The organism is Noviherbaspirillum sp., from assembly GCF_035254685.1.
In the GTDB taxonomy this organism is placed as follows: Bacteria; Pseudomonadota; Gammaproteobacteria; order Burkholderiales; family Burkholderiaceae_D; genus Noviherbaspirillum.
In genome coordinates this window covers 1-115,343 of the sequence record NZ_DATFAI010000052.1, presented here as the reverse complement: position 1 = coordinate 115,343, position 115,343 = coordinate 1, and the positions used below count along the sequence as shown (strand labels likewise).

The window sequence follows — 115,343 nt, the reverse complement described above, 5'->3', positions numbered from 1 at the left end:
GCTGGTTTTCAAGATCATCGCCACCGCCGCGACCGTCGGCTCCGGCGCCGTCGGCGGCATCTTCACGCCAACCCTGTTTGTCGGAGCGGCATTCGGCTTCCTGTTCGGCCAGGGCATGCACGAATTATGGCCGCACGCGGTCTCCGCTCCGTTCACGTACGCGATGGTCGGCATGGGTGCTTTTCTTGCGGCGGCGACCAGTGCGCCCCTGATGGCCATCCTCATGATTTTCGAGATGACCCTGAGCTACCAGGTCATGTTGCCCCTGATGCTGTCCTGCGTCGTCTCCTACTTCATCGCGCGCAGCATCGGAGGTACAACGATGTACGAAATCACCTCCAGGCGCGAAGAAGCCGAGCGGGCCCGTCTGCGCCTGCGCGCAACGCGCATGCAGGATTTCATCAAGCCTGCGCAGACCGTCCTTCCGCTCGATGCGCCACTTCAGGATCTGACGCGGCTGTTCCTTCAGTACCCGGTGAAGTATGTCTATATCGTCGATGACGCGAACCGCTATCAAGGGGTGGTCGCCCTGCAGGATCTCGCCACCATCCTGCCTGACGCGGATGCGGCCGGTTCAAGAAAGGCGAAGGATTTCCTGCGAAGCGAATTCCTGGCGGTCATCACGCCGGACATGTCGCTAAGCGACGCGCTGCAGCGATTCCTGACGCACCAGGGCGAACGGCTGCCGGTAGTGCGGGATCTGAAAGACCCCGTTCTGCTCGGCGTGGTGTACAAGACTTCCCTGCTCGATACCTACTTCCGGTTGAACCGTTGAAGCATAGTGCTTCGATTCCCCGCGGAGTGCCACAGGGTAGAATGTCTGGCTTGTTGCAAGGACGAGGATCCGCATCTTGCCGGCCTATGGCATGCGACGCAAACAACAATAATTACCTGATTGACTACCGATATTCACCCGATTCAGCTTGCGCTTCATGAACGACCTCGAAAAGCATACTCCCATGATGCAGCAATATCTACGCATCAAGGCAGACTATCCCGACACGCTCGTCTTCTACCGGATGGGCGATTTCTACGAGCTGTTTTTCGACGATGCGGAGAAAGCCGCGCGCATGCTCGGCATCACCCTTACGCAACGCGGCGCATCCAACGGCGCGCCGATCAAGATGGCGGGCGTGCCCTTCCACTCAGTCGAACAATACCTGGCGAAACTGATCAAGCTGGGCGAATCAGTCGCGATCTGTGAACAGATCGGAGACCCGGCCACCAGTAAGGGGCCTGTCGAACGAAAGGTCCTTCGCGTCGTCACGCCCGGCACCCTCACCGACTCCGACCTGCTGCCGGAAAAATCCGATCGCCCGTTGCTGGCGCTATGCATCGTCACGCAGCGCAAGACCATTACCGTCGGACTTGCATGGCTGTCAATGGCCAGCGGTGCGCTCAACCTGATGGAATTCGCCGGCGACACGAAATCCTTCGAAAGCCGCCTGAAACAGGAACTGGAGCGTATTGCGCCCGCAGAGATCCTGGTGGCGGATGATGCGGGAATCCCGGCGTTGCAAGGTGTGGCAGGCAAATTCACTTCCGTGCCACCCTGGCATTTCGATGCCGTATCGGGCAAGAAGGCGCTGCTCGAACAGCTCGCCGTCGCCACCCTCGCCGGATTCGGCGCCGACAGTCTGACCGCGTCAATCGGCGCGGTGGGCGCACTGCTGCGATACGCGCAGTCGACCCAAGGTAAGGGCCTGCAGCATGTGCGCACGCTGACTGTCGAATCGGAAAACGAATTCATCGGACTGGATGCTGCCACACGCCGCAATCTCGAGCTGACCGAAACGATACGCGGTCAGGACGGCTCGTCCGCATCCCCCACCCTGTTCTCGCAACTCGACCACTGCCGCACGGCCATGGGTTCGCGCCTGCTGCGCCACTGGCTACACCATGCCAGGCGCGACCAGAACGTCGCCAAGGCGCGCCATGCCGCGCTCAATGCGCTGATGCGTGCGGATGCCTCCTCAGGGCTCTCGGCGACCCTGGCCGCAGTACCTGACATCGAACGCATCACTACGCGGATTGCACTGCTCTCGGCACGCCCGCGCGACTTGGCCGGTCTGCGCACCGGCCTCCAGCAGTTGCCCTCGCTGCGCGCCTATGTGGCCATGTGCAACAAGGATGCTGATGCGCCCTTGCTGAGATCGATCCAGGATGCCCTCGCAACGCCATCCGAATGCCTGGACCTGATTGAGCGCGGCATCGCGCTCGAACCGGCGGCGATGGTGCGCGACGGCGGGGTCATCGCGCGCGGATTCGATGCCGAGCTGGACGAACTGCGGGCACTGTCGGAAAACGCCGGCCAGTTCCTGGTCGATCTCGAAACCCGCGAGCGTGCACGTACCGGCATTGCCAATCTCCGCGTGGAATACAACAAGGTGCATGGCTTCTACATTGAAGTCACCCACGGGCAGACCGACAAGGTGCCGGATGACTACCGCCGCCGCCAGACCCTGAAGAACGCGGAACGCTACATCACGCCAGAACTGAAAGCCTTCGAAGACAAGGCGCTGTCGGCCCAGGAACGCGCGCTCGCGCGGGAAAAATGCCTGTACGACAAATTGCTGGACGACATGGCCCCGCATATCGGTACACTGCAAGGCATCGCCCATGCGCTGGCCGAGCTGGACACGCTGGTAGCGCTGGCTGACCATGCCATGCGCAACAACTGGTGCGCACCTCAACTCGTTCCTGAACCGACCATCCTGATCGAGCAAGGCCGCCATCCGGTTGTTGAGAACCAGATCGAACGCTTCATCGCTAACGACTGTGAATTGCACAATGACCGCAAGCTGCTCCTGATCACTGGCCCGAACATGGGCGGCAAATCGACCTACATGCGGCAGGTGGCACTGATCACTTTGCTGGCCTATGTCGGCAGCTTTGTTCCGGCGACCAGCGCCGTCATCGGGCCGATCGACCGCATCTTCACGCGCATCGGCGCGGCCGATGACCTTGCCGGTGGCCGCTCGACCTTCATGGTGGAAATGACCGAGTCGGCCGCCATCCTCAATGGCGCCACCGAACACTCTCTCGTTCTCATGGATGAAGTCGGCCGCGGCACCTCGACCTTCGACGGTCTTGCCCTGGCATGGGCAATCGCGCGACATCTGCTGGAGACGACACACAGCTTCACCCTGTTCGCGACACACTATTTCGAACTCACGCAGCTTCCCGACACGCATTCCGCGGCTGCCAACGTGCATCTGTCCGCAGTCGAGCACAAGGACAGCATCGTTTTCCTGCATGCAGTACAAGCCGGCCCGGCATCACAGAGCTATGGCCTGCAAGTGGCGCAACTGGCCGGCGTGCCGCAGCCGGTCATCAAGGCGGCTCGCAAACATCTCGCCGCGCTGGAAGCGCATTCGGTTCAGGCAACGCCACAGTTTGACTTGTTTGCCGGCAGCATGGCGGACATTGACGATGCCGATGTGGAAGAACCGCAGCAGGCACCGGAGGTCACAGCAGTCATGGAAGCGCTTGCCGACACGGATCCCGATGCGCTTTCGCCGCGTGAAGCGCTGGACACACTCTATCGACTAAAGAACCTGGCCGCCGGAAAACAATGAGAAAAATGCTCTTGCTGCTGCTCTCGTGCGTCGCCCTGGCGCAACCCGCCGCGTTTGCCGTGGAACGCGAAGATTTCAGCTTTGCAGTCATCTCACCGCCATGGAAAGGCGCCACGGCGGAAACGGCGCAGCATGCAGCAATTGAAGACACGGACGCCGACAATCTTGCCTTCGTCGTCGCCAATGGCATCAAGGCGGCTGACGAGCCATGCACCGACAGGATCTATCTGCAAAGGAAGTCTCTGCTACAGAGCGCCAAGAACGGTTTGGTGGTTTCACTCGCCGCCAGCGACTGGGCCGACTGCAGGAGTGAAAACGGCAAGCCGTCCGCCATCGGGAAGCTGAACCGCCTGCGCGACCTGTTCTTCGGCGATGAGTTTTCGATCGGCGCCAGCCGGATTCCGGTGATCCGGCAATCCACCACTGCCCAGTTCCGCGGCTTTCCGGAAAACGCGCGCTGGGCAATCGGCGGGGTGATGTTCGCCACCGTGAATTTACCCCGGAACAACAATCATTATGTGTTCGATGCCGGCCGAAATGGCGAATTCGAGGACAGGCTGGTGGCCGATCGCGATTGGCTGCAACGGATTTTCATGCATGCGAAGCAGGACAGGCTGGACGGCATCGTGCTGTTCTGCGACGGCAATCCGCTTGCAAGACCTGATGGTCCGGGCCGCAAGCGCGACGGCTTTTTGGAAATACGCCGCCAGATCGGGAGCCTGGCCGCGAAATATCACGGAGAAGTGTTGATCGTGCATGGCGCAGCAACTGCGTCACTGGCTTCGCTACGCATCAACTGGCGAGACAATATCGGTGAAATCGGGGCTGCGCCCGGAGTGTTGAAGCTTGCGGTAAGCCATTCGCGTCCGCCGCTATTTTCGATAGTGACTACCGAACCGGCCCAGGCGAGGAACACTCATCATTGACGCCGGCGCGGACGCATCCGCACCGGTTTGTATTATTCACCCAAGCCTTGTAATACCTGCATCGCGACATGGGATGCGGACCGACTTACTGCAGCGGGAAACTGCGGAATTGATCACCCTCATCATCCTCCATGTCATCGTCGTGATGATGCCCATGGTCGCCATGCACATGCTGGTGCGCGATTTCCTCCTCAGAGGCATTGCGTACATCAGCAACATTAAGGTTGAAACGCAAGGCCATGCCCGCGAGCGGATGGTTTCCATCCAGGACAACCTTGTCTTCCGCGATGTCGGTCACGGTAAAGATCAGCGACTCGTCGCTTTCTTCGCCGCCGTCCGGCGTACCCTCGAACTGCATGCCGACTTCAATCGGCTCGGGAAGCCTGCTGCGCGGCTCAATTTTGATCAGGCTCGGATCGTATTCGCCGAACGCATCATCCGGCTCAACCTGGATGGTGGTTTCGAAGCCGACATCCTTGCCATCCAGCGCCTCTTCGATCTTCGGCAATGTATTCTCATAGCCACCGTGCAGATACACCATCGGCTCGCGGCTTTCCTCAATCAGATTGCCCTGCGCATCCGACAATTTGTAGTGCACCGTCACTACCGTATTTTTGGCAATCTTCATGGCCACACCTTTCAAAAAGAAGTTTCGCGATTATACCCGGCGGCACCGGCGGCTGGCTTACCAGCAATAGCCGTGCCTATATAATCGCGGAATGAACAAGCTTACTCTCCTCGGCAACATCACGCCGCAACGCTTCTTGCGCGAATACTGGCACAAGAAACCGCTCCTGATCCGCCAAGCCATCCCCGGCTTCAAGCCGCTCCTTACCCGCGAACAGCTGGCAGAACTTGCCACGCACGACGATGTGGAATCGCGTCTGATATCTCACTTCGGCGCGCACTGGGAAATGCGTTCCGGCCCCTTCACCGAACTCCCTCCCTGGGAGAAAAAAGGCTGGACCATGCTCGTGCAAGGCGTCAACCTTCACCACGACGCCGCTGACGCTCTGATGCAGCAATTCCGATTCATACCGGATGCGCGACTGGACGATCTCATGATCAGCTATGCCACGGACACCGGCGGCGTCGGCCCGCACTTCGATTCCTACGATGTTTTCCTGCTGCAGGCCCATGGTCAGCGGCGCTGGCGCATCAGCGCGCAAAAGGACTTGTCGCTGATTGAAGGCATGCCCCTGAAAATCTTGAAAAACTTCCATGTCGAGCAGGAATTCATCCTGGAGCCAGGAGATATGCTCTACCTGCCACCCCATTTCGCACATGACGGCATTGCCGTCGGCGAATGCATGACCTATTCCGTCGGCTTCCGCGCTCCCTCCTACCAGGAAATCGGCGAATCCTTCCTGCAATTCATGGCAGACTCGATCGAACTGCCTGGTCGCTACGCCGACCCCGACCTGTCACCCAGCCGGCATCCAGCCGAACTCGGCAATGCGATGCTGGAACACGTGGCTGGCGAAATTTCAAAGATCCGCTTTACGCGGGACGATATCACCATCTTTCTGGGAGAGTATCTTTCGGAACCCAAACCAAATGTATTCTTCGAATCTCCGACACGCAGTTTGTCCCTGAAACGCTTTGCACAAGCCGCTGCGCGGCAGGGTGTTTCGCTGTCACGGAAAACACGGATGTTGTATCGCGGCAAGTATGTGTTCATCAACGGCGAATCATTCACTGTCAAGCGCGAGGACAAGGCACCGCTCACCATATTGGCAAACGAGCGCAGGCTTGAAGGAAAGCTGGTCAGCACCGTCTCCAGCGATGTTCTGGAAACGTTGTGCACCTGGCACGAGGATGGATGGCTGAAACTAGGTCAAGAATAGCAATTGGACGTGTTGTCCGCTTACAAAACGCTTACTAAAAAGAAAAAGCGATGTGTCTTGTTGTAAAAAAACCCGTTATAATTGCGAGTTAGGAAGTTTTCCATGTGTGGCGATGCAGCATTTCTTGGCAAAGCCGGCGAAAACCCCTATCGAGCGATAATTACCGGTAATTATTATTCGCACTGATTTTTGATAATAATCTTTGAAGGAAAAAATCCATGAAAAAGACCCTGCTGATCGCTTCCCTGTTGGCTGTTGCTCTGGCTGCTTGCGGCAAGAAAGAAGAAGCTGCTGCTCCGGCACCGGCACCCGCTCCTGCTGCTGAAGCTCCTGCTGCTGCTCCGGCTGCTGCTGCTCCGGCTGCTTCCGAAGCTGCTCCGGCTGCTGCCGCTCCGGCTGCTTCCGAAGCTGCTCCGGCTGCTGCCGCTCCGGCTGCTTCCGAAGCTGCTCCGGCTGCTGCCAGCGCATCCGCTTCCAAGTAATCCTCGATTGCTTGAGCAAAAGCCGACCCTCGGGTCGGCTTTTTTTCGTCTTGTCATCCTCGGTAGTCTGGATACCGCCTCAGTTCGTGAGATCGATCCAACCGAAACCTTCCTCCTGACCGGCGATCATCACCTGCTCTGCAGGCATTACACTGCATAAGGCTGCCCGCGCAAGTTCCGGCGTATTGTTCTGCTGGCTCAAGTGCGCGCCCACCACTGTTTTCAAACGTTTCCTGTTGATTGCGGCAAGGATTTCTGCGCTTGTGTCGTTGGAGAGATGTCCGAAGGCGCCGCCGATCCGCTGCCGCAACGACGGCGGGTAGGCTGAATTGGCGAGCATCTGGCGGTCGTGGTTGCACTCCAGCACCAAGGCATCACACCCACCGAGCGCATCGACAAGGTGCGGCGTGGACTGGCCCGCATCGGTCAGGACGCCCAGCTTGAATTGACCATCCCTGGCAATATACTGGACGGGCTCGCGTGCATCATGCGGCACTGTATAAGGAATGAGTTCGAGATCGCCGATGGCAAGGCGTTCGCTATCCCTGCAAAAACGCAGATCGACGCCTTCACACGCTTTCCGTACTGCCTGAAAGGTCCCGAAGCTCAGCCACACGGGTAATTGATGGCGGCGGGCAAACTTGAAGACGCCGCCTACGTGATCCTGGTGCTCATGCGTCACCACGATGGCAGCGATGTCGCCGGGCGTCATCCCCAGCCGCTGCAGGCGACGCTCCGTCTCACGGATGGCAAACCCGCAATCCAGCATGACCGTGGTGCGGGTTGTGCCCGAAGTGGAGGAAACAAGCAGCGCGTTACCTTCGCTGCCACTTCCCAAACTGGCAAATTTCAACAGTCGACTTCAGTTACTTGAGTTGCTCGTTCAGCAAGGACAGGATCTTGTCTGACGTCTGCGACGTATCCGCGTGGCCTTCGCTATCAAGGACAGCAACCTGGCTTACAGCACCACTGCTCTTGACGGAAACACGATAACGCTGTGCCGACTTGTTCTTGTCATCGCTGGATCCGAATGAAAATAGCTTCGAGAAGAAACCCTTGTCGGAAGCTTTCGCCTTGTCCTGCTCGGGATCCACATAGCGAACATAATACAGTCCTTGGGTACGGTCACGATCTTCCACCGTAAATCCGACACGGTCCAGCGCCAGCCCAACCCGGCGCCATGCGCGATCGAAGCCCTCATCCACCTCGACATACTGGCCATTGGCGTTCTTGACCAGCTTAGCGCGCGGCGGCTGCACACTGGCATTGACCATGGTTTCCTTTGCCTTCACATTTTCCGCACCAAGCCGCGCCATCAGCTTTGACAGAAATTCGGCTTCAAGCCCCGGATCGGAAGGCCGCGGCGTCCACATTGTGCTGTCCTGCTGCTGACCGACCAGCACTTCCTGCATGCCGCGATGGCTGATGTAGATCTCCGTGCCGCCGTCAGCCCGGCGCTCCAGGCGCGTGCGGAACTTGTCACGCTCGCCCGTCGAGTACAGGGAATCAAGCGCCTTGCCCAAAGTGTTGCGAATAAAATCCTGCGGAATCTTCGCGCGATTCTCGGCCCAGTCAGTTTCCATCACGCCGGTTTGGGGTGACTCCGTCGCCAAGAGAAAGCCGTTGTCCTGCCAGAAATCCTTGATCTCCGGCCACAGCACTTCGGGACTCTGCTTGACGACCAGCCAGCGCTGGCTGCCCGCCCGCTCGATATGCGCATCAGCATTCGCATTGGGCGCAACCGTCGCCGTGGAGGTCGGTTTAACACCTTGCTGGAGGTTGTAGCCCGACGCGGTCGCTGTGCCGCGATTATTTTCCGGTATCGCATAACGATTCTCGCGCTGAAGCTGTGTCAGGTCCGGCGGAACCTCCAGCGAGGGCGCCTTTCCGGCACTCTTGTAATCCACGCGGTCCGGCTCCAACACCGATCCGACGGAGCTGCAGCCTGCAAGGCCGGCAAGCGCCAGCGCGAAAATAAGTCCACGTTGAGCCGTGTGTGCGTTCTTGCGAATAATCATGTCGATGCTGAAAGGGATGGAATCTGTTGTCTTGCCGAAATATAGACGGGGCTTATTGTAATACACCCGACTCGCGCAACGCGGCACGCACCGTCTCGTGGAAGCCGGCGCCAAGCGGCACTAGCGGCAGGCGGATCCCCGGCGGGATCAGGCCCATCTCGGTCATCGCCCACTTTACGGGCACCGGATTCGGCTCGACAAACAGCTTGTTATGCAGCGGCAGCAGCCTGTTGTTGATGGCAACCGCTTCCGCCACCTTGCCGCCCATCGCAGCAGCGCAGAGATCGTGCATGCCGCGCGGAGCGACGTTGGCCGTCACCGAGATGTTTCCTTTCGCGCCACAGAACATCAGGGCCATCGCGGTCGGGTCGTCGCCCGAATATACCGCGAAGGATTTCGGTGCGAGACGGATCAGGTCGCTGCCGCGTCCGATGTTGCCGGTAGCATCCTTGACGCCAATGATGCCGGGCACTTGGGCGAGGCGAACAATGGTGTCATTCGACATGTCGGCCACCGTGCGGCCCGGCACATTGTAGAGGATCACCGGCAGGTCGACCGCTTCCGCGATCTTCCTGAAATGCTGGTACATGCCTTCTTGGGTCGGACGGTTGTAGTACGGGACCACCTGCAGGGAAGCATCCGCACCGACGCGCTTCGCATATTCGGTGAGTTCGATCGCTTCAGTCGTCGAATTCCCACCGGTGCCGGCGATGACGGGAATGCGTTTGGCAGTATGTTCGACCGCGATCTTAATCAACTCGCAATGCTCTTCCACCGATACGGTCGGCGACTCGCCTGTCGTGCCGACGATAACGATGCCGTCGGTGCCTTCCGCGATATGCCAGTCGATCAGTTTGCGCAAACCCGGCAAGTCGAGACTGCCGTCTGCGTGCATGGGGGTGACGATTGCGACAATGCTGCCCTGAATCATGATGTTATTCGGTAAAGAGAGAAAACATTGATTGTAGCGGATAGCCTGCTCCCGTGGGGCAATCCCGCCGATCAATTCAGGCGCAAGCGCTGCGGATCGAGGTGCGAATCCGCGCGCGTGGCGCAGATGCGCTGAACCATCGCCGGCTTTGGCGATTCGACGTAGCCATCCTCGAAGGCGAGGATGCGCAATGCATGGCCAGGCACGCCTGCAACCAGCTCCAGCAGCTCTCCTGTCCTCAGGAGAAACAGGGGGTTGGAAGGCTTGCCAAAATGCTCATTTCCCTGCGCAAAAGTTTCGTAGATGAGTACGCCTCCAGGTGCGAGGCTGTGGAGGATGTGGGGTAAGAGCGGGCGATGCAGGTAGTTGGTCACTACGATGCCGGCGAATCTGCCGGGAGAGAATGGCCATCGCACGCCCTCCACTTCGAGATCAATCTGTTGCGTCTCGATCAATGGGCCGGCCGCGCTGCGGAGCGCTGCAGAGTCGCGATCAACTGCCACCACCGGATGGCCGAGCGAAGCCAGCAGGCGCGCATGCCTGCCGCCGCCGCACGCCAGGTCCAGCACTTCGCCATCCGGAATCAGCGCGGCAAAGCGCTGCACCCAGGGCGATGGCTGGTCGGTGAAGGCGTGCGTTTGGGAAGCGTTCTGCACTTGATGGAAGCTGCGTCTCAGCTGTAGTTGAGACCCATCGCCTCGCGCACGTCGCGCATTGTTTCCTGGGCCAGCTTGCGTGCCTTGTCGCAGCCGTCAGCGACGATCGCACGGACGAGCGAAGGATCGTCGAGATACTTCTGTGCGCGCTCGCGCATCGGCTCCTGTTCCTTCAGGATCGCGTCGATCACGGGCTGCTTGCACTCGAGGCAGCCAATACCGGCCGACTTGCAGCCTTTCACCACCCAGTCCTTGGTCTCGTTGTCGGAATAGACCTGGTGAAGCTGCCACACCGGGCACTTCTCCGGGTCGCCCGGATCGGTACGGCGCACGCGTGCCGGATCGGTGGGCATGGTGCGAATCTTCTTCGTGACCGTTTCCTTGTCCTCGCGCAGCGTGATGGCATTGCCGTAGCTCTTCGACATCTTCTGCCCGTCGAGGCCGGGCAGGCGCGATGCTTCGGTCAGGCGAGCCTGCGGCTCGACCAGGATCAGCTTGCGGCTGCCCTCGAGATAGCCAAACAGGCGCTCGCGGTCGATCATGGACAGGTTCTGCGCTTCATCGAGCATGGCCTTGGCCTGCTCCAGCGCGTCGGCATTGCCCTGCTCCTGGAATTCGGTACGCAATTCCGTGTAGATCCGCGCGCGCTTGCTCCCAAGTTTCTTGACCGCTTCCTGCGCCTTTTCTTCGAAGCCTTTTTCCTTGCCGTAGAGGTGGTTAAAGCGGCGCGCCAGTTCACGCATCATTTCGATGTGCGGAATCTGGTCTTCGCCGACCGGGACCAGGCTGGCTCGATAGATCAGCACGTCGGCGGCCTGCAGCAGCGGATAGCCGAGAAAGCCATAGGTGGCAAGGTCACGATCAGCGAGCTTTTCCTGCTGGTCCTTGTAGGTCGGAACGCGCTCCAGCCAGCCAAGCGGCGTTGCCATCGACAGCAGCAGGTGCAGTTCCGCGTGCTCGGGCACCTTGGACTGGATGAATATCGTTGCCTGCGCAGGATCGATGCCGGCGGCAAGCCAGTCGATCACCATGTCCCAGACGCTGGTTTCAATGATGCTGGGATCGTCGTAGTGCGTGGTCAATGCATGCCAGTCGGCGACGAAGAACAGGCAGGGCAATTCGGATTGCATCTTGATCCAGTTCTTGAGGGCGCCGTGATAATGGCCAAGGTGCATTGCACCAGTCGGACGCATGCCGGAAACAACACGATCGGGATACATAGTGGTTCAACTCAGAAAAATGGTCAGAGGGGAAAGAATCAATCTCAACGCAGCGTGCGCGACTGTCATCACGGGCACCATCCAGAAATACAGCACCTTGAGCATGACCAGCGCCATCACGATGAAAAAACCATAAGGCTCGATCTGCGCGAACTTGTAGGCATAGCGATGCGGCAAGATGGCAGTGAGCACGCGCCCGCCGTCAAGCGGCGGCACAGGAAACAGGTTGAATGCAAACATCACCAGGTTGCTCAGCACACCCGCCTCCGCCATGCGATTGAAGAACTCTTCTTCGACACCGGAGACCCCGAGAATGATCGCAAATATCATCCACATCAAGGCCATGACAAAGTTGGCTGCGGGGCCGGCGAGCGCGACCCACGCCATGTCGCGCTTGGGCTTGCGCAACTTGCCGAAATCGATGGGTACCGGCTTGGCATAACCGAACAGAAAGGCGCCGGCGGTCGCAACATACAACAGGATCGGAATGACAATCGTACCGAAGGGATCGACGTGCTTGAGCGGATTCAGGCTCATGCGTCCCTGCATGTAGGCAGTCGAATCGCCGAAATAGCGGGCAGCGTAGGCGTGTGCGGCTTCGTGCAGGGTAATCGCAAAGAGCACTGGCAGCGCATAGACTGCGATTGTTTGAATTAGGTCATCCATGGGGACAGATTCTATCAGAGGGTCGCTGCAGGCAATCCTGCAGGCGGGAAAAGGCTGGAACACGCGGCCTGCCGCCTGCAAGCCGCGAAAAATGCCGGAAAGAGCTGCTTACAGGCCAAACGGAGCAGGATCACCGCTGCCTTGGCGCAACAGCACGGGTTCGTCTCCGGTCAGGTCGATTACGGTCGTCGGCACCAGGCTGCAGGCGCCACCGTCGATCACGAGGTCGACCTGGCGTGCCAGTTGATCCCGCACCTCTTCCGGATCGGTCAGCGGTTCGCTTTCACCCGGGAGAATCAGCGTTGTTCCCAGCAAGGGTTGGCCAAGCTCGTCCAGCAGTGCATGAACGATCTGGTTCTCGGGCACCCGCAAGCCGATGGTCTTGCGTGATGGATGGCTCAGGCGCCGAGGCACTTCCTTGGTCGCCTCGAGGATGAAGGTGTACGCGCCGGGGGTCGCGTTCTTCAGCAGCCGGTACTGCCGGTTGTCGACGCGAGCGTACTGCGCAATCTCGCTCAGATCGCGGCACAGAAGCGTCAGATGGTGCTTGTCGTCGATGCCGCGGATGCGTCGGATGCGTTCAACGGCCGCCTTGTCATCGAGGTGGCAAACCAGCGCATAGCAGGAATCGGTCGGCAATGCGACGATGCCGCCTTGGTGGATGATCTGCGCAGCCTGCTTGATCAGGCGCAGTTGCGGATTGTCGGGATGGATTTGAAAAAACTGGCTCATAAAAGAACGGCGGGTGTCCGAAGACAACCGCCGCGTGGATTCTTGTCAGTAATCAGCGCGTGCCACGCAGCGCTGCGATACGTTCTTCGATCGGCGGGTGGGTTGCAAACAGTGCGGAGAAACCACCGCCGCCACCATTGATGCCGAAGGATTTGAAGTTTTCGGGCATGTGCTCCGGCGGTTCCAGCCCGCCGAGTCGCGCCAGCGCCTTGACCATCGGCTGCGGCGTGCCGAGCAGATGGGCTGATCCGGCATCTGCGCGGAATTCCCGATAGCGGGAGAACCAGGCGACGATGATGGATGCAAGAATGCCGAACAGGATCTCGCAGACAAATACCGTGATGGCGTAGCCGATACCGGGGCCGCGATCATCATTATTGCGGAATACTGCCTTGTCGATCATGAAGCCGACCACACGCGCCAGGAACACCACGAAGGTATTCACCACGCCCTGGATCAGCGTCAGCGTCACCATGTCGCCATTGGAGACGTGCGCGATTTCATGTCCGAGGACTGCCTCAACCTCATCGCGGTTCATACTCTCCAGCAGACCGGTCGATACGGCAACAAGTGCGGAATTCTTGAACGCGCCGGTGGCAAATGCATTCGGTTCGCCTTCGTAGACAGCGACTTCCGGCATGGCGATACCGGCCCGGTCAGCGAGCTTCCTGACGGTGTCGAGCAGCCACATTTCCGTGGACGAGGACGGGGAGTCGATGACATGCGCACCTGTCGACCACTTTGCCATCTGCTTGCTCATCAACAGTGAAATGATCGCGCCGGTGAAGCCAATCACCAGCGAATACACCATCAGCGTCCCAAGATTAAGGCCGTTCGCCGTCAGGTAGCGGTTCACCCCGAGCACGGACAGCACGACCGACATCACCAGCATGACGGCAAGATTGGTCGCCAGGAAAAGTACGATACGCTTCATTCAGCAGCCTCCAGATTCAAGCGATGCATAGATTGAGGTTGTTTGCCAGAAATTCAAGTGCCGGCAATGATGCCACAAGCGCAAACCCGAGACACCTGCTGCCGCGGCATTTCTGGCAATCACCAACGCCAATCGTGCCAGACAGGAACCACGCTGGCAGGCAACGGTGGCAAGGCGCCGAGATCGGTCTGGGATTCGCCAGGCGCGTGGAAATCGGAACCGCGGGAGGCGAGCAACCCATAACGCTTCGCGATCGTCGCAAACCGCCCGTACTCCTCTTCGGTATGGCTGCCCGTCACCACTTCCAGCCCGGCACCGCCGAGGCGCTTGAACTCCGACAGGAACACGTCCAGTTCCAGGTCATCGAAATCATAGCGGCCGGGATGCGCGACGATGGCAATACCGCCTGCACCGCGGATCCAGCCGATGGCATCCTTCAGCGCGGCCCAGCGATGCGGGACGAAGCCCGGCTTGCCATCAATCAGGAAATTGGAGAAAACCTCGCTGACGTCCTTGCATGCGCCAGTCTCGACGATATAGCGCGCAAAGTGCGTGCGCGAGATCAAATCCGGATTACCTACGTATTTGAGCGCGCCTTCAAAAGCATCCGGGATACCGACGGCAGCCAGTTGCGCCGCCATTTCGCGTGCGCGGCGCTCGCGTCCGGAACGGGTGTGCTTCAGGCCCTCGGCGAGTTCCTGATTGCGCTCATCGAATTTCAGGCCGACGATATGCACGGTCCGCGCAGCCCAGGTGACGGAAATCTCGACGCCCGTTACGTGGCGCATGCCTAGTGCGGTCGCGGCCTCGCGTGCTTCGGAAATGCCGTCGATCTCATCGTGATCGGTGAGCGCCCAGACGTCGACACCGCCCGCCCTTGCGCGAGCGGCAAGCGCAGCCGGAGCGAGCGCGCCGTCGGAAACATTGGAATGGCAGTGAAGATCGACGTTCAGCATGGAAGAGGAAATGGCAGAGACGACACTCTGGCAATTGTACGCCGACCAGCCCTTCCCTGCCGCACTGCCGGCCAGGATCAGTCGAGGAAACGATCTATCAGCGCCGCAAGGGCCTGCGGCTGGTCATGATGCAGCATGTGCCCGGCGTCATTGATGACAGCGGTCGTGACGTCTGGAATGCACCGGATGCGACGGTCGATCTCGGCGCGTGCCGTTTCCTTCGGCCCCATCCAGCGCCACGCCTGGGTATGATCGGCCTCGACCCAAAGTACGGGCGCGGTGATTGCCTGCCAGCAGGCCATGACTTCGTCGACGCGATAAAGGATCGGGTTGATCAGTTTGTGCGCGGGATCGCCAAGGATTTCCCATTCGCCGCGCGCGTTCGGTGCCGACCAGTGCGCCGCGAGAAAGGCGGCACGTTCGTCGGTCAGGCGCGGATTGGTTTTTTGCAGGCGCGCCGCCACTTCCTCCTTCGAGGCATACGCGCGCATGTGCGGGGGATTGCGCAATTCGTCGAGCCATTTCGCATAACGCCCGGGCGCTTGCTCCGATTGCGTCGCAGGCATGCCAAAACCTTCGAGGTTGATCAGCCTGCGGACCCTGTCGGGTCGCACGCCGGCATAAATGCACGCCACATTGCCGCCCATGCTGTGTCCAAGCAGGTTGACCGGCGCATCGGGCGAGTAATGATCGAGGATGGCATCGAGGTCGCCGAGATAGTCCGCAAACCAGTATGAATCCACGCCGGGATTCTTTGTCAATCCGAATCCGCGCCAGTCCGGTGCAATCACTTGCCAGTCGCGCTGCAGGCAGTCGACGACGAACTGGAAGGACGCGGATACGTCCATCCAGCCATGTACCATGAACAGTTTCGGCGCATGTTCGCTGCCCCAGTGGCGTACGTGGTACTGGAGGCCGCGCACCGGGATGAATTCGGAACGGGAAGATTTCATGTCTCGCAGGCAGGATCAAATAATGTTTTTAATATATCGGCATAATAATCAGGTTCACACCGGACCACTTAATAGCACGACCGTTCGATAATTATACTGGAGAGGCCATGACTTCTGCTGGACGCACTTCGCAACCGGATCAATACAACACGCTGTACAACGAGTTTCGCTGGCATGTTCCAAAGGAATTGAATATTGCCGACGTCTGCTGCGCGCGCTGGGCTGGCGACCCGTCGCGTATCGCCATTTACCACGAGGATGACGCAGGACATGCCGGCACACTCACCTATGCCGCGCTGCATGAACAGGCAAACCGTCTGGCCAATGTGTTACACAAGCTCGGCGTGAAGAAAGGCGACCGGGTCGCCATCATCCTGCCGCAGCGCCCGGAAACGGCGATTGCCCACATGGCATGCTATCGCCTTGGCGCAATCGCCATGCCGCTTTCCATCCTGTTCGGACCAGATGCACTGGAATACCGTTTGCAGAATAGTGAATCGGGGGTAGCCATCGTCGATCAGGCGGGCAGCCAGAACCTGCAGGAAATTCGCGCCAACTGCCCGGCGTTACAGCATGTCATCACCGTTGATTGCGATGCACCTGATGCGCTCGAATGGAATGCCGAACTGGCGAAATCCGGCAGCGATTTTGATCCGGTGCGCACACTCGCAAGCGATCCGGCGGTGTTGATCTACACCAGCGGCACGACAGGTGCCCCGAAGGGCGCCCTGATTCCGCACTCGGCCATCATCGGCAACCTGACCGGTTTCGTCGCCTCGCAAAACTGGTTCCCGCAGGACGGCGATGTGTTCTGGTCGCCGGCTGACTGGGCATGGACTGGCGGCTTGTGGGATGCGCTGATGCCGACACTGTATTTCGGCAAGCCGGTCGTCGGCTATCGTGGGCGCTTCTCGCCGGACACCGCGTTTTACCTGCTCGAAAAGTACGGCGTGACAAACACCTTCCTGTTCCCCACCGCGCTAAAGATGATGATGAAAGCCTATCCGTCACCGCGCGAGAAATTTTCGCTCAAGCTGCGCGCCATCATGAGCGCCGGTGAAGCAGTGGGCGATACGGTATTCAACTGGTGCGAATCGGCGCTCGGCGTCACGCCCAACGAGATGTTCGGCCAGACCGAAATGAACTACATCGTCGGCAACAGCGCACAGCGCTGGCCGGCGAAGCCCGGCAGCATGGGGCGGCCCTACCCCGGCCATCGCGTGGCGGTCATCGACGATGAAGGCAATCCGGTCAAACCGGGCGAAACTGGTGAGGTGGCGTTGAATCGCACCGACATCCATGGCCATCCCGATCCGATCTTCTTCATCGAATACTGGAAGAATCCGGATGCCACGCGCAGCAAATACAGCGGCGACTGGTGCCGCACGGGCGATCTTGCCTCGATCGATGAGGACGGTTATCTCTGGTACCAGGGCCGTGCGGACGACATGTTCAAGGCCGCCGGCTATCGCATCGGGCCTTCCGAAATCGAAAACTGCCTGGTGAAGCATCCCGCCGTAGCGAACGTGGCCGTGGTGCCGAAGCCCGATCCTGAACGCGGCAACATCGTGAAGGCGTATGTTGTACTGACGCCGGATGTCGAGCGCAGCAAGGAAGCCGACGAGAAGCTGATCGCTGAATTGCAACTGCATGTACGCGGCAAGCTTGCGCCTTACGAGTATCCGAAGGAAATCGAATTCATCAGTGAACTGCCGATGACGACCACCGGCAAGGTGCAGCGCCGCATCCTGCGGCTGAAGGAGCAGGAGCAAGCCGCAAGCCGGGGATGATCAGTCAAACAGGCGTGCGAGCCGGAACGAGGAACGCACGCCCAGTTGCTGAAAATTCCGCTTCAGCCACTCTTCGGCACGCCCCCGGCCTTCATCATGCAGACCATTTATGAAGGCCGGATGTGCGTTGAGCTTGCTGTGCCGTCCGAGCTGGCTCATCAGTTCCTGCGATTCGACCCTGTGCATATTGAGCTGTCGCAGCCTGCGCTCGAGTCTCCCAAAGGAAATCCAGCTTCGCCGCGCCTCGCGCTGCGCGATCATCAGGCACTGCAACTCGGTAAAGAAGGTTGAACTGAAACCCATCTCGGTCAGCCTGTGCCAGATGTCATCCGCGGTGACTGGAATCCTGTTGTGCGGCTGAGGATGCAGGAGCACCACCATGACGTCGCGGGCAGTGCACCGGTGCACCAGCGGAAGCAATGGCGGGTTGGCGGTCAGTCCGCCGTCCCAGTAGGCTTCGCCATCGATTTCCACGGCGCGGTGCAGCAGGGGCAGGCAGGCCGAGGCAAGCAGCACATCGAGCGTCAACTGCTTGTTGCGGAACAGTTTCAGGGTGCCGGTACTGACCTGGGTCGTGGCAATGAAAAGCCGTATCCTGCATTCCCTTCGCAGCCGCTCGAAATCCACCTGGCTCGCGAGAATGTCGCGCAGCGGATTGATATCGAAAGGATTGAGCTGATACGGCGAAAAAAAACGCAGCATCGGCATCAACGCCTTGAAAGCGGCGGGCAGGTCGGATTGCGCAGCGAGGTTGACCGGCGCTGCGACATCCGCCGGGATGGCGCTGAACGGGGCACTTCTGGCAATGCTGTCCCAGAAATCCTTGAGGGCCTGACGAGCGCCGTCACGACCGCCAGTAGTGAATCCATGCGCAAGAACCAATGCATTCATCGCCCCGGCACTGGCACCGCTGATGCCCTCGATGTCGATACGCGCGTCTTCCAGCAAGCGGTCGAGCACGCCCCACGTGAACGCGCCGTGCGATCCGCCTCCCTGTAATGCCAGCGTGATGAGTTTTCTTTCCATGGCATGTCCGGCAAGCACAACTACTTGCACCGCATCGGCGTTTGTACGCCCACGCATCGGCTCGAAGTTTGCTCAAGAATTTCCGCGGAAGGCAAGGCCATTCCGCGCAGGTGTTGATGCGCCGAGAACCCGCAAGACCGGCGAACGGGCTATGGCTTTTTCTCTGCGGGCGGCGTGTCCTGCTTGGAATTCTGTGCCTGCTCCGCTTTGTTCTCCAGCTTCTGTCCGAGTTGCTGCATGGTCTCGCCGGCTTTTTCGGCAGCCTTGTTAAGCTCGGTGCCGGCGCGCGCGGCAGCCTGGTCGATCTGCTGGCCGGCCTTTTCCGCCGGACCTTTCGCTTCAGAAGCAGCTTCTTTTTTCTGGCACGCCGCCAAGGCGGCAATCAATACGCCAACTGCGATCCAGGTCGCAGCGGACTTCGTTGGATTGAGCATGTGCGCAGTTCCTTCCCTCGATCAGTTCACGTCTTTTCCAAGGCGAAACCTTGGTCGTCATCAATGCAAAAAAGACAAACGGCACATGACAAAGACCCGCGATCCGGCAGCAAGGTTCCGATACGATTTCAGGCCGGAAATGTCAGCCTGTCGCAGGTGGACGATCAAGTCCTGAGCGCACGCAGCTCCGCTTCGCTAAAGCCCGCGGCTTTTCGTGCTTCCATGTTGAAGGGGCCGCGCAATGCGGGTGCGCGGTATTGCTGTGCGAGTGCGGCATAGGTAGCGAGCGGTTCGAGTTCTCGCGAAGTACACAGCCAGCCGAACCAGTGATTGCCGATGGCGACATGGCCGATCTCGTCGCGCAGGATGATGTCGAGGATGGCGGCGGCGGCAAGGTCGCCGGCCTGCGCCAGCTTGGCGCGCACCGGGGGCGATGCATCCAGCCCGCGCGCTTCCATCGTGCGCGGAACCAGGGCCATGCGCGCCAGCACATCCCCGGCCGTCTTTTCCGCCATGTCCCACAAGCTGTTATGCGCCGGGAAATGGCCGTAGGCGTAGCCGAGGAGCACCAGATGATCTGCCAGCAGGGAGAAATGTAATGCTTCTTCGGCAGCCACTTTCAGCCAGTCGGTGTAATACGCCTGCGGCATGCCGGGGAAGCGCCAGACGGCATCGAGTGCGAGGTTGATTGCATTGAACTCGATGTGCGCCAGCGCATGGATCATTGCCGCGCGTCCATCGATCGTGCGCATGGAACGATGGCTGACCGACAAGGGGGAAACAAGCTCGGGCCGTGCCGGCCGCCCCGGAATGGGGTGTTTCGGAGTGAGCTGAAGGCCGGGGTCGATATCGAGCGCTCCATCCCGCCATCTTTCGGCCAAGGTTTTGACGCCCGCAGCCTTGCGGACGGCATCCGTCTCACTCAACCAGTGCAAGGCAGCGCTGCGCAATTCTGTCATTTCGGCAACGTGAGCCGGGTCGGGCGATGGATTCATGCAAGCGGCTGTAAAATGGCAGGTCAGATTAAAAACCGATCATTCTACGGAATTCCATGGCCATCTTCCAATTGGGCGAACACATCCCTCAAATCGATTCCTCTGCTTACATTACCGACTCCGCGAACATTATCGGCAAGGTGCGCATCGAAGCTAATGCAAGCATCTGGTTCAACGTGACCATCCGTGGCGACAACGAGTTGATTACCGTCGGGGAAAACAGCAATGTGCAGGAAAGCTCGGTATTACATACCGACCCCGGCTGCCCGCTCACGATCGGCAAGAGCGTGACGGTCGGCCATCAGGCCATGCTGCACGGATGCACCGTTGGCGACGGCGCCCTGATCGGCATCCAGGCAGTCATTCTGAATGGCGCGAAGATCGGCAAGAATTGCCTGGTCGGCGCAGGCGCACTGGTGACTGAAGGCAAGGAATTTCCTGACAACTCGCTCATTATCGGTTCACCTGCAAAGGCGGTGCGGACCTTGGGTGAAGATGAGATCGCACGCCTGAAGGCCAATAATGCGACTTACGTCGAACGCGGCCAGTTGTTCAAGAAAGAACTGAAACGGATCGACCGTTGAATATTGCGGGAGTGGCCCCACCATTCCCTCTTAGATACCCCGCTCGCCATGCCGGAGGACGCGGGGAACAGGGCCAGCCCCGGGGCGGCCCTGTCATGCATAGCTCAGAATGATGGACACCTTACAACGCTTTATCTTTGAAAACACTGCGGTGCGCGGTGAACTGGTCGAGATTTCCGATACCTGGAAACAAGTGCAGGCACGCCGCGACTATCCGGCGCCGGTCAAGACGCTCCTGGGCGAGATGCTGGCAGCGGCCGCTCTCCTGTCAGCCAACCTGAAGTTCAAGGGCATGATGGTGATGCAGATGCATGGCGATGGTCCCGTCAAGCTGCTTGTGGTCGAGTGCGACTCGGATCTGCGCCTGAGGGCCACGGCGAAGCTGGGGCATGACGTCGAGATTCCGGAAGGCGCCGGACTCACGCAACTGGTCAATACCCATGGCCGCGGTCGTTTCGTCATCACGCTCGATCCCGCGGACAAGATGCCGGGACAACAGCCGTACCAGGGCATTGTGCCGCTGGATGGTGATTCTGTCGCGGTGGTGATTGAAAACTACATGCTGCGCTCCGAACAGCTGGATACCAAGCTGTGGCTGGCCGCAGACGCCAACGTGTCGCGTGGTCTGCTGCTGCAAAAGCTGCCGCAGGAAGGCGGCATCCTCGCGCATGCTGCAGAAGATGAAGCAGAGGCGTGGAACCGCACCGTGATGCTCGCATCCACGGTGCGCACGCAAGAATTGCTGTCGACCGACATCAACACGCTGATGCACCGCCTGTTCTGGGAGGAGACGATCCGCGTGTTCGAACCGCGTCATCCAAGCTTCCACTGCACGTGCACGCGCGAGAAAGTCGCCAACATGCTCAAGATGCTCGGCAAGCCCGAGGTTGATTCCGCAATTGAGGAACTTGGAAAGCTCTCAATCAACTGCGATTTCTGCGGCCAGCATTACGAGTTCGATGCAGTGGATTGCGCGCAGCTGTTTGCCATCGACAACACGAGTGACGCAATTCAGGCAGCAGGCAGCGTCAGGCATTAAGGGCCTGTCAAGCAAGAACCTGTGCATTTTGACGGCCGAAGCAGTATGCAATGCAAGGCGCTCGTTACGCCGCAATACGGCCACGGCAAGCAGCGAGTAACGCTACAGCACGCTCGCTTTGGCCAGCGAAAAGTGTAATTTATTCCTCGACCAGCCCTAAGTCAGTTCACCTTCTTCGAAGGCGGGTTGGATGAGGCGGCCGGATCGGGCGATGTGGATGGTTTGCTGTTGGCGTCGAGGATCTGAACAAAGATTTCGCCGTCCTTGATCATGCCCAGCTCATAGCGGGCGCGCTCCTCGACAGCGCCCGTTCCTTCGCGCAGGTCGTTGACCTCGGAAGCCAGTTTGGCATTGCGTGCCTTCAGGTCATCATTCTTCTTGCGCGCTGATGCGACCTGATTGTCCAGATCCCAGACGCGCAGCCAGCCGCCCTTGCCCAGCCATAGCGGGTACTGGATCAGCAGGAGCAGGACGGCAAGGCTGAGGGTGATCAGGCGCATTCCGGTATTTTCTACGAAATTGGGGGCTTGCGCCCCCAATTTTTTCGTTCAACTTACTTCAGGTTGTAAAACGCGCTACGGCCGGGGTAGCTGGCGATGTCGCCCAGGTCTTCCTCGATACGCAGCAGCTGGTTGTACTTGGCGATACGGTCGGAACGCGACATCGAACCGGTCTTGATCTGCAGTGCATTCATGCCCACGGCGATGTCGGCAATCGTCGCATCCTCGGTCTCGCCCGAGCGGTGCGAAATCACGGCAGTGTAACCGGCGCGCTTGGCCATTTCGATCGCGGCGAAGGTTTCGGTCAGGGTGCCGATCTGGTTGATCTTGATCAGGATCGAATTGGCGATGTTCTTCTGGATGCCTTCACGCAGAATCTTGGTATTCGTCACGAACAGGTCGTCGCCCACCAGCTGCACTTTCTTGCCGAGCGCATTGGTCAAGGTCGCCCAGCCTTCCCAGTCGTTTTCCGCCATGCCGTCCTCGATCGAGATGATCGGGTACTTGTCGCACCAGGTCGACAGCAGGTTGGTGAAGTCGCCCGACGACAGCACCAGGCCTTCGCCGTCCAGGTGGTACTTGCCGTCCTTGTAGAACTCGGAGGCGGCGCAATCCAGGCCCAGCGCAATCTGGGTGCCCGGCTCGTAGCCGGCCTGCTCGATGGCTTGCAGGATCAGCTTGATGGCCGCTTCATGGTTGTCGACGGAGGGCGCGAAACCGCCCTCGTCGCCCACCGCAGTGGTCAGCTTCTTGTCGTGCAGGATCTTCTTGAGCGTGTGGAACACTTCAGCGCCGTAGCGCACCGCTTCGCGGAAGCTGGGTGCGCCGACCGGGATGATCATGAACTCTTGCAGGTCGAGATTGTTGTCGGCATGTGCGCCGCCGTTGATGACGTTCATCATCGGCACCGGCATCTGCATGGCGCCGGAGCCGCCGAAGTAGCGATACAGCGGCAGGCCGGATTCTTCGGCGGCGGCCTTGGCAACGGCCATCGAGACGGCCAGCGTGGCGTTCGCGCCGAGACGTGCCTTGTTCTCGGTGCCGTCGAGGTCGATCAGGGTACGGTCGAGGAACGCTTGCTCATTGGCGTCGAGCCCCATGATCGCTTCGGAAATCTCGGTATTGATGTTCTCGCAGGCCTTGAGCACACCTTTGCCGAGATAGCGGCTCTTGTCGCCGTCGCGCAGCTCGATGGCTTCACGCGAACCGGTGGAAGCGCCCGACGGAACCGCCGCGCGGCCCATGACGCCGGACTCCAGCAGCACGTCGCACTCGACGGTCGGATTGCCGCGCGAGTCGATCACTTCGCGGCCGATGATGTCAACAATGGCACTCATTCAAATCTCCCAGATCAAAAGAAAATTCCTTGGCCGACGCACCAGAGCCTGCGATGAACAGACCCCAGGCACCGAAAAAGCTTCATTATCATGGAGGGCGTACCGCCCACACCCGAATACCGCAAAACCGATCAAGAAAAATCGGTTTCCAGGAAACCCGCCTTTTTCACCACGCGGTCCAGGTCGACCAGCGTCGCGAGCAATTCCTTCATGCGGCCGAGCGGGACCGCATTGGGGCCGTCGGATTTCGCTTCCGCAGGATTCGGGTGGGTTTCCATGAACAGGCCGGAGATGCCGACTGCGACAGCCGCACGCGCCAGCACCGGCACGAACTCGCGCTGGCCGCCTGATGACGTGCCCTGTCCGCCGGGCAATTGCACCGAATGCGTGGCATCGAACACGACCGGGCATCCGGTCTCGCGCATGATCGCGAGCGAGCGCATGTCCGACACGAGGTTGTTGTAGCCGAACGAGACGCCGCGTTCGCAGGCCATGAAGTTGTCCTGTTCAAGACCGGCTTCGCGCGCCGCCTCACGCGCCTTCTCGATGACATTCTTCATGTCGCCCGGTGCAAGGAACTGCCCCTTCTTGATGTTGACCGGTTTGCCCGACTGGGCGCAGGCGCGAATGAAATCAGTCTGACGGCACAGGAACGCCGGCGTCTGCAACACGTCGACGACCGCCGCTACCGGCTTGATTTCATCGATTTCGTGCAGGTCGGTCAGTACCGGCACGTCTATCTGCTTTTTCACGAGGGCCAGGATTTCCAGGCCCTTGTCCATCCCAAGGCCGCGGAAGGAAGTGCCCGACGAGCGGTTGGCCTTGTCGAAGGAAGATTTGTAGATGAAGGGAATGCCGAGTTCGGTGGTGATCTCCTTCAGGCGGCCGGCGGTATCGAGCGCCATTTGCTGCGATTCGATCACGCAGGGGCCGGCGATAAGGAAGAACGGCCGGTCGAGACCGGCTTCGAAACCGCACAGCTTCATGCCGCTTTCCTCTCGGACGACGCGCGCTTGTGCGCCAGCGCAGCCTTGATGAAGGAGATGAACAAGGGATGGCCGTCACGCGGCGTCGACTTGAATTCCGGATGGTATTGCACACCGACAAACCACGGATGCGCATTATCGCCGGAGCGCGGCAGCTCCATGATTTCGCACAGACCCTCATTCGGTGTGCGCGCCGACACAACCAGGCCCGCTTCTTCCACGCGGTCGAGGTAATGGTTATTGGCTTCGTAGCGATGACGATGACGCTCGGTCACCTTGTCGCCGTAAATCTCTGCTGCGAGTGTGCCCGACTTGACTGGGCAGGTCTGCGCGCCGAGGCGCATCGTGCCGCCGAGGTCGGAATTGGCGTCGCGCTTTTCGATCTTGCCGTCGTGGCTCTGCCACTCGGTGATGAGAGCGACCACCGGGTGTTCGGTCTCGGGGTTGAACTCGGTGGAGTTGGCATTCGCCAGCCCTGCCCTGTTGCGCGCGAATTCGATCAGCGCGACCTGCATGCCGAGGCAGATGCCGAGATACGGCACCTTATGTTCGCGCGCATACTTCGCGGCGGCGATCTTGCCTTCCACGCCACGCTTGCCGAAGCCGCCGGGAACCAGGATGGCATCGTATTTTTCGAGGCTGCCGACGCCCTTGGCTTCGATTTCCTCGGAGTCGATGTATTCGATGTTGACGCGGCTCTCGGTGTGGATGCCTGCATGGCGCAGCGCTTCCGTCAGCGACTTGTACGACTCGGTGAGGTCGACATATTTGCCGACCATGCCGATGGTGACCTCGGCCTTCGGATGTTCAAGTGCGTACACCAGCTTGTTCCACACCGAAAGGTCGGCCGGCTTCGGCGAGAGGCCGAGCTTGTCGCAAATGATCTTGTCCAGCCCCTGGTCGTACAGCATCTGCGGGATCTTGTAGATCGTGTCGGCATCCCAGACGGAAATGACGGCATCTTCCGGCACATTGGAGAACAGCGAAATCTTGGCGCGCTCGTCATCCGGAATGGGACGGTCGGCGCGACACAGCAGCGCGTCCGGCGAGATACCGATCTCGCGGAGCTTCTGCACACTGTGCTGGGTCGGCTTGGTCTTGAGTTCGCCGGCGGACGCGATGTACGGCACCAACGTCAGATGCACGAAGGCCGTCTCATTGCGGCCTGCGCGGAGGCTCAACTGACGCGCGGCTTCGAGGAACGGCAGCGATTCGATATCGCCGACGGTGCCGCCGATCTCCACCAGCGCCACGTCGAAGCCTTCGGCGCCGCGATGGATGTAATCCTGGATTTCATTGGTAATGTGCGGAATCACCTGCACCGTCTTGCCGAGATACTCGCCGCGCCGCTCCTTGCGGATCACGGATTCATAGATCTGGCCGGTAGTGAAGTTGTTGAGCTTCTTCATCTTCGCGGTGATGAAGCGCTCGTAGTGCCCCAGGTCGAGGTCGGTTTCGGCACCGTCATCGGTGACGAACACCTCGCCATGCTGGAACGGGCTCATCGTGCCGGGATCCACGTTGATATAGGGATCGAGCTTGATGAGGGTGACTTTGATGCCGCGCGATTCAAGGATCGCAGCGAGAGATGCGGCTGCAATCCCCTTGCCCAGGGATGAAACAACGCCGCCAGTGACGAATACAAACTTGGTCATTGCTGAGATGTGCCGGACGGCACGTGCGGGAAATTCAAATTATACCCCAAACCGGAATGCCCTCGCCTTGTTTCCGGATTTTTATGCCCCCTTTCACGTCCCGCATTCGGAAAAACCGAATGATCACGGTGCGTATGAAAACTGCAGCCGAAGATAATTCTGTGCGCCGATCGAATTCGCCAGTTCCCGGATTTCGTTGCTACGCCGGACGATCGACATCCGCGCGCCGAAGGCACCGCGATTCCAGGCAACACCGGCCTCCGCTTCGCCGACGAAGCGCTTCGGGTCCACGGTATGGGGATTGTTCTTTGAAAAATACCCGCCCTGCAATGTTGCGTTGTAAGCGACCGCACGCGCATCGGCACGCAAAAATCCGTAAAACGCGGGCTTCCCCGGCAAAATGTTCAATTGCCCGGCGCGAGCCACGAATCCGGTACCGACATCGGTAAAGATGTTGCCAAAGCGACCGTTCAGGCTTGGGCTGATATCCGTGTTTGCCATGGGCGACCAACGCACCGGCGCGACTTCCGCATAAAGGACCACGCCGGGTTCGTTACGCATCTGCTTGCTCCATCCCTGCGGCTGGGGTTGACGCAGGATGCGATGGAGTGTCGTCTGCGTCCAGTCGCCGCCCGCGCAGGGGCCGAGGCAGCCGAGGTCGATGCCAAATCGTGTGCGCGTGCCGTCCGCACGCGACACCTCCCTGAAAAATCCGCCGTACAGCCATCCCGCATAGGGATGATCGGGCGGGCCGACCAACTGGGGCGGCAGCTTGATATCCGAAGCCGTGTACAGTTCCTGCCCGAACCTCCAGCCGAAGGTGGTCGCAGCGCCGGCCCGTTCCATCGTCTTCGTGTACGTATAACGCATGCCGCTCGTGTAAAACCCATCGTCCCTGTTCAGCAGGAGGGAGTCATTGTCAATGTCGACGACATGCGTGCTCCGGCCTTCGGCGCTGACGGTCCGATAATCGGCGAGCAACCCGTCCAGCGTCGCGGCACCTGCCGCCTTGCAGGCGGCAAGCAGGATGCAGCAGGCAAGGTTTCTGATGTGGGTATTGTGCATGGTGATCTCAGGAACGGGTCAGTGACTTGATCATCGCATGCACGGCATTGGCGGCTACTGCAGGCGACTCCATCGGAAACAGGTGGCCGCCAGGCACCAGGGTGAAATGCCTGCCGACCAGCCGGCGCGTCGCACCCAGCCCCGCCTGGCGGCACTCCACCGAATCCGCTCCGCCAACGAAACCAACCGGAACGGGGAAGCCGCGCCGCACCATCGCGCCCATGTCATGCGGCAGCGTCCGGTATACCCTCGTCTCGATCTCGCGCGTAAAACGCAGGGTGACGCCTTCCGGATGCGGCGCCAGGCCATGTTCGACGTAGTCGCGCAAAACCTCCGGCGGCCAGATGGCGAACATCGGCTTGGACGCGTAATGCGCGTAGGCAGCCTCGGAATCCGGCCACACATTACGGCGCCGCTCCGAAAACTGCGCCGGCGAAAACTTGTTATCGACCCCAAGACGTTTTGCCACGCGCAGCAAGACAGCTCGCCAACCCGCCACGACCGGGGAATCCAGCAGCACGACACAGCGGACGAGGTCGGGCCTTGCCTTGGCCGCCATCAGGCTGAGCATGCCGCCCATCGAATGGCCCACGAGGTTGACCGGCTCGCGATGACGCGCTGCCAATGCATCGATCAGCTCCTGTGCAAGTTCAAGCCAGCCATTAGTCACGGGGTAAGCGGGATCGTGCGCGTGCATGGCCAGCGCATCGACCTCGAAATGCTTCTTCAGGTGGTCGAAAAAGACGCGATAGGTCCCCGTCGGGAAACTGTTCGCGTGTACGAAATGGATGATGGAAGAGCTCATGTCGCGGCGCAATTGCCAGCGGCCCCTGCCGCCGGATTCGAAAAATTGATCCGCATTGTAATGCGAATACGGCTGTGGATGCGTACCGCCTATTCCACGGCGTCCTGGCGATCGTACCAATACCGCGCATGCGCGTCGCGATACTCCTCCACCTTCAGGCTCCGGCCGAAGTGCAAGGTGACAGCGCCGGCATCGTCGCTGCGAATGCGCCTGATCCCCAGCTGCCGATAGCGTTCAAACACCTCGGCTTTCGGATGACGATAGCGGTTCCGATAGCCGACCTGGAATAGCGCAATCTCCGGTTTGACCACATTGAGAAAGCGCGGCGTGGACGACGTGCCGCTGCCATGGTGCGGCGCGAGCAAAACCGTGGCGGGCAGTTGTTCGCGCTCATTCTCGATCAGGTCCGCCTCCTGCCCCGCCTCGATGTCGCCCGGCAACAGGATGGATTGCGCGCCGATGGTGACCTTCAGGGTGCAACTGCGGGCGTTCGGCTTCAGGCCCGCGATCTCATAACTTTCTGCGGCGGGATGCAGCATGTCGAAGCGGACGCCGTCCCATGTCCACTGCTGCCCTGCCTCGCACCGTTCCGGATTGCGGGCATGCGCCAGTGCCGTATGGCCCGAAGGGAGGGAAGTCGATACGGAGTCGACATCGATTTCGTCGAGTATGGAAGCAGCACCACCGGAATGGTCGTTGTCACTGTGGGACACGATCATCAGATCCAGTTTCGATATGCCACGCGCCTTCAGGTAGGGAAGGATGACACGGCTTCCGCCATCCGAGTCCGTGGAATAGGCAGGGCCGGTGTCATACAGCAGACGGCGATGCGGCGTTTCCACCAGCAGCGCCATGCCCTGCCCGATGTCGAACGCCGTCACCCACATTTCCCCTTTGCGCGGATGCGCCGCGACGTTCAGGAAAATAGGGAACAGACCGACAAGCCCAAGCCAGCGCGCAGGCCATCCCGCGGGCGCGAGCAGCCACAAGGTGCCGAGCAGCGCGGCGAGGAAAGCCCACCAGGCAGGGATGGGCGCTGTCCAGACGGCGAAGGAAAACCCGCTCATCCATTGCAGCGCGAGCGCCAGCCACTCCACGAGCAAGTGTGCCAATTCCAGCACCCATGCGGTCAGTGGTGCGGGAAGCACGCTGCCCAGCAGTGCGAGCGGCGTCACCAGAAGACTCACCAGCGGAATCGCAATCGCATTTGCAACAGGACTGATCAGCGATATCTGGCCGAACAACAGCACGGTCAGCGGCACCAGTCCGAGGGTGACCACGTACTGCGTTTGCGTCGCGCCGGCCAGCATTGCCAGCCACCTCTCCCGCCCCTCCAGACCCGCAACATGCTGGTGGGCGCGCCCCACGGATGCGTACAGGATGGTGGCCACCGCACCGAAGGACAGCCAGAAACCCGGCCACAGCACCGCCCACGGATCGAGCAAGACAACGATGGCGAGCGCAGCACACAGCACATGCGAAACGCGGGTTATGCGCCCGAACCAGAGCGCCGCAGCCACGACAGCGAGCATGTAGAGCGTGCGTTGCGCCGGCACGCCGAAGCCGGCCAGCAGCACATACAGCAAGGCGGTTGCGGCACCCGTCACGGCCGCGACTTTCTGTGCCGGCAGGAGTAGCGGCAACTGCGCTTGCGTGAAGAACGACCGGCGCCACAACGCAGCCGTAAGGGCCGCAAACAGGCCGGCGACCATGGTGATATGCAAACCGGAGATCGACACCAGGTGCCCGATGCCGGTCCGGTTGAATACCTTCCAGTCCGACTGGCCGATGGCGCGCTGATCGCCGATCACGAGGGCGACAATCACGCCTGCATATTCCTTGTCCGGCAAGGCTGCCACGATACGATCGCGCAGCCACGCGCGACATCGTTCGACAACATTGCCGAAGCCGGGCACGAACGCGTCGAGGCGTTCATTCTTCAGCGAGGCGCGACGATCCGGGCGTACATAGCCGGTAGCGCGGAGGTTTTGCTCCAGCAGCCACACTTCGTAATCGAAACCGTAGGGAGGTGTGAGTTTTCAACAAATGGACATCCATTTGCGCCGTGAAATCGATTCCCTGACAGATTTCACGTGTCCATCGAAATTAAAAAAAAATGGACAAATTCATGCGAACTGTCCATCTGATCTCAGTCGAAATAGGAATCCGGATACATTGGAGGTGGCGTAAGTTGCGTAACATGAGTTCACCAGATTCACCAGTTGACTACGAGAAGGAGTGCCCCCCGGCACCGTACTAAGATCCTTCCTATGCCGCTTTCTCCACTTCTTTCGATGCTTTCGTTGTTCTCTTTTTTGGAATTGGCTTAGTCATTCCTTCACATGACTGCAGCAACCTTTCCGAATATGCCAGCGATGCTTTATCTACGCTTTCGAGATTTATGGAAAATATCCAAAGCAGTAATGCAGCGAGTGAAAACAAAATCGAGAACGTATGGGGAAATGTAAGGCCGCTTATCTTGTCTAACTGAAAATATGGGGCCTTGGCGGAAATCACGCCGGTCCAAATTAAGGCAATAATTAGGCAAGCCAGTGCTATACAGATGGCAACCGGTTTGATACCAAGGGCATTTCTGTGAAAGCCGTATGCAATGTTCTCTTTGAATAAATGGGCGTATTTTTTCGTATCCCGAGTCTGCTCCTTGAGCCAGTTCACGCCTGAACGGTATAAATTGTCGGCCTCAAGTGGGTCATTTTTCTCTTCCTCGGGAGATGGAAACTTTTTATTGATTCCAGCAGCCATAACCTGGTGATAGCGTTCCTTCGTAACCGGATCATTAATCACTTCCAAATTGGAATAGCGCAGGTAAATAAAAGTAGGCGAACCACCCCATCGCGCCCATTGTTTCTTTTGTATCGATATGCCGGCATTTCGCGCTACCCGGGCCAACCAGAACAAACAGCCGCAGCTAGCCGGTATCGTAATGAGTGCCGAGCCTAAGGTTGCCTTTTCCCCGTAGACGCATACGATCAGAACAAAGGCAGGCACCAGCGCCAGCAATGCAGGAAATAGCCTTGCCCTCAGATCGTAAGGATCGACTAATTTGTAGAATTTTTCGAAATTAATATTCATATCTGACTGTTAAACTCAAGCGGACCACATCCACAATGACGTCACTTGCGAATGACTGCACTATATCCATCAGGCCGATGTATCAATAGGACTGCGGCTTCCTTTAACTTTCCTTGCAACGAATCAGCTGTATCAATATCGATTAAAGATGGTCCAAAAGCGCCGATATGGCTATGCCAGGTGCCTAGGCACCATAGCACCCCTTTGCCAGACATTTCGTATTGCCTAATTCGTTCTGTTAATCCTTCAGTCCCCAGTATGAATTGCGCTGGAGTTCGTTTGCTGTCTCGCGGAGCTTCAATCACATCAGTGATAAATACCTCTCTTGTCAGTGCTGAAATTCTTCCGACGATGACGCCGCCGGTTTCAACCTTTTGATAACGATTGACTTCTTCCGCAATTTTCCGATGTGCCGCGTCCAGCACTCTGACTGACCATCCGCCCGTATCGGTAAGGTTCGCCAGTCTTGTTTTGCCGACTTCAAAATGGTGCCAAAGAATGGACATTCCGTCCTGAAGCACTCGCGCAACCGATAACTTTCCATCTGGCGGAACACCCTCCTGATGCATTGTCAACAAGGCCTGGCCAATACCGCTCGCAATCAGGGAAATACGAGCATCGGACATAGGCAAGGTTACAGAATTGCATCCAACGCCAATACGAAGCAGATTGGTATTGGTATTGTCTGGAACCGTCAATAATTCGGATTGCCTGAGTACTTCATATGCCATTGAGATAAGGTCAACAGTAGAAGGATTTCTTTCGCTTCCTTCTATTGACATTACCCCAATTTCTCCCAAATTCATGGCACAACCTTCGACCACCCTTGCGCTGATATCGCTGCTCGCAAGGTACTGGCGCACTACTGTAGATCCAGTTGTATTTACCACGATGCTATTGGGCGAATCTAGGGCTAGTTTCGCATTTTGATCCTGCATAGGCAGATCCTGCACTTTACCTTCATAGGTGAAGGGATGGGAGCCTGTATATTGAGCGACCAGTTGCGCAACTTGAATGGTTTTTGATTCAAGCGTCATGGCATTCAACGGATGCAGAACATGCCGTGCTGAATTATGCGCAGCGAAGTAGGTGTCATCAACGATAAGTCTTGTTTGATAACCCGCCCTTGCTGTATGCAGAATGATCTTGGATCCGAGACTTCCGCAACCGACATGAGTCACAATGAGTCCTTGATCCGTTTCCTTGAGCCCAGAGGTTCGTCTTAATAATGAAGCAGATACAGGTTCGATCATGGTGACCGTTGAGGCAGGCATCATTGAATTGGAATCGATTTCCTCAGGGATGCGTGGATCTAATCGATATGCCAGTAATTCATAGTCAGTCATCATCCCGAGTAATCGCATTGGTCGTTTGACAGCCAAGGCAATATATATGGGAAGATGTCCCCTCAAAGGTAGATCTTTTGCTGCTTGATTGAAATACTTTATGAACAGCGCCAACGCTTGTTCACATTTATATTCACGAGATCGATTCAGCAGGTCGGCATATGTACGCACCGAATCCGGACGATACTCATCGATTGCGGGGCAATTTCCATCGTAATCAGCCTCTGGCCAGCATATCGCCAGTAATGTCTTGCCTGCCGCAGTATCCCTTCGATATTCAAATTTTTCGCATATGCTACGTAGATCCATTCCGTAAAAGACGGATTTCACCCTGACGTTTTCTGCATTTCCATATGACTCCCTTTTTGAACGACTCCAGACAATGCTGGCATCATAAATTTGAAGTCCACCTCGCTTAGGCCTGTGTTTTGCTATGGCTTCCGTATCAAGCATCAGCAAATCAACATTCCTGTACCGACGCGTCGGCTCCCAGCCGTCCTTGTTTTTAACCAAGGTGTTTTCGGCTGCATCATCCAGCCAGTTGACAATCTGCTCGACCAAACGCAATACACCATCCGAATGCAGCAGCTCCAATATACTGTCACTGAAAACGCAAGGCGGAACCCTATCTCCCGCTCGATGTGCATTGATATGCGGCAGGCTGGAATTGAAATCAGGCCGCAATGTAGGAATGGGGGCCGTCTTGGGGAAATCAGCAGGGAATAAGATTTCGACTTCTTCTTCCGGTCGAACTCCAGTCGGGCTGGCGCCGTTTGCCCGCCAGGTAGAAGGAAGGTTAGTATCAAAAACTGCAGCGGCTATTGTGCTTTTGCCGTCTGCAGCCTCGCGCACTTCTACACTACGTATCCGAGGATGCGACTTGATAACTTCAATGGCATCTTGGATATAAATATTCATGGCTATCCTCAGGGTTAGCCATGGCTTAACGGCTGAGACCCAATGATACCGCCGCCTACGACTGCTCCAGCGTCGCTTGATCGCGTTTTCACTTTTTTCAGACCGCCCTCGGATACTTCAAATCGCAGCAGGTCTGGATTGGCCGATGACGGATAAGTAGCCGTGTTCCAGAATTCGCCCTTCACTTTCGTATCGTTGATGATCGATTCATATTCCTCCTTGGCGCGAATGCAAGGAGGATCATTATCGTCATCTTTTATCGCCTTAGAACTGGCCACGATCGTGGCACCTGCCAAGGCTTGGCCGATAGCATTGCGTGCGTCTTGGCTTACAACCGCTTTTCTCCGGAGTTCGCTCCAGCTATCCCAGGATAATGTATGCCACGAGCAATGGTGTGGAGTCATCAGCAAGTTATATTGCAGGACTTTGACATTCCCTTTATGGGCTTTCCACAATTTTTCCCAGATTGCGACCTCTGCATCTCCTCCTGACAAGAATTTAACGGCCTCGGGTTCCCGCCCATAGCCAATTGCATAATTCATAATTACGCTTGACTCGTTCTTGCTCAATACTTCTTCTTCGTCCTCGTCGTTCGATTTCAGCGGCGCCAAAAGAAGTGCTTTGAAATTGCTTTGCTGTTCACCACAGACCGTGCTTACGGATGATCCGGTTTTGAGGACGATGGCTGGAATGTCGTCCGTTTTGCCATCCACGTCTTCGCCCAGAATCAGGATTCGATTGCCATCTGCGCCAATTGTCTTTTTTTCTTTATGCAGGTTCACGCGTCGCCGAGCTTCTTTATTCCACGCCTGCGCGTCGTCGGATAATGTATGGTCCTTCTTGCTCGAGCGCCTAAATACCAAAGGGGAAGACCACATTTCCCGAATAATGATCTTTTTTGGATTATCTTTGTCGCAATAATCTTCAATCGGACCAACATGGAAATGCTCCTGGAATCCACGGCAATGGTCTTGATCAGGATGACTCAACACCATCACATCGACATATGGCCGATCATTAGCATCCGTCTTTAATTCTTTCCTTAATTTCGTTGCAACATCAACAATGTCATCGTTGGCTTGCCGGATATTGATGTCGAGGAGAATACGACGCTCGCTTTCCAATTTAATAAGAGTCATATCACCGTTATCAACTGGGAAGAAAATTATCTCGGGTTTCATGATATGCCTTTATCAAAAAGTTAAATTTTGGAAAGTTTCTACAGACTTAAGAAAATCGTTCTATTAAATAGTTCCTTACGGGAACTATATATAGGGGAATTTTTTCAAAAATCACTATTAGCGCCCCATTTTTTCATTCGGGAAATATTTAGCACTCCCGCCTACTGAGTGCCAATTTTAGTCAAGTATCCATTTCTTTCAAGCACAAAATTGAATAAAACCTATATATTTATACAGGTCTTTTAGTATCTAGTTTGCAACTACGGAGAGGAAACAGGGGACGCTTTAATTTGCTTGCAAAGTTAGGGGCGTATAGGCGCGAATTTCCGGGAGCACATTAACCACTCCGGATTTGGATGAGATTCTAGAACGAGGGACCGGCGCCCGGCATTATCCTCGGAGGCGGACAGCGGGTACTATTGTTGAAAGTCTTTCCACTCACAATCTAATTGTGGTGCGAAGCATAATTCAGTTTTGTTTCACATGAGCAGCACTACGTAGTGGCGGCGAATTTTACGAGGTGGAGCTGTGCTGAAGCAGAACTTAGCGTAAATGGGAGTGGTATGCCAAAGAAATCACGTAACAAGAAAGCCAAGAAGCATTCTGCGAATATTGTGACCAAAGGCAGCTTCTCATTGAGAAAGCGAAAGCGTTACACCATGAGCGAACTCTTGAAGGGGATGAATGATAAGTCCGCAGAGGAACTGAGACGTCATGGTGATGCAGTGCTATCAGGCGGGCCGGTTGGAGATGAGCTTGCTTGAAAATTTACCTCAAAAATCACAACGAACATGTCAATTTAAATTGCCGTCGTCAAAATAGCTCAATTTGCTCACATTTTCGGTCAATTTAGCGACGCGGTGAATTCCGTGTGATATTTGAAGTAAGAGGCGAAGCACAAAATGTAGTACCTAAGACTTTATCTTCCAGCCATTGTCAGATTTGATCGAATATCAAACCTAGCCGGCCCGGCTTAGACGCAGGAGCAGACGGTGGATGGGATGCGTCGAATGCCTGCGTTAGACTGATTGCTGTCGCTCGAAGGCCGAGCATCTCAGAGCGGACGCGACCCTTGCCTTCGGCGAGTCGGAGGCGAACGGGTAACATTAGAGATAACCTGTTAGCTTTCACTCGGGCCACCCTGCGGGAAGGCCGTAGATTGAACCGAGATCGATACCGGGTATTTGCACTAGCTCCTCTCCCTCGACTCGTCTTGTGGGAACTCTCTGGAGGCGCTCTGGCGGAGAAATGTTTGCCCAGGGATTCACGTACAGAGTACTTCGGCGATTCGCAAGAGTGTACGGAGTCAAGTCATTGAAGAACCACACCGCCGAGACGCGGCGATTCTGCGGGCCATGGGGGCCACGCCATGCACCGTTCGGTCGGCGGCGGAGGCCACTCCTTTCCGGTTGACCAATTACTTCGGCCCAATACTCCTCACCGTACAAGGCTTGAACTTCATCGATCTCGTCGAGATGAAAGATGTCCGCATTCACAGCGATGACGAACGGCTTTGTCAGTTCTCCGTAGCGATTCGCCTTCTTCTTCACCGCGTCGCGAAGTGGCTCCCATGCGTTCACCCACCTGGCTCCATCTCCTAAGGCCCCAATGAGCCGGGCAATCTTTCCCCGACGCTCTGCAGCAAGCGGGATTGCTCTCAGCGTCACTTCCCACGCCTCATGCGTCCACGTCATGGTCGGCATTGCATCCAAGCCGTGAGAAACCAAGCGCTCTCGAAGAGGATCCGGCTCGAGCGTACCTAGCCAAGCGTGAACGTCACGAGCAAGCATCTTTCCGGATGGTTGCGACGCGGGATCTCCTTCACTCTCCACATCAACCACGAAAGCATTATGCGGCGTCTCATTGAGGTACCCGAGTGCCGTTTCCTTCATCGCTTCGGCGGCAGGGCTTTTCCCATCTCGCTCCGACGCAAGCACCGCCTCCAGAACGAACTCGCTCCCATCGGCGTCCGTGACCAAAAAGTCGGGGCGCTTAGGTACGCCTGTACCTAGATCAGGATGAGAAGAAAGGCGGTAACCAAGCCGGATTAATGCTTCGTGAAGAAAGACCTCGAAGGTCGCTGAGCGGAAGTGGGTTTCGTTCTCCGACCGAAGACGCGCCACAAGTTCGTCACGCTCCGCTACTGGGTAGCGACTAAGCGCCTCCGAAAGAAAGGTACGAACTCGATCTATCGGCGGATGAGCCGATCGATCCAAGAAGCGAAAACTGGATTCTCCCGCGTGCTTCGGTGCGGTGTTCGTTCGTTCGATATCAGAGAATGGCATGATGGCTAACGTTCGCTAGGTCCAGCAGCCGCAAGGTGGCGAATCCGGCTTGCGGCTGCCCGCTCGCTAGAGGGATTCGGATTCATGCGCCGCCACCGATCAAGCTAGCGATCGCAGACGTGATTGACGCAATGTTTGAAACGTGCGGAAGTGCTCTCAGCAGTACAGTCACAACGGATTTCTTCGGATTTCCAGAGCGAAAAGCACTATCGACCTCATCGATGATTTCGTGGGCCTCTGCCTTCTCAGGACTTGAAAGGCTCGACTGATCGATCTCCTTTCTTAAGGCTTCAACGTATTGAATTGCCCGCGCATCAATCTGTATAGTGTTGGTCGAGTTGTCGATTGAGTTCTGGTTAATGCGTGCGTTGTTGCCAGTAATGTTATAGGTGATGCTTTGAACGGCGCTTCTTGCCTCCGGTAGGCCTAATTTATGGACCTCCATTTGGTAGTGTGCCTTGATCCCGTGAAAAGCTTCGTGAAATCCTGGATCAATCACTCTATAGGTCTCCTCCGCGCCGTTGGACATCCTGCGAATAATGAGGTCCTGCGGCTCAACTAGGATGTCATTCGCGTCCATGAAGACTTTACTTCGCTGAACGCTAGCCTTCAGTCCGGTCTTTTTGGTGCCATCGCACTTCAGCAAGTCGATTGTGTCATTCATCAAGTCGGCAAATGGCATTGCACTTCCTTTCATTGTTGTTGGTGATGATGTGCCACTGGTGGAACTTTACTGTTCAATTAACAGGACAACTGCCGCCATTACGCGAGGCGGCGAACCGCTGTGCACGGCAACGGAACGTACGCAAAGTAGTGCCAACTCGGGGATTGCCTACGATTTATAAAACCGGGAAATACGGCAGCAGAGTTGATGATAGAGCCGGAATATCGTGCCACGGAGAAATTATCAAAGCAATCCCGAATCCATGGTACTACGACAGTTTTGTTTTGACGGACTGCAGCATGTCGATTGAAATGCCTGGTCGTCCGTTCTCGCTGCACCGTTGGCGTTCACACATTCCGGCCGACCGGCAGCATAGGATAGCAAAGCAGAACTTCTTAATCTGACACTTCCTGTCAGATCAAGTCGGAACTACTACACATAAAAAGCACCCTAAATTGCGGCGCTTTTTGTATGCTACGGCCACCACCAACATCGACCTCAGGTACTTCCGTGCTGCAGCAGCCAACAGATCATTTCAGACAAATAGGGCGGTGTTTTGGAGCACGACTCCGCTTACGAGACTCATTTCCGATGAATAGGCCGCACCTTCGAACTTGAAACCTGCGAAAGTCGTTCTGTTAGGGCCTGAACATCCTCTTCCAATGAACGAACTTTCTTCTTTAGCTCATGTATTTCATATAGCCTCGCAACAAGCGATGCCATGGTCACCTCTAGATCTTTTCGGTACTGGTGCGCGGCACCTTTTATCTTATCGAGCTGCGTCTGCTTCTTGCGTTCAACCGAATTGCTAGACTGCTCAGTTGCCGCTACTGCAATAGCCTGAATTAGGGGCTGGAATACCTGTCTCGACTTCTTGATGCTGCCCTTACCTCTACCAGCTTCAAGAGCAACCGCATCGTTGGTGATCTTCGTCCCCTTCATCACCCTTAATGGCTGGCCGGCCTTGAGGCGAGCTAGGGCATCAAAGTAGTCTGCGAGCGCTTGCGTTGGTTGAGTCATTTAGATACCTCAATCCCCTGCCGGGCTTTCTCAAGAGCTCTAACCAGCACGCTCAGGTTCGCATTTTCTGTCCTATACAATAACGACGTCGGCAATAGCGTGCCCACTAGCCGCGCTTGTTCGTTCACCACTGACTCCAATCTGCTTAAATTGCCGACCATGTTGCCGCAATTGTTACTGATGCAATCCAAATTCATCCAGTCCACTGCAGGACTCTCACATTCATCGCTTCTTGTACATCCTCCAATAAGGGTTTCTCGATAATGTAATTGGCCCTTCTTAAACATACGCACAGTTTCGGCACGTGTCGATGAAGTAACGATACGGTCAGGCCCACGCAATCGCTGCGACACGAATGCCGCATGCCCTCCGAACAGCGAGTCGTTCGTAAGCAGGACATTAATGACATAGCTGATTGTTTCCGACTCGACCGTTGCCGACTGCCAATCCAAGCTAAAGTGGCCAGGGTCTGCAGTCCCGTCATCAAATATGTCTTTGGCGTATTGAGAACCACGCGAATAATAACGAGACATTTCATCTGTAATGTGCTGTAGTTGCTGGCGAAGTGAAGGCAGAGTCACTAGCCCCGAGCGCTGTGCGTATAACGCCAACGACCGGCGAAACTGATGCGTCGTCAAGGACCAAGGGCGACCCAGTTGAAATTTTTCTTCTGACCGCCAAGCTCGATGTTCATCGATTTGTTCGAGTTCGACTAGGTGCTCATCCTTGATGATCGGCTGCAGCCGTGAAAGTAGCCGGTCAAACTTGCATAGACTAAGATCTACTGGAAAAAAATGTTCGCCTGCTAAGGGCCGGCGCCTTGCCGCACCGAGAGACGTATAAGCCAATGACACGAATAAAGGACGGCTATTTATCATCGTCCTAGCCTTCCTTTTAGCTACCGCCGTTGTGCCATAGACTGCGTATATTGTCGTCGCAATTTGCTGTGCAAGATCAATAGCGCGGTGCCCCTCCTTATTTGTCACCCAACGAACGGCCTTGGGTCCCTTCGAGAGCTTAGTTGTGCATCCTTGAATGAGGCAATGGGTCCTTCCGCCAGTCGCAATGGTGTACGAGCAGTCATAAGGCAAAGAAAGAGCTTCATTGTCCCGCATCCCCGAGAACGCCTGAATAATCAGCTTGGTGACCGCCTGTACCTCTACCACCATACTTGCCAGACCTGAAATACTATCGGAAACGCCCTTGCGCTTTAAATAAGAGCGAACGCGCGGCGATGCTACGTCCGGCCACTGCGGAGAGGTCTTAGCCTGCACTAAGCCCGAACTATTGGCCCGTATCCTTTGTGCAGTGCCTCGTCTGCCGTAATAAGAGTCTTTGCCACAATCCTGTAATAGCTTCAAGCATTCGGGTGCCACGCGTTCCCATTCATCCAACTCTCCCATTAAGGATGAAAGAATTGATGAATAGATCTTAGTGGGGATCGGCGGGGTTTGTTTATCTTGTGCCTTCGCCTGGATGCTTTGCACATGGAGTACCTTCCGAAACTTGTCGCCAACGATAGTAAAACCTAACTGCGTCTCGCCTATTCGAACCAAGCGAGACAGCAAGGAGCATAGCTTTGTCACCCCTCTCCACGGACTCGAACCCTGAGAATCCACGAACGCACGTAATCGCTTTTCGTCAGAGAGTAGTTCTCCAAGGGAACATGCGATATTCTCCGCATTCAAAGCAAGCGCACGAATGAGTGATAGGAAACCCTGCAGTGATGTGATGCTAATGGGGCATTCCTCCCCGAGCCAGATCAGTGAAAATATCAACCACCGGGCATCCTTGGATATCTGATCGCGGGGCGGCGTAAGGGCGCCGGCACGCCAAAAATCAAAATTTAGTATTGAAAGCCTACCTTCGGAGTGCCATGCCGAAACATTCCATTTCATATCACCGTAGACAGATACAACGGCGCCATCTCGATTACGACTAATAATGAAATCGTCCGCCGGTCTCTGACCTAGTAGCAGATCGTAGACCTCCGGGGCGGGCACACCAAACGGAAGGTTGAGCTTCGCCTCGAATTTAGTCAATGTCATGAACAAGTCGCAGCTTAAGTAACAAATCGTATTTACTGGCCCAGTATGGGTCCAGCTCCCCCTCTTCTACTTCCTTGGTAATGCGAAGAACTAGCAAACTATCCCGGAGGCGCACTTCTTCCAGAATGAGCTCGATGCGATTAATTAATGGCTCTGAAATGGAATGAACCCCTGCTAGATGTGAAGTTCGAGCAAGGGTATACCGGCAACTCAGCAACTTGCGAACGTCAATTTCATCGGCATGTATCCTGAACTTGTCGCAGAAGAGGCACCCTGCCTCAGGACTCTCGCAATTCGGCGCAACCACGGCCTTGAGGGCGGAAACCTCTTTCGGATTGGCATGCGACGTACATGCGCCGACGGCACTTACGCTGCGATCTGCCAACACCTCACAACTGGAGATTACGATCCCATCCAGAAATGCGGACATTTCAACTTGATGTGACTCGACTGATCCAGCTGCATAGGATTTAAGGACAGTTCGTTCTGAATTTTGCAATAGTCGCGCTGTGGTTGAGAGGTCAGTTCGGGTTATCAACCAGTCGCTCTTTGCTGCCCGCCATGCTCGAGATCTAATCTGGACAAACGACGGATCAATTCGTCGCAGCATAGTGCTTATGCCTGGCATAGCGGACTTGATCCTGCCTGGCGCCCCAGCTGAATTCATCCCCAAATTGAAGAATAGCCCTTCAAACTCGGGGTGGCCTTGCAGAAGGTATTCGCGTAGCTGTAAGAAGCGCTTGAAAAGGGGCATAAATTTCAAGGGGAGTTGATAATAAACTTCCTTACCTCCTGCTCGAAATTTGATGCTCCTGAATTTTTGCCGAATGGAGCTCGATGTGTCGCCATAACTACCGAACCATTGCATGTCAACTGCCTGCGCCCAGTTCATCCCGGTCCGCGACAGGAATAAGTGAATGAAGGCATTGAGCGCAACTATCCCCATGAATCGGCGATGTCGATGGTAAGGATCGCTGTTCGCGCTATCCAATGCATTCTGCGCCAAGCTGAGAACTCCATTGGCCCTTTTTTTTCGATCAACTCTATCCGAAGCCAAGATTTCATCACGTGTAACCAGCCGACCGGAGCGGTAATCAAAGCCGCCCCTACGAAAATTCCGACCATTCGACTCCAGATTTGACGCCGGCATGCACCAAACATTACTCGGAAACACCCACATAGTGTCCTCCGGGTAGGCTAGGTGCAATGGCATCGATATTCCCAAAGGATATGGTTTCCGATCCAACACTAACCCGGATAGACCAGTGAATAGAGCTTCGCATAGCGCGAGAGTCCGCGCCTGATTCATCTCGCAAGGTGGCGCGGTGGCCGTGACTGTATTGAAATCCATGCGGAGTAAATTGATGCCCCTGCCAAGGTTCTCAATTCCGAGCAGCTCACCGAGATGAGTAATTATCCTTCTTTGCAGGGCCACACCAGCGTGCAGCGAAATCGAATGGGTTACAACACGTTCTCGAATATGTGCCGCATATGCGCGTACTGCCCGGCGCGTCGCCTCTGGATCGATAAAGTAGCTAGAGTGCCCGTTTTCATCGGCCCAGTTTACGAACATGGCGATTTTTCGAGTGGCCTCGAGCATTGTCAAAGGTCGCTTACCAAAACGCACCTCGTTCGAGATGTGAATAATGAGGGCGTGAACATGTTCAACACGTTGAGGACAAAGTGAGGACAATACGACCTTGCGACCTTCTGTAGACCTTCTGACTTTCCCGCTATTTTTTGGGGTTGATTCTCTCCGTAGAAAACATAATGCCCCGATGTCGAATGTCGCGGTATGCGCGAAACGTAAGACGACCTGTTCGGGCTTAAGAATGGCTATGTTTTCCGCAATTGGAACGTCAAAGATCGTAATCGATCTGGCAGTGCCTTGATTCAAAGTAGCCCGGCCTCCGCGGCCAAATTCCACAGATGATCATCGTGGTCATCCGTAACATGTTGAATATGATTGAGATTACCTCGAAACTGCAGGTAGAGATCGGTCGTGGCTGCGGATGAATGACCCATGCGAACTTTTACGAACTCACGCACCTGACTCAGGGTTCTCTTTTTCTGTTCTACAAGTTTGAGCTGCCTGTCAGTAAGGTTCATACCGAATGATGCACGGAGGTCGTGAAACTGGTATCGGAAGGTTGGGTTGTATTTGGTGCGAACATATGGGATGACTGCATCGCAGATGAATTTTCGAACAGACTGCCCCTTAATTGGGTGGCGTCTATCACTTGTTTCATCAAAGACGCGCATATCGTCTTTGCTGCTATACAACGGAGCGCCGTATTTGCTTAAGAATAGATACTGTTCATTCGTGTCCCCCCCAACTGCCAACGAGCGTCGGCGCTGTGCTCTGTCGCTGTTAACGTAAGTGAGCAGCATCCGAAAAAACCAAAGTGGAATGTGCAGCGACATTCTCTTGTTCATCTTTGTATCGATTCCAGTTCCAGGGCCGATTGGGCAGCGAATTTCAGACGATGGATCACCGTTCAACTGCTCAGCGGATAAGCCACGAACATGCCGAACACGAAACGTAAGGACGGTTTGAATACGAGCGCCCGTTAGCAATGCGAGTAAATGGATTAATGTCATCTCCGTATTACCCCGAACGAAAAGCGCTTCCACTAGCTGTCGCTGTTCGCTCAACGAAAGAGGACGAAGTTTGCCACCATCGTCGATCCTGCCATCATAGGGATCACTCTGTTTCGGCACTCTAATAGAAACATCCGTAGTGATTAACTGCTTCGTGAACTCGAAACCGAGGCCGCCCGTAAACTTTATGTACACATCCGACTCTTTCCACGGCGCATACGCGGGATCGAGGATGCCTTCACTCTTCATCCAGTTATAAAAGGCAACTACAGTACCCATTCGACGCTTGGCCGACGATAACGCTATCACACCGTTACAAACGGCTGTTCGCAAATGGCTGCTATAGCGATAGGTAGGCCTATTCAATTTCTGAGCAGGGAAATTTCGCCACTCAATAACCTCGTCGTCAAGGAATCTTCGATAGGCAGCAAGGTCATCTGCAATACCGCTAAAGGTTGACATTGACGGTTCGATGGCATTTTCCAGCTTGAAGAGAATGTAAATAGTGGCTTCCACCCATGGCAAGCCCGTAGCACAAAGCACAATGGGAAAGAGATTGAATCGCGAGGATTTCCACTTCGGCTTACCATCTACACGCAGACCACTGTCCGTCAGTTTCGGTCGTTCATAATAGGCCGTTTCATTCAAGCCTACCGGAAGAGAAATGCGCGCAGCGCCTTCATCAGTCGCCTCGCAAACTTCAGTGAGAGCGAAGCTAGGGAGGGTGAGCTTTCTCGCTTTTCCGGCGACGGGAAAATCGTCCTCACTCATGGGATACGAGAGTATTAGTTAAAAAAATAGTGCTCTTGAAAATTCAAGTGCACTACGGGAAACCCTGTCCATTATACGAGCAACTCTACCTTCAGGGCTCTCGAACGCTAACTCACCCTTACGTCCGGATTGGCATTGCCATGCGGCCTGCGCAGCCGCACCGTCAGTTGCCAGCGCTCGCCGGGCTGCACATCGCCGACACCCTGCAGGTCGTCGGAATGGAATGCGGAGTACCAGGACAAGGCAAGGCGCGGCGGCACTACCGGTGTTTGTCCTTCCGGACCGACGATGCGCTCGACGGCGAAATTGAAACGCACGCCCTGCTCGAAGCGATACGACAGGCTGTCGACGGTTCCGATCACGGTGACATCCCGCCCCTCCCATTCCTTCGGGAGCGAATGCGCGAGGTAATGCTGCGCGAACAGGCCGGACCATGCAAATCCGGCGAGCAGGCCGCAGGAAACGAACAAGGGGATATGCAAGGCCGTTTTCCGGATGTCGCCCATACGCAGCGCAACCAGGATCGCGAGCACCAGCATCAGGGCAAGCAGGACCGATGACGGCAAGGCAGCCTGATGCTGCAACAGGGCTGCGCCCGCGACGAAACCGATGGCGATGCTTCGCATTCCTAAGCGGCGAGTCTTGGCAGCACGTTTCGTGCGTTGGCAGAGGTGATTTGCGCGATCGACTGGGCGGCAATGCCGCGCAAGTCGGCCAGCGCCTGTCCGATACGAGGCAATTCCTCCGGGCTGTTGCGTTGATGCTGAATCCAGGTTGGAGGAATGTCCGGCGCGTCGGTTTCCAGAACGAGTGCTTCCTGCGGCAGTTCGGCGGCAAGCGCGCGAATCCGCGAGGCGCGCGAAAACGTCATGGCGCCGCCGAAGCCGAGCTTGAAGCCCAAGCCGATGAATACATCTGCCTGCTGGCGGCTGCCATTGAAAGCATGCGCGATGCCGCCAGGGACGGAGAAACGACGAAGATACTTGAGGATCGTGTCCTGCGCGCGCCGAATGTGCAGCAGCACCGGCAGCTCGAAGTCGCGCGCGATTTTCAGCTGCTCGCTGAAGAAGAATTCCTGCCTTTCACGCACCGGACCTTCGCCGAGGCCGGGGATGAAAAAATCGAGCCCGATCTCACCCACTGCCACAAAGCATGGATCATCCATTGCCTGCCGAATCATTTCGCGCAATGCAGCCAGGTCATCCTCGCTTGCCCCGGGCACATACATCGGATGAATGCCCAGCGCATAGGCGCAGTTGGCGTTCCGCCGCGCTAGTTCCTGCACGGCGGTGAAGTTGCTTCGATCCACCGTCGGGATCACGATGCGGGAAACCTGCCGGCCTGCGGCGCGCGCGGCGACCATATCCGACTCGCCCGCGAATTCGTTTGCGTCGAGATGGCAGTGCGTGTCAATCCACATAGGGATGCAGCCCATCCTCGGACAGGCGCAGCACGCGATCGCAATGCCGCGCCAGTTCGATGTCGTGGGTGACAATGATGAAAGCGGTGCCGAGCGTGCGCGACAGTTCCAGCATCAGGTCGAACGTCCGGTGCGCGGTACCGCGATCAAGGTTGCCTGTCGGCTCGTCCGCCAGCACGCAGGCCGGCTGCGTCACCAGCGCGCGCGCCAGCGCGACCCGCTGGCGCTCGCCGCCGGACAGCTCGCCCGGCACGTGCGAGACGCGATTGGCTAGGCCGACGCGCGCAAGCACCTGGCGCGCCGCTTCGCGCGCCTCGTCGCGGGCCTGCCGCCTGATCAGCAGCGGCATGGCCACGTTATCCAGTGCGGAAAATTCAGGCAAGAGGTGATGGAACTGATACACGAAGCCGAGAGACCTGTTGCGCAGGTCTCCGCGTGCCTTCTCGCTCAGGCTCGCGAAGTCCTGGCCGAGCAAGTTCACGCTGCCGGCGCTTGGCACATCCAGCCCGCCGAGCAGATGCAACAAGGTCGATTTGCCGGAGCCGGATGCGCCGACGATCGCGACCCGCTCTCCCCGTGATACGCCGAAGTCGATGCCCTTGAGGACATTGACGGAATATTTTCCCTGCGTGAAGGTCTTCGCGAGGCCGCGGCAGGACAATACGATCTGTTCCATCGTCATTCCAGCGGGGTCTGCGCGAAAGCAGGCAAGCTTTCACAATAGGCTGACAGCTTCTCCAGCTGCGGATAGCGGCCCGCCGGAAACTCGGCAGGAAGCACATATTGTGCAAAGCGCAGGACGACGGCCGTGGTCACGTTGGCCTGGGTGAGCGGCGCACCCGATACGGCCGGCGACGGCGGCAGCGCTTCCAGCATGCCGAAGGCAATGTGCATCTGCTCGGTGCAACGGACCACCCACGGCGCATAGGTAAATTCCTTCGGGCGCAGCGTCGTCTCGTAGTAAATCTGCACCGCCTTTTCAACGGCGAGCAAGGCGGTCGCACACTGCTGCTGCACCTTGCGGCGCGCTTCGCCGGACGCGGGTGTCAGCCGTTTTTCGGGCGCAACTTCGCCATCGAGGTAGTCGAGGATGAAGCTGCTTTCGACCAGCTTTTCTCCGCTATCGAGCACCAGCATCGGCACTTTCAGGAGCGGGTTGATCTGGCGCATTTCGTCCTGATTGCGAAAGACCGAGAGCGCGACATGCTCGAAGTCGAAGCCGTACAGGCGCAGGGAGACCGCCACGCGGCGGACGTAAGGGGAATCAAACAGGCCGACCAGTTTCATCGTTTTTCCTTATTCATAACGCAATGCCTCGGCCGGGCGAACGTTCGCCGCGCGCCAGCTCGGATACAGGGTGGCCAGGAAGGCGAGTACTACTGCAACGCTGCCGATGATCCAGACATCATGCCAGCGCAGGTCGGACGGCAGCTCGGTGATTAGATAGATGTCTTTCGACAGGAATTGCACGCCGAGAATGTGTTCGATGAAGGGCACGATGACATCGATGTTCAACGCCACCACTACGCCGAGCCCGACGCCGATGGCCGTGCCGAACAGGCCGACCAGACCGCCCTGGATCATGAAGATTTTCATGATCGAGCCCGGCGATGCGCCGAGGGTGCGCAGGATAGCAATATCTGCCTGCTTGTCGGTGACGGTCATGACCAGCGTCGAGACGAGGTTGAATGCCGCGACCGCAATGATCAGCGTGAGGATGATGAACATCATGTGCTTTTCGGTCTGCACGGCGGCGAACCAGGTGCGGTTCTGCTTCGACCAGTCGAGGATCAGCAGGTTGCCGCTGAGGATGTGCGACAGTTCCTGCGCCACTTCCGGCGCGCGCTGCATGTCCTTGATGCGAAGACGCAGGCCGGTCGGCGCCTCAAGCTTGAACATGCGCATTGCATCGTCAATGTGGATGAAAGCCAGCCCCGAGTCGTATTCATTGTGTCCGGCCTCGAAGATGGCGCCGACGGTAAACTGCTTCAGTCGTGGCAGCACGCCGGCCGGCGTGATCTGGCCCTGCGGCGCGACCATCGTGACCTTGTCGCCCACGTGAACATGCAGGCCGCGCGCCAGTTCCTTGCCGAGGATGATATTGAATTCGCCGGGTTGCAGGCTGGTGAAGCTGCCTTCCTTGATCTGCGAGGCAACGTCCGACACCTTCGGCTCTTCGTCCGGCAGGATGCCCCGGATCACGACGCCGCGCACGATGTCCTCGCGGATCAGCATCGCCTGCGCCGCGACATACGGTGCCGCGCCGATCACCTCTTTGTTCTGGAAGGCTTCCTTCGCCGTGGCCTTCCAGTCAGGCATGCTGCCCGACGCATCGAAGACCTCGATGTGCGAGAGGACCGACAGCATGCGGTCGCGCACTTCTTTCTGGAAGCCGTTCATGACGGACAGCACCACGATGAGCGCCGCGACGCCGAGCGCAATGCCGGCCATGGAAATCAGCGAAATGAAGGAAATGAAACTGTTTCTTCCGCCGCGGCGGCCGGCGCGCGTATAACGCATGCCCACCAGCCATTCGAACGGCATGTTTTTAGTCAGACTCAAAAGAATGCTCCTGGATGAAGTCGCCCAATTGTAGCCGCGCGCAGTCGGGTCCGGGCGGAGGGCCGTGTTTGTGGACTGATTGGCAACTTCGTTGCAGGGCGCAGTGTGCCACAGTCTTGCCGCAGGGAACAAGGCTTTCAACAATGGACCGGCCATCAGGCCGGCTCAGCGTGCGATGGCGGCGGAGCGGCGACGTCCGGCTGCACGCAACAGGACCATGAAATCGCGCACTGCCGGCCTGAGCGCACCTTCGCTCCGATGCAGCAGCCCGACCGGCTCCTCCGCGCCTTCCGTCCCGACAGTCAATGGAGCAAACCTGCGGGCCTCAAGTTCATCGTGGATCGCTCCTGCGGAGATGAACCACACCGCGTCGGACTGCAGGCAGATCGCGCGGGCAAGCGAAACGGACACGGTCTCGATGCAGTTCCGCGGCAAAGCCATGCCGTGCGACTGCAGGAAGCTTTCAGTGTTGTGCCGCGGAATCGTTCCTTTGAGCGGTACGATGAAGGGAAACGCCATGACTTCGCTGAGCGACAGCGCGCTTCGCCCGGCGAGCGGATGGCCCGCACGGACAAAGAGCCTGAGCGGTTCGACGTAGAGCAGTTCAAAGACCAGCCCCACCATCATCTGCGGGTCCGCCATGCGGCCCAGCACGCAATCCATCTCTCCCGCCTTGAGCATCTGCAGCAAGATGGCATTGGTCCCGGTCTGGACCGTGATGCGCACGTCCGGATGGTTTCGCTGGTACTCCACAAGTACGGCTGGCAAGAGATCCGGCGCCACGCTCGGCAGCACGCCGATCACGATGGACTCGGCCGCCGGTGCACCGGGCGTCTCGAGCGCATTGCCGACCGCATCCAGTGCTTCGAGTGCCGGAACTGTCCGGGCGAGGAAGATTTCGCCCTCGCGCGTAAGCTGCGCGCCGAGGCGGCTTCGCTCGAACAACCGAACGCCAACGATTTGCTCCAGTTCAACGAGTGTCTTCGATACAGCCGGCTGGCTCAGGCGCAGCCGCTCGGCGGCCTTGCGCAGGTTGCGCTCCTGCGCGACGGCAAGGAAGCAGTGCAGGTGGCGCAGGCGTATCCGGCTCTGAAAGAGGTCTTTATCCATAACCTGACGTTATCACCTGTCATTGATAAATTCAATTTACATGAATATTTTTCCCACATAAATTAGGCCAAATTAGGCCAATACAGAAAATCCCGAGGAGACGAGATGGAAAAATCGATGGAGCGGGCTGCCGAATTCCTGCAGCGCGACCGCAGCGTGCACCCTCCGGCCTATACGCCGGACTACAAGACCAGCGTGCTGCGTTCGCCGAAGAATGCGCTGATTTCGCTACAGAACTCGCTGTCCGAAATCACCGGGCCGGTATTCAGTCCGGAGGAGCTCGGCCTGCTCGACAACGACCTGATCCGCAACTACGCGAAGGATGGCCTGCCGATCGGCGAACGCATCATCGTCCACGGTTTCGTACGTGACGAACTCGGCCGTCCGGTGCGCAATGCGCTGGTGGAGGTGTGGCAGGCCAATGCCGGCGGCCGCTACCGGCACAAGAAGGATCAGTACATTGCACCGATCGATCCCAATTTCGGCGGCTGCGGGCGCATGCTGACCGACGACGACGGCTACTACTTCTACCGCACCATCAAGCCCGGTCCCTATCCCTGGCGCAATCGCGTCAACGATTGGCGCCCTTCGCACATTCATTACTCGCTGTCCGGCTCCGGCTGGGCCCAGCGCCTCATCACCCAGATGTACTTCGAGGGAGATCCGCTGATCGCCACGTGCCCCATCCTCAGGTCGATCAACAACGAGGAAGCGATACGCGGCCTGATCGCGCCGCTCGACCGCAGCGCTGCGGTGCAGTTCGACTCGCTCGCCTACCGCTTCGATATCGTCCTGCGCGGTTCACGCGCCACCTTGTTCGAAAACCCTCTGCAGGGAGCGAAATGATGCTCGATCCGCGCCATCAACTGAAGGAAACCGCATCGCAGACCGCCGGGCCGTATGTGCATATCGGGCTGGCGCCGAACCAGGCCGGCTTCGACATCTTCGACAAAAATTTCACGAATGTGCTCGCAGGTCCCGCGACCAGGGGCGAGCGAATCGCGATCGAAGGCACGGTCATCGATGGCTCGGGCACACCGCTTCGCGACGTGCTGCTGGAGATCTGGCAGGCCAACGCCGATGGACGCTACAACCATCCTGCGGATCTTCAGGGCAAGGAACTGGACAAGAGCTTTCGCGGCTGGGGCCGCGCCTGCTCGGATTTCGAGACGGGCGAATACCGCTTCGAGACCATCAAGCCGGGACCCGTGATGGGCCGCAACGGCCGCGAAATGGCGCCTCACATCAACTTCTGGATCGTGGCACGCGGCATCAACATCGGGCTGAACACGCGTATGTATTTTTCGGATGAAGCCGAACGGAATGCGAAGGACCCTGTGCTGAACCTCATCGAATGGGAAGTGCGGCGCAAGACGCTCGTCGCGCGTCGCGAGGACCGCAATGGCGATGTGGTGTATCGCTTCGACATCCGTATCCAGGGCGAAGATGAAACGGTGTTCTTCGATATCTGAGCAAAGCCGTTCGTTCCGGCCACGGCCATCGTGCCGTGCCATTGCGCTAGAAGGAGGCACATGATGCGCCAGCCGCCCATCCAGCCTGCGATCCGCGTGATCCAGCAAGAGCACGATCTGCTGAGCGCCATCATCCGTGGCATGGAGTACTTCGTGCAGATCATCGACGAGGGCGGCAAGGCGCCTGACGCGAAGGTCTTCCGCGCCATGCTGCTGTATATCAGCGACTATCCTGACCGCGTGCATCATCCGAAGGAAGACAACTACCTTTTTGCCCGCCTGCACCAGCGTACCGACAAGGTCGATGACGTACTTTCCCACCTCGAATCGGAGCACCAGCGAGGCGATCAGATGGTGTTCGAATTGCAGCACGCACTGGCGCGGCTCGAATTTCATGGCATGAAGACATTCCCGGATTTCAGGGCCCTTGTGCAGCGCTACGCGCAGTTCTACAACGGGCACATGCGCCTCGAAGAAGACGTGGTGCTGCCGGCGGCGCTGCAGTTCCTCACCGCGGCCGATTGGGACGACATCAATGCAGCCTTCCAGGCCAATGACAATCCGCTCGCAGGCACCGACGACAAGGAAGACCTGCAGAAGCTCTTTTCGCTCATCGCCAACATCGCGCCACCGCCGGTGGGCGTAGGACCGGAAGCCTGAGCGGAACGCACAAGAACAGCATCAAGGAGACAAGCATGAAAACACAGGTCGCCATCATCGGCGCCGGCCCATCCGGCCTGCTGCTCGGGCAATTGCTGCACCTGCAGGGCATCGACACAGTGATCCTGGAAGCGAAGAGTCCCGAATATGTGCTGAGCCGGATTCGGGCGGGTGTGCTGGAGCAAGGCGCGGTGGGGCTGATCCGCGAAGCAGGTGCCGGCCAGCGCATGGATCGCGAAGGCCATGTGCATGAGGGTTTCACGATTTCATTCGCCGGTCGCCGCGAGCGCATCGATCTCAAGAACCTCACCGGCGGCAAGACCGTGATGGTCTACGGACAGACCGAAGTGACGCACGACCTGATGGATGCCCGCAAGGCCAGCGGCGCCATCAGCATCTACGAAGCGCACGACGTACAGTTGCATGATTTCTACGGCCCTCGGCCGCGCGTGAGTTTCGTGAAGAACGGCGAAGCCGTGGAGCTTGAATGCGACTACATCGCCGGCTGCGACGGCTTTCACGGTGTGTCGCGCAAATCGGTGCCGCAGGACGCGATCAGGTGCTTCGAACGGGTCTATCCGTTCGGCTGGCTCGGTGTGCTGTCTTACACGCCGCCGGTCGCGCCGGAACTGATCTACGCCAACCATGAACGCGGCTTCGCGCTGTGCAGCATGCGTTCCGATAACCTGAGCCGCTACTACGTGCAGGTCACGCAGGAAGACAAGGTCGAGGGCTGGTCGGACGAACGTTTCTGGAACGAACTGCGGCGCCGCCTGCCGGAAGATGTGGCTGCCGGCCTGGCCACCGGTCCGTCCATCGAAAAGAGCATCGCGCCGCTGCGCAGTTTTGTCGCCGAGCCGATGAAGTTCGGCCGCCTGTTTCTCGTTGGTGACGCGGCGCACATCGTGCCACCGACCGGTGCCAAGGGGCTCAACCTCGCGGCGAGCGACGTGTACACCCTGTACCATTTGCTGCGCAAGGCCTTTCATGATGATCGCCTCGACATGCTCGACCGGTATTCCGAGATCTGCCTGCGCCGCATCTGGAAGGCCGAGCGTTTTTCCTGGTGGATGACGACCCTCCTGCACAAACTGTCCGACGATCCCTTCGCCCAGCGCATGCAGCTAGCGGACCTGGACTATTTCACCGGGTCGCATGCCGGTCGCACGACCATTGCGGAAAACTACGTCGGCCTGCCGTACGAGCGCATAGAATAATCGCAACTCCGCGCGCCGCGATGCCTGTCCTGTATCCGCCTGGAATTTCTTTATGTGAGCATGCAGCATGTAAACTGTTCGGTTACCGCACGAATATCTGCTGAGCGAACTTTTTCTCGGCTATGATCATTTCGAGACTGGCGAGCCCAGCCGACAAGAACGCGGGAACTCGACTTCCCCGGACACCATAGGAGACAAGACATGACACTGACAAGAATCGTGGCATCCATCGCTGCGGCCGGCGCGCTGGCGGCGATTGCGCCGGGCGCGTTCGCCGAGGACAGCATCAAGATCGGGCTGATCGCGCCCTTCTCCGGCCCGTTCGCCGATTACGGCAAGCAGATGGAAGGCGGTATCAAGGCCTACATGCAGCAGCATGGCGACAAGGTCGCTGGCAAGAAGATCGAAATCATCGTCAAGGACACCACTGGTCCAGTGCCGGAAGTGGCGAAGCGCCTCGCGCAGGAACTGGTCGTGCGCGACAAGGTGGACTTCCTCGCCGGCTTCGGCCTGACGCCGGAAGCGCTCGCGGTGGCACCGATCGCCGAGCAGGCGAAGAAGCCGATGGTCATCATGAATGCCGCCACCTCGGTCATCACCACCAAGTCGAATTACATCGCCCGCTTTTCGATGACGCTGCCGCAGGTCTCCGGACCGATGGCGACCTGGGCCATCAAGAATGGCGTGAGGAAGGTGGTCACTCTCGTGGCCGACTACGGCCCCGGCATCGATGCCGAGACTGCGTTCAAGACCAACTTCCTCGGCGGTGGCGGGCAGGTGATCGAATCGATCCGCGTGCCGTTGCGCAATCCCGAGTTCGCGCCCTTCATCCAGCGCATCAAGGACGCCAAACCTGAGGCCGTGTTCATCTTCGTCCCCGCCGGCGAACAGGGCATTGCCTTCATGAAGGGATATCGCGAACGCGGCCTGGCCGAAGCCGGCATCAAGGTGATCGCCACCGGCGACCTGACGGACGACCACGTACTGCCCGCGATGGGCGATGCGGTGCTCGGCGTCATCACCACTTTCCACTACTCTGCTGTGCACGACTCGCCTGAAAACAAGGCCTTCCTGAAGAGCTTCAAGGAAGCCAATCCTGGCGCCGGACGCCCCAACTTCATGGCCGTGGCCGCCTATGACGGCATCCACGCGATCTATGAAACCGCGAAGAAGCTGAACGGCAAGATTGACGGCGACAAGGCGATGGCCGTGCTCAAGACCATGAAGTTCACCAGCCCGCGCGGCCCGATCGCGATCGACCCCGCGACGCGCGACATCATCCAGACAGTCTATGTACGCAAGGTGGAGAAGGTGAACGGCGAGGTGTACAACGTGGAATTCGACAAGTTTGCGGATATGAAGGATACGGGGAAGTAAACCCGTTCATTGGGCTGACTGCACTCTCGTCGTACAAATCGGTAGGCTGGGATGCAATCCCAGCCATCACCAACCGATTGAACAATGCCGGCATTGCACCCCAGCCCACCAATCTTCTTATTTTTTCACGCCCCCCAGCAAATCCGCTCTCGGAAAATCCCAACCGGGAACATGCTTCGGGCACTCCTTCTGCCGGAATGCATCGAAATCGAGCGTGGTGAAATTGCCCCGCGGGCTGGATGAAAAACGCAGATCGCTGGCCGATTCTGCATCGAACATCGGCGCCCGCGCAAAGCGCAACCATGCACGGAAATGGCAATTGCACTCCTCCAGATTGCGCAGTTGCGCCAGGCTGTCATTCACCTCCTGCGCAAATGCAATACCTCGCGCACCGTTCGTAGGAATGGCTCCGTCAAGAAACCCTTCGGGGCAACCACCCACCGGCATCATCCCCGGCAGCAAACTGAACACGCCGCGACGCAATCGATACATGCCGGCCGCTTCGTTGCTCTCCACCGACACGAATGCCCAACACACTGGGTTGGTTGGAAACGAAGACAGCGACACATCGACAACACGGATTGCTGGATCCCTTGCGTGAAGTTGTGCGGTGATCTCATTGCGCGCTCGATGCGATGCGAACCCCTGCCCAGCGACGAAGCAGAGCCCCAACAGGAACGCTGCGACTAGCGCACGCCTGCCCTGCACTCCCGCTCGATGCTGCAGCACACCGAGGAACGCGGCGATCACGCACAATGCAGCGAATCCCGTCCAGGGCAGAAACGCGTGCACCGTGAAATACAGCGGCGCGCCGAGCAGCAGTACTACAAACAGAAACCGCAGCACAATGCGCTCAAGCGTCATCGCCATCGCAACGCCGAACGTGACCCAGAACACCGGCTCGAGAATGAACACCATGTCGCCGTACAGCCAGCGCGAATCGAAGGGGTGGAATGGATGGATGCCATAGGAATTCAGGTAATCCATCAGCAGGTGCAAGCCGAACCCGGCAAGCAGCGCAAGGGCGAATCCGGTGCGAGCGTTTCCGCTCTCACGCAGGAGCCTTCTTGCAGTCGGCCATAGCAGCCACATCAATCCCGCAAGCACCAAAGCCTGCGGAATTGCGTACAGCACGGTATGCGTGTGCCCGCGATGATGCAGCAGGTAGCCGAGCGGCGCGGGCAGCAGCGGCGAAAGCAGGATATCGAGGTCCGGGAAATTGCTGGCGAGCCAGCAGGCGAGCAGAAGCAGGCGGCGCCGCACACGATGAAGCGAAACATCGGCTTCACGCGGCAGGCTGCGATGAATCAGTTCGCCGGCGGCAAGGCCGACGACGGAGTGGCTGAGATTGTCCATGCCGCGATCTTACCGGCTTTCGGAAATGACATCGTGCCGCCGGACGAAGATCGCGTTCCGCCTTACAATCTCGCCCACGCATTCACAACAGGACCGGTCATGATTTTCGCAAAATATCTTCACATCCTCGGGTTCATCGTGTGGATTGGCGGCATGTTTTTCGCCTACATGGCCTTGCGACCGATAGCGGCAACGCGTCTCTCGCCCGAGCAGAGGCTACCGCTCTGGGAAGGCGTCTTCGGGAAATTCTTTCCGTGGGTCTGGGCAGCGGTGGCGCTGCTTTTGGGCAGCGGCCTGTTCATGATGGCGAAAATCGGCAAGCCGCCTCTGCATGTGATCACCATGTTCGCGAGCGGGTCGCTCATGATGGTGATTTTCGTCTACATCGTCTACGCACCCTACGACGAACTCAGGCAAATGGTGGCGGTGCGCGACTGGCCAGCGGCCGGCGCGGCGCTTGGGCAAATCCGCAAACTGATCGGCATCAACCTGATTCTTGGCCTGCTGACCGTCACGGTTGGCGCGCTGGGGCCGCTGGTCCTGTGAGCAATCTCACGCCACAGCAACCAGCCGGTTCAGCATTTCCGGATCGTTCATGAGGGACTCGCTGTCCGACTGATGCACGATCCGGCCGCGATCGAGCACAATCGCGCGTTCGGTGAGCGATAGCGCCAGCCGCGCATGCTGTTCCACCACGATGACCGACATGCCGCCATCCTGCACCAGCTTGCGGATCACGCGCATCAGTTCCTGCACGATGATCGGCGCCAGCCCTTCCATCGGTTCGTCGAGCAGCAAGAGCCTTGGATTGACCATCAGTGCGCGCGCGATGGCGAGCATCTGCTGCTCGCCGCCCGAGAGCTGGTTGCCCATGTTGGCGCGCCGCTCCTTCAGGCGCGGGAAGATGTCGTACACCTTCTGCAATGTCCATTCGCCCGGCCTCGCCACCACGGTCAGGTGCTCTTCCACCGTCAGCGACGGGAACATGAAGCGTTCCTGCGGCACCCATCCAAGGCCGGCGTGCGCGCGCTCGTGCGTCGGCATGCGTGCGATGTCGGCACCCCGCCAGCGGATCGCGCCCCCATGCATCTGCGCAAGACCCATCAAGGTCACCAGCAGGCTGGTCTTGCCCACGCCGTTGCGGCCGAGCAGCGCAAGGCTGTCGCCCTCCTGCATTGCGAACGAAATATCTTCCAGCACAACCGAGTCGCCATAACCGGCGCGCACCTTGTCCAGCACAAGCAGCTCAGCCATGCTCAGCCTCTCCCAGATAGACTTCCCGTACGCGCGCATCCGCCGCAATTTCTGCCGGCGTACCTTCGGTGAGCACCTTGCCGCCGACCAGGACTGTGATGCGCTCGGCGAAGCGGAACACCAACCCCATGTCATGTTCGATGAAAAGGATCGTGACATCGCGCGGCAAGCGCGCGATGACCTCGAACAGTTCCGCGCTCTCGGCGGAGGGAATGCCTGCCGCCGGTTCATCGAGCAGCAGCACCTTCGGCTTCGTGGCCAGCGCGAGTGCCATTTCGACCAGGCGCTGCTTGCCATAGGGCAGGTTGCGGGTGACCGTATCGGCATCGCGGTCGAGCTTGAGCGATGCGAGCAAGGCCATTGCTTCCGCGATCTCGTCATGCTGCTGCGCGACGGTCCTGGTCCACCTGAATTGCAGGCCCTTGCGCTCGCAGATGGCCAGCACTACGGATTCCAGCACGGTAAGGCCGGCGAACAGCGTGTTGATCTGGAAGGTGCGTGTCATGCCGCGCTTGACACGCTGATGCTGCGGCAATGCGGTGATGTCGTCGTCGCCGAAGAACACCTTGCCGCTGCTCGGCGCGAAAAAGCCCGTCAGCAGGTTGATGAAGGTGGTCTTGCCGGCACCGTTCGGTCCGATCAGCGCGTGCCGCGCGCCGGGCGCGAACGTAAGGCTGATGTCGCTGTTGGCGCGGAAGCCGCCCCAGTTCTTGCACAATGCCTCGGTGCGAAGCGTCATGGCGCTCATGGTTTTCCTCCCGCTGCGGGCCTGATCCTGTCGCGGATCTTTTCCAGTCCGCCCAGGATGCCGCCGCGCGCGAACAGCACGATCGCCATCAGCAACAGGCCGATCCAGAACTGCCAGTAGGCCGGGTTCAGGCCGGAAATGTAATCCTGCGCCAGCATGAAAATCGCGGCACCGACCAGCGCGCCGTACAGGCGGCCGGTACCGCCGAGCACCAGCATGATCAGCAGCTCCGCCGAGCGCGTGAAGCTCAGGCTGTCGAGGCCGACGAATTGCGTGGTCTGCGCCAGCAACGCGCCCGCGATGCCCGCCAGCGCCGCGCCGATCGTGAACGCGACCGTCAGGCGCTGATTGACGTTGGCGCCGATCGCCGGCATGCGCTGGCCGCCCTCGCGGATGCCGATCAGGCTCAAACCGAAAGGCGAATTGACCAGCCTGCGCAATAGCACAAACAGCAGGAACAGCACCGCGAAACTGTAGAAGAAGGCTGTCTTGCCGTACAGGTCGAATTCGAAGGAGCCAAAGAGCTTGCCGGCGACCATGCCCTGCAGGCCGTCCACGCCGCCGGTGATGAAGGCTGCCTTGTTGGCCGCTTCATAACACATGAAGACGATACCCAGCGTCACCATGAGGCGCGTGAGATCTTGACCACGAACGACAAGAAAGCTGACGCAGAATCCGAGAACGCCGGCGACCAGCCCTGCCGCCAGCAGGCCGCTCAATGGCTCGCTCCATCCATGCACCGACAGCAGGCCTGCGGTATAGGCGCCGAGGCCGAAGAAGGCGGCATGGCCGAGCGAGACAATGCCTGCGTAACCGAGGATGAGGTCGAGCGAGAGCGCGAACAGTCCAGTGATCATGATCTGGCTGATCAGCACGAGGTAATTCGGAAACACGAAATAGGCGGCCAGCGGCAACAGCCAGAAGACGATTTCCAAGGGCCGCCAACGGTCGTGCGGCAGCCGCGCGCTCGGTCTTGATACGGGCGGCGCGGCAAGCATGGCGGACAAGGTCGAAGGCTTCATGTGCGCCTCCCCAGCAAGCCGGAGGGAAACAGGATCAGCAGGACCACCATCAGCGCGTAAATCACGAAGGCACCGACTTCCGGCACGTAATACTTGCCGGCGACATCGAACACGCCAAGGATCAGCGCGGCAACGAGCGGCCCCTTGATGGTACCGGCGCCGCCGACCGCGACCACCAGCAGGAAGTACACCATGAACTTGATCGGGAAAGTAGGATCGAGGCCCAGCACGTCGATACCGAGCCCGCCGCCCAGCCCTGCCAGTCCAGAACCCAGCGCGAAGGTCAGGCTGAAGACGCGGCTCACGTTTATGCCGAGTCCGGCAGACGCCTGCTGGTTATCCACCGAAGCACGGATCTGCGCACCAAAACGTGTACGCTCGATCAGGGCGCCAAGCGCGAGCGTGATGATGACGACGACACCGATCAGGAAGATCCGGTATGCGCCAAGGTCAAGACCGAGCAGCGACACTTGCCCGCGCAGCCACGCGGGCAATACCACGGGTTGCTGCGTCGGGCCCCAGACCCAGGTGGCACCGGCTACGGCGACGAAGGTCAGGCCGATCGAAAACAGCACCTGGTCGAGATGGCTGGCCTTGTAGAGACGGCGATACAGGAGGCGCTCCAGCACGAAGCCGAGCGCGGCGCTGGCGAGAAAGGCCAGGGGCAATGAAAGCAGGAAGGGGACGCCCAGGCGGTTCATCAGCACGACGCTGGTATAACCGCCCAGCATCGCAAACGCGCCGTGCGCCAGGTTGACGAAATTCATCAGGCCCATGGTGACCGACAGGCCGACGCTGATCAGGAACAGCAGGCTTCCGTAGGCAATGCCGTCGAAGAGCACGCCGATGAAGTTACCTAGCATGGCAGCCCCCGGCGCCCATGCACGCGCGAACCATGCCAGTCTGCGCGGTGCGATTTGTGATGCATCTTGCTTCCTCCTTGGTCAGCCTGTCGCGATTCGTCGCGCCGCATGACAGGGCGACGTCACTTCAGGTCGTACCCTGGTCGATTTTCCCGAACACTTCCTGCGCAAGGCGGAAGGCCGCATTCGCCGCCGGCACACCGCAATAGATCGCCGCCTGCAGCAGTACCTCCTTGATTTCATCGCGGGTCACGCCGTTGTTCGCCGCTGCGCGCAGGTGGAGCGCAAGTTCTTCCTCGCGATTCAATGCCACCATCGCCATGATGGTCAGCAGGCTGCGCGTGTGGCGCGGCAAGCTCGGCCGCGTCCAGATTTCGCCCCATGCATAGCGCGTGATGAGATCCTGGAAATCGGTGGTCAGCTCACTGCGATTCGCCTCGGCGCGATCCACATGGGCATCACCGAGCACTGCGCGGCGCATTGCCATTCCATTGTCGTAGCGCTGTTTCTCGTCCATGTCAGTCCCGGCGCAGGAAATTGACCACGTTGCTTGAAAACTCCTCCGCAGCCTCCCAGTTCGAGAGATGCGCCGTGTTCAACTCGACGAAGCGCGCATCCGGAATGCTGTCGGCGACGAACTTGCCGTCCCCGGGCGGCGTCGAGGTATCGAACTTGCCGGCAATGACGAGCGTCGGCGCGGTGATGCGGCCCAGCCCTGCCCGTTCGTCCATGTCGCGCACCGCGGCGCAATTGGCAACGTAACCTTCGGGAGAAGTCCGCAGCAGCATGTCGCGCACGATGTTCACCTGTTCCGGTGCGGCGCGCTGGAAGTCGCTGGTGAACCACCTGTCGATGACTGTCGGGACGACGGCGCCGACGCCTTCCTGCTTCACTTTCTCGATGCGCGTGTTCCAGGTATCGGCGCTGCCGATCTGCGCCGCCGTGTTGCACAGAACGAGGCGGTCGATGCGCTGTGGCTGATGGATGCCGAGCCAGATGCCGGTCATGCCGCCCATCGACAGGCCGCAGAAATGCGCACGCGCGATGCCAAGGTGGTCCAGCAGCGCGACGACGTCGTTGCCGAGCTGCGAGATGGAATATGGGCCCGCCGGCGCACTCGACTCGCCATGCCCGCGCGTGTCATAACGCACTACGCGAAAATGCTCCAGCAAGGCGGGCATCTGCGGCGCCCACATCTCAAGCGTGGTGCCGAGCGAATTCGACAACACCAGCCAGGGCGCGCCTTCGCGGCCTTCGACCTGATAATGCAGGCGCACACCTGCAGCTTTCATGAATGGCATGAGGGTCTCCGTCAGTGTTTGCCTGCCTCGCGCTCGCGATGCGTGTGCAGGACGCGTTCAATGAAACTTTCTGCTTCGCCTGTATAGCCGGCCGGGTCGAGCAGCCTGTCGATATCCGCGTCCGACAACGCCGCGCGAACGGCCGTATCGTTTTTCAGCACGTCGCGCAAATGCATTCCAGTGCTGCTCGCCTGATTGCAGGCGCGCTCCATCAGCTGATGTGCCTGCATCCGGCCCAGACTGCCGCCCAGCGCCAGTGTCACCGCTTCCGCCATGAGCAGGCCGCGCGTCGCCTCGAGGTTGCGCTGCATGCGCGCCGCATCAACCGTGAGTCCCGCCGCGACGCCGTGCATCTGCTCCAGTGCGCCGGCGGCAAGCCGCATGATTTCCGGCAGCGTATCCCACTGCGCCTGCCAGCCGCCGAGCGCGCGTTCATGCTCCTGCACCATCGCGGACAGCATCGTGGAAACCAGTGCCGGGACCCGCGATGCCGCCGTCAATGCCACCGCGCAGCCGACCGGATTACGCTTGTGGGGCATCGTTGACGATCCCCCTCTGCCAGCAGCAATCGGCTCGGATACTTCGGCCACGTCGGTCTGCATGAGCAGAGAAATGTCGCGCGCCACCTTGCCCAGCGTGCCGGTCAACAGGCCCATGGCGCATGCGACTTCCGCGAAGCGGTCGCCATGCGCATGCCATGGCGTGTCGGGCAAGGCAAGTGCGAGGTCGCGGGCAAGCTCTGCCGCTACGGGCAAGCCCTTGTCGCCGAGGCTGGCGAGCGTGCCGGCAGCGCCGCCGAACTGCAGTGCAAGGGCGCGCCCGCGCAATCCGTCCAGCCGTTCGCGGTGGCGCAGCAGCGCATCGAGCCATCCAGCAACCTTCAGGCCGAAGGTAATCGGCAGCGCGTGCTGCATCCAGGTACGCCCTGCCATCTGTGTGTGGCGATGCTGCCCGGCCAGATCCGCCAGCGCGCCGGCCAGCCTGCCGAGGTCCGCATCGATCAGGCGCAGCGCCTCGCGCAACTGCAGGACCATGCCGGTGTCGATGATGTCCTGGCTGGTCGCGCCCCAATGCACGTACTTCGCCGCTTCCGCGTCGCGCGCAGCCACGAGGTCGGTCAGTTGCCTGACCAGCGGAATCGCGAGATTCCCCGCCGGCCGCGCCGCTTTCATCAACGAGGACATGTCGATCAGCGCCGCATCGCAGCAGCCGACGATCGCCGCCACGGCGGAAGCCGGTATTACACCCTGCTGCGCCTCTGCACGCGCCAACGCGGCCTCGACGTCGAGCATGCGCTGGACGGTGGCCTCATCCGAAAACACGTTCAACATGTCTTCGGAAGAAAACATCGAAGAAGTGATCCTGGAAGTCATGGCATCCGCATCCCGCTTGTTGACATGGCGCTATTTAACACCCTTTGCCCGATCCCTGCACCCATGCCGGATCAAGCCTTTTCCGCAACGGGCGGCTCGAAGGCCATGGGTACACCCGTGATCGCCTGCAACTCGTCGAAGCTCATGCCGTCGATGACCTCCCGCACCACCAGTCCATGCGGCGTCACGTCAATCACCGCGAGGTCCGTATAGATGCGATCGACGCAAGCAATGCCGGTCAGTGGATAGGTGCAATGCGGCACAATCTTGCTTTCGCCGACCCTGGTCTGGTGCTCCATCATCACATAGACATGCCGCGCGCCGATGGCCAGGTCCATGGCGCCTCCCACGGCAGGAATGGCATCGGGCGCACCGGTATGCCAATTCGCCAGGTCGCCGTCGGCCGATACCTGAAATGCGCCCAGTACGCAAATGTCGAGATGGCCGCCGCGCATCATGGCGAACGAATCGCCATGATGAAAAAAGCAGCCACCGGTCAGCAGGGTCACCGGTTGCTTGCCGGCGTTGATCAGGTCTTCGTCCTCTTCGCCGGCCGCAGGCGCCGGCCCCATGCCGAGCAGGCCGTTTTCGCTGTGCAGGAAAATGTCGCGATCGCGCGGCAAATGGTTGGCCACTAGCGTAGGCAGGCCGATGCCGAGGTTCACATAGGCGCCTTCCGGAATGTCGCGCGCTACGCGTGCGGCGATCTGCTCCCTGGTCAGGCGCTTCATGGCCGGCTCCCCGGGCGCACCACGCGATGCACGAAGATGCCCGGCGTGACGACAACTTCCGGGTCGAGCGCGCCGAGCGGCACGATCTCGCTCACCTGCGCGATCGTGCACCTGGCAGCCATCGCCATGATGGGGCCGAAGTTGCGCGCTGCCTTGCGGTAGACCAGGTTGCCCCAGCGGTCGCCGCGTAGCGCCTTGATCAGCGAGAAGTCGGCATGGATCGGCGATTCCAGCACGTAATGACGACCGTCGATCAGGCGCGTCTCCTTGCCCTCGGCCAGCAAGGTTCCGTAGCCGGTCGGCGTGAAGAAGCCGCCGATACCTGCACCCGCGGCGCGGATGCGTTCGGCAAGGTTGCCCTGCGGCGCGAGTTCCAGCTCGATCTCACCGGCGCGGTACAGCGCATCGAAGACGTGCGAATCGGATTGGCGCGGAAAGGAACAGATGATCTTGCGCACGCGTTTCGCCTTGAGCAACGCGGCCAACCCGGTATCGCCATTGCCGGCGTTGTTGTTGACGATAATCAGGTCGCGGGCGCCCTGTGCGATCAGCGCATCGATCAAGGCAGCCGGCATGCCCGCATTGCCGAAGCCGCCGATCATCACCGTCGCGCCGTCATGCACGTCCGCGACCGCCGCCTCCAGTGATTCGAATGTCTTGTCGATCACGTTGTTCCCTCTGTCTCCTCCGGCATGACATGTTGCCCGGCGCCGTCCCGGCGCGGCCTGCTGCTGTCATACACCGTCTTCTCATTGACCTTGTGCGATAAACGCACTAATGTCTGTTTATAGAACCTGAATGCAGTGTATCGACGTGAAAAACAACGCGTCAAGCGGGCAATTTCAAATGTGTTCGATGAACGAACACATTTGAAATCAGTTCCGGCACGCGCCTCGAACCCGACCGTTTCCCTGCAAGGAAGTCATGGCGACATCGAATACAAAGACATCCCGGCCGCCCAAGAACCCCGGCACCTCTGCGTCGCCGGTGAAGAAACCGCTGACCATCGCGGAAGAAATCGACGCATTGACCGATCCCAGTTTCATGACCTCGCTGGCGCGCGGCCTCGCCGTGATCCGCGCCTTCAGCGACCAGCGTCGCAGTCTTACCATTGCCCAGATCAGCCACAAGACCGGGATACCTCGCGCAGCCGTCAGGCGCTGCCTGCACACCCTCAAGCAGCTTGGCTACGCCGATTCCGATGCGAACAATTTTTCTCTCAAGCCCAAGATCCTGACGCTCGGCTACTCTTACCTGTCTTCCACGCCCCTCACGGTGTCGGCGCTGCCGTACCTCAACCAGATCAGCCGCACGCTGAACGAATCCTGCTCGCTGGCCGTGCTCGACGAAAACGAAGTGCTTTATGTTGCGCGTTCGGCAACCTCCCGCATCATGTCGGTCGCGCTGAATACGGGCAGCCGCCTGCCCGCCTATTGCACATCACTCGGACGCGTCATGCTGGCGCATATGCCGGCTGATGCGCTCGATGCCTATCTGGCAAAAATCGAGCTGAAGGCTTACACCCACCGCACCGTCGTTTCTCCGGAGCGCATCAAGGAGATACTCGAAGGTGTTCGCGAAAACGGCTACGCCATCGTCGAGGAAGAACTGGAGGTGGGCTTGCGCTCGATTGCCGTGCCGGTGCGCGGCGCATCGGGAAACGTGGTCGCAGCGCTGAACGTCGGCGCACAGGCAGCGCGCGTGACGAGCAAGCAGATGAAGGAGCAATTTCTCCCTGTGCTGCTGCGCGGCGCGCAGGAACTGGCCGTCCTTCTGCCCTGAATAGCCCTTTTGCCAATCCGGTGTCCGTGGAGCCGATCCCGCGTCTGGCTTAAAATCGCGGGCATGACTCAGATTGATATCCTCATCCCCTTCGGCTTGCCGCCGGCGGAATTGTCCGCCGACCTCTTGAAGGAACTGCAATCCCCTGCCCTCGCCATGCTGACCGCGCGTGCCAAAGCGGGCGCCTCTGCGCGCGAAGACTTTGACGACTTTACCCGGGCGTTGCCGCACGAAACCTGGCTCGCACGCCGCTTCGGCCTCGCCAGTGCAGTCGAAAGCATGGGGAGCCCGCCCGTGGCCCACGCGTGGATGCAATCGCTCGGATTGAATCCTGGCGACGGCACGTGGTTCGTCGTACAACCCATTCACCTGCATGTCGCGCAGGACCATTTGGTGCTGACCGATCCACGGCAACTGTCGTTGCCGGAGGAGGAATCCCGAACCCTGTTCGACATCGCCGCGCCCCTCGCCGAGGAAACGGGCAAGCAACTCATCTACGGCGATGCCGGCACCTGGTTCCTGCGTGCCGACGAATGGGATGCATTGCAAACGTCCAGCCCAGACGCAGCATCGAACCACAATATCGATATCTGGATGCCCAGCGGCAAAGGCGAGCGCGACTGGCGCAAGCTGCAGAACGAAATACAGATGCACTGGTTCAACCACCCGCTTAATGAGGCGCGCGAAATGCGCGGCGCGAAGCCGGTCAATTCGCTCTGGCTGTGGGGCGGCGCAACGTCCATGCCGCTAACGCACAACTACAGCGAGGCATTCAACCTGTCCGGCTGGCTGCAGGGATTGGCCCATTCCGTCACGCGCCGCGCGCATGTGCGTTCGGCAAGCGAGCTCATCGCGGCACAACACGGCAATGCTCTGCTGACGCTCGATGCATTGCAGGAACATGCATTGGCAAACGACTGGGGGCGCTGGCTCGAAGCCATGCGCGAACTTGAAAACATATGGTTCGGCCCGCTGCACGACGCACTGAAGTCCGGCGCACTCGACGCACTGACCTTGATCCTGACCAACGACAAGCGCATCGCGACTTTCACAACAACCCGGCCATCCCTGCGAAAATTCTGGGTCAAGCCATCCCTCACTGGATTGCGTCCATGACCCGCATCACCACCCGCTCCTATCCGTTCCGCACCGCGGAGCTGCTGCGCCAGCAAGGCGTGCACCCGGTGCTCGCCCGCCTGTACGCCGCGCGCGGTCTCGCCGATTCGCGCGAGCTGTCAAGCGAGCTGGCCTCGCTGATGGCGCCTGCCGGCCTGCTTCATGTCGACGCTGCGGCGTCCTATCTTGCCGACGCCATCGCCGCGCGCAAGAAACTGGTGATCGTTGCCGACTATGACTGCGATGGCGCGACTGCATGCGCGGTGGGCTTGCGCGGCCTGCGCGCGCTTGGCGCGCAAGTCGATTTCATCGTCCCCAACCGCTTCGAATACGGTTACGGTCTCACGTCCGAGATCGTCGAGCTCACCGTGCGCGAAAAATCGCCAGACATCATCGTCACCGTCGACAACGGCATCGCCAGCATCGACGGTGTCGCTGAAGCGAAGCGGCGCGGCATCGACGTGGTCGTCACCGACCACCATCTGCCCGGCGACAGATTGCCCGATGCGCGCGTCATCGTGAATCCGAACCAGCCGTCCTGTGGATTTCCGAGCAAGAACCTGGCGGGCGTCGGCGTCATGTTTTATGTACTCCTGGCCTTGCGCGCCGAGATGCGCAAGCGCGGCATTTTCGACGCGCAGACACAGCCCAAGCTCGATGCACTGCTCGACCTGGTCGCACTCGGCACGGTCGCCGACGTGGTCAAGCTCGATGCCAACAACCGCATCCTCGTCGCGCAAGGCCTCAAGCGCATGCGCGCCGGCCGCATGCATCCCGGCATTGCCGCCCTGTTTCGCGCCTCCGGACGCGAAGCGCGGCGCGCCACGCCCTTTGACCTCGGCTTCGCACTGGGTCCGCGCCTCAATGCGGCCGGCCGGCTTGCCGACATGTCGCTCGGCATCGAATGCCTGACCACCGACGACGAAGGCCGCGCCTGGGCAATTGCCCAGCAGCTCGATGCCATCAACCGCGAGCGGCGCGACATCGAGGCCGATATGCAGGACACTGCCCTGGCCATGCTGGACAGCTTCGACCCGCGCAATAGCACCACGATCTGCGTGTTCGACGAATCCTGGCACCAGGGCGTGATCGGCATCGTTGCTTCGCGCCTGAAGGACAAGTTCTACCGCCCGACCATCACCTTCGCGCCCGGCGGCGATGGTTTGATCAAGGGCTCAGGGCGTTCGATCGCCGGCTTCCACCTGCGCGATGCGCTGGACCTGGTTTCCAAGCACGCACCAACGCTAATCCAGAAATTCGGCGGCCACGCCATGGCGGCCGGCCTGACGATCGGCGCCGACGCCTTCGAGGGTTTCGGCAAGGCCTTCGAAGCGGTCGGCAGCCAGTGGTTGACGCAAAGCCAGCTGGAGCGCGTGATCGAAACTGACGGACCGCTGGAAGATGCGTTTTTCACAACCCAGTTCATCGAGTTGATCGACGGGCAGGTATGGGGGCAAGGCTTCGCTCCGCCGGTCTTCTGCGACGAATTCCGGGTGTTGAACCAGCGCATCCTCAAGGAACGCCACCTGAAGCTGACGCTGGAGAAAAACGGCAAGCGCTACGACGCCATCTGGTTCGGCCATGTCGAGGACCTGCCCGAGCGCGCCATGGTTGCCTATCGGCTCGACGCAAACGAGTACAACGGCGTGACCCGCGTGCAGTTGATGGTTGAGCATGCTCAGCCGGCATGATTGCCGGCGGCCGTGAAGCGTAGAACGCCTTTCGGTCGGGTATAATTTAGGGTTTGATTGCAACTGGAATCGCCATGGAAGCCGAACGCCTCAATGCCCTCTCCTCGCTGCTCGCGGATCTTTCCACCCGCGCAGCCGAACTACGGAGGTATCTTTGACTTCGATGTGAAGTCGGAGAAGCTGGAACAAGTCAACGCCGAACTGGAAGACCCCAACGTCTGGAACGACCCGAAGCGGGCCCAGGACCTCGGCAAGGAAAAGAAATCGCTGGAAGCGATTGTCCTCACGCTCACCAAGATCGACACGGACCTCGCGGATACCCGCGACCTGTTCGATATGGCGCGCGAAGAGCAGGATGAAGACACCTTGCTCGCCATCGAAGGCGACGCCGAAGAACTGAAGAAACTAGTCGAAGGCATGGAATTCCGCCGGATGTTTTCCAATCCGATGGACCCCAACAATTGCTTCATCGACATCCAGGCCGGTGCCGGCGGTACCGAGGCGCAGGACTGGGCGTCCATGCTGCTGCGCCAGTACCTGCGCTATTGCGAACGCAAGGGTTTCAAAACGGAAATCCTGGAAATTTCCGAAGGTGAAGTCGCCGGCATCAAGACCGCGACGATCAAGGTTGAAGGCGAATATGCCTACGGCTTCCTGCGCACCGAAAGCGGTGTGCACCGTCTTGTGCGCAAGTCGCCGTTCGACTCTGCCAATGGTCGCCACACCTCGTTCTCCAGTGTGTTCGTCTATCCGGAAGTCGATGAGTCGATCGAGATCGAAGTCAATCCGGCCGACGTGCGTACCGATACCTTCCGCGCATCCGGCGCGGGCGGGCAGCACATCAACAAGACCGACTCGGCGGTGCGCCTGACGCACATGCCCTCCGGCATCGTGGTGCAGTGCCAGAACGACCGCAGCCAGCACCGCAACCGCGCCGAAGCGTGGGCGATGCTGAAATCGCGCCTGTACGAACTCGAACTGCGCAAGCGCATGGCCGAACAGCAGAAGATGGAAGACGCCAAGACCGATATCGGCTGGGGCCACCAGATCCGCTCCTATGTGCTCGATCAGTCGCGCATCAAGGACCTGCGCACCAACCACGAAGTCGGCAACACCAAGGCCGTGCTCGACGGCGACCTGGACGACTTCATCGCCGCATCGCTCAAGCAAGGTGTGTAACCGCTCATCGCCATCCACTAAAGACCGCTCCATGTCCACCACCAACCAAAACGAAAAAGCGACGCCTGCCCAGGACGAAAACACCATCATGGCGGAACGCCGCGCCAAACTCGCCGCGCTGCGCGAGAAAGGCGTCGCCTTCCCGAACGATTTTCGCCCCGCGCACAAGGCCGCTGACCTGCACGAACGCTACGACGGCCTGACCAACGAACAGCTTGAGGCCGAGCCGATTCCCGTCTCGGTCGCAGGTCGCATGATGCTCAAGCGCGTAATGGGCAAAGCAGCATTCGCCACCATCCAGGACGCATCCGGCCGCAACGCGGACGGCCGCATCCAGCTCTACATCACCATCGACAATGCCGGCGAAGAAGCGCATACCGCATTCAAGCACTACGATCTGGGCGACATCCTCGGCGCGGAAGGTTTGCTGTTCAAGACCAAGACTGGCGAACTGTCGCTGAAGGTGACGAAGCTGCGCCTGCTGACCAAGTCGCTGCGCCCGCTGCCCGACAAGTTCCACGGCCTGGCCGACCAGGAGATGAAGTATCGCCAGCGCTACGTCGACCTCATCATGAGCGAGGACACCCGTCGCGCATTCAAGGCGCGGACTGCCGCAATGACATCGATCCGCCGCTTCATGAGCGATAACGGCTTCATGGAAGTGGAAACGCCGATGCTGCACCCGATTCCGGGGGGCGCGGCAGCCAAGCCCTTCATCACGCATCACAATGCGCTCGACATGCAGATGTTCCTGCGCATCGCGCCCGAGCTCTACCTGAAGCGACTGGTGGTGGGCGGCTTCGAGCGCGTGTTCGAAGTGAACCGCAACTTCCGCAACGAAGGCGTTTCGCCCCGCCACAATCCCGAATTCACCATGATGGAGTTCTACGCCGCCTATGTGGATTACAAGTGGCTGATGGACTTCACCGAAGCGGTGATCCGGCAGGCCGCCATCGATGCGCACGGCACGGCAAAGCTCACCTACCAGGGCCGCGAGCTGGACCTGTCCAAGCCCTTCCACCGGCTGACGATCATCGAAGCGATCAGGAAATACGCACCGCAGTACACCGACGCGCAGCTACATGATGAAGGCTTCCTGAAGCAGGAACTGAAGAAGTTCGGCGTTGAGCCGCACATCATCTCCGGCGTCGGAGCGCTGCAACTGTCGCTGTTCGAAGAGACTGCGGAATCGCAATTGTGGGAGCCGACCTACATCATCGACTACCCGATCGAGGTTTCGCCGCTGGCACGTGCCTCCGATACGGTACCGGGCATCACGGAACGTTTCGAGCTTTTCATCACCGGACGCGAAATCGCCAACGGCTTCTCCGAGCTGAACGATCCGGAAGACCAGGCAGCACGCTTCCAGGCACAGGTGGCGGCAAAAGATGCCGGCGACGAAGAAGCGATGTACTACGACGCCGACTACATCCGCGCGCTCGAATACGGCCTGCCGCCGACCGGCGGTTGCGGCATCGGCATTGACCGCCTGATGATGCTGATCACCGACTCGCCGAATATCCGCGACGTCATCCTGTTCCCGCACTTGCGCCGGGAAGAGTAAGCAATACAGTCAATCATGATCGAACGGGGCCGGAAATGGCCCCGTTTTTATTTTTCCGCAACAAATTCCCGCCCTGCTTCATAACGCATTTTTGCTCGATATCAAGCACGTTACAAAGGCTTACACCTTACACATTAAACGTCTTTTTCGTGCCAGTGTTACCTCCGATAATCCTTTCATGCAATGGAAAGCATGTTGCCCATGAACAGGAGGTAACAATGGAAAACAACAATTCATCCAAGCGGATTCATCCACTCGTTGCTGGCGCCGCCGTTTCGGTGATGCTCGTCAGCCTGACCGGCGTCGCCGCAATGACAGGCCTGATTCCGAGCTCTTACAGCAACGCAACTACAGCAGGCGCAACGTCATCCAGTGATACCGCCGCAGTCGGCCCGGCGACAGCGATGCCCCCGGCTGCGCTCGCTGCTCCTGCGTCAGAAGCTCCCGCTCAACAGGTCGCCCCGGCACCGCAAAACCAAGGCTACGCGCCGCGCACCGCGCCACACCGCGCATCGAGCGGCACAGCCTATGCCGTTGCACAGGCACCGGTAACCTGCTCAAGCTGCGGCCGCGTGGAATCTGTGCATGTGGTCAAGCATCAGGCGAAACCGAGCGGTGTCGGAATGGTTGCCGGTGCGTTGCTCGGCGGCGTGCTGGGCAACCAGGTGGGCGGCGGCAACGGCCGCAAGGTCGCTACGGTCGCCGGCGCTGTCGGCGGCGGCTACGCGGGCAACGAAATCGAGAAGAACACGCGCGGAGCCACGACGTATCAGGTCCGCGTGCGGATGGACAACGGCACAGTCCGGACCTTCCCCTACGCCCAACAGCCTGGCTGGAACGCCGGTGACCGCGTCAGAGTAGTGAATGGCCACCTCAGCTCGCACGCATAGCAGCTTCAAGCCAGCATCGTGACGATGGCATTCAAGGCGGCAGAATTTGCCGCCTTTTGTTTTTCTGGCCACCGGGACGCCCTGGTCTCGTAGAATTCCGGATTACCACTTGCCATGTTTTTTCCAGCACCCCATACTTGTCAGACTGACACTGTCATATTGACCAGCATTGTTGAGGAAGGCAGCTCGTGGGACAACGCAATGAAAAACTGACATCTGCATGGATGCGGAAGCGCTTGGCGAAACGGCCGGACCCTGCCGCGCCCGCCCGTGTGGTCGATGCCACTCCAGCCGCCTCGGACCTGCATCTCTATCAAACCAGGATCGAGGCCGAGAATTTTGTACTCAGGCAGATGCGCACAGAGTACGAAGAACGGCTTGCACGTTATGCAGATCTCTATGACTTCGCACCGGTAGGATATTTCACGCTGGGTCGCGACGGTGTCATCCGGGAAGTCAATCTCACAGGCGCGGGCCTGCTCGGACTTGAGCGCTCCGAGCTGATCGGGCGCCGGATGGTGGAATTCGTGCCGGCAGAAACGCAGGGCACACTCGATGAATTCCTGGAGCAGGTTTTTCGTAATCCGGTGAAGGAAACGAGCGAAATCCCTTTCCTGGATGCCCGACAGCGGATGTTTTTCACGCATGTCGAAGCCAATGTGGACAACGACACCTCGCTCTGCCGCATGGTCGTCTGCGACATCAATGAACGCAAACAGGCTGAACTGGCGCTAATCGAGAGCGAGGAGCGCTTCCGCCTCATGGCCGACTCCGCCCCGGTGCTCATCTGGGTGGCCAGTCCCGAGCAGCAATATCTCTGGTTCAACCAAGTCTGGCTGAATTTTACCGGGCGCGCGCTGGAGCAGGAATTGGGAAGCGGATGGACCGAAGGGCTCCATCCCGACGACATCCAGTCATTCCTCGGCACTCAGTCCTCCGCATTCAGGGCGCGCCGCCGGTTCAGCATCGAATACCGGCTCCGCAGTCGCGACGGCGAGTATCACTATGTCCTCGCGCACGGCGTGCCACGCCATTCGCCATCAGGCCGCTTTCTCGGGTATATCGGGAGTTGCACGGACATTTCCGAGCACAAGAAGCTGGAAGAAGAGCTGAAGCACTCCCGGCAGATCCTGCGTCACCTGGTGTCCTACCAGGAGCGCGTTCGGGAGGATGAACGCAAGCGCATTGCGAGGGAAATCCATGACGACCTCGGCCAAACCCTCCTTGCGCTGCGCATTGACGTGTCCATGCTGTATGCCCGCACCAACGCCACACATCCCAAGCTGAACGAGCGCGTCAGGAACGCGCTGGGACATATCGACGCAACCATCAAGGCGGTGCGCGCTGCCATCAACAACCTGCGCCCCACGGTGCTCGATCTCGGCCTCAACGCTGCCATCGAGTGGCAAGTGAAAGATTTCCAGCAACGCAACGGCATTGAGTGTGGGTTGCACATGGAAGAAGATGTCTCGGTGGACGACAATCACGCGACTGCCCTTTTTCGCATCCTGCAGGAATCGCTCAACAACGTCGTCCGTCATGCGCAGGCCAGCCAGGTACGCATTGACCTGCACCGCGAGAACAACAAGCTGATCATGAAAATTGCGGATAACGGCATAGGGATCTACCCCGACTGCCGCCGGAAGGCCAACTCATTCGGCCTGGTGGGAATCCAGGAACGGATCAACGCACTCGGAGGGGAACTGACGATCGACACCAACCGGAACAAGGGTACGACGTTGATCGTGTCCCTGCCCTTGGCCTTGGCCCTCACGCAAGGGTGAAGCAGGCGCTATTTCGCCTCTTCAATCCACGCCATCTGGATCGCTTCAAGCACTTTCTCGCCGCCGCGGGTCGGGTCGTCATTGAAACCATCCAGTCCGCAAACCCAGTTATGCAGGTCGGTGAAGCGCACAGTCATCGGATCGACGTCCGGAAACTTGTCGTTCAGTTCTTCGGCAATGCGCGTGATGTCGGCCCATTTCATGATGATCCTCCCCGATCAATGATTTTCGCTGACCTGATTGATGGTGTATTTCGGAATTTCGATCACCAGGTCTTCCTTGTCGAGAATCGCCTGGCAGGAAAGGCGCGAGGTCGCCTCCAGGCCCCATGCCCGGTCCAGCAGGTCTTCTTCCTTTTCCTCCGCCTCGTTCAGCGACTCGAACCCCTCACGCACGATCACATGGCAGGTCGTGCAGGCACAGGATTTTTCACAGGCATGCTCGATCTCGATATCGTTCTCAAGCAGTGCGTCGCAGACCGACATGCCGGCCGGCGCTTCGATGACGGCACCGTCGGGGCAGAGAGTCGCATGGGGAAGGACAACGATTTGGGGCACTTGGATTACCTCGGTGTGTTATTGCGGTCTATGGAAGGCCCACGGAACGCGTAAAAATCTATTGTGATTTTTCCCTGTCTCCCGTGTTTTCCGTGGACCAATCTTTCTGTTATGTGATCTGGTCCAGCTTCTTGCCGGCCAGCGCGGTTCGCACGCTGCGGTCCATACGACGCGCGGCGAATTCTTCCGTGCCGCGCGCTAAAGCCGCGACGGTGGATTTGATGGCCGCATGGTCGTCGCCTCGTGCCTTTTCGCGTACCGCCTCCATTAGCGCGACCACGTTCGCCTTTTCCGCATCCGACAGCAGATCGCCGTCCGCATCCAGAGCCGACTGCGTCGCGAGCAGAATCCGCTCGGCTTCGACCTGCTCTTCGCGCAAGGCACGCAGCTTCATGTCGATGTCGGCGGAATTGTAGGAATCCTGCAGCATCCGCGCGATTTCGTCGTCGCCAAGGCCATATGACGGCTTCACTGTGATCGATGCTTCCACGCCGGAACGCTGCTCGCGTGCCGATACGGACAGCAAGCCGTCCGCGTCCACTTGGTAGGTAACGCGAATGCGGGCCGCACCTGCCGCCATCGGCGGGATGCCGCGCAATTCGAATCTCGCCAGTGAGCGGCAGTCGCTCACCAGTTCACGTTCGCCTTGCACCACATGGATCGCCATCGCGGTCTGGCCGTCCTTGAACGTAGTGAATTCCTGTGCGCGCGCGCATGGAATCGTGGAGTTGCGCGGGATGACCTTTTCAACCAGTCCGCCCATGGTTTCGATACAGAGCGACAAAGGGATCACGTCCAGCAGCAGCCAGTCGTCTCCCGCCGCGCGATTGCCTGCCAGCAGGTTCGCCTGGACGGCCGCGCCGAGCGCCACCACCTTGTCCGGATCGATGTTCGCCAGCGGAATGGTCTTGAAGAATTCGCCAACTGCCTTGCGGATATGCGGCATCCGTGTCGCGCCGCCGACCAGCACTACGCCATCGACTTCGTCGACTGTCAGGCCGGCATCGCGCAGCGCCTTGCGGCTCGGCGTGATGGTTTTTGCCACGAGATGCTGTGTGATCTGCGCAAAGGTTTCCGCGCTCAGGGTGAGGTGCACTTCCTCGCCCGAATTCAAGGCAGCGTCGATCTGCGTCTCCGCCTGCGTGGAGAGCAATTCCTTGGCTTCGCGGGCCTTCACCATCAGGATGCGCGTGTCTTTGTCGGACAGCGGCGCCAGATTTGCCTGCTCGATGATCCAGCACATCAGGCGATGATCGAAGTCGTCACCGCCGAGCGCCGAATCACCGCCGGTGGCGAGCACTTCGAAGACCCCCTTGGTCAACTTCAGAATGGAAATGTCGAAGGTGCCGCCGCCGAGGTCGTACACCGCATAAACACCCTCAGAACCGTTGTCGAGTCCGTAGGCGATGGCCGCGGCGGTGGGCTCGTTCAGCAGGCGCAGCACGTTCAGGCCTGCCAGTTTCGCGGCATCCTTGGTTGCCTGGCGCTGCGCATCATCGAAATAGGCCGGCACGGTGATCACGGCGCCGACGAGTTCGTCCCCCAGCGCGTCTTCCGCGCGCTGGCGCAGCTTGGCCAGGACTTCGGCCGAGACCTCGACCGGGCTCTTCACACCGGCAACAGTCTTGAGCTGCACCATGCCCGGCGCATCGACGAAATCGTAGGGAAGGTTTTCGGCGTAGGCAATATCCTTCAGGCCGCGTCCCATGAAGCGCTTCACGGAGACGATCGTGTTCTTCGGATCGGTGGTCTGCGCAGCCTGCGCCTTGTAGCCGATCTGCGCCTTGCCATCGGAAAGATAGCGGACGATGGACGGCAGCAGCGGCCGGCCTTCCTCGTCGTTGAGCACTTCGGGAATGCTGCTGCGCACGGTTGCGACGAGCGAATTGGTAGTGCCGAGGTCGATGCCTACTGCAAGCCGGTGCTGGTGCGGCGCAGTAGACATGCCGGGTTCAGAAATTTGGAGTAGAGCCATATTATGTTCTCAGGGATCGGAGCGGCCGGCCCGGCGCTCAACCTTCAATCTTTTCAAAAGCAGCCTGAACTTCTTCGCCGAATTTTTCGAGGAACATCAACTGCCGTACGCCACGCGCCGCTTCTTCGAAATCCTGCGCATCCAGCCGCGCACCCACATGTGCCACCTTGGCCTTGCGCACCTCGCGCAATTCCGCCTCCAGGTTTTCCAGCGCGTTGATATCCTCTTCGTGCCGCGCCTCTTCCAGCGCCTCGCGCCACTCCATCTGCTGCATCAGGAATTCGCGTGGCATCGCGGTGTTGGACTCGACCTGCAGGTCAATGCCGTTCAGTTCGCACAGATAAGCCGCGCGCCTGAACGGGCTCTTGAGTGTCTGGTACGCCTCGTTGGCACGGGTTGCCCATTGCATGGCCACGCGCTTTTCAGCGTCGGTGGCATGACTGAACTTGTCGGGATGAACGCGGTTCTGCACTTCGCGGTACGCCTTTTCCAAGGTCGTGAGATCGATGGTAAAGCCTTGCGGCAATTGGAAAAGCTCGAAGTGGTTCTGCATGGCTAAGTAAAACAAAAGCCTGTTTGTACATCAACAGGCTTGGTATGAGTTTCGCTCCCCCTTGCCGAGGGAGTCACGGCGTCAATCAGATGCGGAAGCTTTCACCGCAACCGCAAGCATCCTTCACATTCGGATTATTGAACTTGAAGCCCTCGTTCAGTCCTTCACGCTCAAAATCCAGCTCGGTGCCGTCAATGTACGGCAGACTCTTCGGATCGACGAAAACCCGCACGCCATGCGATTCGAAGACGGCATCTTCCGCCGCGTATTCGTCCACGTACTCCAGCTTGTATGCCAGTCCGGAGCAACCGCTCGTGCGCACGCCAAAGCGTACGCCGACACCCTTGCCGCGACGTTCAATGTAACGGGAAATGTGCTTCGCTGCTTTTTCTGTCAGTGTGATTGCCATAATGCTCAGTCTCTTTCACGGTTCCATCCGGCAGGTGCCGGAGTAACGATAAATCAGGCTGCTTCCTTCGATTCCGCACCGTGCTTGGTCTTGTAGTCCTGCACCGCTGCCTTGATAGCATCTTCCGCCAGGATCGAGCAGTGGATCTTCACCGGCGGCAAGGCCAGCTCTTCCGCGATCTGGGTGTTCTTGATCGACAGTGCCTCGTCGAGCGTCTTGCCCTTCACCCATTCCGTTACCAGCGAAGAGGATGCGATAGCCGAGCCGCAGCCGTAGGTCTTGAATTTCGCGTCCTCGATCACGCCATCGGCGCCGACCTTGATCTGCAACTTCATCACGTCGCCGCAGGCGGGAGCGCCGACCATGCCGGTGCCCACGGTATCGTCGCCCTTCTCGAAGGAGCCGACGTTGCGCGGGTTTTCATAATGGTCGAGAACTTTTTCCGAATATGACATTGAGATGCTCCTTTAACTTTGACAGTGCCGGGCGAGTCAGTGGGCTGCCCACTGGATCGAATTGAGATCGACCCCGTCCTTGTACATTTCCCACAACGGCGACAGCTCACGCAGCTTGGCGACCTTGGTCTTGATCAGGTTGACTGCGAAATCGATGTCCTCTTCCGTCGTGAAGCGACCGATGGTGAAACGGATCGAGCTGTGCGCCAGTTCGTCGCTGCGGCCCAGTGCGCGCAAAACGTACGAGGGCTCGAGGCTGGCCGACGTGCAAGCCGAGCCGGACGATACCGCAATATCCTTGATCGCCATGATCAGCGATTCGCCTTCGACGAAGTTGAAGCTGACGTTGAGATTGTGCGGGACGCGGTGTTCCATGTCGCCGTTGACATAGACCTCCTCCATCTCGGTCAGCCCCTTGGCGAGGCGGTCGCGCAAGGCTTTGATGCGAATGATCTCGGTATCCATCTCTTCCTTGGCAATCCGGAACGCTTCGCCCATGCCCACGATCTGGTGCGTCGGCAGAGTGCCGGAGCGCAGTCCACGCTCATGGCCACCGCCGTGCATCTGTGCCTCGATGCGCACGCGCGGCTTGCGACGCACATACAGCGCGCCGATTCCCTTCGGACCATAGGTCTTGTGCGCGGTAAAGGTCATCAGGTCGACCTTCCACTTTTCCAGGTCGATATGCACCTTGCCCGTTGCCTGCGCAGCGTCGCTGTGGAAGATGATGCCCTTGGAACGGCACAGCTCGCCGATTTCCGGGATCGGCTGGATCACGCCGATTTCATTATTAACCAGCATCACGGACACCAGGATGGTGTCCGGGCGAATCGCTTCCTGCAATTGCTCAAGCGTGATCAGGCCGTTGTCCTGCGGCTGCAGGTAGGTCGCCTCGAAACCCTGACGTTCCAGCTCACGCACCGTGTCGAGCACTGCCTTGTGCTCGGTCTTGACGGTAATGATGTGCTTGCCCTTGGTCTTGTAGAAGTGCGCGGCGCCCTTGAGCGCGAGGTTGTTGCCCTCGGTCGCACCCGAGGTCCAGATGATCTCGCGCGGATCGGCGTTGACCAGCGCCGCCACGTGCGCGCGCGCCTCTTCTACCGCCTTTTCCGCCTCCCAGCCGTACATATGGCTACGCGAGGCTGGATTGCCGAACTGCTCGCGCAGGTACGGAATCATCTTGTCGGACACACGCGGATCGATCGGGGTGGTCGCCGAATAATCCATGTAAACCGGAAAATGCGGTGCCTTGATGGTATCGATCAGTGTTTTTTCCAAGGGGGCGTTCATGCTGTAAATAACTCCAATCAAGCTGTCGCGTGGCGCGGCATCAGCACCACGTTATGTTCAGCGGTCCGCTGCCGCTGCTGGTCCACCAGGTCCTTCAGGGACACGGAATCCAGGTATTCGACCATTTTTGCATTCAATGTGGACCACAGGTCATGCGTCATGCAACGCGTGCCGTGCTCATGGCCCGGGCTGTGGCAATTTTCCTTGCCGCCGCACTGGGTCGCATCCAGCGGTTCGTCGACGGCGATAATGATATCTGCAACGGTCACATCCTCGGGACGGCGGGCAAGGGTATATCCGCCACCAGGCCCCCGCACGGAATCGACGATCTCGTGGCGGCGCAACTTGCCGAACAGTTGTTCCAGGTAGGAAAGGGAGATCTCTTGCCGCTGGCTGATCGCGGACAAGGTGACCGGGCCCTTGTCCTGGCGCAACGCCAGATCGATCATCGCAGTCACCGCAAAACGGCCTTTAGTAGTCAGACGCATGCCTCAACTCCAATATCAAACTTTATCCAAGTTTTCTCAAATATCCGGGATTCCCGAAGATTTTGGTCAAGTATATCAAAGTTGAGTGATTTCGTCAGGTATTAATGAAATTGGGATAGTTTTTCGCTGCGCCGTGGAAGTGAATATTTTGTCCATCAGATGGGCCGCGAAAGGACACGTGCTTCCGAGTGCGGCAACGCCGCTTCATTGCAGGTTTGCAATCGCCGCTATTATTTCATATTTCAATTCCGGCTGCCGGGCGCTACTGAAGCCTCAGCCGCAGGAAGAGCATGTAGGAGACGGGCTCAGCACCGGATGACAACGGCGCGCCCGTCGGAACGAAATGCTTGCTCATGAGCGCGCCGACATCAAACTTCAGCGGACCGCTGTTTTGCATATCCCTGAAATATCCCACCGTCAGCTTGTTGAACCTGGACGTCCGCTGCGAGGAACCGATGTCCTGCAACAGGTCGTCGCGCCCCACCTGTTCCAGCCGGCCGAATATCGTATGCGCTGACTGAAACCTGAGCGCAGACTCCAGCAGATAGCCGTTGATGGATTCATTGAATTTCCTCGCCGTGCGGCCCCATGCCAGCGTGGCTTGCCACTCGCCGTCGGTGAAAGGCTGTCGATAGCTTGCCGAAATGGCCGATCGTCTCAAGCTGTCGCTCGGCACAACCTGGTCCAAGCCAACCAGTGTGCCGCGACTGACCTGAAGCGTCCAGCGCTCGGAAGGACGGAAGGATAATCGCGTCGATTGCGCGTCGAGATGAAGAAGCGGCTCTGTTTTTGTCGGCTTTTGTCCGTCACTGGGATACCAGGACACGGCCGAGCCTTCGAACTCCAGGCTGCGCCAGGCATAACCGACGCTAATCACGGAGGGTCGACTGGAAACATCCAGCCACTCGCCGAGCGACGCGGGTTCGGGATGGTCGATTCCGCTGAACCGCAAGGCAAAGAAGGCGGGTGGGCCAGGTAAAGCGTCCCCGGGATGCCCCAGATACCCGAATACCGCACCATGCCCGCCGCGGGGAAAACGGAACGAGAAATTCGCCAGGCCAGGCTGCGCATCCGACCGCACGACAGTGGATGCGGCTTCCTGCCCGCCGGGATACGCATCCGCCTGACTGCCCCCGTAGCGGAGTCCCGTGCCAGGCCACCATTTCCGTATCGCGCCAGACTCGCTCCGGACGTTCAATTCTGTCCACCCCTCGCGCGTCCCGGCGACGGATGATTGCCCGCAGGCCGAGCATGTGATCAACCAGGCTGCAGATGCCATTGCCACTTGTAAAGAGGTCATGATATGGCTCTTGTTGCGCGTAGCACAGACGACAGTCATCAGTGCAAGCTTCGTACCAGGCCAACGCAGAAGACGAGTCATTCCGCGTCATCAGCGCGAAACCGCTACGTGCGCGCTCCTCGGAAAGAAATCGTGTCTGCCGAGACGGAATTCGACGGTCGATAGCGGTAACTTTTACATCAGCCTGAAAGCTTTACCGGAAAGCGCGACTCCTCGCATACCGGAAGGACCAAACACCGGACATTGCCCGACAATCGCGCACCCTATTGCGGAATCAGGTTGCCTTGGGAAATGGAGCGAACCAGGCCAGCACAGGCATCCTCAATGTAATCGAGTACCAGTTCGAAGTCCTTTGCGCTGCGATAGTAAGGATCGTGCACAATCGTCGCATTGCGACGTCCTGAAAAAGCCATGAGCAAGCCGATTTTGGATCTGTGTTCCGGCGGACAAAGGTTGTTCAGGATCTCAAGATTGTTGAAATCCATGCCGAGTATCAGGTCGAATGCGTCGAAGTCGCCAAGTACAAGATGGCGTGCACGCAAGCCGGACAGATCGTATCCACGCTTGCGTGCCGCGGTCTGGGCGCGCGGGTCGGGTGGTTCGCCGACGTGATAGTCGTGCGTACCGGCCGAGTCGACGACTACCCGGTCATGCAGCGCCGCGTCCTGCACAAGCTTGCGCATGACACCCTCGGCTGTTGGGGAACGGCAGATATTCCCCATGCAAACGAAAAGGACGCGGCTAGTCTTCATGATCGATCCCATCAATTCCGGCACGCATGGAAAGACGCAAGGAACATGGTCGGCTCTGCGCGCACATGTTGACCTCATGATCACAAATTCCCGGCTGCATATCCTGATATGACGCAACGGCGGCGCAAGTTTGCCTGCGGAAAGGACATGAGTGACGAATGCGCAAGCTGCGCAAGGCGTGCCGGGAAGGAGCAGATGCTATTCCGCGAGGAACTTCCCTGCTTGCCCAAGACGTGAGGCAGCCAAGCCTTCAGCCGGCCGAAAGACTGCCTGAAATATCCGTGCCTGGAATCAAAGTCATCGCACCTGCTGTTGCAGCAGATGCATGGGCCCGAAGAGGTCTTGCATGCCCTTGTTTCCGATGAAGGACAGGTTATAAGGATGCTCCGACACGGCGCGTGGAAAACGGGACATTACCTCAAGAGCGTTCAGTTGCTCGGCAATCTTGCCCCATAACACCAGTGCCGGCGGCGCTCCAACCTTCGCAACAGCGTGTTCGTCGAGCGCCTCCAGGACAGTGCGCAGGAACGGACGCCAGGCCTTTGCATCCTTGAGCGGCGGCACATCCGGCCGGTAGACCAGTGTCGCGTTCAGCAGCAAAAAACCGTGCCGCGTCAGATTGGCCTGCAATTCAGTGAGCGTCTGGATGAATGGAGAACCGATCGCCCTGGCGCGCAGAGAAATGTGAGCAATTGCGTCGCCGGAAGTATTCTCCGAGGTCAATAGACCATCCGCGACGAGCAGCATTTTCATGAAGTTGCGCAGGGACGTCGCCCGGTTCACTTCCTTGGACAAACCCTTTTCCGACCATAGAGACTCGACCGCGCCGTCCATGAAGCAGACCCCCGTGGCACTGCGCTCGCGCGGATAGGGGCCTTCGCCCACAAGCACATAACGCACCGCATCGAGCGGCAGCGTAAAGGCGGCAAACAGTCGCCCACCGGTGGGCAGGTAGTTGTCGGCGGCAAGCTCGGCAAGATAGCCTGGATCGGCTTCTGCAATGGCTTCCAATCCTTTCAGCAGAATCGGACGCCACGATTGATCTGCCAGCGCTAACGTGTCAAGGATGGATTCAGGAATGGACAAGGACATGGCGGATCGGAAGAAATAGCGGCATTTTACCGCTGCCCGGCACCATGCCGGCAAGGCCTTGCGCCCGGCCGACGCGGGTCTTACCCTCCTGACAAGGGCACGACGTTATCGAGGCCAGGCGCGCCGAACAGTTGCTGTTTCAGGATATGTAACTGGTCGCGCACCTGGGCAGCCTTTTCGAATTCCAAGTTCTTCGCATGCTCGACCATGAGCTTTTCGAGCCGCTTGATTTCCTTGCTGACCTGCTTCTCCGACATCGACTCATACTTCGCCTGCTCCTGCGCCACCTGCAATTCTTCACGCGCTTCCTGCGGGCTGTAGACGCCGTCGATGAGTTCGCGCACTTCCTTCTTGATGCCGGCCGGCGTGATGTTGTGCGACTTGTTGAACGCAATCTGCTTTGTGCGACGTCGGTCGGTCTCGTCAATGGCACGCCGCATCGAATCGGTGATCCGGTCTGCATACAGAATCGCCATGCCGTTGAGATTGCGCGCCGCGCGCCCAATGGTTTGAATGAGGCTGCGCTCGGAACGCAGGAAGCCTTCCTTGTCCGCATCGAGAATCGCCACCAGCGACACTTCGGGAATGTCCAGGCCTTCACGCAACAGGTTGATGCCGACCAGCACATCAAAGGTGCCAAGACGCAGGTCGCGGATGATTTCAACGCGCTCCACGGTATCGATATCGCTGTGCAGGTAGCGCACCTTGATGCCGTTATCGCCCAGGAATTCAGTCAACTGCTCCGCCATGCGCTTGGTCAGTGTGGTGACCAGCACGCGCTCGTTCTTCTTCACGCGATCGGTGATCTCCGACATCAGATCGTCCACCTGCGTACTCGCCGGGCGCACGGAGATTGCCGGGTCCACCAGGCCTGTTGGCCGAACCACCTGCTCAACCACCTGCCCCGCGTGGGTGCCTTCATATTCGGCGGGGGTCGCGGAGACGAACACCGTCTGCCGCATCTTGCTTTCGAACTCCTCGAACTTCAGCGGGCGGTTGTCCAGCGCCGACGGCAGGCGGAAGCCATAATCGACGAGATTGGTCTTGCGTGCGCGGTCGCCGTTGTACATGCCGTTGAGCTGGCCCAGCAGGACGTGCGACTCGTCGAGGAACATGAGCGCGTCTTGCGGCAGGTAATCGACCAGCGTGGGTGGCGGCTCGCCCGGCTTGGCGCCGCTCAGGTGGCGCGAATAGTTTTCGATGCCCTTGGTGAAGCCGATCTCCTGCATCATTTCGAGGTCGAAACGGGTACGCTGCTCGAGCCGCTGCTCCTCCACCAGTTTGCTCTCCTTGCGGAACCATTCGAGGCGTTCGCGCAGCTCGTCCTTGATGGTTTCAATCGCGCGCAGCACGGTGGAGCGCGGCGTGACGTAATGCGAACCAGGGTAGACAGTAAAGCGCGGGATTTTCTGGCGCACCCGGCCGGTGAGCGGATCGAACAGTTGCAGGCTGTCGATCTCGTCATCGAACATCTCGATGCGCACTGCGAGTTCCGCATGTTCTGCCGGGAAGACATCGATGGTATCGCCGCGCACGCGGAAGGTACCGCGGGCGAAATCGACCTCGTTGCGCGTGTACTGCATCTGGATCAGGCGCGCGATCACATCGCGCTGGCTGACTTTGTCCTTCGCGCGCAAGGTCAGGATCATCTGATGGTATTCGCTTGGATTACCTATACCGTAGATCGCTGAAACCGTTGCCACGATGACTACGTCGCGCCGCTCCATCAGCGACTTGGTGCAGGACAGGCGCATCTGCTCGATGTGCTCGTTGATCGAGGAATCCTTCTCGATGAACAGGTCGCGCTGCGGCACGTACGCTTCCGGCTGATAGTAATCGTAATAGCTGACGAAATACTCAACTGCATTCTGGGGGAAGAATTCGCGGAATTCGCTGTAGAGCTGGGCGGCCAGCGTCTTGTTGGGTGCGAAAACGATGGCCGGCCGCCCCAGGCGGGCGATCACGTTGGCCATGGTGTAAGTCTTGCCGGAGCCCGTCACGCCGAGAAGCGTCTGAAACGACAGCCCGTCCTCGATGCCTTCGACCAGTTTTGCAATTGCACCAGGCTGATCGCCGGCTGGCGGGAAAGGCTGATAAAGACGATAAGGCGAACCGGGGAAGGTAACGATTTTCGACTCGTCGATTGCGCTGGAAACCTGGGATAAATCTGCCATCTCGATTCGACCTTTGGTAAAATATTTAGTTGCACATCAGTCGGAGGCTTTCCGGCCTTCAAAACTGCTCACAACCCGCTGCCAGGAACGATCTTCCGCAGCCAACTTTTCATGTTATCACGATGAGCCAATCCCATCCCTCCCCCCTGTTCAGCGCCATCGACATGGCGCCGCGCGACCCGATTCTCGGCATCACGGAAGCCTATAACGCTGACAAGAATCCCAACAAGGTGAATCTCGGCGTCGGCGTTTATTACGATGACAACGGCAAGGTGCCGCTGCTCGAGTGCGTACGCAAGGCGGAAGCGCAACTGATGGAAAAGGCAAGTCCTCGCACCTATCTGCCGATCGAGGGCCTTGCGGCTTACGACAAGGCTGTGCAGGAACTGGTATTTGGTGCTGACAGCGCCATTATTCAAGAAAAGCGCGCAGTCACCGCGCAGGCCCTCGGCGGCACCGGTGCCCTGAAGCTCGGTGCGGACTTCCTGAAGCGCTTCGCGCCGAACGCGCAGGTCTGGATCAGCGATCCGAGCTGGGAAAACCACCGTGCCCTGTTCGAATCCGCCGGGTTTGTCGTCAACGCCTATCCGTACTATGACGCGGCCACCCGCGGCGTGAACTTTGACGGCATGCTGAATGCGCTGAAGACAATGCCTGCCGGCTCGATCGTCCTGCTGCACGCCTGCTGCCACAACCCAACCGGCGCCGACCTGACCGAGGCGCAATGGGCGGACGTCATCAAGGTTGTCACCGAGCGCGGCCTGATCCCCTTCCTCGACATGGCATACCAGGGCTTCGGCGATGGCATCGACGCCGACGGCAAGGTCGTGCGCCAGTTTGCGCAAGCAGGCGGCCCGCTGTTCGTCTCGAACTCCTTCTCGAAGTCCTTCTCGCTGTATGGCGAACGCGTTGGTGCCCTGAGCATCGTGGCGGCGACTGCGGACGAAGCCGCGCGCGTGCTGTCCCAGTTGAAGCGCGTCATCCGCACCAACTACTCCAACCCGCCGACTCATGGCGGCCAGGTGGTGGCAACTGCGCTGTCGACGCCGGAACTGCGCAAGCTGTGGGAAGATGAACTCGCCGGCATGCGCGTCCGCATTCGCGAAATGCGCCAGGCATTGGTGCAGAAGCTGAAGGAAAAGGCGCCCAGCCATAATTTCGACTTCGTCATCAAGCAGCGCGGCATGTTCTCTTACTCCGGCCTGACCAAGGAGCAGGTCACACGCCTGCGCGAAGACTTCTCGATCTATGCCGTTGACACTGGCCGTATCTGCGTGGCTGCGCTGAATTCGCGCAATATCGATAACGTCGTCGACGCGATCGCAAAAGTGCTGTAAGGATGCGCTCAAGTGAGTGGACCGCAACCAAGGCCCGCTTCTTTCGAGATGAATCCAGCGTAAAGTTTTGACACGGACAGAAAAATCGTCCTATAATAGCGGTTCTGTTCCCTGATAGCTCAGTCGGTAGAGCGACGGACTGTTAATCCGCAGGTCCCTGGTTCGAGTCCAGGTCGGGGAGCCAAAAAATTCGAAGGGCTTACGTGAAAACGTAAGCCCTTTTTGTTTGCGCGCGCTCCTTCGTTCTCCATGCCGTAGCAGCTTCATCTGTCCCTCTACTTCGCCTCGCTTCCCCCAAAAAATCTTGCTCTCGGAAATGCACTTGCGGCGATTATTCGTTTGATGGAGCGAAAATCCTTCTGCCTCGGATAGAAGGAGCAACCTGCGCCCCCCCCCCCCTTGCGCCATGCACTACTCCTTCCGTTTCAGCTCGTCGATGTTTCGCAACGAAAGATTCCTGGTTGCGACAAGGATCTCCCGCAGGAACAGCACGAAACTTCCGATCAGCGAAAACATGCCAAGGACAAAGCACAAGGCAATGAATTTGCCGAGTGTCAGGTTCAATGCGTCCCCGATGAACAGCGCCGCAATCACGATGCAGACCAGCAGGCCGCAAGAAGTGCTGAGGGTAATGGCGCGGTTGATCAGGTGCGCTCGTCGATACAGCGTGGTGAGCTCATCATAGGCATCGGAATGGTCTTCCCCGTGGGTGGCCGTAATGCGATTCTCGAGGACGCGTGTGCGGTCGATGATGCGCGCGAGACGGTTCGTTAACACCGTGAGCTTGGTGCCGACGCCGGTCAGCAGAAAGACGGGCGCGATGGCGAGCTGGATGATATGTCCAATGTCCCCGAGCTGTATTTCCATGATGATTTTTATCCGTAATGATTGTGACACTGCGCTCACGCTTCCGTCACGCGACGCGTGCACCGGCGCCGGTAGTCTAGCAGGCAAGCATTCCTTCCATAAGCATTTGCAGCACTCGCGGTCATCAATTTCGCGCGGCCTGCTGTGGCGGAAGCAAAAACTCCATGCCGAACAGCCTCTTGTCTCGTTGCCTGATATTCAATATTATCTGATCATCGCAGTGCAGCAAAACTGCGCGACTCAGCCTGTCGTGTGACTCGACGGCATCTGTAGGAAATAAATTCATCCGGCGCCGCTTGGCGCTCTTGCGCGGGAGGAAGAATTTCATGAAACAGACGTGGCAGCCATGCCATTCCGTCCCGCAACGGACATCGGACCCAGCGTACGCTGTGATCGCCCTCACCCTCATTCTCGCCGCATTTGTCGCTTATCTCATGTGGGAGCGTCAGCCCGGAGCAAGGCAGCCATCGCTGGACATACAGTTTGCGGCAGCGGCAGGAATCCTATCTGGCATCGCGGCATGCCTGATCGCCCGCATTGCCCTGCGCCGCTGGATATCCGCAAAGGCCGGTGTACACATTCCACAGCACATCAAGACGCGTTGGTATGAACGCGCACAGGTGATTGCCCGGTTCGGCACTTATGAAATCCATGTCATGCAAGGAACTACGCATGAAGTGCACCAGTGGTCGCAGGAAATGTTCCGGATCGTCGGACGCGATCCCGTGTGTGGACCATTGTCCACAGAGGATTACATCGATTGCCATGTGCATCCCGAGGACCGCGCGAGCGTCAGAGCACTCATGCGCAAGGCGCTGCAGGATTCCGAAAGCACCGTGGCGGAATATCGCGTACTCGCATCCGACGACTCGGTGAGATATCTCTACGATTACCTCGAATTCGTAACGACGACGGACAGGAAAAAAATTTTCATCGGGCAGGTATTCGATATCACCGAGCGCAAACTCATCGAACACGAAAGGATGGAAGCTGCGGCGCGTTACCAGGCATTTGTCGAACAGTTAGGTGGCGTACAGTACATCTGCAATCTCGATGACGGTATGACGACCATCTATATCGGCAACAGGATCAGGGACCTTCTTGGATTCACGCCTGAGGAATGGTGCGCCGATACGGTCATACGATTCCGGCAAATGCATGAAGGTGATCGCGCCCACGTGCAGCAGAAACTCGCCGCGCGCTTGTCCGACCGTAATCCGCTCAGCATTGAATACCGCATTTTCGGCAAAGATGGCACCCTGCACTGGCTGCATGATGAAGCGCAGGTGATCAATGATGTCGACGGCAAACCGATGTACCTCCAGGGTGTGATGTTCGATATCACGGATCGCAAGCAGGCCCAGCAGGAGCTTGAGCGTTCACATGACGAACTGAAGAAAATGATTTCGACGCTTGATGACCTGATGGAAGAAGAGCAGAGACGGTTGGCGAGGGAGATGCATGATGATCTTGGCCAGTTGCTCGCTGCCATGAAGATGGATCTTTCCGACCTGCAGCAGTACCTGCCCCAGACCAATGCGAAAGTACTGCGCAGGGTGGAGGGAATCAACGATCTGGTCAATACGATGGTGGCCTCGGTACGCCGCATCATCGCCGATCTGCCACCCAGAATCCTCGAAGACCTCGGGGTGGTTGATGCCGTCCGGTTGCTGGCATCGAATTTCCAAAAGCGATATGGCATCCGCTGCGATCTCCATCTGCCCGGCGATGAAATCATCATTGGCCAAAGAGTGGCGACGGCCATGTACCGCATGGTCCAGGAAGCGCTGAACAATGTCGTCAAGCACTCCAATGCAACGCAAGTGGCGGTATGCATTGAAGCAGAGGACGGCTGGATCTTGTTGGAGGTCGCCGACAACGGCAAGGGCATGGAACCTGGAGCAGAACGCAAGGCTGGTTCGTTTGGCCTTATCGGCATTCGCGAACGCACCGCGTCTCTCGACGGAACGCTGGACATTCTGAGCGAACCGGGGATTAGTATGACAGTCCGGATCACTATCCCGTTGCACGTTCATCACCTTGCAGAGCATGAATAACTTCACCGGACTCCAGGCAGTCAGCTGATGCACTTGCAGGACAGCGTTGAATTTCTGCACCGGTCTTTACGCTGAAACAGCGTGCCTCACAACCTCTTCGACGGACCCATGCACTCAAGAAAATCGAAGAATGCGTCACCGGTTCTTCGCTTGTCCTTCAGCAAGGCGCCGATTGTGATTTCTCAATCTGCTTTCGCTTTTGTCTGTTAATTTGGATTTACAGCGGTCATAGGCAGGTAGGCGTAAATTTCTGTCGGGCGATTCCATGCGTCCCCCTGCTTCAGGAAGACATATGCATGGCGAGCCAGGCCGCAGGATGTGCCGTCGAGGAAATGTCGCGGGATATCGGTTAGCTCAAAGCGAAGCCGCGCGACGGTCGGTACGATCGAAAACACCGATCAATTTCAGACTACCAGGACTCGACAGCGGCACCGCTTTCTGCAAATGAGCCGTCCCCGCAACGACAGCAGACAGAAGCGGATGCATGCAGGCATTTTTCGAAAACAATGCGGCCCGGAGGTCAGTGGACGCGGCAAGCAAGCTGTGCGAACCCGTACACTGGCTGCTGTTCTTCCGGCCAGGAACTCGGCAAACATCCGGATGTGTCTACGAATAACCGTCCAACAGGCTCTGGCAATAGAGAATTGTGATGACCACCCAACTGGAATACAACACAGGCACGCTGCCGAATTTCATCACGACACTTTCCCGATTCCCCGCCAGCAAAGTCGGCCCATCCTTGCTATCGATCATCCAGTCCGCAATGGATGGCGTGATCATTGTCGATGCCTCGCGCCAGATCGTGCTCGTGAATCAGAAGGTCGAACGCATGTTTGGCTACCCGGCAAAGCACCTCCTGGAAAAATCCCTCGATCTGCTCATGCCGCCGCGAATCAGTGTGGACCAGCGCCGCCGGATCGACAGACTTGTCGCAACACGTGTGCATGGTCGTCGCAGCAAGCTTGAACTGAAGGGGGTTCATTCGAATGGCGCCCAGCTTTCACTCAATGCCAGCATCTCGCGCGTCACCGTGCATGGTGAACTGTTCCTTGCGTTGATTCTGCATGATGCCCTTCCCCGCACCGAAGCCCTGACTGACAATATGCGTGGCGCCATCCGGGCATCGGACCTGCGCAGGTGGGCGGTTTCCTCCCAGCAGGTCAATGAAGCGGAAAAGCGGCGTTTCTCCAGGAAACTGTACGATGACATCGGCCAGCGCCTGAGCGTGCTCAAGCTCGACCTCGACTGGCTCGAGAACAGTCTACCCACAACCAACGAGGGGCTTCCTGCCCGTCTTGCCCAAATGCAGGGCCTGCTCGACAACGTGATCATGATGACGAAGAATATGGCATCCACGTTGCGTCCACCCTTGCTGGATGATTTCGGTCTGCTGCCTGCCGTCGAGTGGATGGCTGAAAATTTCCAGAAAAAAACATCGGTCAAATGCACGGTCGAGAGCCACGGTTTGATGGCAAAACTTGATGACCCGATCGAATCGGCGATCTTTCGGGTCATCCAGGAAGGCCTCTCGAATATCGAGCGCCATGCCCACGCAAGCCAAGCTAAAATCACGCTCGTTCGTGCCGATGACCAAGTCAATGTTATGATTCGTGACGATGGGATCGGCATGGATCCTGGCAGCGAGGGAAAGGCTGGTTGTTACGGCTTGATTGCGATGCAGGAACGGATCTTCATGTTAGGCGGTACAATCACCATCCGGAATGTCGAGCCTCAAGGGGTGGCCATCCACGCGTCCATTCCGATCGAACCGATTTTGTTACTCTGAACAATTCGCCCAAGAAAACAAGACGCCTATGATCCGAATCGTAATCGCCGACGATCACACCATTATGCGCGAGGGATTGAAGCGCATCCTCGATGGGGCAGATGACATTGAGGTTGTCGGTGAAGCAGTTGACGGCTTCGAAGCGCTCGCGCATGTCCGCAAGGGCGGATTCGATCTGCTGATGCTCGATCTGTCGATGCCCGGCCGTAGCGGAGTGGAGCTGATACGCCAGATCAAGGACGAAGTACCGAAGCTGCCAATCCTGATCCTGACCATGCATGAAGAGGAGCAGTACGCGGTGCGGGCCATTCGCGCAGGTGCGCGCGGCTACCTCACCAAGGAAAGCGCGGGCACACAATTGGTCAGCGCGATCCGCAAGGTCGCCTCCGGCAGGCCGTATATCAGCCTCGAAGTCGCCGAGCAGCTGGCAATGGACGTCATGCCGGCGAACGAGGATCTTCCGCACAAGCAGCTGTCCAATCGTGAATTCGAAGTGTTCACCCTTCTGGTCAGCGGCAAATCGATTACCGAAATCGCCGATTTTCTGCATTTGAGCGCGAAGACTGTCAGCACGCACAAGACGCGCATTCTCACCAAGATGAACATGAACTCGCTGGCCGAAATGGTCCAGTACGCCGTGCAACATCGCCTGCTCGGACCGATGAAAAACTGAAGACATCTTCATCCCTTCCGATCTCCTCTCCCGCCGCCCTGTATTCGCCCTTGAGCGAAGGCCTTCATGTATCTCCTGCCCGCACCTGCGGGCGGCGCTTTTCAGGCTCGCGCCTCCAGGAACTTGATTTCCGTCAAGAAATACCCATCAGGAAAATCTCCTTCCGGATGTAAGAATATTCCTACGCTATTTGTCCCTCCCCTACATTTCAATTCAGCCCACACCGATAGCAATTGGCTGTTGCGGTTGCGATACTGACGACTCTTGCGATGCATGCAATGAAAGCAACGCGACGCTGATTCTGGCCTTCCCATAGCATCAGGGAAATGTATCCGACGACCAAAACAGTGCTGAATTCAATGTTCGTGCGAGCCAGTTCTGGTGCCGCACGAGAAATGTCGAAATACCTGAATTAGGAGATGATCATGTTGTCCACGCAAATGCCTGAAATGAGATCCGATTCATCAGCAGCTGCCCTGCATTCATCTTCTCTTGAAGCCGGATGGCAACGCCAGGGGAAACTGTGGTCCAACCTGAAGGAACTGTGCGATGTGCTGCGCATTCCCTCCGCAGCCATTCATACCGACGAAGAACTGCTGTTCCAGCATGTGCAGTTCAAGACCGGACAACGCATCCACACGATCGGGCAACCGTTCGACACCTTGTACATCGTCCATTCCGGTTTCCTGAAAACCGTACTGATCGACGAATTCGGCAATGAGCAAGTCCTCAGCTTCCCGATGAAAGGTGACCTGTTCGGCGTCGACGGCATTCACACCAAGCGCTATGCATCGGAAGCCGTTGCCCTGTCGAACTGCGACCTGATTCTGCTGCCCTTCAAAAAACTCACTGCCCTCGGTCGCGCGCATGTCGAGTTCGAACATGCCATGTACAGCGTGATGAGCCGCGAGCTGGTCCGCGAGCAGGCGATGGTCAGCATGCTAGGTGCGCTCAGCGCCGAGGCACGCGTGGCGCGCTTCCTGGTGAACCTGTCAGAGCGTTATGCGGAGATGGGATATTCGAGCAAGCTGTTCAATCTGCGCATGACCCGCCATGAGATCGGCAGCTATCTCGGTCTCACGCTGGAGACCGTGAGCCGCACGCTCTCTGCATTCAATGAGATCGGACTGATTACGGTCGACCAGCGCTCGATCGGCATCAAGGATCCGGAAGCGCTGAAGACGTTGCGTCGCCTGCCGCCGTCCAGTTCGCGCGCAAAACAGGTTGCGTCGAAGAAGGCGCGCCCTGCTGCAGCTCCGCAATCCGGTGAGCAGCCGGACGGCGACTGGGGCGAATTCGCCACTGCATGATTCTCCCGCAGCGGCAACATGCGTTGCCGCACCACACGAAATAAGCCGACCCGTGTCGGCTTATTTTTTTCTAGTTCGCGTAATGGCTTATTTGCGCTTTCCGCCGCTTCCGCTCGGAGAAACGCCGCGTTTCTCTTCGCCGCCTACTTCCTCGGTCACGGTCGCTGCCTGTCTTGCCGTCTGCGAAGCCATGTCTGCCGCGCTCGCAGCAGCGTCCTGCGCTACACCGCTCGCGTAGCTGGCGACGTTCCCATAGTTGCCGGCGTTCTGCATTGACCTGCGCACGGCGCTCTCCGCCGTCGAACGGGCCGCCATCATGTTCTTCTTGGCGAGATCGGCGACCTCCTTGAATGCGGACTCCCAGACGGAAAACATGCTCGTCATCGGATTGAATACGGTGTCGTTCGCCTGCTCCTGCGCCGCTTCGATCGGTCCGGTGGCTGTGCTTGTCGCGTGTGAACCGACCTTCTCCAGATAATCCTGCAGCGAATGTCCGATCTCATTCTGCATCTCTGCAAAGATGCGCATGATCTCCTTCTGATAGTTCATCGCTTCATCAGGATTGCGCGTAAAAAAGCCTGACTGAAAAGTGTTGCTGACACTGCGAGGATCGCGGGCAGCGGCAATGGCCTGCACGAAATTCAGTTGTTCATTAAAGGCCCGGTGCGACGCACCGATCACGACACGATCTATCTTTTCCGTTCCGGAAAAGATAGCATCGGCGAAGCGCCGGGATGCCTCCAGCTGAGTCTGGTACATGGTGACCAATGGGCTGAAAACGTTTTGCATGATTGCTCTCCATGGGAAATGAGAAGAGAAGTACTCGTGGCTCAATACATTCCTGTTCCCGGTGCAGCCGGCGGCCCGCTGGTTTTCGCGCCATGCAGCATCTGGACGCGAGGGCGAATGCGCGCACGTATCCTGCGCTGGTCGTGCTTTCCTGTATGCGCATGGCGCTCGCGCCTCTTCCGGCAATCCGTTCCGCCTGCCATCCGATCCGTTGCGCAGGCGGCGAGCTGAAAAGAGCATGAATGATCTGACGGGATGTAGTGAGAGTGAAGCGTGTATATTCTGTTCGCATTCAACCCGCTCTTCCACCCGCTTCCAACGCTCATTGAGACACATCAAGGACACTCCCGATTGAAATACATTTCACTCGGGCGCGCTGTCAAAAGGGCCCTTTACGGCATTTGTGCAAGGAATGGGAATGACGGCCGTGTCCGGCCGTCGGAGTTGCGATCAGCACATGTGCTGGCCGCCGTTGATGGCGATGTTCGCTCCGGTGAGGAATCCCGCCTGCTCGGAACAGAGATAGGCGATCAGCGCGGCAACTTCGTCCGGCTCACCAAGCCTGCCGACCGGGATCTCCGGAAGAATCTTTTTCTCAAGAACCTCCTTCGGCACCTTCATCACCATCTTGGTACGCAGGTATCCCGGCGAAACCGTGTTGACGGTAATGCCCTTGCTGGCGACCTCCAGCGCGAGCGCCTTGGTGAAACCGTGGAGGCCGGCCTTGGCGGCGGAGTAATTGGCCTGTCCGAAAGCGCCCTTCTGGCCGTTGACCGAGGAGATGTTGATGATCCGGCCCCACTGGCTTTCGAGCATGCCGTGCAACACCGGCCTGGTCATGTTGAATGCGCTGTCGAGGTTGGTCTTGATCACTTCATGCCAGTCCTCGAACGACATCTTCTTGAGCGTCGTATCCCGGGTGATGCCGGCGTTGTTCACGAGGATGTCGATACGCCCGTGGTCGCCGACCACTTTCATCACGTTCGCTTCGCATGAAGCGAAATCGGAAACATCGACCTTGTATCCTGAAAAATCGAATCCTTGTTCCTTCTGTTCCCTGAGCCACGTCTCGGCGTGGTCGTTATGGGGAGAGTAGGTCGTAGCCACGCGATATCCCGCGGTGTGCAGCTTTCTGCAGATTGCTTCCCCCAAGCCGCCCATGCCGCCAGTGACCAGTGCTACTCGTTGTGTATCCATGATTTCCTCTCGCGTTATGTGAAGTGACATTTGCCAACGCAGTGGAATCCGTGCACATCAACGCAGCGGCGCGATTCGCCACGTTCCGATATCGAATGCCCAGCCTGGCAAACCGGATCAGAGAATAGCCAATTAAATCCGGCTGCTATTTGATTAAAAGCTACTCGCGGTCACTCTGCGCGGGAAATTGGTTCGAGCACGTGTTTCAGTTCAGAAAGCGAATGTGAAGTGGAAGAGGTGCGAATGCGACGGCAATCTCCGTGCGGGCGAACCTGGCGGATCAAGGCTTGTCTATAAAAGGACGAAGTACATTTCGCTTGCGTCGGAATCTTGCGCTTCAGTCAGGCGGCAAGCCAGCACCGCCCGCCATTGCCAGCCGGCGCCCACCAGCTTGTTCAGGCTATGAGTGAATGCAGCCCAAGGTATACATTTCATATTCGCCAGGAAAGCCGGGCTCCCTCTTCGCGCTGTTCTATTTCGAGTCCGGCGTCGACATCCACGGCTGGCATATCGAAGCGAGAAACCTCTACTTCTCGGCGGCGTTTTTCACGGTCGAACATTTCTATGCAAATCACACGCCGCGCCTCTATCGCAGCATACAGGACGACGTATATGGCCCGTGGACTATCGACTATCCGCCGACTCGCGACGAGATCCGCTGCCCGGCGCCGGAAGCCATTGCCCATGAACTGGAGCGGATGCAGTCCATGTTCGTCGAGGAATGGCTGGACTTCCGTAACGACGGTGGCACGCGAGCGGAAGAACGGGCGGACCAGCCAGACGAATCCGCACCAGAGGCTGGCGTCAAGGCACGGCGTCTGCCTCGCATGCTCAGGCAGGGCAACGCCTGGACGTACATGACCCCGGGCATAGACATGAACCTGGTGCAACTGCTGCGCAAGTACTGGCGGCTGTGCGAAAAAGTGCCCGCGCGCTGACCGCAACTGGCCGGGTTGATTCATTCATTCGACAGCCCTCCGGCGGGCAGCCGCAACCTCCCTCTAATCCCGGCGCTTGCTGCTTGCTGCAACAGTGAGCACTGTGAACCGCGCCCTGGCACCGACTTTCCCGCAACGGTCGGGCATATCAAAGGCCGAATCACGAGGTGGCGCGACGGCAACAGGTATAATATTCTCAAGCACAGAGCGAGTGGTGAGCAAAAATTCAATGCGCCGCAAGGGAAGCTGACTTCCCGCCACGTTCGGGCCGCCTTCCATGCGGCCCGATTCATTTATCCGGCCGGGCATTGTCTTTTTTGCTCAACGGAGCCCTTTTCCGGAATGCGTGCGCAAGGCCGCCGGCCGCCAACGCATTCTCCAGAAAAGCACTTCAGCAACGGTTGCAACCGATTAGCATTTATGTCAAAGACCCAAAGCAGCAAGCCGATCGAGATCAAGATTTCCACCGTCGTCGCCGTGTCCGTCATCCTGCGGACAACGGACCTCGCCCAACTGGACGAAGCGATGAAACGCATGACCGGCGGCGCTTCCGATTATTTCGATCATGAATTCGCCGTCATCGATGTCGCCGGCTGCGAAACTGGCGACAGCGTCGACTGGTCCGCGCTGACAACGCTGTTCAAAGCCTACAACCTGAACCCGGCCGCCGTGCGCGGCGCTCCACCCGAGATGGAGCCGGCGATCATCGCCTGCGGTCTGAGCATCGACACGCTGGCCAAACCGCGCCATGAAGAGACGGAGGATGTGCAGGACGCAGCGCCTGCCACTGCTCCGGTCAAGGTGGCCGAGGTCGTCTCGCCCCAGCCCGTCGCGACAGTCCCCGCGGCTATTCCCGCGATGATCGTTGACACGCCGGTGCGCGCCGGTCAGCGCATCTATGCGCGCGGCAGCGACCTGATCGTGACGGCGATCGTCAACAATGGCGCCGAACTGATCGCCGATGGCAGTATCCACGTCTATGCACCGCTGCGCGGACGCGCGCTGGCCGGGGCCAGCGGCAATGCCGAAGCCCGGATTTTTTCACTCAGCATGGAAGCCGAACTGGTGTCCATTGCCGGAATCTACCGCACCTTCGAGAGCGGCTTGCCGCAGGATCTGGCGAAAAAACCGGCGCAGGTCCGTCTTGCAGGCGATCGGATCGATGTAATATCCATTCGCGTCTAGTTTTCGACTTTTCTGAAAGGAGTTTGTTTGTGGCCAAGATCATTGTTGTAACGTCCGGCAAGGGAGGCGTGGGCAAGACCACCTCCAGCGCCAGCTTCTCATCCGGACTGGCGATGCGAGGGCACAAGACGGTAGTTATCGATTTCGACGTCGGCCTGCGCAATCTTGACCTCATCATGGGCTGCGAGCGCCGCGTGGTCTATGACTTCATCAACGTCGTCAACAATGAAGCGACCCTAAACCAGGCCCTCATCAAGGACAAGCACTGCGAGAACCTGTTCGTACTGCCCGCCTCGCAGACGCGCGACAAGGATGCGCTGACCGAAGCAGGCGTGGAACGCGTGCTGGACGAGTTGGCCGGCATGGGCTTCGAGTACATCGTCTGCGACTCCCCCGCAGGCATCGAGCACGGCGCCGTGATGGCCCTCACCTTCGCCGACGAAGCCATCGTCGTTACCAACCCCGAAGTCTCTTCCGTGCGCGACTCTGACCGCATCCTCGGCATTATCCAGGCCAAGTCGCGCCGCGCGCTCAACGGCGACACGCCGGTCAAGGAGCATCTGCTGATCACGCGCTACGTGCCCAAGCGCGTCGACGCCGGTGAAATGCTGTCCTATACCGACGTGCAGGAAATCCTGCGCATCCCGCTGATCGGCATCATCCCGGAATCGGAATCGGTGCTGCATGCCTCGAACCAGGGCAACCCGGCCATCCACATGGCGGGCAGCGATGTCGCGGAAGCCTACCAGGACGTCGTGGCGCGCTTCCTCGGCAATGAAGTTCCGCTGCGCTTCACCGCTTATGAAAAACCGGGGCTGTTCCAGAGACTGTTCAAGGGCAAGTAATATGGCGCTACTCTCATTCCTGTTCAACAGCAAGCCCAAAAGCGCAAACATGGCGAAGGAGCGCTTGCAGGTGATCATCGCGCGCGAACGCAATGGACGCGATGGCCCCGACTTCCTTCCTGCGCTGCACAAGGAACTGATCGACGTGATCTCCAAGTATGCCAAGGTCAACGCCGAAGACATCAAGATCTCGCTCGACCGCCAGGGCAACCTGGAAGTGCTGGACGTTAATGTAGTGTTGCCGGACGCGGTTCCCGGCAAGTAAGGCGAGGTGAGGAAGGACAGAAACTCGCGAAGGTAGCCCTTCGCGAGGATTGCAGGCGAATCAGTGCAGTTGATGCTTGAGGTCGGATAGTTCGCGATGTGCCTGCATGATAGCGTTGCGCAGTTCGCCATCCACATTGCTGGAAGAATGCTCGCATGCATCCTTGGCGCGATCGCCCAGTTGCTCTAGATCGTCCACACACTGGCGAATCTGGTTTTCATCCTGCGACTGCAATGTGCTCCTTGCCTGCGTCGCCCTCTGATCAAGTTGCTGGATGCAGTCCTTCAGATCCATCGGAATCGCTTGCGCCGACTGGCAGCGCTGCGCCGCCTGATGAATCGCGCTTTCAATCTGGCTGAAACGTTGCTGGATTTCGTTCGAGCGCATCATGGTTATCTCCTTTCGTTTAGCGCTGCGGCCGGCAGCTGCAGCCCAGATTGGATGAATGTCTGATAACGGAGTTCCGGCCGCCGCATTGGGAAAAGAAATCGGCCGCGACGGTCAATAGCATGGTGTAGCAGGCATAATTCCGGCCCATTACCATTTACCGGCGGCATCCGGATGCAATTCGGCCGCACGAAGTTTCACGCCTGACCGATGACAGGATAACCTTACTGTCACGACGGTCTCTGGCGAGTCGTCTACCAGTACAATCCGCCCCAACATGAACGCACCCACGAACATCTTTTCCTACCCCCGCTACCGGGCCGATTACACCACTCCGGCGCCGTACCTGCCAATGTCGCGCGCCGAAATGGATGCGCTCGGTTGGGACTCCTGCGACGTCATTCTGGTCACAGGCGATGCGTATATCGATCATCCCAGTTTCGGCATGGCACTGATCGGGCGCTTGCTGGAAAAACAAGGTTTCCGCGTCGGCATCATCAGCCAGCCCGACTGGCATTCCGCAGAGGCATTCCGCGCCCTCGGCAAGCCGAACCTGTATTTCGGTGTTACCGCGGGCAACATGGACTCGATGATCAATCGCTACACGGCGGATCGCAAGATCCGTTCGGAGGATGCATACACAGCGAATGCCGAGCCCAACAAGCGCCCGGACCGTGCGCTGGTTGTCTACGCCCAGCGTGCGCGGGAGGCTTATCCCGATACCAATATCGTTGTCGGCAGCATCGAAGCCAGCCTGCGCCGCATCGCGCATTACGATTACTGGTCGGACAAGGTGCGCCGCTCGGTCCTGCCGGACTCCAAGGCGGATCTGCTGTTGTTCGGTAATGCGGAGCGCGCGCTGGTAGCCTTGACGCATCGTCTCGCCGCCGGCGAACCCATCAGGTCGATCCGCGACCTGCGCGGCACGGCCTTCATGGCCCCGCACGGCTGGAAGCCGGCGGACGACTGGATCGAAGTCGATTCAACCCACTATGACACGCCCGGACGTGTCGATCCGCTTCCGGATCCCTACGAAACGAAGGAAAAGGAGTCGGCAGCCTGCGCCACGGAACAGAAGCCGGTGGAACAGCCTGTGCGGATCCTCAGCCGGGAGGAACGTCAGGCAGCGCTGAAGGAACAGCGTGAAAAAACCGTGATCAGGCTGCCTTCCTATGAGACGGTGAAGGATGATCCGGTCCTGTATGCGCATGCCTCGCGCATGCTGCACCTCGAATCGAATTCCGGCAATGCGCGCGCGCTCTCCCAAGCGCACGGTGAACGCGACGTCTGGCTGAATCCGCCGCCGCTGCCACTGGCGATGGACGAAATGGACGGAATTTACGGTGTGCCTTTTGCACGCGGCCCTCACCCCTCCTATGGCAATGCGCGCATCCCTGCCTGGGAAATGATCCGCTTCTCGATCAATATCATGCGCGGCTGCTTCGGCGGCTGCACCTTCTGCTCGATCACGGAGCATGAGGGGCGCATCGTCCAGAGCCGTTCGGAGAAATCCATCCTGCATGAGATCGAGCAGATTCGTGACAAGACGAAAGGCTTCACCGGCACGATTTCGGACCTGGGCGGGCCCACCGCCAACATGTACCGCCTCTCGTGCAAGGACAAGGAGATCGAGCGCACCTGCCGCCGGCTTTCCTGCGTGTACCCGAGCATCTGCGTCAACCTCAATACCGACCACAGCAAGCTGATCCAGCTGTACCGCAAGGCACGTGCAATCCCAGGCATCAAGAAGATCCTCATTAGTTCCGGCCTGCGGTATGACCTCGCCGTGCGCTCGCCGGAATACGTGAAGGAGCTGGTGACGCACCATGTCGGCGGCCTGCTGAAGATCGCGCCGGAACATTCCGAGGACGGTCCGTTGTCGAAGATGGGCAAGCCCGGCATCTCCACGTACTACAAGTTCAAGGAAATGTTCGAGCGCTATTCGAAGGAAGCGGGCAAGGACCAGTACCTGATCCCCTACTTCATCGCCGCCCACCCCGGCACGACCGACGAAGACATGCTCAACCTGGCGCTCTGGCTGAAGAACAACAACTTCCAGATCGACCAGGTGCAGACCTTTCTGCCGACGCCGATGGCGATGGCCACGGCGATGTACCACGGGCGACGCAATCCCCTGCATAAGGTTTCAGCTGATTCGGAAGTGGTCGAGACGGCGCGCGCCGGCAAGATCCGGCGGCTGCACAAGGCATTCCTGCGCTATCACGATCCCGAAAACTGGCCGATCCTGCGCGAAGCCCTGCACCGCATGGGCCGCTCCGACTTGATCGGCAACAGTGAACGCCACCTGGTGCCGCGCACCGACCCTGTCGGAACAGGAAAGCCGGCAGGCCCGCGCCGCCCGGACGGGAGCACGGCAAGGCCTGCTTCCGGATCGCTCTGGGCAAAAAAGAAAACCGGGAAGACCTGCACGTCACAGGCGCGCGCTCCGCGAGGCGACGCCCCACCAGCCCGGAAACCACGGCAAAAATAAGATATTCACTTCTGGAATATCTGTTATTGCAACAATAAAGCGGACGATAGAACGGGGCGGCTGTATAGTTCTTTCTGTCTCCTCCAACTCTTCTTGAATTGGATTCAGCCCGCAATCGCAAGATTCGCGGGCTTTTTTTCGTCATTGCAAATTGCATTGAAGCGTTGACAATACTCAACATAAAGAACGGCAATGTTGCCGAACGGACTATTGATTCCCGGCGTCATGCAGATACAATGATCCTCAGAAACCATTTCCCCTGCCCAACGAGGATGCCATGGATCAAGCAAGACAAGAAGTAGTGATTGCGCGTTCAAATACCGGCTTCAACGTCAACAAGCTGCAAGCGGTAGCGTGCATGCTGTCTTCCGCCGCCGTGAGCATCGCACTGATCTACTGGGCCATCAGATCACTCAGCTAGGCCTCGTCCGGTGACGCGATTTGATGAATCGCACTCACAGCTTTTGTACCTTCCAGCGCTCTCTTCCGCCCCTCCGGGGCAAAGCTCCATTCCCCGGTTAGTCAAACGTAACAAGGTCGTTGCTTCGTTCATTCGCCTGCGCGACGACTGACCGCTAACGTTTGAATTGCAGCTTCCTGCAAAACTCCATGAATGCATTCAGCCGCATCGTGACAACTTTTTGCCTGCTGTATACAAGATAAAACCGCCGATGCAATGCCGGCAGTGTTGTTCGCACCTCGACAAGCTGTCCGATCGCGATTAGGTCCGCAACCACATAACGCGACTGGCACGCAACGCCAATGCCGGCCGCAGCCGCACGCTTGATGGCCTCCGCATTGCTGAATTCGCCAGCCGGGCGCAGGTAGTGCAGGTGCGGCAGCAAGGCATGCTCCATCACCTCGCGCGTTCCCGAACCGGGCTCGCGCAAGATCCAGCGCGCCTCGCGCAATGCCTTGAGCGGAACCCTGCCAGGTTTTGCACCCTTGGCCTGCTTCTGCATGGCCGCCAGCGGATGAGAGGCGGCACACACGATGATGAGCTCATCGGACAGCCATGGCTCCACCTGCAGGTCTGGTTCGTGGCACGGTCCTTCGATCAGGCCGACATCGATGTCGAAGTTCGCCACCGCGCGGGCGACGTCCGCAGTATTGGCAATCATGACATGGGGCGGCGCCCTTCCATCATGCTGGGAGAATCGCCCCAGGATCGCGGGCAAGAGATAATTTCCTATCGTGGTACTGGCACCGATGCGCAGGCCGCTGGCGCCCGCAGCATCCGCGTCTGCAAACTGTTGTTCGATTGCCGCCGCGGCGTCGAGCATCTGTCTCGCCTGCGGCAGCAGCAGGCGGCCGTTGTCGTTCAGGACCAGCCGCTTGCCGACACGGTCGAACAACCTGGCGTTCAGGGCGCCTTCCAACTCATTCAGCGCAGCGCTGGCGGCGGATTGCGAGAGCGCCGCGATGCCGGCCGCTGCCGATGTGCTTCCCGAGTGGGCTACCGCAAGAAAAATCTGCAATTGTCGCAAGGTGATGCGCATGTCTTTTTCAAGCTAAATAATCGTTCAATTATACAAATATAACTTGTTTTACTGTTTGATTGTGCAGGCATACACTGCACGCATCCGGAGTTGATCCGGCCATTCACTGGATGAACATGGATGCTTTGATCCCTCTTGATGCCGCAAACGCACAGCGAAAAACGAGATTCGTACCTGCGCGCCGCGTGGCTGCACTGCTGCCCGGCCTGGCCCTCTCCGGCGTCATTGCCGCAACCGCTATATTCCTTGGCAGCTTCAATTGGGCAGAGTCGCATGGGTTCGGCGCGCTGACGATCGCCATCGTGCTCGGCGTCGCCATCGGCAACACGGCGTTCGCGCGACTCGCCGCGCCATGCGACGCAGGTCTTGCCTTTTCGCGGCAATACCTTCTTCGGCTTGGCGTCGTACTATATGGCTTGCGCCTGACTTTCCGGGACCTCGGTGACGTCGGCGTGGCGGGAATCCTGATCGACACTTGCGTGCTCTGCTCTACTTTTGCCCTCGCCACGCTGCTTGGCGTGCGCGTATTCAAACTGGACCGCAACACGGCCATGCTGATCGGCGCCGGCAGCTCGATCTGCGGCGCCGCTGCGGTGATGGCCACCGGGCCGGTTGTGCGCGCGCGGGCCGAGCAGATCGCGGTGGCGGTCGCTACCGTCGTCCTCTTCGGCACGCTCTCCATCTTTCTGTATCCATTGCTTTACCACCTCAATCTGGAATGGGGTCTTCTCGACACTTCCCCTGCTGCGTTCGGCATCTATGCCGGCTCGACCATTCACGAAGTGGCGCAGGTAGTTGCGGCGGCACGCGCCGTCACCCAGGAAGCCGCCAATACCGCGGTCATCGCCAAGATGGTCCGTGTCATGATGCTGGCGCCCTTCCTCATTTTGCTGTCGGCGTGGCTTGCGCGCACCACGTCATGTGACGTGCAGGAGCGCGGCGCCGGCCGGGCGCGCATCGTCATTCCCTGGTTTGCATTTGCATTCATCGGCGTCGTGGCGCTGCATTCGCTCTTCGCATTGCCTCCGTCAGCCGTCGCATATGCAATCAACGTCGATACGTGGCTGCTTGCCATGGCCATGGCGTCGCTTGGCGTAGGCACCCGCTTCTCCGCCCTCCTTCGGGCCGGCATCAGGCCCATGCTTCTGGGGGCGACGATCTTCGCCTGGCTGGTCGTTGGCGGAATGGCAATCAACAAGCTCGGAGCATTGCTGTTGACTTGACAATGTCATCACACCGACAACATGCAGACGACTCAGTACAGTGCGGATTCAATAATCTTTTTTTAACTTCTCCAGCAGTCACACCTGCGATTGCCACTTTCAGTTGCATTCACTTACAGCTGATACAACTTGGGTGGCTCTCGATCCGGTGCATAAACCGTAAGATGTCCTTGCATCAACTGTTTGACAACTGTCATTGGAGAAAAGAATGAAACGTACCAAGTCCATGCAACACACTGCTGTACTGAGCGCACTCTTTGCCGCTCTGCTGTCCACCGGCGCAGCGTTTGCGCAAACGGCAACGACAACCGATACGGCTTCGACGACCACAACGGCATCCACCACGCCGACCACAAGCACGACGACGGGTACAACCACGACTGCAACGACTGACACGACGTCCACCACGACTGCAACGGCCGGCGATACAACGACAAGCACGACCACGACCACGCCGACCACCACACCGACCACTACCGCAACGACCGACACCGGCACGACGACAACCACGACGGCTGGCACGACGACTGGAACCACAACGACCGGAACAACCACCGGCACCACGACAGCTGGCACGACGACCGGAACTACCACCGGCACCACCACGACGACTGCCGGCACGACCACTGGCACAACGACCGGCACGACCACCAGCACGGTTGCCAGGAAAGGTGCCACCGTCTACAAGCGTGGTGCGACGCTGCCCGACGGCGTGACCGCGAAGAAGCATGGCGCCACTGTCGTGCTGCCGCAGCAAGCCCAGGCAGGCAAGGCCAGGGCAGCGGAGAACAAGGCCGGAGCCGAAGAGCACCACGACGCGGCTTTGGCGCTGAAAGTGGAAAGGCCGGCAAAGGTCGAGAAGGTGGAGAAAGTCGAGAAAGTAGAGAAACTCGAAAAGATCGCCAAGGTGGAAAAAATTGAAAGGCCGGTAAAGATTGAACGGGTCGAGCGCCCTGAAAAAGTTGAGCGCACGCGCCGCAACTAATTAACGTTTCTCGCCGGGCAACATGTGTTGCCCGGTTTTTTTATTGGCTAGACTGATTGTTGAAAGAATGAAAAAACTGAGTATTGCGGCCGCTGCCGCACTGTTGTCGCAAGCCGCGTTCGCGGACGGCAGTTTCACCGCGAAGACCGGATTCGATTACAGCACCGGCAACTACGGCACGAACACGCGCACCGAGATTTCGTCGATCCCTCTCATCGGCAATTACGAAACCGGGAACTGGAATTTCAAGGTGACCGTGCCTTACGTGCGCATCACCGGTTCGGACAGCGTCATTGCCGGCGTCGGTGCGGTGCGCCCGACCACAACGAAAGTGCGGACGGCATCCGGCCTGGGCGATGTCACCACGGCCGCGACCTACTCGTTCATGCTTGATCCCGCCTTGCAGGCCGGCGTCGACGTCACCGGCAAGATCAAGTGGGGAACCGCCGACAGCGCCAAGGGACTCGGCACCGGCGAAAGCGATTACTGGCTGATGGTTGATCCGTACAGGAAGTTTGGCAACACCACCTGGTTCGGCGGCGTGGGTTACGGCGTGCTGGGAAGCTCCAGCACGTTGCAGCTCAAGAACGTGGTCAGTGCCAATGCGGGCCTCTCCTACAAGCTGGATGACAAAGGCAGCGCAGGCGCGGTCTTCGATTATCGGAGCAAGTCGACCGATGCCGGATTCGATCAGCGCGAGCTCACCGCTTTCTATTCGCGCAAGCTGGGCGGCGGCTACAAGATGCAGGCCTACGCGACCAAGGGATTTTCAGACGGCAGCCCGGACTGGGGCGCTGGCCTGAACGTTGGCTATAACTACTGACCGTTCGTTTGCACGTCGCGCCGGGGGCAAGCACCGGCGCTGCATCTCACGCCCTTCACGCCGCGTTTTTCTCCACCGGGTTGGCGCTTTCCTCCACCGAGGAGATCATCTGCTCGCGCAGCCATTTATGCGCGGGGCTTTGCGAATCACGTTCATGCCAGAGCATGTCCACGTTGATGTCCGGCAGTTCGAATGGGAGCTTCTTCCAGATCAGCACTTCGGCCATGCCTGTGGCGGCGATCAGGTGTATCGGCAGCACGGTGAGGAGATCGGAATTGGCGATGACTTTGCCCGCGGTGAAATACTGGTTGACGGTCAGAAGGACAGTACGCTCCCGTTCCAGGTTGGCAAGGGCATCATCGACCAGTCCGTGCGCACGACCCGAGAAGCTGACATGCAGGTGATGCGCGGCACAATAGGCGTCGAGCGTGAGTTCCTTGGCTGCCAGTGGATGGTCCTTGCGCATCACGCAGACATATTTGCCGCTGTACAGGCGCTGGTGCCGGATCTTGGATGTGATCGTGCCCTGCCCCGATGCCAACTGTCCCAGCACACCCGGAAAATACCCGATCGCGAGGTCGATCTCGCTGCGGATCAGCATGGGGCGCGGCTCGCGCGTCGTGAGGGGCACCATCTGCACCCGGATGCCGGGCGCTTCGCGCTCGATGGACCGCACGAGCGGCGGCAGGAACAGCACGGCAGTGGAATCCGCCATGGCGAGCCTGAACGTGATCTGTACCTGTGACAGGTCGAACAGGTCAGGCGCGATGGCGCTCTGCAGGGTCGAAAGGGCCTGCCGGATCGGCGGCCACAAGGTTTCCGCACGGGGCGTTGCGCGCACGCCATGGGCGGTTCGCACCAGCAATTCATCATCCAGCGCGTCGCGCAGGCGCTTGAGCGCATTCGATACTGCCGGCTGGGTCATTGCCAGGGAATTGGCCGCACGCGTGAGGTTCTGCTCAGTCATGACGGCATCAAAGACTCGCAGCAGATTCAGGTCAAGGTTCTGGAAGCTCATGGTTGATTGAATGTCTGATTGGAAAAGGACGGTGCGGATGCGAAAGGTATTCCGACCTCGCTTCTTCCGGATCGATCCCCCTTCCGGATCGATTCCCGTTTGGCAGGAAAACTGCCGGCCCAGTCTTGCAGCATACCAGCGATCACATCAGGCTTGTATCCGCCTGGCACATAGCCGCATTCGTGCGATACATCATAAACAAAAAACAAGGGAAGCATGCGGCGACCCGATCGGACCGCCTGCCAGGCTGCTCGGTGACAAGGAGTGAAATGAGAGGAGCCCGTGACGGGCGAGTGGTACGGCGCGAACCAGCACAGCGGCGAAAACCGGATGCTGCTTGCCTTAGCGGCTATTGCCAATCTTTACCGTTGGAGCTTCTTCAATCGCGCCGCGCAACGCCTGATTGGCCCGCAACAGGTCTTCGATCTGCGCCGCCGGGACCGGCCGGCTGAAGTAATAGCCCTGGATCTGGTCGCAATGATGCTTGCGCAGGAAAGCGAGTTGCTCTTCGGTCTCCACGCCTTCGGCAACCACGCGCAGGTTCATGCTGTGCGCCAGCAGAATGACCGCCCTGGCAATGGGGGCGTCGTCGTCCGCGCTGGCGATGTCGCGGATGAACGAGCGGTCGATCTTCAGGGTGTGGATCGGAAAGCGATGCAGATAACTGAGGCTCGAATAGCCGGTGCCGAAGTCGTCGATCGACAGGCTGATGCCCATGTCGTTTAGGCGCGCGAGCGTCTGCGCACCCACCTCGGCGTTCTTCATGATGACGCTTTCGGTAATCTCCAGTTCCAGTGCATCCGCCGAGCAGCCGGTGTCCTGCAGGACCTGCGATACCAGCCTGACGATATCCTGCCGAACGAACTGGCGCGCCGACAGGTTGACGGCAGTGCGGATCGCAGGCAGGCCGGCGCGTTGCCACTCCCTGCTCTGCGCGCAGGCGGTGCGCAGCACCCACTCTCCGATCGGCACGATGAGGCCGGTCTCTTCGGCCACCGGGATGAAATGATTGGGCGGGACCATGGGGCCGTCCTGCGGCTGCCAGCGCACCAGCGCCTCCACGCCGACGATCCTTCCGGTCGCGATATCCACTTGCGGCTGGTAATGCAGCACGAATTCATCCTGGTCAAGCGCCCGGCGCAGCCGCGCATCCAGTTGCAGCCGTTCCAGTACGCGGGCATTCATCTCGTGGGCATAGAACTGGAAATTGTTTCCGCCACGCTCTTTCGCCTGGTACATCGCCATGTCGGCGCTTCGCAGCAGGCCTGGGCCCTCATTGCCATCCTTCGGATACAAGCTGATGCCAATACTGCCACTCGGATAAAGTTCCTGGCCCTTGACCACGAGCGGCTCCGTCAGTGACAGCAGCGCCTGCTGCGCGAGGCGTGCCACGTCTTCCTCCTGTCCGATGTCGGCGAGGATCACCACGAACTCATCGCCGCCGAGGCGCGCCACGGTGTCGCCATTGCGTGTGTTGCGGCTGAGGCGGCGGCCGATCTCGACGATGACCTGGTCGCCGACATCGTGGCCAAGGCTGTCATTGATGTTCTTGAAGCGGTCGAGGTCGATCAGCATCACCGCCACATACCGTTGCGCGCGCTGCGCATAGACGATCGCCTGAGACAGGCGGTCCTGCAGCAAGGCACGGTTCGGCAGGTCAGTGAGCGCATCGTGGCAGGCCGAATAGCGCAGCTCCAGCTCCATGCGCTTGCGCAGGGAAATGTCCTCCACCGCCACAATGAAATAAGGCGCCACGCCGACCGCATCGGACACGAGCGACACCGAGACCGCCACCCACACATAGCTGCCGCCCTTGCGCCGGTAGCGCTTCTGTGTCGAGTAGTCGCGCAGCTCGCCAGAAAGACTGCGGCGGATCAGTTCCCGCGTCGCTTCCAAGTCGTCGTAATGCGTGAGCTCGAACACGGTCATGCCCAGCAGTTCATTTTCCGAATAGCCGGTGATCTGCAGTAGCTTCTGGTTTGCCCGCAGCCAGCGCCCTTCCACCGTCGCGTGGGCGAGGCCGACCGCGGCCTGGTTGAAGGTGGCAATGAAACGCTCTTCGCTCGCGCGCAACGCGGCCTGCGCCTGCAGCCGCTCCGTAAGATCCTTGATCAGTGCCACCATGACAAGCCGGCCGCCGGAGCGCAATGCCCGCATGTGTATTTCAACCTGCAAGTGCGTGCCGTCCTTGTGCCGGAGCTGCGACCGCGTCACCGCCTGCTGGGTGGCACTGTAGGCGATGCCATCGTAATAGGCCTCCAGCTGCGCCTGGCTGAGGCCCACGCGCGTCTGGTACGGCCCAAGCTGCAGCATCTCCTCGCGGGTGTAGCCCAGTATCTTGCAGGCAGTTTCGTTCACGTCGACGATGCGCATGCTGGCGCGGTCCACGACATAGATGGCATCGGTGGAGTGCTCCATGCCGAGCCGGAAGCGCTTCCACTCCTCTTCCGCACAGACACGCTGCGTGACATCCTGCGCCACAAGCAACCACAACGTCTCGCCTTCCAGCAAGGTTTTGGAGATATGGAATTCGATATGGCGCGATCCCACTAGTGAGGGCATCATCAGCACCAGCGCGAGCCCGCCAAACGGCTGCGTCATGCATTCCAGCAGCTGGTTGCTGCGAATGACCGTGTGCAGTGGCAGGCCCAGGGCGTTCTTCTCGGTTCCAATGCTGCACAATTCGCACATTGCCTGGTTGATCGAGCGTACGCGTTGCGCCGCATCGACCACCATCACGCCGGAAGGCATGGCGGCGATCACCTGCTCGGCAAAATTCTTGTGCTGCAGGATCGCCTGGCGGTCGATTTCGAAATAGGTTTCGAGCGCCAGCCCGATGTCCAGGAAAACGATCTTCAGCAAGGCATCGAAAGTGGGCAGGAACCGTTGCGGATCGCCGTCCAGCAGGGACCAAAGCGTGGGCGCCATGGCAGACAGGTATTTGCGGTAGGCGCCGATATACCATTTTGCATCGAGCCCGATGCGTCGGTGCACCACGCCCACGCGCACGCGGTCTTGCAGGTAGGCCTGTTCGTACGCGCCAGCGGTAAGCTGGCTGAAATAGCGGTCGTGCGCCCGCCGCAGGCGCTCCACGGCATCCGGGTCCGACAGTAGCGCGTTCAGCGGAGGAAACGCCAGCAGGTAATGGAAAAACTTTTCCGCCACGGCATGCCGCATCTCCGACAGCGGCTTGTCGATGCCGCGCAGCAGCGCGACATCTTCCTCGTCGAATTCCAGGAAAGCCTTGCGCTGAACGAGCTCGTCCTGCGTCAGGCCGATCCTGTCAGCGATGCTGCGCGCTGTGTCGTCGAGGTTCTTCATGGGTTAGAACTGTTCCCATTCGTCGTTGGTGCCCGTCCGCAGGGGCAGGGGGCGCGATCGCGCTGCCACCATGTCGCGCGCTCCGCGGTCGACCGCTCCCGGCGCTGCTTGAGCACTTCCGGGTGCAGGCCTGTTTGCCAGCGCGATGACCGATGCCCGCGCACCCGCAAGCCTGAAGACGCTGACCGCATGCGCAAGCCTGCCGGCCTGGTCCTGCATCGCCTCCGATGCCGCCGCGGCTTCTTCCACCAGGGAGGCATTTTGCTGCGTTGCCTGGTCCATTTGCGTAATAGCCTGGTTGATCTGTTCGATGCCGGAGGTCTGTTCCTGGCTGGCCGCCATGATCTCGCCCATGATGTCGGTGACGCGCTGGATGCTGTCGACAATCTGGCGCATGGTGTCGCCGGCCTGGTCGACCAGTTTTGCGCCAGCATCAACGTTCTCCACCGAGTCGCCGATCAGTGCCTTGATTTCCCGGGCGGCGGCGGCGGAGCGCTGTGCGAGGTTGCGCACTTCGGCGGCGACGACAGCGAAGCCGCGGCCCTGCTCGCCGGCACGGGCGGCTTCTACGGCAGCGTTCAGCGCAAGGATGTTGGTCTGGAAGGCGATGCCGTCGATCACACCGATGATATCCACGATCTTACGCGAGGAGGTGTTGATCGAACCCATCGTATCGACCACCTGCGCCACCACCTCGCCGCCCTTGCGCGCCACTTCGGATGCGGAAATCGCCAGCTGGTTGGCCTGGCGCGCGTTGTCCGCGTTCTGCCGCACTGTCGACGTCAGCTCCTCCATCGAGGAAGCTGTTTCCTCCAGCGAGCCGGCCTGCTGTTCCGTGCGCGCCGACAGATCCTGGTTGCCCGTCGCGATCTGGGTGGACGCGGTGGCAATCGCATCCGTGCCGGTGCGCACTTCGCTCACCACCTTGGCGAGGCTGGCGTTCATGTCTTTCAGCGCCTGCATCAGACGCCCGGTTTCATCGGTGGTTTTTACTTCGATCTCGCTCGTCAGGTCGCCGGACGCCACGGTCTGCGCGACCTGCACCGCTGCGTGCAGCGGGCGCGTGATGCTGCGTGCGACCCATCCCGCGAAGCCAATCGCCGCCAGGATCGCGACGGCGGCCAGGCCGAGCATCATCATGGCGCCTTCGTGATATTTCGCGGTCGCATCGGCGCCGCCTTTTTCCATCAGCTTGCCGCCCAGGTCGACCAGGCCCTTTATCTGCACCAGATACGCGTCCTGCGCTGGCGTGACGACGTTCAGCAGGTAAAGACCTGCATCAGTACGCTTGTCCTCATTCAGCAATTTGAGGAATTCGCCGCGTACGGCAAGGTATTTTGTGCGAGCGGCCTGCAAGGCGCCCAGGATCTCTCTTCCCTTCTTGGTCAACAGCAGTTTATCGAGCTGGTCGACATTGAAGGCAATGTCTTTCCTGATGGCTTCGCTCTTTTCCAGTTCAACCTTGATCTCTTCCGGCCTGTCGATGATCATCAGGTTGCGCAGGCTCGCTGCCTGCAAGCTCACACCCTCCAGTACCTTGTTGGCGATCATCACCCGCGGATAATAATTCGCGGCAATCAGGTTGGCGCTGTCGTCGAGCGCACTCAGGCGCGCAATTCCCAATCCCGTAATCCCGATCAGCAGCAGAATGACCATGCCGAAACCGGCCATTAGCCGCGTTCCGACTTTCAGATTTGCGAAAGACATGTTGTAAAGCCTCTTTGAACTGGACGTATTGATTGAATTATTCTGGTCTCCTCACGGCGCAGCACCTCATGGCACGCGTTGCCGGGCGTGATAAGGCGCAGCGCACGGAAAATGACGACGGACCGGACCTATACGCGGCATCATGCGACTCACGCTGCCAGCCTCTCGACCAGACCCGTGTCCGTGCCCGACATCAGCTGTTCGATATCGATCAGGATCAGCATGCGCTCCGCCAGCGTTCCGATACCGATCATGTAACCGGTATCCAGCGCCGAGCCGACTTCCGGCACGGGCTTGACCTGGCTGGGCTCCAGCGTGATCACGTCCGACACGTTGTCCACCACCATGCCGATCACCCGGCCCGCCACATTGGCGATGATCACCACCGTGACCGCGTTGTATTCCACCTGTCCAAGATTGAACTTGATGCGCAGGTCCACGATCGGCACGATCGCGCCACGCAGGTTGATCACGCCCTTCAACCAGTCCGGAGCATTGGCAATATGCGTCACGGCTTCGCAGCCCCGCAGTTCCTGCACCGTCTGGATGTTGATGCCGTATTCTTCGCCGCCCAGGTTGAAGGCGAGGAATTCGAGTGTGGACAGCAATGCTGCCTGGCGCGTCGGAAAATTCAACGTTGAATTCGTCTGCATATCGGTCTTTCGCTACGGTTCATTCTCGTGCTTCTGTCGGCCATCGCCGCAGCGCAGTGGCGTCTTCTTGCCGGCGACGTGCGTGCATCCGCAAGCACATCAGATCCGGTTGCGAATGCTTCCTGAAGAAAGATCAGAGCCTGTTCAACAACCCGACAAACAGGCTGGGCGAGCCGATCGAAGAGCTTTGTCCAGCGCACCTGCCTCGAGGGCTATTTAAAAATGTGCTTCGACGGCCTCGGAGGACGGCACTGCCTCTATCGATCCCCAGGGGCAGGCGACTTCATCCCAATGATCAAAGATACTCAAGCAAATTCAAACTTTCCATCAAGAAACTATTATGTTTTTGTAGCGGCTTCGAATACAGATGCTGTAGGTGATTCACTACAGACAAACTCCATGCGGGGCTCATCCATACTGGTGAATCACAGCGTCAGCTCCTGCATGATTTCCCTGCCGATGCCGGCGAGCGGCACGGTCTTCGCCACCCCGCCGCGCTTGATCGCTTCCTTGGGCATGCCGAACACGACGCAACTCGCTTCATCCTGCGCCAACGTACGGGCGCCGACATTGCGCATCTCCAGCAGGCCCGCGGCACCATCGTCGCCCATCCCGGTCATGATCACGCCCAGCGCGTTGGGGCCGGCGCACTTGGCAACGGAGCGGAACAGCACATCTACGGAAGGCCGGTGGCGGTTGACCAGCGGGCCATCGACGACCTCGACGAAATACTGGGCGCCCTGGCGACGCAAGAGCATGTGCTTGCCGCCCGGCGCGATCAGCGCTTGCCCCTGGATGACGCGGTCGTTATTGCGTGCCTCCCTGACCTCGATCTGGCAGATGCTGTCGAGGCGCGCGGCAAACGCCTCGGTGAATTTTTCAGGCATGTGCTGCACGACCACGATGCCCGGCGAGACGCGCGGCAAGCCCGCCAGCACTGCCTCCAGCGCCTGGGTCCCGCCGGTCGAGGTGCCGATCGCCACCACGCGTTGTGTGGTGCGCGTCATCGCGTCGCTGCCAGGCGGGGGAAGAATCACGCTGGCCGAGTGTTTTTCAACGATGACGGGCGGCGCGTGGCTCGACACAATCCGCCTGACGTTCGAACGGGCGGCGGCACGCACCGCGTTCACCAGGTCGTCGGCGTTGTCCTTCAAATACTGCTTCAAGCCAAGCTTCGGCTTGGTGATGACCGCCACCGCGCCGGCGGCCATGGCTTCGATCGTCGTTTGCGCGCCCTTCTCGGTCAGCGTCGAACAGATCACGACCGGCGTCGGGCGCTCGCCCATGATCTTCTTCAGGAAGGTGATGCCGTCCATGCGCGGCATCTCGATGTCCAGCACGATGACATCCGGCCACTCGGTCTTCATGCGCGTCATGGCAAGCAGCGGATCGGCCACCGCGCCAATCACCTCGACGTCGCGCTCGCCCTCCAGCAGTCCTGTGACGACCTGGCGCACCACGGCGGAATCGTCCACCAGCATGACCTTGATACGCTTCATCTACGTGCTCTTGCGCTTGTGGAGCGCGGCCATGATCTTGTCGTACAGATCTTTCGCGGAAAACGGTTTGACCACATAGGCATCGACGCCGAACTCCATGAAGGCGCGAATGATGTCTTCATTGTCCGCATTGCCCGAGATCATGATGAACGGGACGCGGCGGTAATTCGCGCGGGCCCGCATCCACTTGACCAGGCTGTTGCCGTCGCCGCCCGCCATCTTCCAGTCGCAGACCACGGCATCGAAGTGCTGGTCATTCAATCTGGCGATAGCCTCTTCCAGGCCGGATGCCTGTTCGACATGCACGAACGGGTTGACCCTCTCGATGCCGGAACTCATCAGGAAACGATGTACTTGTACATCGTCCACCACGAGAATGCGCAGGTCCCTGGAATAATCAATGTTCATTAGCGGCTTCATCCATCAGTTGAAAAGAAAAAATGCCTGCCGCGACGTCCCGTAATACCGGCGACAGGCGCGCGGCCTCGTCCGCAAGGTGCTCACATGCCGCCGAAAAATCCTGCGGCGACGGCGCTTTCGCCTGCGTTTCCAGCGCCACGCAAGCGGCATGCGCGGCATAGGCCGCAATGCAGCCGAGGCTGCTCTTGAGACGGTGCGCCATGTCCTTCAGGCCCTGCGCGTCCTGGCCGGACGCAAGATGCCGTATCGCGGGCAGGTCGGTATCGATCTGTTCGAGTACCAGCCTTGCCAGCATCTGCAAGTGCACGGCATCGCCGTCAACGGTGGCCAGTGCTTCATCGAGGTCGAACACCGGCGGCGTACGCGGCGCATCGGATGCTGACAGCACTTCCACCGCAGCGGTGCTTTGTACGCCACGCATTAATTCATCGATCTTGTCGAGCAGAGTGCGGCCCCGGATCGGCTTGGCAAGGTAATCGTTCATGCCGGCCTCCATGACGATGTCGCGATAGCCCGTCATCGCATGCGCCGTCAGGGCAATGATCGGCGTGTCGATGCGCAGCGCACGGATGCGCCTGACCGCCTCGAGGCCATCCATGACCGGCATCTGCACGTCCATCAGGATGAGGTCGAAGCGCACCGATTCCAGCAACTCAACCGCCTCCTTGCCGTTTTCCAGGGCAGTGACGCGATGTCCTGCCTTCTGCAGGACGGTGAGCGCGAACTTGCGGTTTACCTCGTTGTCTTCCACGAGCAGAATCTCCAGCGATGCATTCACCGGCACCGGCGCCCGTCGCAGTGCTTGCACGCCGGAAGGTGCGCCGCGCTGGGCATCTTCGTCCGCAAGGCCAAGCCACACTTCGAAGGAGAATGTACTTCCCTCGCCCGGCGTGCTTTGCACCTCGATCTGGCCGTCCATAAGGCCGACCAGCATGCGGCTGATCGCCAGGCCGAGGCCAGTCCCTCCGAACTGCCGGCTGGTCGATGCATCGGACTGCGTAAACGGCTCGAAAATCAGCTCGCTCTGCGCAGCATCGATGCCGATGCCGGTATCCCTGACGGCAAAGGCTGTCAGGATCCGGCCGCCCTCGCGCTTGCGCGGAACCACCTCCAGCGTCACGCCGCCGGTCTCCGTAAACTTGAGCGCATTGCCCGCGAGGTTGAGCAGGACCTGCGAGAGACGCAGCGGATCGCCCAGCAGCGATTCCGGCATGTCGGGATCGATGCACACGTCAAGCCACAATCCCTTCTGCTGTGCGCGCACCATGAGCGGCGCGGCCATCGTATGCAGGGTCTTGCGAAGATCGAAGGCGACCGATTCGAGCGTGAGCTTTCGGGCCTCGATCTTCGAGAAATCGAGGATATTGTTGATGATCCCCAGCAGCCCTTCCGCCGATGAATGCGCATAGGAAAGGTACTGGCGCTGTTCCGCGGTCAGGGTCGTGTCAAGCGCCAGTTCGATCATGCCCATGATGCCGTTCATCGGCGTGCGGATCTCATGGCTCATGTTGGCGAGGAATTCGGATTTGGCGCGCGTCGCCTCCGTCGCCTTGTCACGCGCCTCGATCAGGTCGCGCTCGACGCGCTTGCGTTCAGTGATGTCCGCCGTGGTCAGGATGACGCTGGAAAGGGTCTGCTCATGGCCGGGCGTAACGAAGCGCTTGACCATGATTTGCCGCATCGCGCCGTCCAGTCGAACAAGTTCGCTTTCGTGCTCGAACACAAGCTGTCCGTTGAAGACCTTCACCAGCTGCTGCGCGAAGTCGCGCATTGCCGATTCGCTCAGATAAGCGTCGAGCGTGCGAGGCAATTGCTCCATGTTGCCCGCGCCGACCAGCGCAAGCGTCGCATCGTTCGCGTTGACAACCCGGGCCAAGGCAGCGAGGCGCCTGATCTCACCCGGCTTTTCATCCAGCCATGCCTCCAGATGCTCGACGCCATTCTCCCGCAACGCAGCCAGCGCCTGCTTGATCTTCGACCAGTCCATTTCCCAGATCGGCACCGGTGCATGCCGATACAGGGTGCTGAAGCGTTCCTCGCTTTGCTTCAACGCCAGCTCGGTGCGGCGCCGCTGCTCGATCTCGTCATGCAGGCGGCGGTTCAATGCCATCACTTCGAAGGTGCGCGCGCAGACGCTGTCGTAGAAATCACCCAGCATGTCGATGAGCACGTCGTGCAGGGGATCGCCGCCGCCATCCGCCTGCCCATCCGCACCACCCGAGCGCAATGCCATCATCTGCCTGATCAACCGCGCATCTACCCCGGCGATATGCCACTTCACCAGGAAGCCCAGCAGATGGTCGACCACATCGACAAGTTGCGTTGCCACAAAGGCATCCGCCATGTTGATCAGTTCCGTGAAACTGCGGTACGCCTTGGCATGCGCTTCCTTGTACGCGCGGTTGACGGGCCAGTCGCGGATCAGTTCCGACTCGGACTCGAAGTGGTGCAATGCATAGCGCCGCAAGTCGTCGAAAGCATTCCTCAGCTCGCCGTCTTCCGCGCCGCT

107 protein-coding genes, 1 tRNA gene and 1 pseudogene (1 of these 109 running past the window's edge) are annotated in these 115,343 nt (G+C 58.9%); 39 read left to right on the top strand and 70 right to left on the bottom strand.

Translation table 11 applies throughout. The annotated features are described in order from the left end of the window. The 3 genes from VJ698_RS22820 to VJ698_RS22810 form a co-directional block, all read left to right on the top strand. A protein-coding gene (locus VJ698_RS22820; protein WP_324105118.1) for a ClcB-like voltage-gated chloride channel protein crosses the window boundary here: on the top strand, positions 1 to 775 show its 3' portion. The gene continues 953 nt to the left of window position 1, outside the view; the window shows 775 of its 1,728 coding nt (coding positions 954–1,728); its start codon lies beyond the left edge, outside the window; the stop codon is at positions 773 to 775. A 157-nt stretch (positions 776 to 932) separates the two neighbouring features. Further along, positions 933 to 3,578: a DNA mismatch repair protein MutS gene (gene mutS, locus VJ698_RS22815; protein WP_324105117.1), complete on the top strand. Its 2,646-nt coding sequence runs from the start codon at positions 933 to 935 to the stop codon at positions 3,576 to 3,578. After that, positions 3,575 to 4,504, top strand: a complete 930-nt coding sequence (locus tag VJ698_RS22810) for a hypothetical protein (protein WP_324105116.1) — start codon at positions 3,575 to 3,577, stop codon at positions 4,502 to 4,504. Before mutS ends, VJ698_RS22810 begins: the two co-directional genes overlap by 4 nt. A gap of 85 nt (positions 4,505 to 4,589) precedes the next feature. Here the strand turns inward: VJ698_RS22810 and VJ698_RS22805 are convergent, their stop codons facing one another. Continuing rightward, positions 4,590 to 5,132 (bottom strand): peptidylprolyl isomerase, encoded by a 543-nt coding sequence (locus VJ698_RS22805; RefSeq protein WP_324105115.1) that lies wholly within the window; start codon positions 5,130 to 5,132, stop codon positions 4,590 to 4,592. Positions 5,133 to 5,223: 91 nt separating this feature from the next. Here VJ698_RS22805 and VJ698_RS22800 point away from each other — a divergent pair, with 91 nt between their 5' ends. After that, positions 5,224 to 6,351, top strand: coding sequence for a cupin domain-containing protein (locus VJ698_RS22800; protein ID WP_324105114.1), 1,128 nt, complete (start codon positions 5,224 to 5,226; stop codon positions 6,349 to 6,351). 218 nt (positions 6,352 to 6,569) lie between these two features. Beyond that, positions 6,570 to 6,833 (top strand): hypothetical protein, encoded by a 264-nt coding sequence (locus VJ698_RS22795; RefSeq protein WP_324105113.1) that lies wholly within the window; start codon positions 6,570 to 6,572, stop codon positions 6,831 to 6,833. Between the two features lie 79 nt (positions 6,834 to 6,912). On the opposite strand, the gene VJ698_RS22790 is transcribed toward VJ698_RS22795, so the two are convergent. The 10 genes from VJ698_RS22790 to VJ698_RS22745 form a co-directional block, all read right to left on the bottom strand. Beyond that, a complete protein-coding gene (locus tag VJ698_RS22790; protein ID WP_324105112.1) occupies positions 6,913 to 7,686 on the bottom strand; it encodes an MBL fold metallo-hydrolase in 774 nt (257 codons plus the stop codon). A 13-nt stretch (positions 7,687 to 7,699) separates the two neighbouring features. After that, the gene (gene bamC / locus VJ698_RS22785) at positions 7,700 to 8,851 is read right to left on the bottom strand and encodes an outer membrane protein assembly factor BamC (protein ID WP_324105196.1); all 1,152 of its coding nucleotides are present in this window, start codon (positions 8,849 to 8,851) and stop codon (positions 7,700 to 7,702) included. Between the two features lie 52 nt (positions 8,852 to 8,903). Continuing rightward, complete coding sequence (gene dapA / locus VJ698_RS22780) at positions 8,904 to 9,782, bottom strand: 4-hydroxy-tetrahydrodipicolinate synthase (RefSeq protein ID WP_324105111.1); 879 nt, start codon at positions 9,780 to 9,782, stop codon at positions 8,904 to 8,906. 71 nt (positions 9,783 to 9,853) lie between these two features. After that, the gene (locus tag VJ698_RS22775) at positions 9,854 to 10,438 is read right to left on the bottom strand and encodes a class I SAM-dependent methyltransferase (RefSeq protein WP_324105110.1); all 585 of its coding nucleotides are present in this window, start codon (positions 10,436 to 10,438) and stop codon (positions 9,854 to 9,856) included. Between the two features lie 17 nt (positions 10,439 to 10,455). Continuing rightward, positions 10,456 to 11,658, bottom strand: a complete 1,203-nt coding sequence (locus VJ698_RS22770; protein WP_324105109.1) for a tryptophan--tRNA ligase — start codon at positions 11,656 to 11,658, stop codon at positions 10,456 to 10,458. 6 nt (positions 11,659 to 11,664) lie between these two features. Beyond that, positions 11,665 to 12,324, bottom strand: coding sequence for a site-2 protease family protein (locus tag VJ698_RS22765; RefSeq protein WP_324105108.1), 660 nt, complete (start codon positions 12,322 to 12,324; stop codon positions 11,665 to 11,667). A 108-nt stretch (positions 12,325 to 12,432) separates the two neighbouring features. Further along, positions 12,433 to 13,056: an L-threonylcarbamoyladenylate synthase gene (locus tag VJ698_RS22760; RefSeq protein ID WP_324105107.1), complete on the bottom strand. Its 624-nt coding sequence runs from the start codon at positions 13,054 to 13,056 to the stop codon at positions 12,433 to 12,435. A 52-nt stretch (positions 13,057 to 13,108) separates the two neighbouring features. Beyond that, a complete protein-coding gene (gene htpX, locus VJ698_RS22755; protein ID WP_324105106.1) occupies positions 13,109 to 13,990 on the bottom strand; it encodes a protease HtpX in 882 nt (293 codons plus the stop codon). 119 nt (positions 13,991 to 14,109) lie between these two features. Then, entirely contained in the window at positions 14,110 to 14,946 is an 837-nt protein-coding gene (locus VJ698_RS22750; RefSeq protein WP_324105105.1) for a 3',5'-nucleoside bisphosphate phosphatase, read from the bottom strand. Positions 14,947 to 15,023: 77 nt separating this feature from the next. Then, positions 15,024 to 15,899, bottom strand: a complete 876-nt coding sequence (locus tag VJ698_RS22745; RefSeq protein ID WP_324105104.1) for an alpha/beta hydrolase — start codon at positions 15,897 to 15,899, stop codon at positions 15,024 to 15,026. Positions 15,900 to 16,006: 107 nt separating this feature from the next. On the opposite strand from VJ698_RS22745, the gene VJ698_RS22740 reads away from it, so the two are divergent. Beyond that, on the top strand, positions 16,007 to 17,689 hold the full coding sequence (locus VJ698_RS22740) for an acyl-CoA synthetase (protein ID WP_324105103.1): 1,683 nt from the start codon (positions 16,007 to 16,009) through the stop codon (positions 17,687 to 17,689). Here VJ698_RS22740 and VJ698_RS22735 read toward each other — a convergent pair whose 3' ends face one another. From VJ698_RS22735 to VJ698_RS22725, 3 genes are all read right to left on the bottom strand, one after another. Beyond that, the gene (locus VJ698_RS22735) at positions 17,690 to 18,715 is read right to left on the bottom strand and encodes a patatin-like phospholipase family protein (RefSeq protein WP_324105102.1); all 1,026 of its coding nucleotides are present in this window, start codon (positions 18,713 to 18,715) and stop codon (positions 17,690 to 17,692) included. A 149-nt stretch (positions 18,716 to 18,864) separates the two neighbouring features. Beyond that, positions 18,865 to 19,149 (bottom strand): hypothetical protein, encoded by a 285-nt coding sequence (locus VJ698_RS22730; RefSeq protein WP_324105101.1) that lies wholly within the window; start codon positions 19,147 to 19,149, stop codon positions 18,865 to 18,867. A gap of 164 nt (positions 19,150 to 19,313) precedes the next feature. After that, the gene (locus tag VJ698_RS22725) at positions 19,314 to 20,144 is read right to left on the bottom strand and encodes a ferritin-like domain-containing protein (protein ID WP_324105100.1); all 831 of its coding nucleotides are present in this window, start codon (positions 20,142 to 20,144) and stop codon (positions 19,314 to 19,316) included. Positions 20,145 to 20,200: 56 nt separating this feature from the next. Between VJ698_RS22725 and VJ698_RS22720 the strand changes: the two genes are divergently transcribed. Together VJ698_RS22720 and hslO are read left to right on the top strand one after the other, a co-directional pair. Next, on the top strand, positions 20,201 to 20,728 hold the full coding sequence (locus VJ698_RS22720; protein ID WP_324105099.1) for a gamma carbonic anhydrase family protein: 528 nt from the start codon (positions 20,201 to 20,203) through the stop codon (positions 20,726 to 20,728). 109 nt (positions 20,729 to 20,837) lie between these two features. Then, positions 20,838 to 21,767 (top strand): Hsp33 family molecular chaperone HslO, encoded by a 930-nt coding sequence (gene hslO, locus VJ698_RS22715; protein WP_324105098.1) that lies wholly within the window; start codon positions 20,838 to 20,840, stop codon positions 21,765 to 21,767. A 161-nt stretch (positions 21,768 to 21,928) separates the two neighbouring features. Here the strand turns inward: hslO and ftsB are convergent, their stop codons facing one another. The 10 genes and pseudogenes from ftsB to VJ698_RS22665 all read right to left on the bottom strand — a co-directional run bounded on the left by ftsB (position 21,929) and on the right by VJ698_RS22665 (position 34,653). Then, a complete protein-coding gene (ftsB, locus tag VJ698_RS22710; protein ID WP_324105097.1) occupies positions 21,929 to 22,267 on the bottom strand; it encodes a cell division protein FtsB in 339 nt (112 codons plus the stop codon). A 53-nt stretch (positions 22,268 to 22,320) separates the two neighbouring features. Further along, positions 22,321 to 23,604, bottom strand: a complete 1,284-nt coding sequence (gene eno, locus VJ698_RS22705) for a phosphopyruvate hydratase (protein WP_324105096.1) — start codon at positions 23,602 to 23,604, stop codon at positions 22,321 to 22,323. Between the two features lie 131 nt (positions 23,605 to 23,735). Then, positions 23,736 to 24,590 (bottom strand): 3-deoxy-8-phosphooctulonate synthase, encoded by an 855-nt coding sequence (gene kdsA, locus VJ698_RS22700; RefSeq protein ID WP_324105095.1) that lies wholly within the window; start codon positions 24,588 to 24,590, stop codon positions 23,736 to 23,738. Then, on the bottom strand, positions 24,587 to 26,245 hold the full coding sequence (locus tag VJ698_RS22695; RefSeq protein ID WP_324105094.1) for a CTP synthase: 1,659 nt from the start codon (positions 26,243 to 26,245) through the stop codon (positions 24,587 to 24,589). Before VJ698_RS22695 ends, kdsA begins: the two co-directional genes overlap by 4 nt. 123 nt (positions 26,246 to 26,368) lie before the next feature. Continuing rightward, positions 26,369 to 27,310, bottom strand: a complete 942-nt coding sequence (locus VJ698_RS22690; protein ID WP_324105093.1) for a lipid A deacylase LpxR family protein — start codon at positions 27,308 to 27,310, stop codon at positions 26,369 to 26,371. 7 nt (positions 27,311 to 27,317) lie between these two features. After that, positions 27,318 to 28,115 (bottom strand): alpha/beta hydrolase, encoded by a 798-nt coding sequence (locus VJ698_RS22685; protein ID WP_324105092.1) that lies wholly within the window; start codon positions 28,113 to 28,115, stop codon positions 27,318 to 27,320. 89 nt (positions 28,116 to 28,204) lie between these two features. Continuing rightward, a pseudogene (locus tag VJ698_RS22680) lies at positions 28,205 to 30,142 on the bottom strand (DNA internalization-related competence protein ComEC/Rec2); the annotation flags it as partial. 241 nt (positions 30,143 to 30,383) lie between these two features. Next, entirely contained in the window at positions 30,384 to 31,208 is an 825-nt protein-coding gene (locus VJ698_RS22675; RefSeq protein WP_324105091.1) for a hypothetical protein, read from the bottom strand. Between the two features lie 41 nt (positions 31,209 to 31,249). After that, entirely contained in the window at positions 31,250 to 33,472 is a 2,223-nt protein-coding gene (locus VJ698_RS22670) for a hypothetical protein (protein ID WP_324105090.1), read from the bottom strand. A gap of 14 nt (positions 33,473 to 33,486) precedes the next feature. Next, positions 33,487 to 34,653, bottom strand: coding sequence for a metallohydrolase (locus VJ698_RS22665; RefSeq protein WP_324105089.1), 1,167 nt, complete (start codon positions 34,651 to 34,653; stop codon positions 33,487 to 33,489). 563 nt (positions 34,654 to 35,216) lie between these two features. Here VJ698_RS22665 and VJ698_RS22660 point away from each other — a divergent pair. Then, the gene (locus VJ698_RS22660) at positions 35,217 to 35,417 is read left to right on the top strand and encodes a hypothetical protein (protein WP_324105088.1); all 201 of its coding nucleotides are present in this window, start codon (positions 35,217 to 35,219) and stop codon (positions 35,415 to 35,417) included. A 363-nt stretch (positions 35,418 to 35,780) separates the two neighbouring features. Here VJ698_RS22660 and VJ698_RS22655 read toward each other — a convergent pair whose 3' ends face one another. Continuing rightward, positions 35,781 to 36,938: a hypothetical protein gene (locus tag VJ698_RS22655; RefSeq protein ID WP_324105087.1), complete on the bottom strand. Its 1,158-nt coding sequence runs from the start codon at positions 36,936 to 36,938 to the stop codon at positions 35,781 to 35,783. 82 nt (positions 36,939 to 37,020) lie between these two features. Further along, positions 37,021 to 37,620 (bottom strand): hypothetical protein, encoded by a 600-nt coding sequence (locus tag VJ698_RS22650; protein ID WP_324105086.1) that lies wholly within the window; start codon positions 37,618 to 37,620, stop codon positions 37,021 to 37,023. On the opposite strand from VJ698_RS22650, the gene VJ698_RS22645 reads away from it, so the two are divergent. Continuing rightward, positions 37,614 to 38,006, top strand: a complete 393-nt coding sequence (locus tag VJ698_RS22645; RefSeq protein ID WP_324105085.1) for a hypothetical protein — start codon at positions 37,614 to 37,616, stop codon at positions 38,004 to 38,006. The two genes, VJ698_RS22650 and VJ698_RS22645, sit on opposite strands and share 7 nt — an antisense overlap. A 178-nt stretch (positions 38,007 to 38,184) precedes the next feature. Here the strand turns inward: VJ698_RS22645 and VJ698_RS22640 are convergent, their stop codons facing one another. The 10 genes from VJ698_RS22640 to pcaQ form a co-directional block, all read right to left on the bottom strand. Continuing rightward, complete coding sequence (locus tag VJ698_RS22640; RefSeq protein ID WP_324105084.1) at positions 38,185 to 38,622, bottom strand: hypothetical protein; 438 nt, start codon at positions 38,620 to 38,622, stop codon at positions 38,185 to 38,187. Beyond that, the gene (locus VJ698_RS22635) at positions 38,619 to 40,670 is read right to left on the bottom strand and encodes a hypothetical protein (protein ID WP_324105083.1); all 2,052 of its coding nucleotides are present in this window, start codon (positions 40,668 to 40,670) and stop codon (positions 38,619 to 38,621) included. Before VJ698_RS22635 ends, VJ698_RS22640 begins: the two co-directional genes overlap by 4 nt. Further along, positions 40,657 to 42,567: a hypothetical protein gene (locus VJ698_RS22630; protein WP_324105082.1), complete on the bottom strand. Its 1,911-nt coding sequence runs from the start codon at positions 42,565 to 42,567 to the stop codon at positions 40,657 to 40,659. Before VJ698_RS22630 ends, VJ698_RS22635 begins: the two co-directional genes overlap by 14 nt. Next, entirely contained in the window at positions 42,564 to 44,042 is a 1,479-nt protein-coding gene (locus VJ698_RS22625; RefSeq protein WP_324105081.1) for a site-specific integrase, read from the bottom strand. The genes VJ698_RS22630 and VJ698_RS22625 overlap by 4 nt, the downstream gene beginning before the upstream one ends. A 107-nt stretch (positions 44,043 to 44,149) precedes the next feature. After that, on the bottom strand, positions 44,150 to 44,668 hold the full coding sequence (locus VJ698_RS22620) for a ComEC/Rec2 family competence protein (RefSeq protein WP_324105080.1): 519 nt from the start codon (positions 44,666 to 44,668) through the stop codon (positions 44,150 to 44,152). A 2-nt stretch (positions 44,669 to 44,670) separates the two neighbouring features. Next, positions 44,671 to 45,462 carry a TatD family hydrolase gene (locus VJ698_RS22615; RefSeq protein ID WP_324105079.1) on the bottom strand — a complete coding sequence of 264 codons (792 nt, stop codon included), beginning with the start codon at positions 45,460 to 45,462 and terminating at the stop codon, positions 44,671 to 44,673. Continuing rightward, positions 45,452 to 46,138: a lipoprotein-releasing ABC transporter ATP-binding protein LolD gene (gene lolD / locus VJ698_RS22610; protein WP_324105078.1), complete on the bottom strand. Its 687-nt coding sequence runs from the start codon at positions 46,136 to 46,138 to the stop codon at positions 45,452 to 45,454. The genes VJ698_RS22615 and lolD overlap by 11 nt, the downstream gene beginning before the upstream one ends. Positions 46,139 to 46,140: 2 nt before the next feature. Beyond that, on the bottom strand, positions 46,141 to 46,749 hold the full coding sequence (locus VJ698_RS22605) for a glutathione S-transferase family protein (RefSeq protein WP_324105077.1): 609 nt from the start codon (positions 46,747 to 46,749) through the stop codon (positions 46,141 to 46,143). Between the two features lie 9 nt (positions 46,750 to 46,758). Further along, complete coding sequence (locus VJ698_RS22600) at positions 46,759 to 48,024, bottom strand: lipoprotein-releasing ABC transporter permease subunit (protein WP_324105076.1); 1,266 nt, start codon at positions 48,022 to 48,024, stop codon at positions 46,759 to 46,761. 165 nt (positions 48,025 to 48,189) lie between these two features. Then, positions 48,190 to 49,134 (bottom strand): pca operon transcription factor PcaQ, encoded by a 945-nt coding sequence (gene pcaQ / locus VJ698_RS22595; RefSeq protein ID WP_324105075.1) that lies wholly within the window; start codon positions 49,132 to 49,134, stop codon positions 48,190 to 48,192. Between the two features lie 105 nt (positions 49,135 to 49,239). Here pcaQ and pcaH point away from each other — a divergent pair, with 105 nt between their 5' ends. The 5 genes from pcaH (at position 49,240) to VJ698_RS22570 (ending at position 53,860) form a co-directional block, all read left to right on the top strand. Then, positions 49,240 to 49,980 (top strand): protocatechuate 3,4-dioxygenase subunit beta, encoded by a 741-nt coding sequence (gene pcaH, locus VJ698_RS22590; RefSeq protein WP_324105074.1) that lies wholly within the window; start codon positions 49,240 to 49,242, stop codon positions 49,978 to 49,980. Next, complete coding sequence (gene pcaG, locus VJ698_RS22585) at positions 49,977 to 50,606, top strand: protocatechuate 3,4-dioxygenase subunit alpha (RefSeq protein WP_324105073.1); 630 nt, start codon at positions 49,977 to 49,979, stop codon at positions 50,604 to 50,606. The genes pcaH and pcaG overlap by 4 nt, the downstream gene beginning before the upstream one ends. A gap of 60 nt (positions 50,607 to 50,666) precedes the next feature. After that, on the top strand, positions 50,667 to 51,266 hold the full coding sequence (locus tag VJ698_RS22580; RefSeq protein WP_324105072.1) for a hemerythrin domain-containing protein: 600 nt from the start codon (positions 50,667 to 50,669) through the stop codon (positions 51,264 to 51,266). Between the two features lie 35 nt (positions 51,267 to 51,301). Beyond that, on the top strand, positions 51,302 to 52,483 hold the full coding sequence (gene pobA / locus VJ698_RS22575; protein ID WP_324105071.1) for a 4-hydroxybenzoate 3-monooxygenase: 1,182 nt from the start codon (positions 51,302 to 51,304) through the stop codon (positions 52,481 to 52,483). A gap of 201 nt (positions 52,484 to 52,684) precedes the next feature. Then, positions 52,685 to 53,860 carry an ABC transporter substrate-binding protein gene (locus VJ698_RS22570; RefSeq protein WP_324105070.1) on the top strand — a complete coding sequence of 392 codons (1,176 nt, stop codon included), beginning with the start codon at positions 52,685 to 52,687 and terminating at the stop codon, positions 53,858 to 53,860. A 117-nt stretch (positions 53,861 to 53,977) separates the two neighbouring features. Here VJ698_RS22570 and VJ698_RS22565 read toward each other — a convergent pair whose 3' ends face one another. After that, a complete protein-coding gene (locus tag VJ698_RS22565) occupies positions 53,978 to 55,216 on the bottom strand; it encodes a metal-dependent hydrolase (RefSeq protein ID WP_324105069.1) in 1,239 nt (412 codons plus the stop codon). On the opposite strand from VJ698_RS22565, the gene VJ698_RS22560 reads away from it, so the two are divergent. Continuing rightward, the gene (locus tag VJ698_RS22560) at positions 55,127 to 55,762 is read left to right on the top strand and encodes a CopD family protein (RefSeq protein ID WP_324105068.1); all 636 of its coding nucleotides are present in this window, start codon (positions 55,127 to 55,129) and stop codon (positions 55,760 to 55,762) included. The two genes, VJ698_RS22565 and VJ698_RS22560, sit on opposite strands and share 90 nt — an antisense overlap. 6 nt (positions 55,763 to 55,768) lie before the next feature. Here VJ698_RS22560 and VJ698_RS22555 read toward each other — a convergent pair whose 3' ends face one another. The 9 genes from VJ698_RS22555 to VJ698_RS22515 form a co-directional block, all read right to left on the bottom strand. Next, a complete protein-coding gene (locus VJ698_RS22555) occupies positions 55,769 to 56,470 on the bottom strand; it encodes an ABC transporter ATP-binding protein (RefSeq protein ID WP_324105067.1) in 702 nt (233 codons plus the stop codon). Then, entirely contained in the window at positions 56,463 to 57,218 is a 756-nt protein-coding gene (locus tag VJ698_RS22550; RefSeq protein ID WP_324105066.1) for an ABC transporter ATP-binding protein, read from the bottom strand. Before VJ698_RS22550 ends, VJ698_RS22555 begins: the two co-directional genes overlap by 8 nt. Continuing rightward, the gene (locus VJ698_RS22545) at positions 57,215 to 58,240 is read right to left on the bottom strand and encodes a branched-chain amino acid ABC transporter permease (RefSeq protein WP_414691212.1); all 1,026 of its coding nucleotides are present in this window, start codon (positions 58,238 to 58,240) and stop codon (positions 57,215 to 57,217) included. The genes VJ698_RS22550 and VJ698_RS22545 overlap by 4 nt, the downstream gene beginning before the upstream one ends. Further along, positions 58,237 to 59,103: a branched-chain amino acid ABC transporter permease gene (locus VJ698_RS22540; RefSeq protein ID WP_324105065.1), complete on the bottom strand. Its 867-nt coding sequence runs from the start codon at positions 59,101 to 59,103 to the stop codon at positions 58,237 to 58,239. Before VJ698_RS22540 ends, VJ698_RS22545 begins: the two co-directional genes overlap by 4 nt. A gap of 127 nt (positions 59,104 to 59,230) precedes the next feature. Further along, entirely contained in the window at positions 59,231 to 59,620 is a 390-nt protein-coding gene (gene pcaC / locus VJ698_RS22535) for a 4-carboxymuconolactone decarboxylase (RefSeq protein ID WP_324105064.1), read from the bottom strand. Between the two features lies 1 nt (position 59,621). After that, positions 59,622 to 60,404 (bottom strand): 3-oxoadipate enol-lactonase, encoded by a 783-nt coding sequence (pcaD, locus tag VJ698_RS22530; protein ID WP_324105063.1) that lies wholly within the window; start codon positions 60,402 to 60,404, stop codon positions 59,622 to 59,624. An 11-nt stretch (positions 60,405 to 60,415) separates the two neighbouring features. Continuing rightward, complete coding sequence (locus VJ698_RS22525; protein ID WP_324105062.1) at positions 60,416 to 61,777, bottom strand: 3-carboxy-cis,cis-muconate cycloisomerase; 1,362 nt, start codon at positions 61,775 to 61,777, stop codon at positions 60,416 to 60,418. Between the two features lie 71 nt (positions 61,778 to 61,848). Continuing rightward, positions 61,849 to 62,508, bottom strand: a complete 660-nt coding sequence (locus VJ698_RS22520; RefSeq protein ID WP_324105061.1) for a 3-oxoacid CoA-transferase subunit B — start codon at positions 62,506 to 62,508, stop codon at positions 61,849 to 61,851. Next, on the bottom strand, positions 62,505 to 63,176 hold the full coding sequence (locus VJ698_RS22515; protein WP_324105060.1) for a 3-oxoacid CoA-transferase subunit A: 672 nt from the start codon (positions 63,174 to 63,176) through the stop codon (positions 62,505 to 62,507). The genes VJ698_RS22520 and VJ698_RS22515 overlap by 4 nt, the downstream gene beginning before the upstream one ends. A gap of 256 nt (positions 63,177 to 63,432) precedes the next feature. Here VJ698_RS22515 and VJ698_RS22510 point away from each other — a divergent pair, with 256 nt between their 5' ends. The 7 genes from VJ698_RS22510 to VJ698_RS22480 all read left to right on the top strand — a co-directional run bounded on the left by VJ698_RS22510 (position 63,433) and on the right by VJ698_RS22480 (position 72,514). Beyond that, positions 63,433 to 64,290 (top strand): IclR family transcriptional regulator domain-containing protein, encoded by an 858-nt coding sequence (locus VJ698_RS22510; protein ID WP_324105059.1) that lies wholly within the window; start codon positions 63,433 to 63,435, stop codon positions 64,288 to 64,290. 63 nt (positions 64,291 to 64,353) lie between these two features. Continuing rightward, positions 64,354 to 65,406 (top strand): hypothetical protein, encoded by a 1,053-nt coding sequence (locus VJ698_RS22505; RefSeq protein ID WP_324105058.1) that lies wholly within the window; start codon positions 64,354 to 64,356, stop codon positions 65,404 to 65,406. Next, positions 65,403 to 67,097 (top strand): single-stranded-DNA-specific exonuclease RecJ, encoded by a 1,695-nt coding sequence (recJ, locus tag VJ698_RS22500; protein WP_324105057.1) that lies wholly within the window; start codon positions 65,403 to 65,405, stop codon positions 67,095 to 67,097. The genes VJ698_RS22505 and recJ overlap by 4 nt, the downstream gene beginning before the upstream one ends. A gap of 74 nt (positions 67,098 to 67,171) precedes the next feature. Then, a protein-coding gene (prfB, locus tag VJ698_RS22495; RefSeq protein WP_324105056.1) for a peptide chain release factor 2 occupies positions 67,172 to 68,276 on the top strand; the annotation gives its coding sequence in 2 pieces (ribosomal slippage) (positions 67,172 to 67,252 and positions 67,254 to 68,276; 1,104 coding nt in all). Positions 68,277 to 68,307: 31 nt separating this feature from the next. Beyond that, positions 68,308 to 69,840, top strand: a complete 1,533-nt coding sequence (lysS, locus tag VJ698_RS22490; protein WP_324105055.1) for a lysine--tRNA ligase — start codon at positions 68,308 to 68,310, stop codon at positions 69,838 to 69,840. A 218-nt stretch (positions 69,841 to 70,058) separates the two neighbouring features. After that, the gene (locus VJ698_RS22485) at positions 70,059 to 70,730 is read left to right on the top strand and encodes a glycine zipper 2TM domain-containing protein (RefSeq protein WP_324105054.1); all 672 of its coding nucleotides are present in this window, start codon (positions 70,059 to 70,061) and stop codon (positions 70,728 to 70,730) included. Between the two features lie 188 nt (positions 70,731 to 70,918). Further along, the gene (locus VJ698_RS22480; protein ID WP_324105053.1) at positions 70,919 to 72,514 is read left to right on the top strand and encodes a PAS domain-containing sensor histidine kinase; all 1,596 of its coding nucleotides are present in this window, start codon (positions 70,919 to 70,921) and stop codon (positions 72,512 to 72,514) included. An 8-nt stretch (positions 72,515 to 72,522) separates the two neighbouring features. Here the strand turns inward: VJ698_RS22480 and iscX are convergent, their stop codons facing one another. The 12 genes from iscX to uvrB all read right to left on the bottom strand — a co-directional run bounded on the left by iscX (position 72,523) and on the right by uvrB (position 83,559). After that, positions 72,523 to 72,717: a Fe-S cluster assembly protein IscX gene (iscX, locus tag VJ698_RS22475; RefSeq protein WP_324105052.1), complete on the bottom strand. Its 195-nt coding sequence runs from the start codon at positions 72,715 to 72,717 to the stop codon at positions 72,523 to 72,525. Positions 72,718 to 72,732: 15 nt separating this feature from the next. Continuing rightward, a complete protein-coding gene (fdx, locus tag VJ698_RS22470) occupies positions 72,733 to 73,071 on the bottom strand; it encodes an ISC system 2Fe-2S type ferredoxin (protein WP_324105051.1) in 339 nt (112 codons plus the stop codon). A gap of 109 nt (positions 73,072 to 73,180) precedes the next feature. Next, positions 73,181 to 75,046 carry a Fe-S protein assembly chaperone HscA gene (gene hscA / locus VJ698_RS22465; protein ID WP_324105049.1) on the bottom strand — a complete coding sequence of 622 codons (1,866 nt, stop codon included), beginning with the start codon at positions 75,044 to 75,046 and terminating at the stop codon, positions 73,181 to 73,183. Between the two features lie 37 nt (positions 75,047 to 75,083). Next, complete coding sequence (gene hscB / locus VJ698_RS22460; protein ID WP_324105194.1) at positions 75,084 to 75,599, bottom strand: Fe-S protein assembly co-chaperone HscB; 516 nt, start codon at positions 75,597 to 75,599, stop codon at positions 75,084 to 75,086. Positions 75,600 to 75,684: 85 nt separating this feature from the next. Then, a complete protein-coding gene (iscA, locus tag VJ698_RS22455) occupies positions 75,685 to 76,008 on the bottom strand; it encodes an iron-sulfur cluster assembly protein IscA (RefSeq protein WP_324105048.1) in 324 nt (107 codons plus the stop codon). 53 nt (positions 76,009 to 76,061) lie between these two features. Then, a complete protein-coding gene (gene iscU / locus VJ698_RS22450) occupies positions 76,062 to 76,463 on the bottom strand; it encodes a Fe-S cluster assembly scaffold IscU (RefSeq protein WP_324105047.1) in 402 nt (133 codons plus the stop codon). A 36-nt stretch (positions 76,464 to 76,499) separates the two neighbouring features. After that, the gene (locus VJ698_RS22445; RefSeq protein WP_324105046.1) at positions 76,500 to 77,753 is read right to left on the bottom strand and encodes an IscS subfamily cysteine desulfurase; all 1,254 of its coding nucleotides are present in this window, start codon (positions 77,751 to 77,753) and stop codon (positions 76,500 to 76,502) included. A gap of 17 nt (positions 77,754 to 77,770) precedes the next feature. Then, on the bottom strand, positions 77,771 to 78,241 hold the full coding sequence (gene iscR, locus VJ698_RS22440) for a Fe-S cluster assembly transcriptional regulator IscR (protein WP_324105045.1): 471 nt from the start codon (positions 78,239 to 78,241) through the stop codon (positions 77,771 to 77,773). Positions 78,242 to 78,503: 262 nt separating this feature from the next. Continuing rightward, positions 78,504 to 79,541, bottom strand: coding sequence for a hypothetical protein (locus VJ698_RS22435; protein ID WP_324105044.1), 1,038 nt, complete (start codon positions 79,539 to 79,541; stop codon positions 78,504 to 78,506). A 263-nt stretch (positions 79,542 to 79,804) separates the two neighbouring features. Further along, a complete protein-coding gene (locus tag VJ698_RS22430; protein ID WP_324105043.1) occupies positions 79,805 to 80,308 on the bottom strand; it encodes a low molecular weight protein-tyrosine-phosphatase in 504 nt (167 codons plus the stop codon). A gap of 282 nt (positions 80,309 to 80,590) precedes the next feature. Next, positions 80,591 to 81,385 carry a uracil-DNA glycosylase family protein gene (locus VJ698_RS22425; protein WP_324105042.1) on the bottom strand — a complete coding sequence of 265 codons (795 nt, stop codon included), beginning with the start codon at positions 81,383 to 81,385 and terminating at the stop codon, positions 80,591 to 80,593. Between the two features lie 80 nt (positions 81,386 to 81,465). After that, positions 81,466 to 83,559 carry an excinuclease ABC subunit UvrB gene (uvrB, locus tag VJ698_RS22420; RefSeq protein ID WP_324105040.1) on the bottom strand — a complete coding sequence of 698 codons (2,094 nt, stop codon included), beginning with the start codon at positions 83,557 to 83,559 and terminating at the stop codon, positions 81,466 to 81,468. A gap of 122 nt (positions 83,560 to 83,681) precedes the next feature. On the opposite strand from uvrB, the gene VJ698_RS22415 reads away from it, so the two are divergent. Continuing rightward, complete coding sequence (locus tag VJ698_RS22415; protein ID WP_324105039.1) at positions 83,682 to 84,896, top strand: amino acid aminotransferase; 1,215 nt, start codon at positions 83,682 to 83,684, stop codon at positions 84,894 to 84,896. 108 nt (positions 84,897 to 85,004) lie between these two features. After that, positions 85,005 to 85,080: transfer RNA gene (locus VJ698_RS22410), tRNA-Asn, on the top strand. Between the two features lie 227 nt (positions 85,081 to 85,307). Here VJ698_RS22410 and VJ698_RS22405 read toward each other — a convergent pair. Beyond that, a complete protein-coding gene (locus VJ698_RS22405) occupies positions 85,308 to 85,763 on the bottom strand; it encodes a DUF2721 domain-containing protein (RefSeq protein WP_324105038.1) in 456 nt (151 codons plus the stop codon). On the opposite strand from VJ698_RS22405, the gene VJ698_RS22400 reads away from it, so the two are divergent. The 5 genes from VJ698_RS22400 to VJ698_RS22380 all read left to right on the top strand — a co-directional run bounded on the left by VJ698_RS22400 (position 85,762) and on the right by VJ698_RS22380 (position 91,589). Further along, positions 85,762 to 86,019 carry a hypothetical protein gene (locus VJ698_RS22400; RefSeq protein ID WP_324105037.1) on the top strand — a complete coding sequence of 86 codons (258 nt, stop codon included), beginning with the start codon at positions 85,762 to 85,764 and terminating at the stop codon, positions 86,017 to 86,019. The genes VJ698_RS22405 and VJ698_RS22400 overlap by 2 nt on opposite strands. 70 nt (positions 86,020 to 86,089) lie before the next feature. Next, positions 86,090 to 87,820 carry a PAS domain-containing sensor histidine kinase gene (locus VJ698_RS22395; RefSeq protein WP_324105036.1) on the top strand — a complete coding sequence of 577 codons (1,731 nt, stop codon included), beginning with the start codon at positions 86,090 to 86,092 and terminating at the stop codon, positions 87,818 to 87,820. Between the two features lie 649 nt (positions 87,821 to 88,469). Continuing rightward, positions 88,470 to 89,606 (top strand): PAS domain-containing sensor histidine kinase, encoded by a 1,137-nt coding sequence (locus VJ698_RS22390; RefSeq protein WP_324105035.1) that lies wholly within the window; start codon positions 88,470 to 88,472, stop codon positions 89,604 to 89,606. A gap of 28 nt (positions 89,607 to 89,634) precedes the next feature. Continuing rightward, positions 89,635 to 90,279 (top strand): response regulator, encoded by a 645-nt coding sequence (locus tag VJ698_RS22385; RefSeq protein WP_136415241.1) that lies wholly within the window; start codon positions 89,635 to 89,637, stop codon positions 90,277 to 90,279. A 425-nt stretch (positions 90,280 to 90,704) separates the two neighbouring features. After that, positions 90,705 to 91,589, top strand: a complete 885-nt coding sequence (locus VJ698_RS22380) for a Crp/Fnr family transcriptional regulator (protein ID WP_324105034.1) — start codon at positions 90,705 to 90,707, stop codon at positions 91,587 to 91,589. Between the two features lie 87 nt (positions 91,590 to 91,676). Here VJ698_RS22380 and VJ698_RS22375 read toward each other — a convergent pair whose 3' ends face one another. Together VJ698_RS22375 and phbB are read right to left on the bottom strand one after the other, a co-directional pair. Further along, entirely contained in the window at positions 91,677 to 92,423 is a 747-nt protein-coding gene (locus VJ698_RS22375; RefSeq protein WP_324105033.1) for a phasin family protein, read from the bottom strand. Between the two features lie 405 nt (positions 92,424 to 92,828). Further along, positions 92,829 to 93,575 carry an acetoacetyl-CoA reductase gene (gene phbB, locus VJ698_RS22370; protein ID WP_324105032.1) on the bottom strand — a complete coding sequence of 249 codons (747 nt, stop codon included), beginning with the start codon at positions 93,573 to 93,575 and terminating at the stop codon, positions 92,829 to 92,831. A 410-nt stretch (positions 93,576 to 93,985) separates the two neighbouring features. Between phbB and VJ698_RS22365 the strand changes: the two genes are divergently transcribed. The 4 genes from VJ698_RS22365 (at position 93,986) to minE (ending at position 96,808) form a co-directional block, all read left to right on the top strand. Then, positions 93,986 to 94,513, top strand: a complete 528-nt coding sequence (locus tag VJ698_RS22365; protein WP_324105031.1) for a hypothetical protein — start codon at positions 93,986 to 93,988, stop codon at positions 94,511 to 94,513. Positions 94,514 to 94,933: 420 nt separating this feature from the next. Continuing rightward, entirely contained in the window at positions 94,934 to 95,698 is a 765-nt protein-coding gene (minC, locus tag VJ698_RS22360; RefSeq protein WP_324105030.1) for a septum site-determining protein MinC, read from the top strand. A gap of 29 nt (positions 95,699 to 95,727) precedes the next feature. Then, entirely contained in the window at positions 95,728 to 96,543 is an 816-nt protein-coding gene (gene minD / locus VJ698_RS22355; protein ID WP_324105029.1) for a septum site-determining protein MinD, read from the top strand. A gap of 1 nt (position 96,544) precedes the next feature. Further along, entirely contained in the window at positions 96,545 to 96,808 is a 264-nt protein-coding gene (gene minE, locus VJ698_RS22350; RefSeq protein ID WP_324105028.1) for a cell division topological specificity factor MinE, read from the top strand. 60 nt (positions 96,809 to 96,868) lie between these two features. On the opposite strand, the gene VJ698_RS22345 is transcribed toward minE, so the two are convergent. After that, entirely contained in the window at positions 96,869 to 97,198 is a 330-nt protein-coding gene (locus VJ698_RS22345) for a hypothetical protein (protein ID WP_324105027.1), read from the bottom strand. Positions 97,199 to 97,472: 274 nt separating this feature from the next. Here VJ698_RS22345 and VJ698_RS22340 point away from each other — a divergent pair, with 274 nt between their 5' ends. After that, positions 97,473 to 99,686: a YgiQ family radical SAM protein gene (locus VJ698_RS22340; protein ID WP_324105026.1), complete on the top strand. Its 2,214-nt coding sequence runs from the start codon at positions 97,473 to 97,475 to the stop codon at positions 99,684 to 99,686. 277 nt (positions 99,687 to 99,963) lie between these two features. After that, positions 99,964 to 100,107, top strand: coding sequence for a hypothetical protein (locus tag VJ698_RS22335; RefSeq protein ID WP_324105025.1), 144 nt, complete (start codon positions 99,964 to 99,966; stop codon positions 100,105 to 100,107). 154 nt (positions 100,108 to 100,261) lie between these two features. Here VJ698_RS22335 and VJ698_RS22330 read toward each other — a convergent pair whose 3' ends face one another. Continuing rightward, complete coding sequence (locus VJ698_RS22330; protein ID WP_324105024.1) at positions 100,262 to 101,185, bottom strand: LysR family transcriptional regulator; 924 nt, start codon at positions 101,183 to 101,185, stop codon at positions 100,262 to 100,264. 185 nt (positions 101,186 to 101,370) lie between these two features. Here VJ698_RS22330 and VJ698_RS22325 point away from each other — a divergent pair, with 185 nt between their 5' ends. The 3 genes from VJ698_RS22325 (at position 101,371) to VJ698_RS22315 (ending at position 104,216) form a co-directional block, all read left to right on the top strand. Beyond that, positions 101,371 to 102,408, top strand: a complete 1,038-nt coding sequence (locus VJ698_RS22325; protein WP_324105023.1) for a YeiH family protein — start codon at positions 101,371 to 101,373, stop codon at positions 102,406 to 102,408. A gap of 208 nt (positions 102,409 to 102,616) precedes the next feature. Next, entirely contained in the window at positions 102,617 to 103,393 is a 777-nt protein-coding gene (locus VJ698_RS22320) for a hypothetical protein (RefSeq protein WP_324105022.1), read from the top strand. A 67-nt stretch (positions 103,394 to 103,460) separates the two neighbouring features. Next, entirely contained in the window at positions 103,461 to 104,216 is a 756-nt protein-coding gene (locus VJ698_RS22315; protein WP_324105021.1) for a hypothetical protein, read from the top strand. Positions 104,217 to 104,271: 55 nt separating this feature from the next. Here VJ698_RS22315 and VJ698_RS22310 read toward each other — a convergent pair whose 3' ends face one another. From VJ698_RS22310 to VJ698_RS22280, 7 genes are all read right to left on the bottom strand, one after another. Next, positions 104,272 to 105,234 carry a LysR family transcriptional regulator gene (locus VJ698_RS22310; protein WP_324105020.1) on the bottom strand — a complete coding sequence of 321 codons (963 nt, stop codon included), beginning with the start codon at positions 105,232 to 105,234 and terminating at the stop codon, positions 104,272 to 104,274. A gap of 342 nt (positions 105,235 to 105,576) precedes the next feature. Next, positions 105,577 to 108,555 carry an EAL domain-containing protein gene (locus tag VJ698_RS22305; RefSeq protein WP_324105019.1) on the bottom strand — a complete coding sequence of 993 codons (2,979 nt, stop codon included), beginning with the start codon at positions 108,553 to 108,555 and terminating at the stop codon, positions 105,577 to 105,579. A 3-nt stretch (positions 108,556 to 108,558) separates the two neighbouring features. Continuing rightward, entirely contained in the window at positions 108,559 to 110,262 is a 1,704-nt protein-coding gene (locus VJ698_RS22300; RefSeq protein WP_324105018.1) for a methyl-accepting chemotaxis protein, read from the bottom strand. Positions 110,263 to 110,411: 149 nt separating this feature from the next. After that, a complete protein-coding gene (locus VJ698_RS22295) occupies positions 110,412 to 110,915 on the bottom strand; it encodes a chemotaxis protein CheW (RefSeq protein WP_324105017.1) in 504 nt (167 codons plus the stop codon). 425 nt (positions 110,916 to 111,340) lie between these two features. Then, entirely contained in the window at positions 111,341 to 112,414 is a 1,074-nt protein-coding gene (locus tag VJ698_RS22290; protein ID WP_324105016.1) for a chemotaxis response regulator protein-glutamate methylesterase, read from the bottom strand. Next, entirely contained in the window at positions 112,415 to 112,822 is a 408-nt protein-coding gene (locus VJ698_RS22285) for a response regulator (protein WP_324105015.1), read from the bottom strand. Then, on the bottom strand, positions 112,812 to 115,343 hold a 2,532-nt coding region (locus VJ698_RS22280; protein WP_324105014.1), incomplete at its 5' end, for a hybrid sensor histidine kinase/response regulator. The genes VJ698_RS22280 and VJ698_RS22285, both read right to left, overlap by 11 nt.

Excerpts from the sequence above, each read along its gene's own strand:
- minC (WP_324105030.1), top strand. The coding sequence starts at position 94,934 with ATGTCAAAGACCCAAAGCAGCAAGCCGATCGAGATCAAGATTTCCACC.
- pcaH (WP_324105074.1), top strand. The coding sequence starts at position 49,240 with ATGGAAAAATCGATGGAGCGGGCTGCCGAATTCCTGCAGCGCGACCGC.
- VJ698_RS22670 (WP_324105090.1), bottom strand. The coding sequence starts at position 33,472 with ATGAATATTTATATCCAAGATGCCATTGAAGTTATCAAGTCGCATCCT.
- VJ698_RS22380 (WP_324105034.1), top strand. The coding sequence starts at position 90,705 with ATGTTGTCCACGCAAATGCCTGAAATGAGATCCGATTCATCAGCAGCT.
- bamC (WP_324105196.1), bottom strand. The coding sequence starts at position 8,851 with ATGATTATTCGCAAGAACGCACACACGGCTCAACGTGGACTTATTTTC.
- VJ698_RS22340 (WP_324105026.1), top strand. The coding sequence starts at position 97,473 with ATGAACGCACCCACGAACATCTTTTCCTACCCCCGCTACCGGGCCGAT.
- VJ698_RS22345 (WP_324105027.1), bottom strand. The coding sequence starts at position 97,198 with ATGATGCGCTCGAACGAAATCCAGCAACGTTTCAGCCAGATTGAAAGC.
- dapA (WP_324105111.1), bottom strand. The coding sequence starts at position 9,782 with ATGATTCAGGGCAGCATTGTCGCAATCGTCACCCCCATGCACGCAGAC.
- VJ698_RS22285 (WP_324105015.1), bottom strand. The coding sequence starts at position 112,822 with ATGAACATTGATTATTCCAGGGACCTGCGCATTCTCGTGGTGGACGAT.
- pcaC (WP_324105064.1), bottom strand. The coding sequence starts at position 59,620 with ATGGACGAGAAACAGCGCTACGACAATGGAATGGCAATGCGCCGCGCA.
- VJ698_RS22365 (WP_324105031.1), top strand. The coding sequence starts at position 93,986 with ATGCAGCCCAAGGTATACATTTCATATTCGCCAGGAAAGCCGGGCTCC.
- VJ698_RS22615 (WP_324105079.1), bottom strand. The coding sequence starts at position 45,462 with ATGTGGATTGACACGCACTGCCATCTCGACGCAAACGAATTCGCGGGC.
- hslO (WP_324105098.1), top strand. The coding sequence starts at position 20,838 with ATGATGGACACCTTACAACGCTTTATCTTTGAAAACACTGCGGTGCGC.
- VJ698_RS22525 (WP_324105062.1), bottom strand. The coding sequence starts at position 61,777 with ATGACTTCCAGGATCACTTCTTCGATGTTTTCTTCCGAAGACATGTTG.
- iscA (WP_324105048.1), bottom strand. The coding sequence starts at position 76,008 with ATGGCAATCACACTGACAGAAAAAGCAGCGAAGCACATTTCCCGTTAC.
- VJ698_RS22735 (WP_324105102.1), bottom strand. The coding sequence starts at position 18,715 with ATGGAAAGAAAACTCATCACGCTGGCATTACAGGGAGGCGGATCGCAC.
- VJ698_RS22725 (WP_324105100.1), bottom strand. The coding sequence starts at position 20,144 with ATGAATCCATCGCCCGACCCGGCTCACGTTGCCGAAATGACAGAATTG.
- VJ698_RS22620 (WP_324105080.1), bottom strand. The coding sequence starts at position 44,668 with ATGCGAAGCATCGCCATCGGTTTCGTCGCGGGCGCAGCCCTGTTGCAG.
- VJ698_RS22795 (WP_324105113.1), top strand. The coding sequence starts at position 6,570 with ATGAAAAAGACCCTGCTGATCGCTTCCCTGTTGGCTGTTGCTCTGGCT.
- VJ698_RS22605 (WP_324105077.1), bottom strand. The coding sequence starts at position 46,749 with ATGAAACTGGTCGGCCTGTTTGATTCCCCTTACGTCCGCCGCGTGGCG.
- pcaD (WP_324105063.1), bottom strand. The coding sequence starts at position 60,404 with ATGCCATTCATGAAAGCTGCAGGTGTGCGCCTGCATTATCAGGTCGAA.
- VJ698_RS22315 (WP_324105021.1), top strand. The coding sequence starts at position 103,461 with ATGAAAAAACTGAGTATTGCGGCCGCTGCCGCACTGTTGTCGCAAGCC.
- VJ698_RS22650 (WP_324105086.1), bottom strand. The coding sequence starts at position 37,620 with ATGCCATTTGCCGACTTGATGAATGACACAATCGACTTGCTGAAGTGC.
- VJ698_RS22730 (WP_324105101.1), bottom strand. The coding sequence starts at position 19,149 with ATGCTCAATCCAACGAAGTCCGCTGCGACCTGGATCGCAGTTGGCGTA.
- uvrB (WP_324105040.1), bottom strand. The coding sequence starts at position 83,559 with ATGGCAGATTTATCCCAGGTTTCCAGCGCAATCGACGAGTCGAAAATC.
- VJ698_RS22695 (WP_324105094.1), bottom strand. The coding sequence starts at position 26,245 with ATGACCAAGTTTGTATTCGTCACTGGCGGCGTTGTTTCATCCCTGGGC.
- VJ698_RS22390 (WP_324105035.1), top strand. The coding sequence starts at position 88,470 with ATGACCACCCAACTGGAATACAACACAGGCACGCTGCCGAATTTCATC.
- VJ698_RS22385 (WP_136415241.1), top strand. The coding sequence starts at position 89,635 with ATGATCCGAATCGTAATCGCCGACGATCACACCATTATGCGCGAGGGA.
- VJ698_RS22770 (WP_324105109.1), bottom strand. The coding sequence starts at position 11,658 with ATGTATCCCGATCGTGTTGTTTCCGGCATGCGTCCGACTGGTGCAATG.
- VJ698_RS22740 (WP_324105103.1), top strand. The coding sequence starts at position 16,007 with ATGACTTCTGCTGGACGCACTTCGCAACCGGATCAATACAACACGCTG.
- kdsA (WP_324105095.1), bottom strand. The coding sequence starts at position 24,590 with ATGAAGCTGTGCGGTTTCGAAGCCGGTCTCGACCGGCCGTTCTTCCTT.
- VJ698_RS22305 (WP_324105019.1), bottom strand. The coding sequence starts at position 108,555 with ATGAAGAACCTCGACGACACAGCGCGCAGCATCGCTGACAGGATCGGC.
- VJ698_RS22720 (WP_324105099.1), top strand. The coding sequence starts at position 20,201 with ATGGCCATCTTCCAATTGGGCGAACACATCCCTCAAATCGATTCCTCT.
- VJ698_RS22665 (WP_324105089.1), bottom strand. The coding sequence starts at position 34,653 with ATGAAACCCGAGATAATTTTCTTCCCAGTTGATAACGGTGATATGACT.
- iscU (WP_324105047.1), bottom strand. The coding sequence starts at position 76,463 with ATGTCATATTCGGAAAAAGTTCTCGACCATTATGAAAACCCGCGCAAC.
- hscA (WP_324105049.1), bottom strand. The coding sequence starts at position 75,046 with ATGGCTCTACTCCAAATTTCTGAACCCGGCATGTCTACTGCGCCGCAC.
- lysS (WP_324105055.1), top strand. The coding sequence starts at position 68,308 with ATGTCCACCACCAACCAAAACGAAAAAGCGACGCCTGCCCAGGACGAA.
- pcaG (WP_324105073.1), top strand. The coding sequence starts at position 49,977 with ATGATGCTCGATCCGCGCCATCAACTGAAGGAAACCGCATCGCAGACC.
- VJ698_RS22320 (WP_324105022.1), top strand. The coding sequence starts at position 102,617 with ATGAAACGTACCAAGTCCATGCAACACACTGCTGTACTGAGCGCACTC.
- iscX (WP_324105052.1), bottom strand. The coding sequence starts at position 72,717 with ATGAAATGGGCCGACATCACGCGCATTGCCGAAGAACTGAACGACAAG.
- iscR (WP_324105045.1), bottom strand. The coding sequence starts at position 78,241 with ATGCGTCTGACTACTAAAGGCCGTTTTGCGGTGACTGCGATGATCGAT.
- VJ698_RS22295 (WP_324105017.1), bottom strand. The coding sequence starts at position 110,915 with ATGCAGACGAATTCAACGTTGAATTTTCCGACGCGCCAGGCAGCATTG.
- VJ698_RS22800 (WP_324105114.1), top strand. The coding sequence starts at position 5,224 with ATGAACAAGCTTACTCTCCTCGGCAACATCACGCCGCAACGCTTCTTG.
- VJ698_RS22300 (WP_324105018.1), bottom strand. The coding sequence starts at position 110,262 with ATGTCTTTCGCAAATCTGAAAGTCGGAACGCGGCTAATGGCCGGTTTC.
- VJ698_RS22545 (WP_414691212.1), bottom strand. The coding sequence starts at position 58,240 with ATGAAGCCTTCGACCTTGTCCGCCATGCTTGCCGCGCCGCCCGTATCA.
- VJ698_RS22445 (WP_324105046.1), bottom strand. The coding sequence starts at position 77,753 with ATGAACGCCCCCTTGGAAAAAACACTGATCGATACCATCAAGGCACCG.
- minE (WP_324105028.1), top strand. The coding sequence starts at position 96,545 with ATGGCGCTACTCTCATTCCTGTTCAACAGCAAGCCCAAAAGCGCAAAC.
- VJ698_RS22750 (WP_324105105.1), bottom strand. The coding sequence starts at position 14,946 with ATGCTGAACGTCGATCTTCACTGCCATTCCAATGTTTCCGACGGCGCG.
- VJ698_RS22810 (WP_324105116.1), top strand. The coding sequence starts at position 3,575 with ATGAGAAAAATGCTCTTGCTGCTGCTCTCGTGCGTCGCCCTGGCGCAA.
- VJ698_RS22660 (WP_324105088.1), top strand. The coding sequence starts at position 35,217 with ATGCCAAAGAAATCACGTAACAAGAAAGCCAAGAAGCATTCTGCGAAT.
- VJ698_RS22655 (WP_324105087.1), bottom strand. The coding sequence starts at position 36,938 with ATGCCATTCTCTGATATCGAACGAACGAACACCGCACCGAAGCACGCG.
- VJ698_RS22685 (WP_324105092.1), bottom strand. The coding sequence starts at position 28,115 with ATGAGCTCTTCCATCATCCATTTCGTACACGCGAACAGTTTCCCGACG.
- VJ698_RS22400 (WP_324105037.1), top strand. The coding sequence starts at position 85,762 with ATGATGATTTTTATCCGTAATGATTGTGACACTGCGCTCACGCTTCCG.
- VJ698_RS22625 (WP_324105081.1), bottom strand. The coding sequence starts at position 44,042 with ATGAGTGAGGACGATTTTCCCGTCGCCGGAAAAGCGAGAAAGCTCACC.
- VJ698_RS22555 (WP_324105067.1), bottom strand. The coding sequence starts at position 56,470 with ATGGCTGAGCTGCTTGTGCTGGACAAGGTGCGCGCCGGTTATGGCGAC.
- htpX (WP_324105106.1), bottom strand. The coding sequence starts at position 13,990 with ATGAAGCGTATCGTACTTTTCCTGGCGACCAATCTTGCCGTCATGCTG.
- pobA (WP_324105071.1), top strand. The coding sequence starts at position 51,302 with ATGAAAACACAGGTCGCCATCATCGGCGCCGGCCCATCCGGCCTGCTG.
- VJ698_RS22520 (WP_324105061.1), bottom strand. The coding sequence starts at position 62,508 with ATGAAGCGCCTGACCAGGGAGCAGATCGCCGCACGCGTAGCGCGCGAC.
- VJ698_RS22310 (WP_324105020.1), bottom strand. The coding sequence starts at position 105,234 with ATGAGCTTCCAGAACCTTGACCTGAATCTGCTGCGAGTCTTTGATGCC.
- VJ698_RS22395 (WP_324105036.1), top strand. The coding sequence starts at position 86,090 with ATGAAACAGACGTGGCAGCCATGCCATTCCGTCCCGCAACGGACATCG.
- VJ698_RS22760 (WP_324105107.1), bottom strand. The coding sequence starts at position 13,056 with ATGAGCCAGTTTTTTCAAATCCATCCCGACAATCCGCAACTGCGCCTG.
- eno (WP_324105096.1), bottom strand. The coding sequence starts at position 23,604 with ATGAGTGCCATTGTTGACATCATCGGCCGCGAAGTGATCGACTCGCGC.
- VJ698_RS22405 (WP_324105038.1), bottom strand. The coding sequence starts at position 85,763 with ATGGAAATACAGCTCGGGGACATTGGACATATCATCCAGCTCGCCATC.
- VJ698_RS22290 (WP_324105016.1), bottom strand. The coding sequence starts at position 112,414 with ATGAAGCGTATCAAGGTCATGCTGGTGGACGATTCCGCCGTGGTGCGC.
- VJ698_RS22640 (WP_324105084.1), bottom strand. The coding sequence starts at position 38,622 with ATGACTCAACCAACGCAAGCGCTCGCAGACTACTTTGATGCCCTAGCT.
- VJ698_RS22435 (WP_324105044.1), bottom strand. The coding sequence starts at position 79,541 with ATGACCTCTTTACAAGTGGCAATGGCATCTGCAGCCTGGTTGATCACA.
- VJ698_RS22335 (WP_324105025.1), top strand. The coding sequence starts at position 99,964 with ATGGATCAAGCAAGACAAGAAGTAGTGATTGCGCGTTCAAATACCGGC.
- phbB (WP_324105032.1), bottom strand. The coding sequence starts at position 93,575 with ATGGATACACAACGAGTAGCACTGGTCACTGGCGGCATGGGCGGCTTG.
- VJ698_RS22645 (WP_324105085.1), top strand. The coding sequence starts at position 37,614 with ATGGCATTGCACTTCCTTTCATTGTTGTTGGTGATGATGTGCCACTGG.
- ftsB (WP_324105097.1), bottom strand. The coding sequence starts at position 22,267 with ATGCGCCTGATCACCCTCAGCCTTGCCGTCCTGCTCCTGCTGATCCAG.
- VJ698_RS22425 (WP_324105042.1), bottom strand. The coding sequence starts at position 81,385 with ATGTCCTTGTCCATTCCTGAATCCATCCTTGACACGTTAGCGCTGGCA.
- VJ698_RS22565 (WP_324105069.1), bottom strand. The coding sequence starts at position 55,216 with ATGGACAATCTCAGCCACTCCGTCGTCGGCCTTGCCGCCGGCGAACTG.
- VJ698_RS22690 (WP_324105093.1), bottom strand. The coding sequence starts at position 27,310 with ATGCACAATACCCACATCAGAAACCTTGCCTGCTGCATCCTGCTTGCC.
- VJ698_RS22805 (WP_324105115.1), bottom strand. The coding sequence starts at position 5,132 with ATGAAGATTGCCAAAAATACGGTAGTGACGGTGCACTACAAATTGTCG.
- VJ698_RS22560 (WP_324105068.1), top strand. The coding sequence starts at position 55,127 with ATGAAGCGAAACATCGGCTTCACGCGGCAGGCTGCGATGAATCAGTTC.
- VJ698_RS22765 (WP_324105108.1), bottom strand. The coding sequence starts at position 12,324 with ATGGATGACCTAATTCAAACAATCGCAGTCTATGCGCTGCCAGTGCTC.
- VJ698_RS22505 (WP_324105058.1), top strand. The coding sequence starts at position 64,354 with ATGACTCAGATTGATATCCTCATCCCCTTCGGCTTGCCGCCGGCGGAA.
- VJ698_RS22635 (WP_324105083.1), bottom strand. The coding sequence starts at position 40,670 with ATGACATTGACTAAATTCGAGGCGAAGCTCAACCTTCCGTTTGGTGTG.
- VJ698_RS22550 (WP_324105066.1), bottom strand. The coding sequence starts at position 57,218 with ATGAGCGCCATGACGCTTCGCACCGAGGCATTGTGCAAGAACTGGGGC.
- VJ698_RS22675 (WP_324105091.1), bottom strand. The coding sequence starts at position 31,208 with ATGAATATTAATTTCGAAAAATTCTACAAATTAGTCGATCCTTACGAT.
- VJ698_RS22485 (WP_324105054.1), top strand. The coding sequence starts at position 70,059 with ATGGAAAACAACAATTCATCCAAGCGGATTCATCCACTCGTTGCTGGC.
- VJ698_RS22415 (WP_324105039.1), top strand. The coding sequence starts at position 83,682 with ATGAGCCAATCCCATCCCTCCCCCCTGTTCAGCGCCATCGACATGGCG.
- pcaQ (WP_324105075.1), bottom strand. The coding sequence starts at position 49,134 with ATGGATAAAGACCTCTTTCAGAGCCGGATACGCCTGCGCCACCTGCAC.
- VJ698_RS22330 (WP_324105024.1), bottom strand. The coding sequence starts at position 101,185 with ATGCGCATCACCTTGCGACAATTGCAGATTTTTCTTGCGGTAGCCCAC.
- VJ698_RS22580 (WP_324105072.1), top strand. The coding sequence starts at position 50,667 with ATGATGCGCCAGCCGCCCATCCAGCCTGCGATCCGCGTGATCCAGCAA.
- VJ698_RS22745 (WP_324105104.1), bottom strand. The coding sequence starts at position 15,899 with ATGAAATCTTCCCGTTCCGAATTCATCCCGGTGCGCGGCCTCCAGTAC.
- mutS (WP_324105117.1), top strand. The coding sequence starts at position 933 with ATGAACGACCTCGAAAAGCATACTCCCATGATGCAGCAATATCTACGC.
- lolD (WP_324105078.1), bottom strand. The coding sequence starts at position 46,138 with ATGGAACAGATCGTATTGTCCTGCCGCGGCCTCGCGAAGACCTTCACG.
- hscB (WP_324105194.1), bottom strand. The coding sequence starts at position 75,599 with ATGCAGAACCACTTCGAGCTTTTCCAATTGCCGCAAGGCTTTACCATC.
- VJ698_RS22510 (WP_324105059.1), top strand. The coding sequence starts at position 63,433 with ATGGCGACATCGAATACAAAGACATCCCGGCCGCCCAAGAACCCCGGC.
- VJ698_RS22540 (WP_324105065.1), bottom strand. The coding sequence starts at position 59,103 with ATGCTAGGTAACTTCATCGGCGTGCTCTTCGACGGCATTGCCTACGGA.
- recJ (WP_324105057.1), top strand. The coding sequence starts at position 65,403 with ATGACCCGCATCACCACCCGCTCCTATCCGTTCCGCACCGCGGAGCTG.
- VJ698_RS22570 (WP_324105070.1), top strand. The coding sequence starts at position 52,685 with ATGACACTGACAAGAATCGTGGCATCCATCGCTGCGGCCGGCGCGCTG.